General features: G+C 58.8%; 101 protein-coding genes, 2 tRNA genes and 4 pseudogenes (2 of these 107 cut by a window edge). 48 read left to right on the top strand and 59 right to left on the bottom strand.

Features of this window, described 5'->3' with window-relative positions; genetic code table 11:
- The 4 genes from BM154_RS01215 to BM154_RS01200 all read left to right on the top strand — a co-directional run.
- On the top strand, window positions 1–198 hold the 3' end of the coding sequence (locus tag BM154_RS01215; RefSeq protein WP_074879931.1) for a fumarylacetoacetate hydrolase family protein. 789 nt of this gene lie to the left of the window's left edge; only the last 198 of its 987 coding nucleotides appear in the window; its start codon lies beyond the left edge, outside the window; it ends in the stop codon at window positions 196–198.
- Window positions 199–293: 95 nt separating this feature from the next.
- Entirely contained in the window at window positions 294–944 is a 651-nt protein-coding gene (gene maiA, locus BM154_RS01210) for a maleylacetoacetate isomerase (protein ID WP_074879928.1), read from the top strand.
- Window positions 945–1,025: 81 nt separating this feature from the next.
- Window positions 1,026–2,414, top strand: a complete 1,389-nt coding sequence (locus BM154_RS01205; RefSeq protein ID WP_074879925.1) for an amino acid permease — start codon at window positions 1,026–1,028, stop codon at window positions 2,412–2,414.
- Window positions 2,415–2,678: 264 nt separating this feature from the next.
- The gene (locus BM154_RS01200; RefSeq protein WP_074879922.1) at window positions 2,679–4,634 is read left to right on the top strand and encodes a methyl-accepting chemotaxis protein; all 1,956 of its coding nucleotides are present in this window, start codon (window positions 2,679–2,681) and stop codon (window positions 4,632–4,634) included.
- Between the two features lie 247 nt (window positions 4,635–4,881).
- Here the strand turns inward: BM154_RS01200 and BM154_RS01195 are convergent.
- Window positions 4,882–5,916: pseudogene (locus tag BM154_RS01195) on the bottom strand (metal-dependent hydrolase); the annotation flags it as partial.
- A 145-nt stretch (window positions 5,917–6,061) separates the two neighbouring features.
- On the opposite strand from BM154_RS01195, the gene arfB reads away from it, so the two are divergent.
- Window positions 6,062–6,475: an alternative ribosome rescue aminoacyl-tRNA hydrolase ArfB gene (arfB, locus tag BM154_RS01190; RefSeq protein ID WP_074879916.1), complete on the top strand. Its 414-nt coding sequence runs from the start codon at window positions 6,062–6,064 to the stop codon at window positions 6,473–6,475.
- A 244-nt stretch (window positions 6,476–6,719) separates the two neighbouring features.
- Here the strand turns inward: arfB and dkgB are convergent, their stop codons facing one another.
- The gene (dkgB, locus tag BM154_RS01185; RefSeq protein ID WP_074879914.1) at window positions 6,720–7,523 is read right to left on the bottom strand and encodes a 2,5-didehydrogluconate reductase DkgB; all 804 of its coding nucleotides are present in this window, start codon (window positions 7,521–7,523) and stop codon (window positions 6,720–6,722) included.
- 151 nt (window positions 7,524–7,674) lie between these two features.
- On the opposite strand from dkgB, the gene BM154_RS01180 reads away from it, so the two are divergent.
- The 13 genes from BM154_RS01180 (at window position 7,675) to BM154_RS01120 (ending at window position 18,377) form a co-directional block, all read left to right on the top strand.
- The gene (locus BM154_RS01180) at window positions 7,675–8,568 is read left to right on the top strand and encodes a LysR family transcriptional regulator (protein WP_074879911.1); all 894 of its coding nucleotides are present in this window, start codon (window positions 7,675–7,677) and stop codon (window positions 8,566–8,568) included.
- Window positions 8,569–8,730: 162 nt separating this feature from the next.
- Window positions 8,731–9,132 carry a PA2779 family protein gene (locus BM154_RS01175; RefSeq protein WP_074879908.1) on the top strand — a complete coding sequence of 134 codons (402 nt, stop codon included), beginning with the start codon at window positions 8,731–8,733 and terminating at the stop codon, window positions 9,130–9,132.
- On the top strand, window positions 9,117–10,076 hold the full coding sequence (locus tag BM154_RS01170; RefSeq protein WP_074879905.1) for a PA2778 family cysteine peptidase: 960 nt from the start codon (window positions 9,117–9,119) through the stop codon (window positions 10,074–10,076). Before BM154_RS01175 ends, BM154_RS01170 begins: the two co-directional genes overlap by 16 nt.
- A gap of 448 nt (window positions 10,077–10,524) precedes the next feature.
- A tRNA-Val gene (locus tag BM154_RS01165) sits at window positions 10,525–10,601 on the top strand.
- A gap of 291 nt (window positions 10,602–10,892) precedes the next feature.
- The gene (thrS, locus tag BM154_RS01160; protein WP_074879902.1) at window positions 10,893–12,815 is read left to right on the top strand and encodes a threonine--tRNA ligase; all 1,923 of its coding nucleotides are present in this window, start codon (window positions 10,893–10,895) and stop codon (window positions 12,813–12,815) included.
- Window positions 12,815–13,366, top strand: coding sequence for a translation initiation factor IF-3 (gene infC / locus BM154_RS01155; protein ID WP_170833973.1), 552 nt, complete (start codon window positions 12,815–12,817; stop codon window positions 13,364–13,366). Before thrS ends, infC begins: the two co-directional genes overlap by 1 nt.
- A gap of 59 nt (window positions 13,367–13,425) precedes the next feature.
- The gene (rpmI, locus tag BM154_RS01150; protein WP_013791845.1) at window positions 13,426–13,620 is read left to right on the top strand and encodes a 50S ribosomal protein L35; all 195 of its coding nucleotides are present in this window, start codon (window positions 13,426–13,428) and stop codon (window positions 13,618–13,620) included.
- Between the two features lie 25 nt (window positions 13,621–13,645).
- Complete coding sequence (rplT, locus tag BM154_RS01145) at window positions 13,646–14,002, top strand: 50S ribosomal protein L20 (protein WP_013791844.1); 357 nt, start codon at window positions 13,646–13,648, stop codon at window positions 14,000–14,002.
- 129 nt (window positions 14,003–14,131) lie between these two features.
- The gene (gene pheS, locus BM154_RS01140) at window positions 14,132–15,148 is read left to right on the top strand and encodes a phenylalanine--tRNA ligase subunit alpha (protein WP_070883499.1); all 1,017 of its coding nucleotides are present in this window, start codon (window positions 14,132–14,134) and stop codon (window positions 15,146–15,148) included.
- A 46-nt stretch (window positions 15,149–15,194) separates the two neighbouring features.
- Window positions 15,195–17,570 carry a phenylalanine--tRNA ligase subunit beta gene (gene pheT, locus BM154_RS01135; RefSeq protein ID WP_074879899.1) on the top strand — a complete coding sequence of 792 codons (2,376 nt, stop codon included), beginning with the start codon at window positions 15,195–15,197 and terminating at the stop codon, window positions 17,568–17,570.
- A gap of 3 nt (window positions 17,571–17,573) precedes the next feature.
- Entirely contained in the window at window positions 17,574–17,876 is a 303-nt protein-coding gene (ihfA, locus tag BM154_RS01130; RefSeq protein ID WP_013791841.1) for an integration host factor subunit alpha, read from the top strand.
- The gene (locus tag BM154_RS01125; protein WP_013791840.1) at window positions 17,857–18,213 is read left to right on the top strand and encodes a MerR family transcriptional regulator; all 357 of its coding nucleotides are present in this window, start codon (window positions 17,857–17,859) and stop codon (window positions 18,211–18,213) included. The genes ihfA and BM154_RS01125 overlap by 20 nt, the downstream gene beginning before the upstream one ends.
- A gap of 87 nt (window positions 18,214–18,300) precedes the next feature.
- Window positions 18,301–18,377: transfer RNA gene (locus BM154_RS01120), tRNA-Pro, on the top strand.
- 73 nt (window positions 18,378–18,450) lie between these two features.
- On the opposite strand, the gene BM154_RS01115 is transcribed toward BM154_RS01120, so the two are convergent.
- On the bottom strand, window positions 18,451–19,650 hold the full coding sequence (locus BM154_RS01115) for a tyrosine-type recombinase/integrase (protein WP_074879897.1): 1,200 nt from the start codon (window positions 19,648–19,650) through the stop codon (window positions 18,451–18,453).
- 35 nt (window positions 19,651–19,685) lie between these two features.
- Between BM154_RS01115 and BM154_RS24085 the strand changes: the two genes are divergently transcribed.
- The gene (locus tag BM154_RS24085) at window positions 19,686–19,922 is read left to right on the top strand and encodes a hypothetical protein (RefSeq protein ID WP_074879894.1); all 237 of its coding nucleotides are present in this window, start codon (window positions 19,686–19,688) and stop codon (window positions 19,920–19,922) included.
- Between the two features lie 292 nt (window positions 19,923–20,214).
- Window positions 20,215–21,420: a hypothetical protein gene (locus BM154_RS01100; protein WP_244157038.1), complete on the top strand. Its 1,206-nt coding sequence runs from the start codon at window positions 20,215–20,217 to the stop codon at window positions 21,418–21,420.
- 173 nt (window positions 21,421–21,593) lie between these two features.
- Here BM154_RS01100 and BM154_RS01095 read toward each other — a convergent pair whose 3' ends face one another.
- Window positions 21,594–21,779, bottom strand: coding sequence for a hypothetical protein (locus tag BM154_RS01095; RefSeq protein WP_244157037.1), 186 nt, complete (start codon window positions 21,777–21,779; stop codon window positions 21,594–21,596).
- On the opposite strand from BM154_RS01095, the pseudogene BM154_RS24340 reads away from it, so the two are divergent.
- A pseudogene (locus BM154_RS24340) lies at window positions 21,754–22,019 on the top strand (hypothetical protein). The gene BM154_RS01095 and the pseudogene BM154_RS24340 sit on opposite strands and share 26 nt — an antisense overlap.
- A gap of 84 nt (window positions 22,020–22,103) precedes the next feature.
- On the opposite strand, the gene BM154_RS01085 reads toward BM154_RS24340, so the two are convergent.
- The 25 genes and pseudogenes from BM154_RS01085 to hemA form a co-directional block, all read right to left on the bottom strand.
- A complete protein-coding gene (locus tag BM154_RS01085) occupies window positions 22,104–22,391 on the bottom strand; it encodes a HigA family addiction module antitoxin (protein WP_074879886.1) in 288 nt (95 codons plus the stop codon).
- A gap of 17 nt (window positions 22,392–22,408) precedes the next feature.
- Complete coding sequence (locus tag BM154_RS01080) at window positions 22,409–22,687, bottom strand: type II toxin-antitoxin system RelE/ParE family toxin (RefSeq protein ID WP_074879883.1); 279 nt, start codon at window positions 22,685–22,687, stop codon at window positions 22,409–22,411.
- 94 nt (window positions 22,688–22,781) lie between these two features.
- Entirely contained in the window at window positions 22,782–23,015 is a 234-nt protein-coding gene (locus tag BM154_RS01075; RefSeq protein ID WP_074879880.1) for a DUF2274 domain-containing protein, read from the bottom strand.
- Window positions 23,012–24,274: a TraB/TrbI/VirB10 family type IV secretion system protein gene (locus BM154_RS01070; RefSeq protein WP_074879877.1), complete on the bottom strand. Its 1,263-nt coding sequence runs from the start codon at window positions 24,272–24,274 to the stop codon at window positions 23,012–23,014. Before BM154_RS01070 ends, BM154_RS01075 begins: the two co-directional genes overlap by 4 nt.
- A gap of 2 nt (window positions 24,275–24,276) precedes the next feature.
- Window positions 24,277–25,263: a P-type conjugative transfer protein TrbG gene (gene trbG, locus BM154_RS01065; RefSeq protein ID WP_074879873.1), complete on the bottom strand. Its 987-nt coding sequence runs from the start codon at window positions 25,261–25,263 to the stop codon at window positions 24,277–24,279.
- On the bottom strand, window positions 25,260–25,967 hold the full coding sequence (trbF, locus tag BM154_RS01060) for a conjugal transfer protein TrbF (RefSeq protein WP_074879870.1): 708 nt from the start codon (window positions 25,965–25,967) through the stop codon (window positions 25,260–25,262). Before trbF ends, trbG begins: the two co-directional genes overlap by 4 nt.
- A 12-nt stretch (window positions 25,968–25,979) precedes the next feature.
- A complete protein-coding gene (gene trbL / locus BM154_RS01055) occupies window positions 25,980–27,140 on the bottom strand; it encodes a P-type conjugative transfer protein TrbL (RefSeq protein ID WP_074879867.1) in 1,161 nt (386 codons plus the stop codon).
- Window positions 27,137–27,322 carry a hypothetical protein gene (locus BM154_RS01050; RefSeq protein ID WP_074879865.1) on the bottom strand — a complete coding sequence of 62 codons (186 nt, stop codon included), beginning with the start codon at window positions 27,320–27,322 and terminating at the stop codon, window positions 27,137–27,139. The genes trbL and BM154_RS01050 overlap by 4 nt, the downstream gene beginning before the upstream one ends.
- A gap of 12 nt (window positions 27,323–27,334) precedes the next feature.
- Window positions 27,335–28,069, bottom strand: a complete 735-nt coding sequence (gene trbJ / locus BM154_RS01045) for a P-type conjugative transfer protein TrbJ (RefSeq protein WP_074879862.1) — start codon at window positions 28,067–28,069, stop codon at window positions 27,335–27,337.
- Window positions 28,066–30,495 carry a conjugal transfer protein TrbE gene (gene trbE, locus BM154_RS01040; protein ID WP_074879860.1) on the bottom strand — a complete coding sequence of 810 codons (2,430 nt, stop codon included), beginning with the start codon at window positions 30,493–30,495 and terminating at the stop codon, window positions 28,066–28,068. The genes trbJ and trbE overlap by 4 nt, the downstream gene beginning before the upstream one ends.
- A gap of 10 nt (window positions 30,496–30,505) precedes the next feature.
- Window positions 30,506–30,778 (bottom strand): VirB3 family type IV secretion system protein, encoded by a 273-nt coding sequence (locus tag BM154_RS01035; protein WP_074879857.1) that lies wholly within the window; start codon window positions 30,776–30,778, stop codon window positions 30,506–30,508.
- Window positions 30,775–31,116 carry a TrbC/VirB2 family type IV secretion system protein gene (locus tag BM154_RS01030; RefSeq protein ID WP_074879855.1) on the bottom strand — a complete coding sequence of 114 codons (342 nt, stop codon included), beginning with the start codon at window positions 31,114–31,116 and terminating at the stop codon, window positions 30,775–30,777. Before BM154_RS01030 ends, BM154_RS01035 begins: the two co-directional genes overlap by 4 nt.
- Entirely contained in the window at window positions 31,088–32,056 is a 969-nt protein-coding gene (trbB, locus tag BM154_RS01025) for a P-type conjugative transfer ATPase TrbB (RefSeq protein WP_083414425.1), read from the bottom strand. The genes BM154_RS01030 and trbB overlap by 29 nt, the downstream gene beginning before the upstream one ends.
- Window positions 32,057–32,115: 59 nt before the next feature.
- Window positions 32,116–32,550, bottom strand: coding sequence for a CopG family transcriptional regulator (locus BM154_RS01020; protein WP_074879850.1), 435 nt, complete (start codon window positions 32,548–32,550; stop codon window positions 32,116–32,118).
- A complete protein-coding gene (locus BM154_RS01015) occupies window positions 32,547–34,538 on the bottom strand; it encodes a conjugal transfer protein TraG (protein WP_074879847.1) in 1,992 nt (663 codons plus the stop codon). Before BM154_RS01015 ends, BM154_RS01020 begins: the two co-directional genes overlap by 4 nt.
- Before the next feature lie 467 nt (window positions 34,539–35,005).
- On the bottom strand, window positions 35,006–35,920 hold the full coding sequence (locus BM154_RS01010) for a hypothetical protein (protein WP_244157034.1): 915 nt from the start codon (window positions 35,918–35,920) through the stop codon (window positions 35,006–35,008).
- Between the two features lie 98 nt (window positions 35,921–36,018).
- Window positions 36,019–36,816: a restriction endonuclease gene (locus tag BM154_RS23520; protein WP_167364643.1), complete on the bottom strand. Its 798-nt coding sequence runs from the start codon at window positions 36,814–36,816 to the stop codon at window positions 36,019–36,021.
- Window positions 36,817–37,562: 746 nt separating this feature from the next.
- On the bottom strand, window positions 37,563–37,871 hold the full coding sequence (locus tag BM154_RS00995; protein ID WP_074879837.1) for a helix-turn-helix domain-containing protein: 309 nt from the start codon (window positions 37,869–37,871) through the stop codon (window positions 37,563–37,565).
- The gene (locus BM154_RS00990) at window positions 37,868–38,212 is read right to left on the bottom strand and encodes a toxin (protein WP_074879834.1); all 345 of its coding nucleotides are present in this window, start codon (window positions 38,210–38,212) and stop codon (window positions 37,868–37,870) included. Before BM154_RS00990 ends, BM154_RS00995 begins: the two co-directional genes overlap by 4 nt.
- A gap of 159 nt (window positions 38,213–38,371) precedes the next feature.
- Window positions 38,372–39,298 carry a LysR family transcriptional regulator gene (locus BM154_RS00985; RefSeq protein WP_074879832.1) on the bottom strand — a complete coding sequence of 309 codons (927 nt, stop codon included), beginning with the start codon at window positions 39,296–39,298 and terminating at the stop codon, window positions 38,372–38,374.
- Window positions 39,299–39,341: 43 nt separating this feature from the next.
- Window positions 39,342–40,505, bottom strand: a complete 1,164-nt coding sequence (locus BM154_RS00980) for an MFS transporter (protein ID WP_074879829.1) — start codon at window positions 40,503–40,505, stop codon at window positions 39,342–39,344.
- A gap of 86 nt (window positions 40,506–40,591) precedes the next feature.
- Window positions 40,592–42,444: pseudogene (asnB, locus tag BM154_RS00975) on the bottom strand (asparagine synthase (glutamine-hydrolyzing)).
- 22 nt (window positions 42,445–42,466) lie between these two features.
- A complete protein-coding gene (locus tag BM154_RS00970) occupies window positions 42,467–43,537 on the bottom strand; it encodes a Gfo/Idh/MocA family oxidoreductase (protein ID WP_074879827.1) in 1,071 nt (356 codons plus the stop codon).
- On the bottom strand, window positions 43,534–44,037 hold the full coding sequence (locus tag BM154_RS00965) for a GNAT family N-acetyltransferase (protein ID WP_074879824.1): 504 nt from the start codon (window positions 44,035–44,037) through the stop codon (window positions 43,534–43,536). The genes BM154_RS00970 and BM154_RS00965 overlap by 4 nt, the downstream gene beginning before the upstream one ends.
- Window position 44,038: 1 nt before the next feature.
- Window positions 44,039–45,271 carry a 5-aminolevulinate synthase gene (hemA, locus tag BM154_RS00960; protein WP_074879821.1) on the bottom strand — a complete coding sequence of 411 codons (1,233 nt, stop codon included), beginning with the start codon at window positions 45,269–45,271 and terminating at the stop codon, window positions 44,039–44,041.
- A 155-nt stretch (window positions 45,272–45,426) separates the two neighbouring features.
- On the opposite strand from hemA, the gene BM154_RS00955 reads away from it, so the two are divergent.
- Window positions 45,427–46,281 (top strand): helix-turn-helix transcriptional regulator, encoded by an 855-nt coding sequence (locus tag BM154_RS00955; RefSeq protein ID WP_074879818.1) that lies wholly within the window; start codon window positions 45,427–45,429, stop codon window positions 46,279–46,281.
- A gap of 17 nt (window positions 46,282–46,298) precedes the next feature.
- Here the strand turns inward: BM154_RS00955 and BM154_RS00950 are convergent, their stop codons facing one another.
- The 13 genes from BM154_RS00950 to BM154_RS00890 all read right to left on the bottom strand — a co-directional run bounded on the left by BM154_RS00950 (window position 46,299) and on the right by BM154_RS00890 (window position 56,344).
- The gene (locus BM154_RS00950) at window positions 46,299–48,248 is read right to left on the bottom strand and encodes a relaxase/mobilization nuclease and DUF3363 domain-containing protein (protein WP_074879815.1); all 1,950 of its coding nucleotides are present in this window, start codon (window positions 48,246–48,248) and stop codon (window positions 46,299–46,301) included.
- Between the two features lie 350 nt (window positions 48,249–48,598).
- The gene (locus BM154_RS00945) at window positions 48,599–49,126 is read right to left on the bottom strand and encodes a S26 family signal peptidase (RefSeq protein ID WP_074879812.1); all 528 of its coding nucleotides are present in this window, start codon (window positions 49,124–49,126) and stop codon (window positions 48,599–48,601) included.
- Window positions 49,123–49,365, bottom strand: a complete 243-nt coding sequence (locus BM154_RS00940; protein WP_074882289.1) for a ribbon-helix-helix protein — start codon at window positions 49,363–49,365, stop codon at window positions 49,123–49,125. Before BM154_RS00940 ends, BM154_RS00945 begins: the two co-directional genes overlap by 4 nt.
- The gene (gene parA / locus BM154_RS00935; RefSeq protein WP_074879809.1) at window positions 49,362–50,000 is read right to left on the bottom strand and encodes a ParA family partition ATPase; all 639 of its coding nucleotides are present in this window, start codon (window positions 49,998–50,000) and stop codon (window positions 49,362–49,364) included. Before parA ends, BM154_RS00940 begins: the two co-directional genes overlap by 4 nt.
- 244 nt (window positions 50,001–50,244) lie before the next feature.
- The gene (locus BM154_RS00930) at window positions 50,245–51,072 is read right to left on the bottom strand and encodes a replication initiator protein A (RefSeq protein WP_074879806.1); all 828 of its coding nucleotides are present in this window, start codon (window positions 51,070–51,072) and stop codon (window positions 50,245–50,247) included.
- 11 nt (window positions 51,073–51,083) lie between these two features.
- Window positions 51,084–51,362 (bottom strand): helix-turn-helix transcriptional regulator, encoded by a 279-nt coding sequence (locus tag BM154_RS00925; protein ID WP_074882287.1) that lies wholly within the window; start codon window positions 51,360–51,362, stop codon window positions 51,084–51,086.
- 537 nt (window positions 51,363–51,899) lie between these two features.
- On the bottom strand, window positions 51,900–52,412 hold the full coding sequence (locus tag BM154_RS00920; protein ID WP_074879803.1) for an antirestriction protein ArdA: 513 nt from the start codon (window positions 52,410–52,412) through the stop codon (window positions 51,900–51,902).
- A gap of 381 nt (window positions 52,413–52,793) precedes the next feature.
- Window positions 52,794–53,405, bottom strand: coding sequence for a hypothetical protein (locus BM154_RS00915; protein WP_139225365.1), 612 nt, complete (start codon window positions 53,403–53,405; stop codon window positions 52,794–52,796).
- Window positions 53,384–53,977 carry a hypothetical protein gene (locus BM154_RS00910; protein WP_074879797.1) on the bottom strand — a complete coding sequence of 198 codons (594 nt, stop codon included), beginning with the start codon at window positions 53,975–53,977 and terminating at the stop codon, window positions 53,384–53,386. The genes BM154_RS00915 and BM154_RS00910 overlap by 22 nt, the downstream gene beginning before the upstream one ends.
- A gap of 151 nt (window positions 53,978–54,128) precedes the next feature.
- Window positions 54,129–54,635: a RadC family protein gene (gene radC, locus BM154_RS00905; protein ID WP_074879794.1), complete on the bottom strand. Its 507-nt coding sequence runs from the start codon at window positions 54,633–54,635 to the stop codon at window positions 54,129–54,131.
- Window positions 54,636–54,903: 268 nt separating this feature from the next.
- Entirely contained in the window at window positions 54,904–55,479 is a 576-nt protein-coding gene (locus BM154_RS00900) for a DUF4124 domain-containing protein (RefSeq protein ID WP_074879791.1), read from the bottom strand.
- Window positions 55,480–55,736: 257 nt separating this feature from the next.
- A complete protein-coding gene (locus BM154_RS00895) occupies window positions 55,737–56,078 on the bottom strand; it encodes a LasR-specific antiactivator QslA (RefSeq protein ID WP_074879788.1) in 342 nt (113 codons plus the stop codon).
- Window positions 56,075–56,344, bottom strand: a complete 270-nt coding sequence (locus tag BM154_RS00890; RefSeq protein WP_023106401.1) for a hypothetical protein — start codon at window positions 56,342–56,344, stop codon at window positions 56,075–56,077. The genes BM154_RS00895 and BM154_RS00890 overlap by 4 nt, the downstream gene beginning before the upstream one ends.
- 670 nt (window positions 56,345–57,014) lie before the next feature.
- Here BM154_RS00890 and dpdE point away from each other — a divergent pair.
- The 8 genes from dpdE to dpdD are packed head-to-tail and all read left to right on the top strand — an operon-like array spanning window position 57,015 to window position 74,434.
- A complete protein-coding gene (gene dpdE, locus BM154_RS00885) occupies window positions 57,015–60,107 on the top strand; it encodes a protein DpdE (protein WP_083414419.1) in 3,093 nt (1,030 codons plus the stop codon).
- Window positions 60,104–62,569 carry a protein DpdF gene (gene dpdF, locus BM154_RS00880; protein ID WP_083414417.1) on the top strand — a complete coding sequence of 822 codons (2,466 nt, stop codon included), beginning with the start codon at window positions 60,104–60,106 and terminating at the stop codon, window positions 62,567–62,569. The genes dpdE and dpdF overlap by 4 nt, the downstream gene beginning before the upstream one ends.
- Window positions 62,570–62,571: 2 nt before the next feature.
- A complete protein-coding gene (gene dpdG, locus BM154_RS23650; RefSeq protein WP_074879785.1) occupies window positions 62,572–63,456 on the top strand; it encodes a protein DpdG in 885 nt (294 codons plus the stop codon).
- Window positions 63,453–66,533 (top strand): protein DpdH, encoded by a 3,081-nt coding sequence (gene dpdH, locus BM154_RS00870; RefSeq protein ID WP_074879782.1) that lies wholly within the window; start codon window positions 63,453–63,455, stop codon window positions 66,531–66,533. The genes dpdG and dpdH overlap by 4 nt, the downstream gene beginning before the upstream one ends.
- Complete coding sequence (locus BM154_RS00865) at window positions 66,526–67,284, top strand: hypothetical protein (RefSeq protein ID WP_074879779.1); 759 nt, start codon at window positions 66,526–66,528, stop codon at window positions 67,282–67,284. The genes dpdH and BM154_RS00865 overlap by 8 nt, the downstream gene beginning before the upstream one ends.
- Window positions 67,284–71,717, top strand: a complete 4,434-nt coding sequence (gene dpdJ, locus BM154_RS00860; RefSeq protein ID WP_074879775.1) for a protein DpdJ — start codon at window positions 67,284–67,286, stop codon at window positions 71,715–71,717. Before BM154_RS00865 ends, dpdJ begins: the two co-directional genes overlap by 1 nt.
- A gap of 9 nt (window positions 71,718–71,726) precedes the next feature.
- On the top strand, window positions 71,727–72,254 hold the full coding sequence (gene dpdK / locus BM154_RS00855; protein ID WP_074879773.1) for a phospholipase D-like domain-containing protein DpdK: 528 nt from the start codon (window positions 71,727–71,729) through the stop codon (window positions 72,252–72,254).
- On the top strand, window positions 72,251–74,434 hold the full coding sequence (dpdD, locus tag BM154_RS00850) for a protein DpdD (protein ID WP_074879770.1): 2,184 nt from the start codon (window positions 72,251–72,253) through the stop codon (window positions 74,432–74,434). Before dpdK ends, dpdD begins: the two co-directional genes overlap by 4 nt.
- A 135-nt stretch (window positions 74,435–74,569) precedes the next feature.
- Here the strand turns inward: dpdD and BM154_RS00845 are convergent, their stop codons facing one another.
- Genes BM154_RS00845 through BM154_RS23645 form a run of 7 tightly spaced genes read right to left on the bottom strand, consistent with a single transcriptional unit; the run spans window position 74,570 to window position 80,778 of the window.
- The gene (locus BM154_RS00845; protein WP_208609408.1) at window positions 74,570–75,010 is read right to left on the bottom strand and encodes a 6-pyruvoyl trahydropterin synthase family protein; all 441 of its coding nucleotides are present in this window, start codon (window positions 75,008–75,010) and stop codon (window positions 74,570–74,572) included.
- The gene (gene queE, locus BM154_RS00840) at window positions 75,010–75,642 is read right to left on the bottom strand and encodes a 7-carboxy-7-deazaguanine synthase (RefSeq protein ID WP_074879768.1); all 633 of its coding nucleotides are present in this window, start codon (window positions 75,640–75,642) and stop codon (window positions 75,010–75,012) included. Before queE ends, BM154_RS00845 begins: the two co-directional genes overlap by 1 nt.
- A complete protein-coding gene (gene queC, locus BM154_RS00835) occupies window positions 75,639–76,343 on the bottom strand; it encodes a 7-cyano-7-deazaguanine synthase QueC (RefSeq protein WP_083414493.1) in 705 nt (234 codons plus the stop codon). The genes queE and queC overlap by 4 nt, the downstream gene beginning before the upstream one ends.
- An 11-nt stretch (window positions 76,344–76,354) precedes the next feature.
- On the bottom strand, window positions 76,355–77,428 hold the full coding sequence (gene dbpB / locus BM154_RS00830; protein ID WP_074879762.1) for a DGQHR domain-containing protein DpdB: 1,074 nt from the start codon (window positions 77,426–77,428) through the stop codon (window positions 76,355–76,357).
- Window positions 77,412–78,722, bottom strand: coding sequence for a tRNA-guanine transglycosylase DpdA (gene dpdA, locus BM154_RS00825; RefSeq protein ID WP_074879758.1), 1,311 nt, complete (start codon window positions 78,720–78,722; stop codon window positions 77,412–77,414). Before dpdA ends, dbpB (BM154_RS00830) begins: the two co-directional genes overlap by 17 nt.
- Window positions 78,719–79,846, bottom strand: a complete 1,128-nt coding sequence (gene dbpB, locus BM154_RS00820; RefSeq protein ID WP_074879755.1) for a DGQHR domain-containing protein DpdB — start codon at window positions 79,844–79,846, stop codon at window positions 78,719–78,721. The genes dpdA and dbpB (BM154_RS00820) overlap by 4 nt, the downstream gene beginning before the upstream one ends.
- Window positions 79,843–80,778, bottom strand: coding sequence for a hypothetical protein (locus BM154_RS23645; RefSeq protein ID WP_139225364.1), 936 nt, complete (start codon window positions 80,776–80,778; stop codon window positions 79,843–79,845). The genes dbpB (BM154_RS00820) and BM154_RS23645 overlap by 4 nt, the downstream gene beginning before the upstream one ends.
- Window positions 80,779–80,947: 169 nt before the next feature.
- Here BM154_RS23645 and dbpB (BM154_RS00815) point away from each other — a divergent pair, with 169 nt between their 5' ends.
- From dbpB (BM154_RS00815) to BM154_RS23635, 4 genes are all read left to right on the top strand, one after another.
- A complete protein-coding gene (dbpB, locus tag BM154_RS00815; RefSeq protein WP_074879753.1) occupies window positions 80,948–81,994 on the top strand; it encodes a DGQHR domain-containing protein DpdB in 1,047 nt (348 codons plus the stop codon).
- A gap of 31 nt (window positions 81,995–82,025) precedes the next feature.
- Window positions 82,026–82,472 carry a hypothetical protein gene (locus BM154_RS23640; RefSeq protein ID WP_139225363.1) on the top strand — a complete coding sequence of 149 codons (447 nt, stop codon included), beginning with the start codon at window positions 82,026–82,028 and terminating at the stop codon, window positions 82,470–82,472.
- Between the two features lie 192 nt (window positions 82,473–82,664).
- On the top strand, window positions 82,665–83,528 hold the full coding sequence (locus BM154_RS24255; RefSeq protein ID WP_074879750.1) for an HNH endonuclease: 864 nt from the start codon (window positions 82,665–82,667) through the stop codon (window positions 83,526–83,528).
- Complete coding sequence (locus BM154_RS23635; RefSeq protein WP_139225362.1) at window positions 83,513–84,694, top strand: DGQHR domain-containing protein; 1,182 nt, start codon at window positions 83,513–83,515, stop codon at window positions 84,692–84,694. Before BM154_RS24255 ends, BM154_RS23635 begins: the two co-directional genes overlap by 16 nt.
- A gap of 432 nt (window positions 84,695–85,126) precedes the next feature.
- Here the strand turns inward: BM154_RS23635 and BM154_RS00795 are convergent, their stop codons facing one another.
- Complete coding sequence (locus BM154_RS00795) at window positions 85,127–87,046, bottom strand: ATP-binding protein (RefSeq protein WP_074879741.1); 1,920 nt, start codon at window positions 87,044–87,046, stop codon at window positions 85,127–85,129.
- A 260-nt stretch (window positions 87,047–87,306) separates the two neighbouring features.
- On the opposite strand from BM154_RS00795, the gene BM154_RS00790 reads away from it, so the two are divergent.
- From BM154_RS00790 to BM154_RS00750, 9 genes are all read left to right on the top strand, one after another.
- On the top strand, window positions 87,307–89,100 hold the full coding sequence (locus BM154_RS00790) for a sensor domain-containing phosphodiesterase (RefSeq protein ID WP_074879739.1): 1,794 nt from the start codon (window positions 87,307–87,309) through the stop codon (window positions 89,098–89,100).
- A gap of 299 nt (window positions 89,101–89,399) precedes the next feature.
- The gene (locus tag BM154_RS00785) at window positions 89,400–90,233 is read left to right on the top strand and encodes an oxidoreductase (protein WP_074879736.1); all 834 of its coding nucleotides are present in this window, start codon (window positions 89,400–89,402) and stop codon (window positions 90,231–90,233) included.
- Between the two features lie 27 nt (window positions 90,234–90,260).
- Entirely contained in the window at window positions 90,261–91,202 is a 942-nt protein-coding gene (locus tag BM154_RS00780) for an AraC family transcriptional regulator (RefSeq protein WP_074879734.1), read from the top strand.
- 220 nt (window positions 91,203–91,422) lie between these two features.
- Complete coding sequence (kdpA, locus tag BM154_RS00775) at window positions 91,423–93,114, top strand: potassium-transporting ATPase subunit KdpA (RefSeq protein WP_074879731.1); 1,692 nt, start codon at window positions 91,423–91,425, stop codon at window positions 93,112–93,114.
- 12 nt (window positions 93,115–93,126) lie between these two features.
- On the top strand, window positions 93,127–95,178 hold the full coding sequence (kdpB, locus tag BM154_RS00770; protein WP_074879728.1) for a potassium-transporting ATPase subunit KdpB: 2,052 nt from the start codon (window positions 93,127–93,129) through the stop codon (window positions 95,176–95,178).
- A gap of 22 nt (window positions 95,179–95,200) precedes the next feature.
- Window positions 95,201–95,794, top strand: a complete 594-nt coding sequence (gene kdpC, locus BM154_RS00765) for a potassium-transporting ATPase subunit KdpC (protein ID WP_074879725.1) — start codon at window positions 95,201–95,203, stop codon at window positions 95,792–95,794.
- A gap of 5 nt (window positions 95,795–95,799) precedes the next feature.
- Window positions 95,800–98,472, top strand: a complete 2,673-nt coding sequence (locus BM154_RS00760; protein ID WP_074879721.1) for a sensor histidine kinase — start codon at window positions 95,800–95,802, stop codon at window positions 98,470–98,472.
- A complete protein-coding gene (locus BM154_RS00755) occupies window positions 98,459–99,172 on the top strand; it encodes a response regulator (protein ID WP_074879719.1) in 714 nt (237 codons plus the stop codon). Before BM154_RS00760 ends, BM154_RS00755 begins: the two co-directional genes overlap by 14 nt.
- A gap of 220 nt (window positions 99,173–99,392) precedes the next feature.
- Window positions 99,393–100,709 (top strand): methyl-accepting chemotaxis protein, encoded by a 1,317-nt coding sequence (locus BM154_RS00750; protein ID WP_074879717.1) that lies wholly within the window; start codon window positions 99,393–99,395, stop codon window positions 100,707–100,709.
- 29 nt (window positions 100,710–100,738) lie between these two features.
- Here BM154_RS00750 and BM154_RS00745 read toward each other — a convergent pair whose 3' ends face one another.
- The gene (locus BM154_RS00745; RefSeq protein ID WP_074879714.1) at window positions 100,739–101,890 is read right to left on the bottom strand and encodes an AAA family ATPase; all 1,152 of its coding nucleotides are present in this window, start codon (window positions 101,888–101,890) and stop codon (window positions 100,739–100,741) included.
- A gap of 14 nt (window positions 101,891–101,904) precedes the next feature.
- Window positions 101,905–102,765: an RNA ligase family protein gene (locus BM154_RS00740; RefSeq protein WP_074879712.1), complete on the bottom strand. Its 861-nt coding sequence runs from the start codon at window positions 102,763–102,765 to the stop codon at window positions 101,905–101,907.
- Window positions 102,766–103,191: 426 nt separating this feature from the next.
- Here BM154_RS00740 and BM154_RS24630 point away from each other — a divergent pair.
- The 3 genes and pseudogenes from BM154_RS24630 to BM154_RS23625 form a co-directional block, all read left to right on the top strand.
- A pseudogene (locus BM154_RS24630) lies at window positions 103,192–103,318 on the top strand (IS3 family transposase); the annotation flags it as partial.
- A 70-nt stretch (window positions 103,319–103,388) separates the two neighbouring features.
- On the top strand, window positions 103,389–103,823 hold the full coding sequence (locus BM154_RS23630; protein WP_139225361.1) for a hypothetical protein: 435 nt from the start codon (window positions 103,389–103,391) through the stop codon (window positions 103,821–103,823).
- Window positions 103,824–104,411: a Cap15 family cyclic dinucleotide receptor domain-containing protein gene (locus BM154_RS23625; protein WP_074879709.1), complete on the top strand. Its 588-nt coding sequence runs from the start codon at window positions 103,824–103,826 to the stop codon at window positions 104,409–104,411. It abuts the gene before it with no gap.
- A gap of 6 nt (window positions 104,412–104,417) precedes the next feature.
- Here the strand turns inward: BM154_RS23625 and BM154_RS24625 are convergent, their stop codons facing one another.
- The 7 genes from BM154_RS24625 to treR form a co-directional block, all read right to left on the bottom strand.
- A complete protein-coding gene (locus BM154_RS24625; RefSeq protein ID WP_425272825.1) occupies window positions 104,418–104,816 on the bottom strand; it encodes a Mov34/MPN/PAD-1 family protein in 399 nt (132 codons plus the stop codon).
- Window positions 104,817–104,878: 62 nt separating this feature from the next.
- Complete coding sequence (locus BM154_RS23515) at window positions 104,879–106,546, bottom strand: ThiF family adenylyltransferase (RefSeq protein ID WP_083414413.1); 1,668 nt, start codon at window positions 106,544–106,546, stop codon at window positions 104,879–104,881.
- Between the two features lie 5 nt (window positions 106,547–106,551).
- Entirely contained in the window at window positions 106,552–107,739 is a 1,188-nt protein-coding gene (locus BM154_RS00720) for a CBASS cGAMP synthase (RefSeq protein WP_074879700.1), read from the bottom strand.
- Window positions 107,739–108,803, bottom strand: coding sequence for a CBASS cGAMP-activated phospholipase (locus BM154_RS00715; RefSeq protein WP_208609407.1), 1,065 nt, complete (start codon window positions 108,801–108,803; stop codon window positions 107,739–107,741). Before BM154_RS00715 ends, BM154_RS00720 begins: the two co-directional genes overlap by 1 nt.
- Window positions 108,804–109,458: 655 nt before the next feature.
- A complete protein-coding gene (locus tag BM154_RS00705; protein ID WP_074879694.1) occupies window positions 109,459–109,716 on the bottom strand; it encodes a LasR-specific antiactivator QslA in 258 nt (85 codons plus the stop codon).
- Window positions 109,709–109,984 (bottom strand): hypothetical protein, encoded by a 276-nt coding sequence (locus BM154_RS00700; protein WP_074879692.1) that lies wholly within the window; start codon window positions 109,982–109,984, stop codon window positions 109,709–109,711. The genes BM154_RS00705 and BM154_RS00700 overlap by 8 nt, the downstream gene beginning before the upstream one ends.
- Before the next feature lie 466 nt (window positions 109,985–110,450).
- On the bottom strand, window positions 110,451–111,155 hold the full coding sequence (gene treR, locus BM154_RS00695; RefSeq protein WP_074879689.1) for a trehalose operon repressor: 705 nt from the start codon (window positions 111,153–111,155) through the stop codon (window positions 110,451–110,453).
- A gap of 239 nt (window positions 111,156–111,394) precedes the next feature.
- Here treR and treP point away from each other — a divergent pair, with 239 nt between their 5' ends.
- Both treP and treC read left to right on the top strand, forming a co-directional pair.
- Entirely contained in the window at window positions 111,395–112,837 is a 1,443-nt protein-coding gene (gene treP, locus BM154_RS00690) for a PTS system trehalose-specific EIIBC component (RefSeq protein ID WP_074879686.1), read from the top strand.
- A gap of 71 nt (window positions 112,838–112,908) precedes the next feature.
- On the top strand, window positions 112,909–113,670 hold the 5' portion of the coding sequence (gene treC, locus BM154_RS00685) for an alpha,alpha-phosphotrehalase (protein ID WP_074879683.1). 894 nt of this gene lie beyond the right edge of the window; only the first 762 of its 1,656 coding nucleotides appear in the window; it begins with the start codon at window positions 112,909–112,911; its stop codon lies beyond the right edge, outside the window.

Below are 113,670 nucleotides of genomic sequence, written 5' to 3'. Positions count from 1 at the left end.
ACCGTCTCCAACTACGACCGCAGCGCCGGCTCCAGCTGCCTGGCGGAGAAGCGCATGCTCGAAGTGATCGAGCACGGTGAGGCGAAGACGCCGTTTCTCAAGTTCGGTGATCGGGTGCGCATCGAGATGTTCGATGCGGGCGGGGCGAGCATCTTCGGTGCCATCGACCAGGTGGTGGAAAGCTACGACGCCCACTGATCCGGAGGAGTGCCTCAGCTGCGGTGCGGTCGGCGCCTTCCAGCCGGATCGCAGCTGAAGCCGCTCCTACCAAGTTGTGTTTTCAGGAGTCCGCAATGCTGACGCTATACGGCTACTGGCGCTCTAGCGCCGCCTACCGGGTGCGCATCGCCCTCAACCTCAAGGGACTGGCTTACCGGCAGGTGCCGGTGCATCTGGTGCGCGATGGCGGCGAGCAGCATGGCGAGGCTTATCAGGCACTCAATCCCCAGGGCCTGGTGCCACTCCTGGTGGACGAGGAGAACGGCGGTGCGCCCATCGCCCAGTCCCTGGCGATCATCGAGTACCTGGAGGAAATCTTTCCGGTGCCGGCCATCCTGCCGGCCGACCCCGTCGAGCGTGCTCAGGTCCGCGCCCTGGCGCTGCATCTGGCCTGCGATGTACATCCGCTCAACAACCTGCGGGTGCTGCAGTACCTCGGCCGTGAGCTGGGTGTCGATGACGCGGCGAAGAACGCCTGGTACCGGCATTGGGTGGCTGCGGGCCTGGCAGCGGTGGAGCAGGGGCTGGCGGCGTATGGCGATACATTTTCCCTGGGCACGCGGCCCGGCTATCTGGAAGCCTGTTTGATCCCACAGGTGTACAATGCGCGCCGTTTCGACTGTGACCTCGATGCGTATCCACGCATCCTCGCGCTGACCGCCCGTTGTGAGGCCCTTGAAGCATTCCGGCACGCCGCGCCGGATGCCCAGCCCGACGCGCAGTAACCGCAAGTACCCAAGCCATTCCGCAAGGCCACGAGCCGGGCGGGTTCGATCCCGTCACGGTCGATCACCCACAGGTGACAGATGCCAAGCGAAATGCTCCAGACCGGCCCGCTCAAGCGCGGCCTGAAGAACCGCCATATTCAGTTGATCGCCCTGGGCGGTGCCATCGGCACCGGCCTGTTCCTGGGTTCCGCCGGGGTAATGGCCTCGGCCGGACCGTCGATGATCCTCGGCTATGCGATCGGCGGGTTCATCGCCTTTCTGATCATGCGCCAGCTTGGCGAAATGATCGTCGAAGAGCCGGTGGCAGGCTCGTTCAGCCACTTCGCCCATAGCTATTGGGGCCCGTTCGCCGGTTTCCTGTCCGGCTGGAACTACTGGGTGCTCTATGTGCTGGTGGGCATGGCCGAGCTCACGGCGGTGGGCAAGTACGTGCAGTACTGGTGGCCGGAGATCCCCACCTGGGCGACCGCGGCGGCGTTCTTCGTGCTGATCAATGCCATCAACCTGACCAACGTGCGGGTGTTCGGCGAGGCCGAGTTCTGGTTCTCGATCATCAAGGTGGTAGCGATCATGGGCATGATCCTGCTCGGTTGCTACCTGCTGTTCAGCGGCGCCGGCGGCGAGCAGGCGTCGGTCAGCAACCTGTGGAGCCATGGCGGCTTCTTCCCCAACGGGGTTTCCGGCTTGGTGATGATGATGGCCATCATCATGTTCTCCTTTGGCGGCCTTGAGCTGGTGGGCATCACCGCGGCCGAGGCAGACCAGCCGAAAACCGTGATCCCCAAGGCCATCAATCAGGTGGTCTACCGCATCCTGATCTTCTACATCGGCGCGCTGACCGTATTGCTGTCGCTGCACCCCTGGGACGATCTGGTCGCGACCCTGACCGCCGGCGGCGACTCCTATGGCAGCAGCCCCTTCGTGCAGATCTTCTCGCTGATCGGCAGCGACACCGCCGCCCACCTGCTCAACTTCGTGGTGCTCACCGCGGCGCTGTCGGTCTACAACAGCGGCGTGTACTGCAACAGCCGCATGCTCTACGGCCTGGCCGAGCAGGGTAATGCGCCGCGCTCGCTGCTCAAGGTCGACAAGCGCGGCGTGCCGGTGCTGGCAATCTTCTTCTCGGCGCTGTTCACGCTGATCTGCGTGGTGATCAATTACCTGGTGCCCAAGAGCGCGCTGGAGCTGTTGATGTCGCTGGTGGTCGCCGCCCTGGTGATCAACTGGGCGATGATCAGCCTGGCCCACATCAGGTTCCGCAAGGCCATGCAGGCAAAGGGCGTGGAGCCGTCGTTCAAGGCCTTCTGGTTCCCCTTCGCCAATTACCTGTGCCTGGCCTTCGTGCTGTTCATCCTTGGCGTGATGCTGTTCATTCCCGGTATCCGTATCTCGGTATTCGCCATCCCGTTCTGGCTGCTGTTCATCTGGGGTTGCTACCAGCTGCGCCTGCGCCGCCAGCCTCGCTAAGCCTCATCGCACACCCGCAGCGCAATGCTGCGGGTGGCATTTATGCCTAAACGTCGACTTGCACGCCCGTTCGCTAGCCTTTTGTCGCAGCTCAGGACATGCACCTGGGCATACGCCGTATAGTGGCGACTTGATGGCGCCAGTAATCGGTTTTTTTCGCTCAGGCTTTGCCCGGCGCGGCCGATTAACTTTCTGATGCCACGGGTCGCGCGGTTGCTAGACGGCCGCGCAGCGCAATCTATAAAAACAAATGGAGCCGCATGGATGTTGCATTCTGCCACTCGACTGTTCGTTGATCTTTCCGTAGGCAAGAAACTTCTGGTCGGTTTTGGCCTGGTACTGCTGTTGACCGTTGCCGTGACGGCCAGCGGCTTCGTCGCCGTACAGGCGGTGATGAAAGGCCATGCCCAGTCCGTGTCGCTGTCAACCATCGACGCGCAAATACTCGGAGCCAGGCGCATTGAACGTGACTACGCGATCAGCCATAGCGACGCCGATGCGCAGCGCATGCGCGAGCAGCTCGCCAAGGTGCGTAGCGGGCTGGCCGAGCATATCGCCAGCGCTAGCCCTGCCGAGCGCGAGCGCCTGCAGGCCATGGACGCCGCTACCACCGACTACCTGCAACAGTTCGATGCCAGCGTGCAGCAGCAGGTACGCGCCCATGAAGCGCGCAAGCAGATGGACGACGCGGCCCAGGAGGCGCGCAGCCAGTTCGAGATGATCGAGCTGGGCATGTACGACGCCGTGCGCGAACTGCGCCTGGCCGGCGACCAGCTGCGCGGCAGCGATCCGCTGACCCTGGCGGAAACCGCCTCCAACCTCAGCAAGCGCATGCTCGAACTGCGCAGCTACGAAAGCCAGTTCATCATCGATGGTTCGGCAACGGCACTGGAAAACTGGAATTACGTCAGCTACGACCTGCAGTCCTCAGCCAGTGGTTTGATGGTCTGGCTCGACGACGACCAGAAACGTGCCATCGAAGCCGCCCTGGCGGCGCTGACCAACTACCAGCAGGCGTTCACCAACTTCCAGCAGGTGCACGAGCAGAGCCTGGCCAGCGACGCCGCCATGCTCAAGCAGGCCGACCAGGTGCTGGCCCTGGCGGAGCAGGCCAAGGGCATCGAAGAACAGGCCATGAGTGACGACAGCCGCAACGCCATGCTGCTGCTTGGCAGCATGGGCATCGCGGCGGTGCTACTCGGCCTGTTCGCCGCCTTCACCATCAGCCGCTCCATCGTCGCGCCGTTGCGCCAGACCGTGGAGTTCGCGCGGCGAATCGCCGGCGGCGACCTGAGCCAGGATCTGCCGCAGAACCGCCGCGACGAGCTGGGCCAGTTGCTCGAAGCCATGCAGGGCATGACCCGCAGCCTGCGTGACCTGGTCGGGCGGATTGGCAACGGTGTCGGGCAGATCGCGGCGGCCGCCGAGCAGCTGTCGGCCATCACCGCCCAGACCAGTGCCGGCGTGCAGACCCAGAAGGTGGAAACCGAGCAGACCGCCACCGCCATGCACCAGATGGCGGCCACCGTGCAGGAAGTGGCGCAGAACGCCGAGCAGGCCTCGCTGGCCGCTGCCGATGCCGACCGCGAGGCGCAGCAGGGTAACCAGGTAGTGCAGCAGGCCATCGGCCAGATCGGCAAGCTGGCCCAGGAGGTCGAGCAGTCGGCCGAGGCCATGCAGGCACTGAACCAGGAGAGCGGTCGGATCGGCAGCGTGCTGGAAGTGATTCGCGCGGTGGCCGAGCAGACCAACCTGCTGGCGCTCAACGCGGCCATCGAAGCGGCCCGCGCCGGTGACCAGGGCCGCGGCTTCGCGGTGGTTGCCGACGAGGTACGCGCCCTGGCCCGGCGCACCCATGATTCGACCCAGGAAATCGAGAACCTGATCGCCAACCTGCAGCGCCTCGCTGACGGCGCGGCCACGCAGATGGAGGGCAGCCGCGCCCTGACCCAGCGTACTGTTGCCCTGGCCGGCGAGGCGGGTGATGCCCTGGGCCGCATCACCCAGGCGGTAAGCACCATCGAGCAGATGAACCAGCAGATCGCCGCCGCCGCGGAAGAGCAGAGCGCGGTGGCGGAAACCATCAGTGAGAGCGTCACCCGGGTGCGCGATATCGGCGAACAGAGCGCCAGTGCCAGCCAGCAGACCGCCACCTCGAGCGCAGAGCTGGCGCGCCTGGGCGTCGAGCTGCAGGGCCTGGTGCGGCAGTTCAGAACCTGAGGTGGTAGCTGCCTGGGAAGAGATTTCCCGGGTATCGCTGCGCTTAAACCCGGGCAGGGGGTTGGATTTAAGTCGCGGTCTGGATTGCTAGCCCGGGTTGAGCCTGCGATACCCGTGGAGGTTTCCCGCGTACCGCAGCGGTAGGCCGAACGCCGTTACAGCGCTGGGTCGCCTTAATCGGTCGTGGAACTGCGGCTTTGCGGCCCGGGGCCAATTGGCCATCTGACGAACCCTCAGCGTGTGGATTGCGGCTCAGCTCGCTGGCCCACGAGGCCAGCGGCACGGGCGTCGCCGGCTGCCAGATGCGTTGCCAAAGCAGGGCCAGGCGCTGCATGTCGCCGCGCTCGGTGGGCCAGCGTTCGATATAGGGCTGTACCTGCCAGGCGCCGTTCTGCCAGTGGGCGAAGTCGAAGCGGAACGGGTGGAAGCCGGTCATGCCCAGGCGAATGTCGGTGACTACCAGGTGATCGCCGATGTGGTCATAACGCAGCACGTCATTGGTGAACCACTTCAGCCGCTGATGGGCAGGTGAATCCTCCAGAGCCTCGGCCAGCGCTGCGCCACGCGGCATCTTTTCCAGCACTGGCGGCGCGCTGTCGAACCAGCCGACCAGTGCCTCGTGATAATCCTCGCCCTCGATCGCCACCACGCGCCACAGCAGGGTGTTGAAGGGCGTCGGCGAGCTGAAGATGGCCTCCGCCTCGATACCCTGGCGCGCCAGTTCCTGCTCGACGCGGTGCTCGGCCATGTACTTGCCACCCAGGGTCGAGGCGAGATAGACCGTGGAAAACGCCAGAGCCCAGTTGACCAGCGGATTGGCATTGTCCTTCAGGCCGGCGATCAGCCCGTAGATCACCGCCCCCAGCAGCGGCAGGCTGTAGATCGGGTCGATGATGAAGATGCTCGACCAGGCTGCCGGCGTCGGCGCGAACGGCCAGAGCAACTGGGTGCCGTAGCTGGTGAAGGCATCGAGAATGGGGTGGGTGATCAGCACCAGCCAGATGGCCAGGAACAATCGCCGTGACGAGTAGCCGGGATTGGGTCGCCATTGTCGCAGCAGCCAGGTCAGCAGCAGGGCGAGGCCGGTCAGCACGAACAGCGAATGGCTGAAGCCGCGGTGGTAGGTCATGGCGGCCACCGAATCGCCATAGTCGATGACCACGTCCAGGTCCGGCAGGGTACCCAGCACGGCGCCATACAGCAGAGCCTTGCGTCCCTGCCAGCGCCCCAGCAGTGCGCCCTGTATGCTGGCGCCAAGTACGGCCTGGGTGATCGAATCCATGGTTGTTCTCGTGAGCTGTTGGAGGCGGTCGCTTAACTTACTCGAGCGCCTCCGCGGGCGTGGAGGGAAATTTCAAGCAAAGGTTTCAGCCATGTCGGCGTCTACCCTGGGCTATCCTGCACGCCCACCGCAAACAAGGCGCCCCATGCTGGTCATCTCCAACAGCGTTCATCTGCCCGAAGATGAAGTCGAACTCACTGCCATTCGCGCCCAGGGGGCCGGCGGGCAGAACGTCAACAAGGTGTCCAGCGCCATGCACCTGCGCTTCGACAGCCAGGCGTCGTCATTGCCACCGTTCTACAAGGAACGGCTGTTGGCGCTGCGCGACAGCCGCATCACCGCCGATGGCGTGGTGATCATCAAGGCCCAGCAATACCGCACCCAGGAGCAGAACCGTGCCGATGCCCTGGAGCGCCTGGCCGAGCTCATCCGTTCAGCCGGCAAGACCGAAAAGGCCCGCCGCCCGACCAAGCCGACCCTGGGTTCCAAGAAGCGTCGGCTGGAAGGCAAGACCAAGCGTGGGGCGATCAAGGCGGGCCGGGGCAAGGTCGACTTCTAGAGGACTGTTCATAATCGTTCAGCCCGGGCTCGCGGATTCTGGCAGCCAAGTGGCGAAAGCAGCCATTTGCAGTGGTGGGCTAAAGCCCACCCTACAGATCGTGCCAGCCTCGTAGGGTGGGCCGGGCGGCGATCCGCTTCAGCCCACCAATATGAGCAGGTTTGAATCGCAACACGACCGGCCGCTTCTGCCTTGTAGTTGCCGCTTCAGGTGCATAAACGTGAACAGGCTCTGAGCCGGGCATTCAATCCCAACGCGGTGCGAAGTCCGGATTGGCCAGGCGTTCGCCGCGTTCCAGCCCGGCGATGGCGGCCATGTCCCCATCGCTGAGATGCAGCTTCAGAGCACCCAGGTTGCTCTCCAGGTTGGCGCGTTTGGTCGACGACGGAATCACTGCGAAGCCCTGCTGCAGCGCCCAGGCCAGCGCCACCTGGGCCGGGTTGGCGGCGTGCCGGCCGGCGATGTCCTGAATCACCGGATCGGTCATTACCTTGCCATAGGCCAGCGGCATATAAGCGGTCAGGTGAATGCCGTGTTCCTGAGCGAAGGCGACCACCTTGCGGTTCTGCAGGAAGGGGTGGATCTCTACCTGGTGGGTGGCGATCTGGTCGGGCCCCGTCACTTCCATGGCCTGCTGCAGATGGGCGTTGGTGAAGTTCGACACGCCCAGATGCGCGGCCAGGCCGGCCGCCTTGGCTTCCAGCAGCGCCGCCATGTATTCGGCAACCTGGATTTCATCGTTCGGCGATGGCCAGTGAATCAGGGTCAGGTCCACCTGCTCCAGGCGCAGCTTGCGCAGGCTCTCCTCAAGGCTGGGGATCAGCTTGTCGGCGCCCAGGTTATCGACCCAGATCTTGGTGGTGACGAACAGCTCGCTGCGCGCCACGCCGCTTTCGGCGATGGCCTGGCCGACCTCTGCCTCGTTGCCGTAGATCTGCGCGGTATCAATATGTCGGTAGCCGAGCTCCAGGCCGTTGCGTACCGAGTCGATGACCTGCTGCTCCTTGAGGCGATAGGTGCCAAGGCCGAGGGCGGGAATCTGGTGCATATGTCGCTCCTTTGAAAAGGGTGGCTGTCTGTAGCTGACCGCACTGCCCGAGGGTGGTTTCGCGTTTCTTGGAGCAGTGTGTGCCATGGACTTGTGCGGAAAAACCGCGTTTCATGGCAAACATATTTGCTCCATGGTCACGAATACCGTCATGAAAACCTCCCTCGACGAACTCCTTGCCTTCTGCACCGTGGTCGCCGCCGGCTCGATCAGCGCCGCCGCGCAGCAGCTGGGGCAAACCGCCTCGGGTATCAGTCGCGCCCTCAGCCGGCTGGAAGAAAAGCTCGACGTCACCCTGCTGCAGCGCACCACCCGGCGCCTGGAACTGACCGAAGAGGGGCAGGCCTTCCTGCTGCAGGCGCGGCGCATCATTGCCAGCGTCGAGGAGGCCGAAGAGCAGATGCGCATGCGCCGGCAAACGCCGGCCGGGCGGCTGCGCGTCAACGCCGCCGCGCCCTTCGTGCTGCATGCGGTGGTGCCGCTGATCAAGGGCTTTCGCGAGCGCTACCCGAACATCGAGCTGGAGCTGCACAGCAGCGACCAGATCATCGACCTGATCGAGCAGCGCACCGATGTGGCCATTCGTATCGGCCCGCTGCGCGACTCGACCTTGCATGCGCGGCCGCTGGGCAGCAGTCGCCTCCGGGTGCTGGCCAGCCCAGATTACCTCGCTGCCCACGGCACGCCCGATAGCGTCGAGGCGTTGCAAGGCCACAGCCTGCTTGGCTTCACCCAGCCCGATAGCCTCAACCATTGGCCGCTGCGCCACGCCGGCGGCGAGCGGTTGGGCATCGTGCCGAGCCTGCAGGCCTCCAGCGGTGAAACCTTGCGGCAATTGGCGCTTGAGGGGGTTGGTATCGTCTGCCTGGCAGACTTCATGACCTACCAGGACCGCGAGCGCGGCGAGCTGCTGCAGGTTCTCGCCGAGCACACCGTGGAGGTTCGCCAGCCGATCCACGCGGTGTACTACCGCAACACTGCGCTCACCTCGCGCATCACCTGTTTTCTCGATTACCTGAGCAGTGAGTTGAGCACTATGGCGTGAGCTGATTCGCGATGAAAAGCGGCCTTGCTACGGGTTTGCTTCAGGTGGCTTCAAGCCGCGTTACCACTGGCCTGCAGGGTAGGGCGAACAAGTTGCGGATATAGGCGGAACTGGCTGTGTGCCACATGGGTCTAGGATGATGGTTGATAAGGAGATACCAAAATGACCAAGTCCCCGTTCTTTCGTCGTCTGGCTGCCATGCTGGCAGTGTTCCATGTCCTGATGATCGCCCAGGTTCCACTCGCCAATGCCGCGATGATCGGCACGGGTGAAGTGCTGACCGAACAGCAACAGCAGGTCGACCGTCAGCAACTGTTGTCGATGCTCGATGATCAGCAGGTCAAGGACAAGCTGCTTGCCATGGGTGTGGAGCGTGATCAGGTAGAGAACCGCATCAACAACCTGACCAGCGCCGAACTCGCGCAATTCAACCAGCAACTGTCTGAGGCTCCGGCTGGCGCCGGTATCGTGGGCATCATCGTGTTGTTCTTGGTGATCTTCATCATCACCGATATGCTCTGCGCCACCGACATCTTCAGTTTCGTGAAATGCGTAAATCGTTAAGACTGCTCTCCGCTTCACTTCTGATCGTCCTGCTCAGTGCATGCGCCAGGTCCCCGGTGTTGTCACCGGAGGCCCAGCGCCTGCCTGAGCGGGTCGAGCTCAGCAGTGTTCCCTTCTACCCGCAGACCGCCTATCAGTGTGGGCCGGCCGCCCTGGCGACCATGCTCAACCAGCGTGGTGTGCTGACCACCCCCGGTTTCCTGCAGGACCAGGTGTACATTCCTGGCCGTGAAGGCAGCCTGCAGGTCGAGATGGTCGCCGCGGCGCGAGCCCATGACCTGCTGGTTTACCCGCTCAAGCCCAAACTCGATGCGCTGCTTGCCGAAGTAGCTGCCGGCAACCCCGTGCTGGTGCTGCAGAACCTGGCATTCAACTGGTATCCGCAGTGGCATTTCGCAGTGCTGGTGGGCTACGACCGCCGTGAGGAAACGCTGATCCTGCGTTCGGGTACCACGCGGCGCTGGGTGACCTCGTTCGCCGCCTTCGAGAAGACCTGGGCGCGTGGCAATCGCTGGGCGGTGGTGACCCTGCCGCCGGACACCTTGCCAGCCACGGCCGAGCCGACCGTGTGGCTCAAGGCCGCGGCGGATCTGGAAGAGGTCGGCCGCAAGGATGTCGCCCAGCACGCCTACCGCACCGCGACCCAGCGCTGGCCCGAGCAGGCAGTGGCCTGGTTCGCCCTGGCCAACAGCCGCTACGCCGGTGGCGACCTGCGCGGTGCCGAAGCGGCATTTCGCGAAAGCGTCAGCCGCCAGGCGAATTTCGCACCGGGCTGGTTCAACCTCTCCCAGGTGCTCGACGAGCGCGGCTGCAAGGCCGAGGCCGCCAGTGCTCGGCAGTGCGCCCAGCGCCTGAAACCGGATGACAAGCGCTTCACTGTCACCGGCAAGCAGGGTAGCGTCAGTGAGCAGTGCGCGGCGCCTGTGGTCTGTCCGGTTCAGTAGCGATTGATGCGGGAAAACAAACGGCGCTCATCGAGCGCCGTTTTTTGTTTGTGTGTCGAAAATAGATTAGGGCGACTCCCGCATATAGTCGGAAGCGGCTTAATTGTGGGAGCGGGCCATGTCCGCGATTTATTTTCGCGGGCATGAACTAGGCGTCCCCGCCCGCTCCCACGGAAGATCATCGCTCCCCGTAATTTACCGTAGGATGGGCGTAGCCCATCAATAACCGCACACGAGATACGAGGCTGACCCATGGCACGCCTTCCACATAAGTGCTGAGTCGTAGCCTGGATCGAGCGAAGCGATACCCGGGAACAAGAGCTGGCATTCCCACGGTGAGGGCAGGGGGGCTACGCACCTCAAATCAAAAAAACTCAGTTTTTTTAGTCAGTTAGGGAAAAAAGGTGTTGACTCTTTTTCGCGGCTCCGTAGAATGCGCACCCACAGCAGGCACATAGCTCAGTTGGTTAGAGCACCACCTTGACATGGTGGGGGTCGTTGGTTCGAATCCAATTGTGCCTACCAAATTCTTTAAATGGTCGCTTAGGCGGCCATTTTTTTTGCTCGTCTTTTTTGCGTTTAGGTTGTGAGCCGCGCTCGCCATTTCGGAAATTTTCGAAAATGGCCAGTTTGCCTTGTCAGGCCCGCTCGATTCTGAAAGCATCCACTGTTTCACACCTTCCAGTGACTGCGGTTCGTTCTCGGTTGGCCTCACGGCCCCTGCCTCTGTATGGCAGATACGCCACCGAATCGCTTACTGGCTCATCCCAACCCATGTGGCCTTTGGTAGAGGTCACCACTAGGAGAGGAGGCGCCATGCCCACCATTACTCTTCCCGATGGCAGTCAGCGTTCGTTCGATCACCCGGTATCCGTACTCGAAGTGGCGCAATCCATTGGCGCCGGCCTGGCCAAGGCCACCGTTGCCGGCAAGGTCGACGGCCGTCTGGTCGACGCCTGCGACCTGATCGAAAACGATGCGACCCTGCAGATCATCACGCCGAAGGATGCGGAGGGTGTCGAGATCATCCGTCACTCCTGTGCCCATCTGGTCGGTCATGCGGTCAAGCAGCTGTACCCGACCGCGCGCATGGTCATCGGCCCGGTCATCGACGATGGCTTCTATTACGACATCGCCTACGAGCGCCCCTTCACGCCGGATGACGTCACCGCCATCGAAGCGCGCATGAAGGAGCTGATCGACAAGGACTACGACGTCATCAAGAAGGTGACGCCGCGCGCCGAGGTCATCGAGGTGTTCAAGTCCCGCAATGAGGACTACAAGCTGCGCCTGGTCGATGACATGCCGGACGAGCAGGCCATGGGTCTGTACTACCACGAAGAGTACGTGGACATGTGCCGTGGCCCGCACGTGCCCAACACCCGCTTCCTCAAGGCATTCAAGCTGACCAAGCTGTCCGGTGCCTACTGGCGTGGCGATGCCAAGAACGAGCAGCTGCAGCGCGTCTACGGCACCGCCTGGGCGGACAAGAAGCAGCTGGCGGCCTACATCCAGCGCATCGAAGAGGCCGAGAAGCGCGATCACCGCAAGATTGGCAAGCAGCTCGATCTGTTCCACCTGCAGGAAGAAGCGCCGGGCATGGTGTTCTGGCACGCCAACGGCTGGACCGTCTACCAGGTGCTCGAGCAGTACATGCGCCAGGTGCAGCGCGAGAACGGTTATTCGGAAATCAAGACCCCGCAGGTCGTCGATCGCATCCTTTGGGAGCGCTCCGGCCACTGGTCCAACTACGCCGAGAACATGTTCACCACCTCCTCGGAAAGCCGCGACTACGCGGTGAAGCCGATGAACTGCCCTTGCCACGTGCAGGTATTCAACCAGGGCCTGAAGTCCTACCGCGACCTGCCGCTGCGCCTCGCCGAGTTCGGCGCCTGCCACCGCAACGAGCCGTCCGGCGCGCTACACGGCATCATGCGCGTGCGTGGCTTCGTGCAGGACGATGCGCACATCTTCTGCACCGAAGAACAGGTGAAGAAGGAAGCGGCCGATTTCATCAAGCTGACCCTGGACGTCTACAAGGACTTCGGCTTCACCGACATCGCCATGAAGCTGTCGACTCGCCCGGCCAAGCGCGTGGGTTCCGAAGAGTTGTGGGATCGCGCCGAAGGCGCGCTGGCCGATGCGCTGAACGAATCCGGTCTGGAGTGGGAATACCAGCCGGGCGAGGGCGCGTTCTACGGCCCGAAGATCGAGTTCACCCTGCGTGACTGCCTCGGCCGTAACTGGCAGTGCGGCACCCTGCAGTACGACCCGAACCTGCCGGAGCGCCTGGACGCCAGCTACATCGCCGAAGACAATAGCCGTGTGCGCCCGGTCATGCTGCACCGCGCCATCCTCGGTTCCTTCGAGCGTTTCATCGGCATGCTGATCGAGCACTACGCCGGCGTGTTCCCGGCCTGGCTGGCGCCGACCCAGGCGGTGATCATGAATATCACCGACAAGCAGGCCGATTTCGCCCTCGAGGTGGAAAAAACGTTGAATCAAAACGGATTTCGTGCCAAGTCAGACTTGAGGAACGAGAAGATTGGCTTTAAAATCCGCGAGCATACTTTGCTCAAGGTTCCCTATCTGCTGGTGATCGGCGATCGGGAAGTCGAGACAAGAACTGTCGCTGTGCGCACTCGTGAGGGTGCCGATCTGGGCTCCATGCCCGTCGCTCAATTCACTGAATTGCTCGCGCAAGCGGTTTCCCGGCGTGGTCGCCAAGAATTGGAGTAATCATTATTAAGCGTGATATGAGACAAGATAAACGAGGCGCCCCGAAGGCTCCGATCAACGAGAATATCTCGGCACGCGAGGTTCGGTTAATTGGCGCTGACGGTGAGCAAATTGGCATCGTCTCTATTGATGAAGCGCTTAGGATCGCTGAAGAGGCCAAGCTGGACCTGGTAGAAATCTCTGCCGACGCCCAGCCGCCTGTGTGCAGGATCATGGACTACGGCAAGCACCTCTTCGAGAAGAAGAAGCAAGCTGCCATTGCCAAGAAGAACCAGCACCAGCAGCAGATCAAGGAAATCAAGTTTCGTCCAGGGACGGAAGAAGGGGATTACCAGGTAAAACTACGCAACCTGGTACGTTTCCTGATGGAAGGGGACAAGGCCAAGATCTCTCTGAGATTCCGTGGTCGTGAGATGGCCCACCAGGAGCTGGGGATGGAACTGTTGAAGCGGGTCGAAGCCGACCTCGCCGAACACGGTACCGTCGAACAGCATCCTAAGATGGAAGGACGCCAGCTAATGATGGTCATCGCTCCCAAACGCAAGAAATAACCTCCAGGGCACGGCAGGCCTTATGGTTATCTATATCAACTGAATGCGGAGTTACGAACATGCCAAAGATGAAAACCAAGAGCGGCGCTGCCAAGCGCTTTCTCAAAACGGCAGCGGGCTTCAAGCACAAGCATGCTTTCAAGAGCCACATCCTGACCAAGATGTCCACCAAGCGTAAGCGTCAACTTCGCGGTAGCGAGCTGATGCATCCGTCGGACAAAGCTAAAGTCGAGCGCATGCTGCGCGTTCGTTAATCGGTCAAGATAGAGGAAATTACTCATGGCTCGTGTTAAGCGTGGCGTTATCGCTCGTGCTCGTCACAAAAAAATTCTGAAACTGGCTAAAGGCTACTACGGCGCACGTTCGCGTGTATTCCGTGTTGCCAAGCAGGCTGTCATCAAGGCGGGTCAATACGCCTACCGTGACCGTCGCCAGAAGAAGCGTCAGTTCCGCGCTCTGTGGATCGCTCGTATCAACGCTGGTGCGCGCATCAACGGTCTGTCCTACAGCCGTCTGATCGCTGGCCTGAAAAAAGCGTCGATCGAAATCGACCGCAAGGTTCTGGCTGATCTGGCAGTGAACGAAAAAGCGGCGTTTGCTGCGATTGTCGAGAAAGCGAAAGCCGTACTGGCTTAAGTCCCCGACAATCACCGGGTTTCCCGGTGCACTAGAGGCGACAGGCGTAACCCGCAGGTCGACTCTAAACGTCATCGACAGGGGAAGAGCCTTCAAGCTCTTCCCCTGTTTCGTATCTGGAGTCTGTAAATGGAAAATCTGGATGTGCTGGTCTCGCAAGCGCTCGAGGCTGTCAGTCACACCGACGATGTGAACGCCCTGGAACAACTGCGGGTTCACTATCTGGGCAAGAAAGGCGAGCTGACCCAGGTCATGAAGACTCTGGGCAACCTGTCTGCCGAAGAACGCCCCAAGGCGGGCGCGCTGATCAACTCGGCCAAGGAGCGCGTCCAGGACGCCCTCAACAGCCGTAAGGAAATTCTCGAGTCGGCTGCGCTGAGTGCCAAGCTCGCGGCCGAACGTATCGATGTCACCCTGCCGGGCCGTGGCCAGGCATCCGGTGGTTTGCATCCGGTAACCCGTACCCTGGAGCGCGTAGAGCAATTCTTTACGCGCATTGGTTACGGCATCGCCGAAGGCCCGGAAGTGGAGAACGACTACCACAACTTCGAGGCGCTCAACATTCCGGGCCATCACCCGGCGCGTGCCATGCACGACACATTCTATTTCAACGCCAACATGCTGCTGCGCACCCACACCTCGCCGGTTCAGGTGCGCACCATGGAGTCCCAGCAGCCGCCGATCCGTATCGTCTGCCCGGGCCGCGTGTACCGTTGCGATTCCGATATCACCCACTCGCCGATGTTCCACCAGGTCGAAGGCCTGCTGGTCGACGAGGGCGTGAGCTTCGCCGACCTCAAGGGCACCATCGAGGAATTCCTCCGCGTGTTCTTCGAGAAGCCCCTGGGCGTGCGTTTCCGTCCTTCCTTCTTCCCGTTCACCGAGCCGTCGGCCGAAGTCGACATGCAGTGCGTGATGTGCAGCGGCAAGGGCTGCCGCGTGTGCAAGCAGACCGGCTGGCTGGAGGTCATGGGCTGCGGCATGGTGCACCCGAACGTGCTGCGCATGAGTGGCATCGACCCGGAAAAATACTCCGGCTTCGCCTTCGGCATGGGCGTCGAGCGCCTGGCCATGCTGCGCTACGGCGTCAACGATTTACGGCTGTTCTTCGATAACGATCTGCGGTTCCTGGCGCAATTTCGCTAGTAACGCCCGCACTTTGTAATCGAAATCGATCAGGAGAACAGACAACATGAAATTCAGTGAACAGTGGCTGCGCAGCTGGGTAAGCCCCCAGGCTAGCCGTGACGAACTGGTCGCGCGCCTGTCCATGGCCGGCCTGGAAGTCGACAGCGTCAGCCCGGTGGCCGGTGCCTTCAGCGGCGTGATCGTCGGCGAGGTGCTGAGCACCGAACAGCACCCCGATGCCGACAAACTGCGCGTGTGCCAGGTCAGCAACGGCAGCGAAACCTTCCAGGTGGTGTGCGGCGCGCCCAACGTGCGCCCCGGCCTGAAGATTCCCTTCGCCATGATTGGCGCCGAATTGCCCGGCGACTTCAAGATCAAGAAGGCCAAGCTGCGTGGCGTCGAGTCCAACGGCATGCTCTGCTCGGCCTCCGAGCTGCAGATCAGCGAAGACAACGACGGCCTGCTGGAGCTGCCGGCCGACGCGCCGGTGGGCCAGGACATCCGCGAGTACTTCGAACTCAACGACGTCAGCATCGAGGTCGACCTGACCCCCAACCGCGGTGACTGCCTGTCGCTGGCGGGTCTGGCCCGTGAAGTCGGCGCCCTGTACGACGCCCCGGTCACCCGCCCGCAAATCGCTGCCATCGCCCCGGCCCATGACGAAGTGCGTCCGGTCGAAGTGCTGGCCCCGCAAGCCTGCCCGCGTTACCTGGGCCGTGTGGTGCGCAACGTCGACCTGTCCAAACCGACCCCGCGCTGGATGGTCGAGCGCCTGCGCCGTGCCGACGTGCGCAGCATCGACGCCGCCGTCGACATCACCAACTACGTGATGCTCGAACTCGGCCAGCCGATGCACGCCTTCGACCTGGACGTGATCCAGGGCGGCATTCGCGTGCGCATGGCCGAGGAGGGCGAGAAGCTGGTGCTGCTCGACGGTCAGGAAGTCACCCTGCGCGCCGACACCCTGGTGATCGCCGACCACCAGCGCGCCCTGGCCATCGCCGGCGTGATGGGTGGTGAGCACAGCGGCGTCAGCGACACCACCCGTGATCTGTTCCTGGAAAGCGCCTTCTTCGACACCATCGCCCTGGCTGGCAAGGCCCGTTCCTACGGCCTGCACACCGATTCCTCGCACCGCTTCGAGCGTGGTGTGGATTCGCAGCTGGCTCGCGAAGCCATGGAGCGCGCCACCGCGCTGCTGCTGGAAATCGTCGGCGGCGAAGCCGGCCCGATCATCGAAGCGGTCGACGAGGCGCAGCTGCCGAACGTCGCGCCGATCAGCCTGCGTGCCGAGCGCGTCGAGCAGATGCTCGGCCTCAAGCTCGACGACGCGCTGATCGTCAAGCTGCTCGGCGCTCTCGGCCTGGGCGTAGAAGGTGGAGCAGGGCAGTGGCAGGTCAAGGTGCCGAGCCACCGCTTCGACATCAGCCTGGAAGTCGACCTGATCGAAGAGCTGGCCCGCCTGTACGGCTACAACCGCCTGCCGGTACGTTACCCGCAAGCGCGCCTGGCGCCGCAGACCAAGGCCGAGGCCGTGGCCGACCTGCCGGTGCTGCGTCGCCTGCTGGTGGCCCGTGGTTATCAGGAAGCGATCACCTACAGCTTCATCGATCCCAAGCTGTTCGAACTGTTCAGCCCGGGCGTGCAGCCGCTGACCCTGGCCAACCCGATCTCCGCCGACATGGCCGCCATGCGCGCCTCGCTGTGGCCGGGTCTGGTCAAGGCCGTGGAGCACAACCTCAACCGCCAGCAGTCGCGGGTGCGCCTGTTCGAAAGCGGCCTGCGCTTCGTCGGTCAGCTCGACGAACTGAAGCAGGAGCCGATGCTCGCCGGCGTGATCACCGGCAGCCGCCTGCCGGAAAGCTGGGCACACGGCCGTGACAGCGTCGATTTCTTCGACGCCAAGGCCGACGTGGAAGCCCTGCTGGCCGCTGCGGGTGATGCCGCCAGCTTCGCCTTCGTACCGGGCGAGCACAGTGCGCTGCACCCGGGGCAGACCGCGCGCATCGAGCGTGAAGGGCGCCTAGTCGGCTACCTGGGTGCCATCCACCCGGAACTGGCCAAGATCCTCGGCCTGGATCAACCGCTGTTCCTGTTCGAGCTGCAGCTGAGCGAAATCACCGCGGGCCGCATGCCGGCGTTCAAGGAGCTGTCGCGCTTCCCGGAAGTGCGTCGTGACCTGGCTTTGCTGGTCGACCGTGACGTGCCGGCGCAGAACCTGCTGGCCGACATTCGCGAGCAGGCTGGCGAGTGGCTCACCGACCTCAGGTTGTTTGATGTTTATCAGGGTAAAGGTATTGATCCGCTTAGAAAAAGCCTCGCGGTCGGCTTGACCTGGCAGCATCCATCGCGCACTCTAAATGACGATGAGGTGAGTACAGCCACGCAAAACATCCTCACCTCCCTGGAACAAAGGTTCAACGCCACGTTAAGGAACTAGCGTATGGGGGCACTGACGAAAGCTGAGATGGCCGAACGTCTGTACGATGAGCTGGGCCTGAACAAACGAGAAGCCAAGGAACTGGTGGAGCTCTTCTTCGAAGAAATCCGCCAGGCACTGGAACTCAATGAGCAGGTTAAGCTCTCAGGCTTCGGTAACTTCGATCTGCGCGATAAGCGTCAGCGCCCCGGTCGTAATCCAAAAACAGGGGAGGAGATCCCGATCACGGCGCGCCGTGTCGTGACCTTCCGCCCCGGCCAGAAGCTCAAAGCCAGGGTTGAAGCTTATGCTGGAACCAAGTCATAACGACGAACTGCCTGTCATACCCGGCAAGCGGTACTTCACCATCGGCGAGGTCAGTGAACTCTGTGCGGTCAAACCGCACGTGCTTCGTTATTGGGAGCAGGAGTTTCCACAGCTCAACCCGGTCAAGCGTCGTGGCAACCGTCGGTATTACCAGCGCCAGGACGTGCTGATGATCCGTCAGATCCGCGCCTTGCTGTACGACCAAGGCTTTACCATCGGTGGCGCACGCCTTCGCCTGACCGGCGAAGAAGCCAAGGACGACACCACCCAGTACAAGCAGCTCATCAAGCAGATGATCGCCGAGCTGGAAGATGTACTCCACGTCCTGCGCAAATGATTTGTAGAAAAACCTTCCACAATTCAGATGCTTAGTTTATAGTCTCTCCCGCTTTCGGCTAATCCCGAAGGCACCAGCAACACCCGTCGGGGCGTAGCGCAGCCCGGTAGCGCACTTGCATGGGGTGCAAGGGGTCGAGTGTTCGAATCACTCCGTCCCGACCAACAAATCCCTACATTAGAGCCTGGTCAGTGATGACCAGGCTTTTTTGTGTCAGGGACTTTTGCGGGACTTTTTTCATCCTGCCATCCTCCTCAAAATTGTCAGGGCCGGCCCGCGCGAGTCGGTAGCCGAAATCCTGTTGGCTTCATCGATCAGTTTGCCCAGCTCGGCGGCCGAGTAGTGACTGGTGATGCTGCCGTTCTTGTGGCCCAGCAGAGCCTTCCTGTCCTCCTCCGTTACCCCTGCTGCCCGAAGTCTTCGACCGAAGGTGTGCTTCAGATCGTGAACGCGGATCGAAGCAAATCCAGCTGGGGCAGGGCGCAGAAAACGCTCTTGGAACTTCTTCGCTGCTCTGACCCGGGCTTTCTTCCATGCCGAATCGTTCATCCGGTGAACTGGAGTGGCCTTGCCGTTTCGATCGGGTTGTCCGTAAGGAAATACCCAAACCGGATCAAGCCCACGCTGTCCCTCGATAACCGACTTGGCTACGTTGTTGAGCACAACGAGGCGCTCGTCGCCGTTCTTGACCCCAGAGCTCTCATGTCGGCCACCAAAATCCGCCGGTATGAGAAACACGCTGGTGTTGAGTTCAGGAATCGGTATCTCCCAATCCCAGCGAAGCTTCACGACTTCCTGCTCTCGTGAACCGCTGTTGACCTTGTAAAGGGCCATGCGGCGCAAATGGTCAGGCAGTTCGGCGAAGAGAATCGACTGCTCTTCCCAGGACATCGGGTAGGGCATGCGTCTGGTTTTCTTCTCTTCCAGCTTGGTGATCATCGGTACTACGTCGAGCCAGGGACGCTTCTGCTCATCACGCCATTTTCGGGCGCATAGATTCAAGATGCGTATGACGCGTTCCAGGGCAATGTTCACCGTGCGGTGTGAAACTCCAGGCTTCAACTTGCCATCGCTGGTTCTGCTGCTCTTGAGTCGATCCCTTATGTAGGGAGCCAGGGTCTCATCGTCGACATGAGTCAGAGGCTGGTCACCAATATACGGGTCCAACTGCTCCAGATAGATGGCCGTGAGGCCTATCGACGGCTGATCCTTGTACTCGATCAGGTAACGCGTAGCGGCTTCCCGCCAGGTTCTGATGGTGCGGACGCCATAGATCTTCTGTTCCCGGAGCTTTTCCAACTTGTGTATCAGGTATTGCTCTGCCTCCTTCCTATCGCTTGATCCAGTGCTTTCCTGAATTCGCTGACCTCTGAAGACCTTGTCGATGTGCCAGATCCCGTTCCTTTGGTAGAGGCCGCTAATGGTTTTTCGCGCCATGGTTTTTCTCCTTGGCGCTCGCTGCGGGAGTGATCATGTCCCTTGGCACCTTCCTTTTCAATGATGGCCCGGTCGATGTAGGCGTCTGCCCAGGCATCCAGCTCTTGGCGATCAAAGCCGATGCCTTGCACCCCAATGCGGAATTCCCGCACGTAAGGCCGGACGGTTTTGTTGAATTCTGTGCGGCACATGCCGAGGTAGGCTGGGGCCGCACTGGCTCGCAGGATTCGGGGTGGGCAGGTGATCAAGCGTGCAGCTATCTGTTCAGATGATGCGGGCATGAATGTCGCCTCCTTATCGGCCCTGATCCGTGCTGCAGATGCTGTCCACTGCTCGCTGGACGAACAACGTGGTGGAGGGGGCTGCGGAGGGTTTGGTACAACAACCGTTTTGACTCGGCTTGACCTGATGGATCGTGGCGTATGGCCTGCCGTTGGCTGTTGCGGTGATATCAGGCTTAAGGATTGATGAGTGTCTTCCGAAGACGTATCCCTGCAACCTAGTTCCAGTCCTGGTGGCCCAGTCAGTCGTGAGGAAATGTACGCAGAGGTATGGCGGCTTCCCATGACCAAAATCGCGGATCACCACCGTGTTTCCTCCAGCTTCTTGGCGCGCGTGTGCACCCGCATGAATGTTCCGCGGCCGCCGCGTGGGCACTGGGTAAAGCTGGCGAATGAAATACCCAGTCCTCAGCCACCCCTGCCTGAGTCTGGTCCTGGTGACCTGCAGGTTTGGCGCAGGGGAGATGCTCTTGGTGCTGTTTCTCGACCGGTGCCGAAGGCACCTGTACCGCGCAAAATCAAACCCGAACAGCTCCGTATATCGCGATCAAGGCGGCATCCTGTTGTCGTGGGGGCGTATGAGGTCTTTGAGCAGGGGCGCGTCATCGACCAAGGATTTCTCAAGCCAGGTAGGCAGCGCCTGGTGGATGTCGTGGTGACCAAGCCTCAGCTTGAGCCTGCCCTGAAGCTGGCGAATCAGCTGTTTCTCAAGCTGGAGGCTGCCGGCCATCGCGTGATGTTTGCACCGAGTGACCGAACCTATGCCCGGGCCTCCTTTGATGAACATGAGCACCCACCTAAGAAGCCAAGGCCCCGGTATCCGGCGTTGTGGTCACCCTCCAAGCCCACAGTGGTCTTCGTCGGGACGGTTGCCATTGGGATGACGTTGTTTGAGATGACTGAGGAGCTGGAGGCCCGCTACATCGATGGCAAGTACGTCCCCACCTCCAAGATACCGTCGCAGCAAATGCGCCGCCTAAGCCCAACCTGGAACTGGTCGACGCGCATGGATTTTGCGACCGGCCGTCTATGTATAAGGGCGTTCTCGCCATATCCGTGGACTGATTGGTCTCAGAGTTGGAAGGAGTCTAAGCAAGGCTCGCTACGTGGTCAGCTGGATGAGATCGTCCAGCAACTCACCGACGCCGCGCCTGTAATTGCCCGATTGGTAGAGGAGGCCGAGGAGCATGCCAGAATTCGGCAGCAGGAGGGGATGGAGCAGATCCGCCGGCGTGAGGAGAGAGAGCGAATTCGACTGCAAAACGAGGCAAAGGAGCAGGCGAAAACTGATTTGTTGAGTGCCATCAAGCATTGGGATGACATAAAGCGGATCCAGGCCTTTTTCAGTGATGCGGAGAACTCCGTATCGAATCTGCCCGAAGCTGCGCGATGCATTGCTATGGACAAGCTCGCCCAAGCGCGTGAGCTTGTTGGCGAGCTGGATCCGTTAAAGGCGTTGCTGGAATGGAAGGGGCCCCGGGAGCGCTGAGACTGATTCGGTCTGGGGTTACGAAATTCAGAAAATGCCCACTGATGGTGAGCGTTTTATGGGTTGTATAAACCTGTCGACCTGGAGGTATGCGCCTGCCCGTTAGTCCTTGTTCAACGTCCGTGACGCCGACCGGTGTGGCTGCGAGCAATACCTACAAGTATTGATGGATTTTATCGGCGCCCCCGGGTACGTCCTGTTTGCTTGATCTCTTCAAACGAGACAGGTTGTTCATGCTTGAACAGCTCAGCGATTTGGCGTGTGGCACTAAGCGCTGTAGCGATGAGGATCAGAGCATCAAGGGTGATCTGACCATTGGACTCGAACCGCTTAATGGTCGATTCGGAAATACCCGCCATCTTCGCCAAGGACTTGCGGGAGAGGTTCTGTGCGAGTCGCGCTTCCCTTGCGGGTATCACCAGTCAGAAGGTTACGCCATCGAGAAGGACGACCTCTCGGTGTGGATGATTGCCTATGCGCGAGTACTGGCCGCCCTCGACTCTGAACTCAATGTGATACCGGCAGCCATGCCCACTTTGGACGAAATATCCATGACGTATTCGACTGATGACTGCCGTGCTGCAGGTTGCAGCGCCTGAAGGTGCCTGTGGGAGGATGCTTACCAGTGGCACTGACTACCTGTTCCGCTACCTCGAGGACGCCAAGACTCAGAGGCTACGGAACTAAGCAATCGCAGCAAAGCGCTCGATGCGCGGCTGTTCGCGATGCCTGGCTTGCCAGAGATCGTAGTCGGCCTGCACTCCAAGCCAGGTACGAGCTTTGCCGATGCCGGCCAACTCTAGGCGAACAGCCAAATCCGGACTGACCGGCGCATGGCCGTGCAAGATGCGAGACAGGGATTCCCGCGCAAAACCAAGGCGGCGGGCAAGTTCGGCAATGCTGATGCCCAGTTCGGGGAGCACGTCCTCAAGCAGGGTTTCACCAGGATGCGGTGGGTTGAACATGGTCATGGATAACCCCCTCATGTTTAGTGGTAGTCAAGGTAGTCGACGAGTTCGATGTCGCTACCCACGAATCGAAATATCACTCGCCAGTTTCCATTGACGGTGAGTGACCAGAACTCTTCCAGTTCCCCCTTGAGGGGATGTAGCCGCCAACCGGGGATGTCGAGGTCGGCGGGTTCATTGGCTCTATCCATAAAACTCAGCATTCGGCCCAGGCGCTTTGCGTGGTTGGCCCGAATGCCTTTGGTTGAGCCAGATTCAAAGAAAATGCGTAGACCTTTGTGCCGGAAGCTTACGATCATAATGATGAGTGTGATGTATCAGGTCACGGTTTTCAACCGTGTGTGGGTTTTCTGCCGTTGCAATCACAGCAGCTGGGAGGGGGATGCAGGCTTATCAATTGCCTGTGCAAGATTGTGTATTTGTTCTCCTGAACACCCGATCCCTCGCCATGAAGGCTTCCAGCATGTGCGGGATGAGCGTCAGGGCGTCGACCTCTTCGCCATAGATCCGCGAGTGCACTGCCGCGTAGCGCTCGAGGTCGGCCTTCAGGCTGACGGGGCAGGTGAAGGTCAGCTTCAGGTTCTCGGTTCTCGGCAGTGGGCCGAGGCGCAGCTTGGTCATGCTCATTGCGGGGTTCTCTGTTGAGTGGAGAAAGGCTGATAGGGGCGCAGTACCAGGTCGCGGTTGACGATCACGCGTAGGGGCAGCCCAGGGCGCTGGGTCAGCGTGGGCTGGATATCGAGGTTGCGGCGGGTGACCTCTTGGCCAACTTGGTTCACTGTGTCCTGCAGGCTGTCGCGCCCGGCGATGATGATGCGGTCGCCATCGGTGCTACTGGTCGGTGCCGCCAACTCTGCACCGATGCCCAGCAGGCTGGTCATGGCCGCGCCTGCGACGATCCGATCCCAATGCCAGTCGACGCCATCCTCGAGACCGGCATAGCCGGCGGCATCGGTACCGACCAGGTTGTCGAGCTGGAAGGACGAGGTGTCTGGCAGGATCACTCGCTGCCACACCACCTGCACGCGGCTTTGTCCGTAGCTCACCTGGCTGTTGTAGCGGCCCAGCAGGCGGGCGCCTTGGGGGATCAACACATGCTGGCCGGTGGCGCTGTCGTAAACCGGTTCGGTCACCGTGGCGATCACATCGCCGGGTAGATCCGACTTGATGCCGGTGATCAGCGCCGCCGCGATGACGGTGCCGGCCATCACTTGGTAGGGCGATTCAGGCATCTGCAGCAATCCGGAATTACGGATTTGTGCGTTTACGGATTTACTGAGAAACGCCTCGTTCCGCTCCTGCTGCATTGGTGTTCCTGCGGCGGCTACTGCGCCTGACGAAGCCATACCCAGAGCCGGGGAATCGAGTTGAGCGCCACCAGCAGATGCGACGTTCGATTTCCGCGCGCTGCTGGTCTGGAAAAACACCGAGGACTGCGCTGCCTCTTCGGCTTCCTTGAGCAGGGCCAGGCGCTCTGCTTCGGCGGCATCTGGCCCATGTCCATAACCTTGCGCCTGCTGCTCCGCCCTGAGAATTGGCCCGCCCAGATCGCCGGGCAGCGGCGGCCCCAGTTGCGGTACTTCGGGCGCAGCTGGAGGCGGCAGCTGCGAGTAGTCTGCCGGCAACTGCTCCAGCCCCTCGGAGCGTGCCACGCGGTCGACGTTGTATAGCTCGTTCGGCTCGGCGCCCTGGCGGCGCTGCCGCGGCTGCAGCGACCACAGCATGGCTCCGAGTACCGCAGGCGACACGCCGCCGACCACTACCGCCAGCATGCGCGGATTGAGGCGGGTGACTGGGTGAGGCTTGGCGCGCAGCTCCAGCGACTCCGGCGCCTCCTTGGGCGGTAGCGAGGTTGCTGCGGCTTGGTTTTCGTTCTTGGACGTCATGCTCATGGCCTCCGTGCCACGCCGTCGGTGCGCTCGATCCGCACCACGTCACCCTTGTCGGCGCCCAGGCGCAGCTCGGCTGCGCCGAACAGGCGGTCGACGATGTAGTAGGGCGAGCGGAAACGATAGTTGACCAGTTGCCCCTCACCTTCGGGGCCAATTACGAACAGCGGTGGCAGCTCGCCTTGGGCGATGCCGGCGGGGAACTGGATATACACCTTACGGCCGTCATCGAAGGCGCGCAGCGGTTTCCAGGGCGGATTGCTACCGCTGATTGCATAACGAAAGCGCAGCTGCTCCAGCGCCAGGCCGGCATCCACCGGCGCCGCAGCCTGGGCTTCACTGGCGCGGCGTTGCAGGGCGAGCATGTGATCCTTCGGATAGTCCCAGGACACCGACGCCATCCAGGCCTGCTCGGTGGAACTCAGCTCGATCAGGTAGGTACGGCGCGTGGTGGTGATCACCAGGTTGGTCTTGAGGTAGACGCGTGTCGGCTTGATCAGCACGCTGGTGCGTAGTTCGTCTCCGCTTCCGCTGGTGGTGTCGCCTACGATCCAGCGCACGGTGTCGCCGGCGGCCACGGTGACCAGCTCCTCACCGGGCTGCAGGTTGATCGCCGTCACCCGCCCCGGACTGGCATACACCTGATACAGCGCGCCATCGGAGTAAGGCCAGACCTGGATGGCGTTGATATAGCCTTCCCGGCTCGGCGCGACTCGAGCCTCGCGATTGGCGCGCGAGACCCGCACTCGCTCATCGGCCGGTTCCTTGGCCGGCTTACTGCGCTGAGTTTCCGGCAATGGCTTGAGCTGGGCGGGCAGGGCCAGGGGCTTGGGTACTTCCACTACCTCGATGGGCTTGGGCGGCTCCGGCAGGCGCTGCGCTTCTACCGGTTCATCCAGCGCGATCACTGGCGGTTCCTGGCTGGCACAGCCGGCCAGCACGCTCAGCAGCAGAGGGCAGATTGAGAGGTTAAGGGAGGTTTTCATGGTTTCTTGGCTCCTTCCGTAGTGTCCAGCTCACGGCTCCAGGACAGGCCGTTGACGTAGATGCCGAGTGGGTTGCGGCGCAGCTTTTCCTCGGTGCGCGGAGGCTGCAGCACCAGCGAGATCACCGCGGTCCAGCGCTCCAGGCCGGCGGCCGAACCATTCACGAAACGGCGTTCGATCCAGCGCACCTGGAACGAGCTGTCGCTGGCACGCACCACACTGGTGACCTCGACCGATACTGACTCCTTGCCGACCCGGGTGAAGGGATCGTTGGCGCGGGCATAATCATTGAGGGTTGCCGCACCGCGGTCGGTGGTGGAGTGATAGGCCTCCAGCCAGTTCTGCCGCACCACCACCGGATCGATCGATAGCGAGCGCACCTGCTCGATAAAGCGGGCCAGGTGATGGGCGATCTGCGCATCCTGGGGCTGGTAGGGGCTGGCGGCTTCGCCGACGGCACGCACCTGGCCGAGGTTGTCGACCTCCACCACGTAGGGCGTCACCGTCGACTGCGCCGAACGCCAGACCAGTCCGCCAGCCATCAGCAGCGCCAGGCCCAGGCAGCCGAAGGCCATCAGTCGCCAGTTGCGTGCCTGCGCCAGGCTGCCGCCCATGCGCAGGTCCCAGGCCTGTGCCGCTGCCTGATAAGGGGTGACAGGTTGAGGAGTGTCGCTGTAGCGCACCCGTGGACGTGTGAATCGCATCTTCGTCCTCCTTTACGAATTCGATGGGTCGCGGATCTGCGGCCCTGGTGATGAACCACCACCATCGCCACTACGAAGGCTGTGGGCGACTGTGCTGGTGGCCTGTGAGAGTTTTTGTCTGCGCTGCAGGCGCCTGGCCCAGTCGGGCTGTTTGGCTGGGGCAGTTGCAGGATCGGAAGCGGCGTGCGCGCCGCTAGCTGCAGCGCCGGAAGAGGCTCCTGCCAGAGAGCGAGCGCCGCCCATTGCCAAACGTGCTGCACCGGGTGCCATACGCGCGCCGGCCAATACCGCGCCGCCGACACCCGTGGCGACTGCAGCCGCACCTGCTGCCATGCCCGCCGCACCGAGCGCAGTGCCGGCTGCTGCACCAGCACCCAGTTGCGGTGCGCCGGAGACCAAGCCGGTGGCAATGCCCGGCCCGAAGATGCCCAGGCCCAGCAGGGCCAGCGAGGCGAGCATGACCACCAGCGCATGGTCGATGGAGGGTTCGTCCGATACGGCCTGGAACTCGGCGAACAGCCCGCTGCCAATGCCGACGATCACGGCCAGCACCAGCACCTTGATGCCGGACGCGACCACGTTGCCCAGCACCTTCTCGGCGAGAAAGGCGGTCTTGTTCCACAGCGCGAAGGGCACCAGCACGAAGCCGGCGAGGGTGGTCAGCTTGAACTCGACCAAGGTCACGAACAGCTGAATGGCCAAAAAGAAGAAACTGACGATCACCACCAGCCAGGCCAGAAACAACACCAGGATGCTGTGCAGGTTGCTGAAGACTTCGGGAAAACCGCTGAGGCTGCTGATTTGCTCAAGCAGCGGCCCTCCGGCATCAACCCCAATCGCGGCCAATCGCCCTGGCTGCAGAAACTCCGCATGACTCAACCCGGAACCTGAGGCCAGCAGACCCAACCCGGCGAAGGAGTTGAAGACGATCTTCGCGAGCACGTTAAAGTTGCCGATGATGAAGGCGAAGGCACCGACATAGAGGGTCTTGCGGATCAGCTTGGCGCTGACATCCTCACCGCCCATGGCCCAGAACAGCCCGGCCAGGGTCATGTCGATCACCACCAGAGTCATGGTGAGAAAGGCCACCTCACCGCCGAGCAGGCCGAAGCCGGTGTCGATATACAGCCCGAACACCTCGAGGAATCGGTCGATCACGCTTACGTCGTTCATTGCACGTCCTCGTCGAAGCTTGGCGGGATCGCGGGCAAGTCGGTAGGCCGCAGAAACTCGCCGGGCCGAGCACAGCCGGAGTAGAAGCGTTCAGTCGCATCGTCTTGCCGAGCCATGACGCCGTTGTCGCCCTGTCCGCAGGCGACCAGCACCAGCAGCGGTAGCAGTGTCAGGAATCTCATGAGGGCGCCTCCCTACCGATAGAACTGCACGGGGTAGGGGGTGTAGGGCGTGCCGCTGCCCATAAAGCGTCGCCGGCGTTCGCGCGCCTCCTCGGCTGCTGCAGACTGCCGGGCAAGTTCTAGGGCGACGGCGCGGTTCTGGGTGATCTGCAGTTGCTGCGCCTGGATAGACTGCTTGGCCTGTAGGGCCAGCAACTGGTTGGTGGCTTGGGCAGCCTGCAAGGCGCCACCCGCAGACTGGCTCTGTTGCACTAGCGCGGCCAAGGCGCTCTCCTCCTCGGCCAGGTTCTGCGTCACCTGAGCCTGTACACGCAGCGCCGTATGCAGCCCGTCGAGGCCCTGCTGCCAGCGCTCGCGCGCCTCCTGGGCCAGACGCTGGCTGCTGACGTCGCCGGTGTACTCGTTCGGGTAGAGTCGGCTGAATTCCTGATCCAGGCGCTGCACTTCGTAGGCCAGCCCTCGCGCCTCGGCGAGCAGCCGCTCAGTATTGGCCAAGCTCGCGCGCAACTGGCTGACCACGTCGTAGTCCAGGCGCTGAAGGTGACGGGCCTGGTTCAGCAGCATCTGGGTCTCGTTCTGTAACTGGCGAACCTGGTTGTTCGCCATCTCCAGGGTGCGCACCGCAGTCAGCGTGTTCTGAACCAAGTTGGTCGGATCGATTACGGTGAAAGCGCTGGCCGGCTCCACGGCCAGCAGACCCAGTACCAGCAGCGTGGCGCAGGGGAAACGGTGGGCAGGGGATCTCATGGCAGGCACTCCTTGCGTGACGAGGGATAAGCGGTGAGTAGGTCGGCGGCCCAGTCCAGGCGGCGATGGCGTAACCAGGCAGGGGCGAAATCGGCCGCGCCGGACGCCCGCAAAATGCGGTCGATCTCGCGCTGCTCGGCCGGGCTGGCCGAGGAGGCGAAGGCCAGCGCCACCGGCCCGAGGTCGAGGTCGAACAGGCGGTTGCCCAGGCGCGACTGGTAGTAGTAATCACGCTTGGGCGTGGCCTGGGCGATGATCTCGATCTGCCGGTCGTTCAGTCCGAAGCCTTGGTAGATGCCGCGGATCTGCGGCTCGCCCGCCTGCGGGTTGGGCAGGAAGATGCGGCTGGCGCAGCTCTCGATGATCGCCGCAGCGATGCTGGAGTCCTTGATGTCGGCCAGCGACTGGGTGGCGAAGATGACGCTGACGTTCTTCTTGCGTAGGGTCTTGAGCCACTGGCGGATGCGCGCGGCGAATAGCGGATCGTCGAGAAACAGCCAGGCCTCGTCGAGGATCAGCAGTGTCGGCGCGCCATCAAAGCGCTCCTCGAAACGGGCGAACAGGTAGCTCAGCACGGCAGCCACCGCCGCCTTGCTGTGCATCAGTTCCTCCATCTCGAAACACTGCACGTCGGCGTTGCCCAGACGATCCTGATCGGCGTCCAGCAATGCGCCATGCGCGCCGCCCAGCACGTAGGGCTGCAGAGCCTGGCGCAGGGCGTTGTCCTGCAGCAGCACGGATAAGCCGGTCAGTGTGCGCTGTGCCCCGGGCGCGCCGGCCAGGCTGTCCAGCGCCGTCCACAGAGCAGTCTTCTGCTCGGGGCCGACGGCCACGCCTTCCTGCAGCAGGCGCGCCTCCAGCCATTCGGCGGCCCAGGCGCGGTACCCCGGCTGGTCGATGCGCGCCAGGGGCTGGAAGGCCAGGTCGCCATCGCCGCCTAGGTCGTAGTGCTCGCCGCCCAGGCCCAGCACCGTTGCGCGCAGCGAACGGCCCATGTCGAAGAAAAACAAGCGCGAGTCCGGGTAGCGGCGAAACTGCAGGGCCAGGGTCGCCAGCAACACCGACTTGCCCATGCCGGTGGGGCCGGCCACCAGGGTGTGGCCGACGTCGCCGACGTGGGTAACCAGGCGAAAGGGTGTGGCGCCATCGGTGCGGGTGATCACCAATGGCGGGCCATCCAGATGTTCGTTGCGCACCGGGCCGGCCCAGACTGCCGAGACCGGCATCAGGTGCGCCAGGTTGAGCGTGGAGATCAGCGGCTGGCGGACATTGGCGTAGGCGTTGCCGGGGACCGACGATAACCAGGCCTCCACCGCGTTGAGAGTCTCGGCGATGGTGACGAAACCGCGGCCCTGGATCACCCGCTCGACCCGGCGCAGCTTCTCGTCGGCGATCTGGGCATCGGCATCGCTCACCGTCACGGTGGCGGTCACATAGCCGAAGGCGACCTGGTCGGCACCGAGTTCCTGCAGCGCCGCATCAGCGTCCCTGGCCTTGTTCGCCGCGTCGCTGTCGAGCAGCGGGCTTTCCTGCTGGAAGATAGCTTCGCGCAGCAGCGCCAGGACGCCCTTGCGTTTGGCGAACCACTGCCGGCGCAGGCGCACCAGTTCCTTCTCGGCCTCGTCCTTTTCCAGGCAGATAAAACGGGTCGACCAGCGATAGGCGAAGCCCAGACGGTTGAGGTCGTCCAGCACGCCTGGCCACGTCGAGGTGGGAAATCCACGGACCGACAGCGTGCGCAGGTGCTGCTCGCCCAGACGTGGCGCCAGGCCCGTGGTCAGTGGACTGTCGGCCAGCAGGGCATCGAGGTGGAAGGGCACTTCGGGCACCGCCAGCCGCTGGCGGTGGGTCGATACCGTGGCGTGCAGGTAGGTCAGCGTCTGGCTGTCGTCGAGCCAGGCGAGCTCCGGCAGTACCCCGTCCAGCAGGTCGAAGAAACGATCCGTCTCGGCGACAAAGGCGGTCAGTCGTTCGAGCCAGTCGACACCACGTTGCGGCCGATGCTCATAGAGCAGGCTGGCGGCGCGCGAGCGCGACTCCTCTGGCGGCAGGTAGAGCAGCGTCAGGTGATAACTGCTCTCGAAGTGGCTTCCGTGCGCCTCGAAGGCGGCGCGACGCTCCTCGTCCACCAGCCAGGACAAGGGTTCAGGAAAGTCGCTGTCAGGGTAGTCGGCGGCCGCCAGGCGCTCGGCCTCGATAAACAGCGCCCAGCCCGAGCCAAGGCGGCGTAGGGCATTGTTCAGGCGCGCCGAGGTGGCCACCAGTTCGCCTTGGGTGGCGCTGTCCAAATCTGGCCCGCGAAAGCGCAAGCTGCGCTGGAATGAACCGTCCTTGTTCAACACGACGCCAGGGGCGACCAGGCCGGCCCAGGGTAGCCAGTCGGAGAGCTGGGCAGGGCGACGTTGGTATTCGGTTAGGTTCAGCATGGCGGCCTCCTCACACATCCAGCAGCGACGGCTGCTTGATGTGCCGGGCAAACACCTGCAGGAACTGCGGGTCCAGACGGGCACCCCAGACCGCCAGCGAGTGGCCTACCAACCAGAGCACCAAGCCCGACAGCCACAACCGCAGACCCAGGCCGACCACTGCCGCCAGAGTGCCGTTGAGGATCGCCACGTTGCGCGGGGCTCCACCGAGCAGAATCGGCTCGGCCAGCGAGCGGTGCATGAGCACCTCGAAACCGGGGATGAGTTCGCGCTCGCCGTTCATACGATCACCGCCCCGCCGGCAAAGCTGAAGAAGCTGAGGAAGAACGACGATGCGGCGAACGCAATCGACAGACCGAAGACGATCTGGATCAGCTTGCGAAAGCCGCCGCTGGTATCGCCGAAGGCCAGCGTCAGGCCGGTGGTAATGATGATGATCACCGCGATAATGCGCGCCACCGGACCCTGTACCGAATCAAGGATCGATTGCAGCGGCCCTTCCCAGGGCATTCCGGAGCCGGCTGCGAGAACCGGCAGGGAGGCGCTCAGGCATAGGGCTCCTAGCATCAAGGCACTGACGGAGCGGCGACGATTAGCAACGCGAGGATGGCAGGCAGTCATGGCTGTTTTCCTGAGTAAGCGAAGGAATGAATGCGGGGGCGATGGACGTAAGTTGATAGCCGCGCTCGTCATAGCCGGTGACGCGGGCGATCTGCTGGACATAGCGCGTGCGGCCACGCCCGGCGAGAAACACCACCAGATTGACCGCCTCGGCGATCAACGCCCTCGGCGCGGTTAGGGCGACTTCCAGAATCAGTTGCTCCAGGCGCAGCAGTGCGCCCTGTGCAGAGCCAGCGTGAATGGTGGCGATACCGCCGGGATGGCCGGTGCCCCAAGCCTTGATCAGATCCAGCGCCTCACCGCCGCGAACCTCGCCGACCACCACGCGATCGGGGCGCAGACGCAGCGTGCTGCGCACCAGATCAGCCATGGAGACCACGCCAGACTTGGTGCGCAGAGCGACGTGATCGAGGGCCGGACACTGCAGTTCGACCGTGTCCTCCAGCACCAGCACGCGGTCGCCGCTGCCGGTCACTTCGGCTAGCAGCGCATTGGCCAGAGTGGTCTTCCCGCTGCTGGTGCCGCCGGCAACCAGGATGTTCTGCCGCTCACGCACGGCTACGCGCAGGTGTTCTGCCTGCGCGGCGCTGAGAATGCCGTCGGCCACGTACTGCTGCAGCGGGATGACGCCGGCTGCGCGCTTGCGTAGAGCAAAGGTCGGCCCGGCCACCACTGGCGGCAGTACGCCCTCGAAGCGCTCGCCAGTCTCTGGCAGCTCGGCGCTCAGCAGCGGCTTGTTACGATGCACTTCCTGGCCGACATGCGCTGCCACCAGGCGGATGATCCGTTCACCATCGGCATCTGCCAGCGTGCCCAGACGGGCGCGGCCAGCGGACAGGCGATCTACCCAAAGCGCGCCATCGGGGTTGAGCATCACCTCGACCACGTCCGGGTTGTCCAGGGCAGCAGCGATCAGTGGCCCCATCGCCGTGCGCAGCATGCGCGTGCGCCGATCCAGGGACGTTGCCGCAGCGCTCAGCATTGGGGAGGGGGCGACAGTCATGGACGCTCTCCCGAGAACTGAGCCTCTGCCTGAAGCTCTTCGTGCACGTCTCTGACCAGGCTGCGTCCGCGCTGCAGGTGGCGCCCCAGTTGCTCGACGAACTGGCTGAAGCGCAGCTTGCCCTGCGCGCGTGCTGCTTCTTGGTGAGCCTCGGGTACAGGCGTGCTGACAGTGAGGTAGTAGCGCACGTAGAGCGCCACAGTCTCGATCAGGATGTTCTGGTCGCGCTCCAGGCGCTCTAACTGACGTGACAGGCGATCCAGGCGTTTGGCTATGGCCACTTCGCGTTGCTCACCTGACTCGGGCGACAGCCAGGAGGCTAACGCCGCAGCGATGATTGAGGACTTCGACACGCCCTTGGTGATCGCCAGTTCCTTCAGGCGCTTGGCATGCTCGGGTTGGATAAACAGGTTGAGGCGGGCTCGGCTCATAGGACTATTCCATCGTCAGGGTCGAGGGCGGCCAGTCGCGCCACGCGCTGCAGGCGTGGATCCGGCTGGGTGGGGAAGGGAGTGGGAATGTCGTCCTCGTCGAGCAGGAGCAGGTCGCTAGCTAGCTCGTCGTGATCCGGCAACTGGGCGAGCTCCTCTAGTTCGGGCTGACGGCGTGGGCCGCCGTCCTCGACGCTTTCTACATTGGCCAAGTGAGCCTGCGCAGCGTCGGGGGCCGAAGGCACGGCCAGGTCGCTCCAATCGTCTGCGCGTGGCGACGGTGCGTCGGCATAGCGGCCCGGCTGCAAGCGCGGGGCGGGCAGCACCCGGCTCTGGAAGTTGGCGTCGGTGAAGTAGCGCAGCTTCTTCGCGCGGATTGGCGCTAGGCCCGAGAGCATCACCACGGCCTTGTCGCTGGGCAGTTGCATCACCTCTCCCGGGGTCAGCAGCGGGCGTGCGGTTTCCTGGCGCGAGACCATCAGGTGGCCGAGCCAGGGCGCCAAGCGATGGCCGGCGTAGTTACGCTGCGCGCGCAGTTCGGTGGCAGTACCCAGGGTCTCTGAGATGCGTTTGGCGGTGCGTTCGTCGTTGGTGGCGAAGGTCACCCGCACATGGCAGTTGTCGAGGATCGAGTGGTTCTGGCCGTAGGCCTTGTCGATCTGGTTCAGTGATTGCGAGATTAGGAAGGCGCGCAGCCCATAACCGGCCATGAAGGCCAGCGCCGTCTCGAAGAAGTCCAATCGCCCCAGCGCCGGAAACTCATCGAGCATCAGCAGCAGCTTGTGCCGGCGCTCGATGCCGTCGGAGCCGTCGAGCGACTCGGTCAGGCGCCGGCCGACCTGATTGAGGATCAGGCGGATCAGCGGTTTGGTGCGGCTGATATCCGAGGGCGGCACCACCAGATACAACGACACCGGATGCTCGGCCGAGATCAGGTCGGCGATGCGCCAGTCGCAGCGTGATGTGACTTCGGCCACCGTTGGGTCACGGTACAGGCCGAGGAAGGACATGGCCGTGGACAGCACGCCCGAGCGCTCGTTGTCGCTCTTGTTCAGCACCTCCCGGGCGGCTGAGGCCACCACCGGATGGGGGGCATCACCTAGATGCGGCGTGGTCATCATCCGGTGCAGGGTCAGTTCGAAGGTGCAGGCCGGATCGGAGAGGAAGTTGGCTACGCCGCGCAGGGTCTTGTCTTGGCCGGCGTAGAGCACGTGCAGGATGGCGCCGACCAGCAGCGCATGACTGGTCTTCTCCCAGTGATTGCGCCGCTCCAGCGCGCCCTCTGGATCGACGAGGATATCGGCGATGTTCTGTACGTCGCGTACTTCGTGGGCACCGCGACGCACTTCCAGCAGCGGGTTGTAGGCGGCCGAAGCGAGGTCGGTGGGGTTGAACAGCAGGCAGTGGGAGAAACGCGAACGCCAGCCCGCAGTCAGGCTCCAGTTCTCGCCCTTGATGTCGTGGATGACTGCTGAGGCAGGCCAGGAGAGCAGGGTGGGTACCACCAGGCCGACGCCCTTACCCGAGCGCGTCGGCGCAAAGGTCAGCACATGCTCGGGGCCTTCGTGACGCAGATACTGGTCGTCGAACTGGCCGAGGAACACGCCCGCAGGCTGGGTCAGACCAGCCTTGCGAACCTCATCCGCATCGGCCCAGCGCGCCGAGCCATAGGTGGTGACGCGCCGTGCCTGGCGTGCCCGCCAGATAGCCATGCCGATGGCCACCACCAATGCCAGCAGGCTGCTGCAGGCAGCGATGCTGCCGCCGACGTTGAAGACGTCCCGCGCATAGGCATCGAAGACGAACCACCACTCGAACAGGCGCCAGGGGTGATACACTGGCGTCCCCAGCAACTCGAACCAGGGCGCTCCTAGGCGAGCCTGATAGCCGAGCGCGGCAGCCGTCCACTGCGTGGCACCCCACACCCCGGACAGGGTAACGGCCAACACCACCAACACCTGGCCGTACAGCACCGTCGTCGCTTGCATCCCTGAACCCAACCTCCCAGGCAAAACACACGGCACGCAGAAGTGCCGCGGACGAAAGGTTCGGCATTGGGAGGGGAGGGGTCAAAGACCGTTTTGGCGGGGACTAAGAAGGTAGGGGCAACACAGCAGGCTGTGGCGGTTGGCGGATAAACTCAGCAGGGTACGGTGTACGCGACCGGTAGATGTCGACCCGAGGCTGTCGCTGGCGACGGGCAGAAACCAGCCGAATACGCCGCTACGTGAAATCTGAGCCTAAATAGACCTCTGCCAAATTTTAAGATTTCAATCTCGGGCGCCAATTTTTCCGCCGTGAAAACCAAGGCCGACTTTTTCAACAGAATCGGCCAGAAGCGGTCGCTCGCGAGGGGTTGAAGTAGACACCCATACCAAGCTTAAGCGCTTGCGTTGAACCCGTCAGTTAGACCCAGCCCAAGGTGGCAACACAATTTTCTGGATGATATGCCTCTTTAGCCCCCGAAAGATGCAACAGGAAGGAATGACTCCCCTGTTTGCGAAGCGTGTCGACGAACCCGTCGAACAACATCAATGCACGTCATACCGCCGGTGAGAATAAGGTAGATGTGCGATGCATCGAGCAGCAGTAAAGTAGTTTTCTTCCCAGATGCTTCTTTTAAGGCCACCGATGAATAGCCTGCCATGGAAACAAACAAGCCCATGGTGTTGTCTGCCTTGCTTTCGACCTTGCTCCGAAAAATATCGATGTCAGGGCTACCGGCTTGGACGGCCGTGAATTTCAGTTCAATGAGGTAAGTTGTTCCATCAATTGTGAGGGAACCATCGATTTGTCTGCCACCTGTGTTGTATGGCCTGCGATGCTCAATTTCTGTGAAATTTAGAAAGTCGTAGAACCAGTCTTGAAAAGCGTAGCCTCCTGAAGCCGTCCCCATCTGCTGTGCTAGTTCGTTGAGCCTGTTCATCAAGTCTGCAAGGCTTGCTTTTTCACGTTGAACTGCTTCGCGTTCTTTTCGAGCCTTTTCCTTCACAGCCTCGCGTTCTCGCTCGGATCGTATTTCCTCTGACTGTCGAGTGATAAACGCTTTCAGTTCCGCGACTGCTTCGGACGCACATTGGATTTTTTCAGCTGAGTCTTCCCAATTTCGAAGGTCAGGAAAAGTGGTCTGCTCCGCGAGGAAAATTGCCATTTCGCCGATTACAGCCTTGCCCTTATCGCTTCGTTGCAGTGCCGCGAAGGTACGGTCTAAGAAGTCGCGCTTGCTTTCATCAGGAGACCATGATGCCAAGTGAGCTTCGGCGACATGGGTTTGTCGCAGAAATTTGCGAAGAGACTCTTTTCGCCAGAAAGATTTCAGCACTGCTTCATATGCAAGTTGGACAAGATGCGGCGTGATTTTTATTGCCATATTTTCAATCTTAAATGTACTAGAATTTTAACTGGGTAAAATATAAACTCACCGCCTCATGCTGCTTTGCGCGCCGACCCTATGGGTTGTGAGGTATGTCATAGTTTAACTTCTTCAATGATGAGCTGGATGTTCGGATCAGCGACATCCATGACCTCGGAGATCGTGGGAGGATCGCGTCGATAGGTGAGATTGAGAGATGCAAGTAGGCGGTTTCCGTCTACAAGCTCTACGAAGAAACCCTTCTGTGCTGCTAGCGCTTTCTCCTTGGAAAGCCCATGGGTAAAACCGGATGACGTAACAAGTAGCGAGTTTGTGGTGCCGTTTATTGCCATAGTCCCAATAAGTTCTCGAAGCACTCGGACACCGACTTTATTCCTTGTGTGCTTGACTTGTGCATAGACGTCACCAAATTCGGCATGGTCTACGATGACGTCAATGCCTCCATCTTTAGATCTGGCAGTCACACGTGCTTGATACCCAAACTCCCGGAAAACTCCCTTAGTTACATCTTCGAGAGCAGCCCATTCTGCTGAGGTGCCTTTGCCAAGCAAATGGTCTCGAATCTCGCCTTCCAAGATGGTTAGTTGTGCATCACTTGGCCCAGGAGAAAACGTTCTCAGTGCAGCTCCGGTTGCAGTAAGGATATGAAGTGTGTGATCAAGGCCGCAAGCGCTATCCCAAGTATCTTTAGAGACGAACCACCAGCCGCACAGGGCGCAACACATCACTTTAATATATTTGGAATAGCGTCGACCGTCTGACTCGTCGTATCGATCAGAAACGGCAAGAGCCTGGCTGCATGCGCAGCAGGGGCAAAAGCTGTTGCGAAATACAGACGTGAGCAGAGGAGCGGATTGTGTGTGGCTGTTGTACTGCCAGACCGGTGAGGCCATGTTCGAGATGCCTAAATAAACTGCACGTGTGAGGGAATGTTTTTCGCCACATGCGTCGCATATGTTCCTTGTCCACGCATAATCTCTTGAGCTAGGTGAAGCGACTGCTAGAAGGGCAAAAGCGACAAGACTCATCTCGAGATTACGGAGTCGTTGCCCATGTGTCTATGGTCGGTTATGGGAAAGCGTCTCCGTCTAGGAACGTCTGCATCTGGCCGATTCTGTTGAAAAAGTCGACCTTGGCTGGATCGGCCATTCCGGCGCTCAAAAAACGCACGATCTTGGCGCTGCTACGTAAAAACCAGGCTGACTTCCACCTTCCAAACACCTTAGATTTCCACCTCAGCAACGCTCGTTCGTGGGGTAGTAATCGCGAAGGAACTTTTTCAACACAATCGGCCGATTTCTGCCGGTTGTGATCGGCAGTCCGTGACCGGAGGCCGCTCCCTACCTCATGGTAGGGTTCACCCTCAGCGCTGGGAGCTATTCGGCTAGCAGCGTTGTAATTTGGTTGATGCTGATTACTTGCTCGCTCCCGATCATCTCGGAATGGGTAGCCTGGATGATCGAGGTGACAGGGCGCGGAGTCATCAGCGCCCAGCAGACGTTGCCTGGAGAGCGAATCGAGTTGTAGCGAAGGCCTGTGCATGCTGCCCGCTTCACTTCGCTTCCCAATTGATTTGGGTACTCGGCGAGTGATTCTGCCGACTCGCCGCTGTTGCAGGGAGGAATAGCGCTCCGTTGAGCTATGCCAGTTCGCGTATGAGCTCCGGATGCTTGCTCAGGATACGGATCAGGACAGTGGCCTGGTCGTTGGGCTTTGAGCGGTTCTGTTCCCAGTTCTTCAGGGTTGCAGGCTTGGCGTGGATGGCCTGCGCAAATACACCCTGGGACATCTGCAGCTTTTCGCGCAGTGCGACGATTTCCGCGCCTGTCGCGGGTTCGATTGGCTTGTATTCGACCTTGTGAGTACGCAGCGTACGCTTGCCTTCACGTGCTGCGGCCAAGTCGTCGAAGCCTTCGATCAGCTCGGAAAAAATATCGCGTTTGGTCATGGTGCTTGCCTCGCCTCAACTTCGCGCTCAAGGAGCGCTTTCAACTGCCTACGCTGGTCACTGCTCAGCTCATCGAGTTCGTCTTTGTCATACAGGGTAAAGAGCCAGAACTGCAGACCGCTGTGCCAGTAGTAATAAATCACCCGAACGCCACCTCGCTTCCCCTTGCTGCGCCTGACTGATCCGAAGCGGACCTTCCTCAGACCACCGCTGTTGGCGATGACTGCGCCCACCTCCGGGTTGGCCAAGAGCATTTGCTGGAATAGCGAGTATTCGCCGTCATCCAGGTGGGCTTTTCGGTTGCGCTCAAAGGGTGACAGTTCAACGAACAATGCTTTCATTTTTGTGCGCTATTTACGTATATTTAACGGTGAGTGTCTTCTTGTCAAGAAAGGGGCTTTTTGGCCAGATACAACAAATGCGGCAGCCTGGCTGGGCTGCCGCTAAGACGCTCTTCTGGGAGGGCTCGCCGCGACGGGGAGATCTAGTGCCTCGGGCGATCAGGCGATTTCCTTCTGTGATGCGTGATCCGGCAGCAACGCCTGGCGTTCCGCCGGGCTCACCCGCCCAATAAATCGCGCCAGTTGCTCGGCCGGCTCGCCTTTGCGCCTTACCATGTAGGTGGTCAGCATCGATGCGCAGCCGTCTAGCGGCCTGGCCACGACGTCCGGATTGTTCAGTTCGTTGATGCGGGCCAAGCTGGAGAAGCCCAGACCGTAACCCGCGGCGACCAGCGCCATCATCAGATCCAGAGTGGGAACGTGGTCAGCAATGGTCAGTCGCGTATCCACGGCGCCCAATACCCGCTGTAATTGTTGCCAGAATCCTTGGCAGACCTGCGGATCGCAGAGCACCAGCGGGTAGCGCACCACCTCATCGAGCGGTACGCGCCGGTAGCTAAGTAGCGGGTGGCGGGCAGGCACCGCCACAACCAGTGGATCGAACCAGACCGGCTCGGCCACCAGCCCTTCGCCGAGCTCGTCCGATTGAGCGAGCCCGATGTCGTACAGGTCATCGTTCAGCCCTCTGACCTGTTCGCTGAAGGTGACCTCCGACAGGCAGATCTCGACCTCGGGTTCTTCCTCGCGGCATTGGGCGAGCAGGGCGGCCAAGCGTGCCTGAGGTGTACCGTCGGACAGCGCCACGCGAATGCGCCCACGGTAGCCGGCCGCTGCGCTCTTGACGCTGGCCTTGGCCTGATCGACCACAGCGAGCACCCTACGCGCCTCTTTCAAGAGCACCTTGCCGGCCCAGGTCAGGCGCGTGCGCCGCGTGGTGCGTTCGAACAGTTGCACGCCCAGGCGGTACTCCAGTTCCTTGATGATCCGCGACAGGGGCGACTGTTCGATATGCAGGCGCGCGGCAGCACGCGCGAAATGCAGTTCTTCTGCAACGGCAATGAAACAGCGAAGGTGGCGCAGTTCCACGGCCTTTCCTCCATCAGTTAGATGTTGAATTTAAGCGTCGACGTTAGGCCCGGCGACGCAGATTGATGATTTGCAGCAGAGCACCCAAGGCGGCCACACTCCCTGCGCTGGCAGCCAGTGTCCAGGTAGGCATTTGCAACAGCAGCACGAAACCGCCGGCCGCGGCGCCGATAGCGCTGCCCAGGTAGAGCGCGGACTCGTTCAATGCGATGGCCAGGTTGCCGTCCCCCTGAGACTGGCGGGCAAGAATCAGTTCGTTGTTCTGCGGCACCTGTAGCGCCCAGCCGACGGCTCCCCACAGAGCAATAGGCAGCATTACCAGCCAGGTGCTGAGGGCAGCCGCCAGCGGCAGCACGAACAGCGACACGGCGAGGATGATCATGATAGCGAAGGTCAGCACCGGGCCCTTGATGCGATCCACCAGTGGGCCGATCAGGAAGCTGCCCAGCACACCGCCGATGCCCCAGACCCACAGATAGGGCGTGACCGAGCGCACCGCGCCGTAGGCCGGGTCAGCCAGCAGTGGGGCGATGAAGGTGTACATGCCCAGGCTGGCGATAGCAGCCAGCAGCGACACCAGCAGGATGACCAGCACATGACCGTCGCCGAGGATCGCCAGCTTCTGGCCCAGCGTTGTGGCAGTGGCCGCCGGCAATGAAGGGAGCTTCAGCAGCAGGCCGAAGAAGGCCACGAGGCCAAGCAGGGTGACCAGCCACAGGGCAGCCTGCCAGCGCAGCTGTTCGGCGATCAGCAGACTGAGTGGCACGCCCAGCACCACGCCGCTGGCCATGCCGCCCATGATGATGGCGATGGCCTTGCCGCGGCGCTCCGGGGTGGACACGGCGGCCGAGGCACCGATGCCCATGGCCAGGTAGACGCCTGCGCCGATACCGGCGATGGCACGCCAGGCCATGAGCACGGTGAAGCTCTCGGCCAGTGCACTGGCGGCGTTAGCAATGACGAACAGGCCCAGGGCCAGCAACAGGCCGGCGCGCTGACGATTTGCTGGGGTCAGGGCCACGAAGATCGGCGAACCCAGGCCGTAGGCCAGAGTGAAGGCGGTGACCAACTGTGCGGCCACCGCGACGGAGACCGCGAACGAGGACTCGATCATCGGGATCAACCCGGCGGTGACATAGGAGGCCATGCCTAGGGCGAAAGCCCCCAGCGCTATGAGGTAGATGGGTGATTGGTTGGGTGTGTGCATGCTCGGACTCGCTTGTGCTCCTTCGGAGCGCTTGGGTGGTACAGCGAATAGGAGTGACCCGCACCGGGGCCACTCCCGGTTTTGGGCTACAGCTTGAGACTGACGTCGTATTCGCTCAGCCAGGTGTTGAGGCCTACGGCTAGCTCTATCCCCATGCGTTCATACATGGGCGAGATACTTCCGAGCGGCTTGGCCAGGGTTTGCTGGACGCGGCTGCTGTCGAGCAACGCCGTCACCGGCGCATTGCGATCTGCCTGGATTTCGGTCAGCGCATCACGCAGTGCCTGCTCGTAGGCCGGATCCTGCGTCGAGGGGTAGGGGCTCTTGACCCGCTCGCTGATCGATTCGGGCAGCAGGTCGCGGGTCGCTGCGCGGAGAATGCTTTTCTCCCGCCATCAAAGGCCTTCATCGGCCAAGGAATGTTGAAGGCGTACTCAACCAGCCGGTGATCGCAGAAGGGCACCCGTACCTCTAGGCCAACCGCCATGCTCATTCGGTCCTTGCGATCGAGCAGGGTTTGGACGAAGCGTGTCAGGTTGACGTAGCTCATCTGCCGCATACGTTGGTCGAAGGCGCTCTCACCGGGCAGCACCGGTGCGTCGCCAATGGCCTGGGCATAGCTGTCACGCAAGAAGGTCTGCATGTCGAGTTGGGCTAGCAGGCCTGGGTCGAACAGGGTTTTACCGTCGAAGTACTTGCCTGTCACCGAGGTCAGCCAGGGGAAGGTATTGGCCTGAATGGCTTCAGGGTCGTGGAACCAGCGGTAGCCACCAAATACCTCGTCTGCGCTCTCACCAGAGAGCGCTACCGTCGAATGCTTGCGCACCTCCTGGAACAGTCGGTAGAGCGATGGCCACATGTCGCCCCAGAAGGCCGGAGGCAGGTCGAGGGCGCGGACGATCTGCGTACGCAGCGCCGGGTCGGCCAGCTCGCGGCTGTCGAGGATGATTTCCTGATGACTGGAGCGAATTTTCTCCACCAGGTCGCGTACGAAAGGAGCATCCGGGGTACCGCGCACTGCATCGCCGGTGAAGCCGCTGCCGTGGTCGACGAAGTCGACAGAAAACGAGCGGATGTTCTCCTTGCCCTCAGCTAGCAACTTTTTAGAAGCCAGCGCGGTGATGATCGAGGAGTCCAGCCCGCCCGAGAGCAGACTACACAGCGGCACGTCGGCGACGATCTGGCGGTCGACGATGTCCACCAGCAGGTCGCGGGTATGGCGGATGGTTTCGTCTAGCGTGTGCTCGTGCTCGCGCGCCTCCAGCTTCCAGTAGTGGCGACGGCCCGGGCCCTGGCGGTTGATGCGCACGATCTCGCCGGGCATCACCTCTCGCATGCCGTCGAACACAGCATGGCCCGGCGTCTTCACCATCTCCAGGATCTCGCGCAGGCCGTCTGCACGCACCTTGCGCGGTACCAGTGGATTGGCCAGCAGCGCCTTGGGCTCGGAGCCGAACACCACGCCGTCGGAGGTAGGGAAGTAGTACAGCGGCTTGACGCCCATGCGGTCGCGGATCAGCAGCAGCTCCTGTGAGCGCAGGTCCCAGATGGCAAAGGCATACATGCCGTTGAGTTGCTCTACGAAGGCCTTGCCCCATTCGACATAGGCGCGCAGCACCACCTCGGTGTCGCTGCGGGTCTCGAAACGGTGGCCAAGTCGTTGCAGTTCGGTGCGTAGCTCGCGGAAGTTGTAGACCTCGCCGCTGTAAGTGATCGCGGCGACCTCGCGCGGGCCACCGTGCATCGCTGTCATCGGCTGGCGGCCGCCCTCCAGGTCGATGATCGATAGGCGCCGATGGCCCAGACCGACCGGGCCGTCAATCCACAGACCGCCTGCATCAGGGCCTCGCAGTGCCATTGTGTCGGTCATGCGCTGCAGGGTTTCGCGTTGCGTTTCCAGGTTCCGGCTGTAGGACAGCCATCCAGCGATTCCACACATAGTCCTTCTCCTTGTGATTGAGTTACCCGAGGCTTTCCAGATCGCTGTCCTCGGCCAGCAGTACGCGCGTCTCGCCATGGACGTAGCGTGCCGGAGCTGGGGTTTGGGCATGGGTTTCCAGGTCGTTGAGCAGGCGCTGCAAGGCCACAGCGGTATCGAGGCCGGCGAATGGCTGGGGTGGCGATTCTCTAAGAGCCACAGCGCGCACCACATGTCGGCACAGACGAGACAGCTTGTGCACGGTGTCCAGGCCAGGTTCGTCTGGGGCCGTGGCGAACTCGTGGAGCAGCTCCTCGCTGCCGTTGGCACCGCGCGTCCAGATGCGCAGTTGGTCGTGATCCCAGCGCGGCGTATCGAATATCAGGCGCGCATGGATCAGTCGGGCGTCGCGGTCGACGAAGCTGAAATCCACGGTGCGCTGGCGCACGATGTTGACGAAGCTGGCGTATCCGGTGACCCGCGCCTCGCCCAGGCTGGCGGTGAGTTGCACGGTGTCGAGTACCTCAGAGCCGGAGATGGAGAAGTCCGAGCGCACACCGAGCACACCATCGAGCTGGAGCTGGCCAGCACGCGGGCAGATCCAGCCGACCAGATCCAGGGCATGGATCACCTCGCTGGTCACGCCGCAGGTGTGGCGGTAGTCGTTGATGCGGTCCTTACCCCAGTGGAAGCTGGCGCGCACCAGTTGCCAATCGTGGCGCTTGACCCACTCGCGCAACTGCCGTGTTGCGTCCGAGTAGCGCTCCACCAGATCCAGGGCAAAGCCACTGACCTGATCTAGCGCACATAGCAGCTCGTCCAAGTCGTCACCGGGCGTGACTAGTGGCTTTTCGCAGAGCACAAACCCCCGGTAGCCGGCCAGCTGCTTGAGCACAGATGCATGGCTATGGTCGTTGACGCTGACCACCGCAATATCCGGCTCAAATACCTGTAGCGCTCGCTCGACGTTGTCGAAGTAGGGCTGTTCGGTCGTTTTCCGCCGGCGCCCGACATAGGCCAGCGACAGCGGCAGGCCGGTGCTCGTGGCGATATGCTCGAAGGCGCGGCGGTAACGGTTGCCGGCGTAGCCCAGGCCGATGATCAGGATCTTCACGCCGAGGCCTCCTGACGGATCAGCAGGCACTCGTCGCTGACGGCGAAGCCCAGGCCCTGATACAGCGTGCCGGCCTCCGCGGTGCTCTGCAGTACCACCGAGCCGACGCCGCGGTTGGCGAACCAGCGCAGCAGGTGCTGCATCAGATGCCGGGCGATGCCGCGGCCACGCCACTGCGGCTCCACCACCACCGATTGCACCCAGCCGGACAGGCCATTGAGGCAGCCCGGTGCCGGCGCACGCTGGTCGATAATGGCGGTCGCACAGCCCAGCACCTGACCGGATTTCTTGTGCTCGGCGGCGAGGATCTGCACGCAGTCACTGTCGTTCAGGCGGCTGCTCAGCCAGGTGCGGTAGGCCGCCCGCCAGCGCGTCGCATCTTCTGGTGTCTTGCTCGAATAGCTGGCGTTGGTGCCGTCCAGCAGATACGCGCGCAGTTCCACCAAACTGACCAGGTCGGCCTGGGTGGCCGGACGTACCGTGAAGAAGGACTGTTCCATCTCAGGCCACCTCCGCAGCAAACACCTCGGATGCCAGTGGGATGCTGAAGTGGTCGAAGGTCTCGCGCAGCGACACCGCCAGATGTTCGATCTGCGCATCGTTGTGGTTCGGCGTGGCGTTGACGCGGAAGCGCTCTGTCCCTACCGGCACGGATGGATAGTTGATTGGCTGCAGGTACACACCATGTTCGTGGAGCAGCCGATCTGCCGCTGCCTTGCAGCGCTTGGCTTCGCCAACCAGTACCGGCAGCACATGAGTTTGTGAGCAGGGCATCACCGGTACATCGTGATGCTTGAGGCGCTCGCGCAGCTTGCCCGTCTGGCGATGCAGAGCATTACGCTCGTTGTCGTTCGCTTTGAGGTGTTCGACGCTGGCCAGGCATCCGGCAGTGACTGCCGGTGGCAGCGAGGTCGTGAAGATAAAACCGGTGGCAAAGGAGCGCACCGCATCAACGATTACCTGAGTAGAGGCGATGTAGCCCCCGATAACGCCAATGGCCTTGGCCATGGTTCCCTGGATGATATCTACCTGACCGGCGATGCCCAGTTCGGCGGCGATACCAGCGCCGCGCGGGCCGTACATGCCCACCGCATGCACTTCGTCCAGATAGGTGAGGGCGTTATAGCGCTTAGCGAGTGCGACAATTTCAGCGATAGGCGCGATGTCGCCATCCATTGAGTAGATCGACTCGAAGACCACGATCTTCGGTTGGCCAAGTGGGTAGCTGGCAAGGATCTGCTCCAGATCTTCCAGGTCGTTGTGACGGAAGATTTTGCGCTCGTTGGGCGTGGAGCGGATGCCGTTCACAATGGAGGCATGGTTCAGCTCATCGCTGATTACTACGCAATCAGGGATGCGTCGCAGCAGGCACTGAAGGGTGGCATCGTTGGAACCAAAACCAGTTGGAAATACCAACGCCGCTTCCTTGCCGTGCCATTCAGCAAGAGAGGCTTCCAGCTCTGCGTATACCTCGTGTGATCCACCGATATTACGCGAGCCGCCGGAACCCGCACCGTAAGCATCCAATGCGTCATGAATTCGCTGGCGCACAGCTGCATGTTGGGACATGCCGAGGTAGTCATTGCTGCACCAGACCACCACCGGGTTCTCTTCGCGACCATCCAATTTGGCCAGAGGATATTGGCCGCACATGCGGCTCAGGGTGGTGAAGGTGCGGTATTGGTTGGAGGACTTCAATGTCTCCAGTTGTTCTCGAAGAAGTGCTTGATACATCCGTTTATCTCCTTAGCGAGTTGATGACACGTCTCTGTGTGGTTCCTCATCAAGCGAGAGCCTGGTAGGGGTAATTCCATCCAGGCCGGGCTATTCTTAGCGGGATTTATGGGGGTTACAATTTGACTGTTTATCCTATTACTGGAGGTAACCGGATGAGCGCGCCTCGCACAACTGAACGCACTCGAATAGATCTGGCCGAATTCCTGCGTAGTCGCCGTGAACGTATTTCGCCGGAGGAGGTGGGCCTGCCCGCCGGCAGCCGCCGGCGCACACCTGGGCTGCGCCGCGAGGAGGTCGCGGCATTGGCTGGGGTGGGCTTGTCCTGGTACACATGGCTGGAGCAAGGTCGAGACATCAGTGTCTCAGCGGCCTTCCTCGACAACCTTTCGCGTGCGCTCAAGCTGGATGCCACCGAGCGTCGCCACCTGTTTCTGCTCGCTCACCAGCGTCTGCCGCCAGAACCGGGCAAGACTTGGTGCATAGTGCCTGCGCTGATCCACCGTCTTATGGCGGATCTGCCGTCACGCCCGGCTTACGTGCTCAACCTGCGCTGGGATGTGCTGGCCTGGAACGCCGCAGCGGATCGGATTTTCGGCTTCTCCGCATTGCCGGCGGATCGCCGCAACATGCTCTGGATGCTCTTCACAAGCCCCGCAATGCGAGAGCTGTTCAATCCCTGGAGTGAGCAGGCGCTGCAGATCCTTTCCAGCTTCCGCCGCGACTTTGTGCGTGCCACCCAGGATCCTGATATCGCTGCCTTGGTGAAGGATCTGGAAAAGGCGTCGCCCGATTTTAGAGAGTGGTGGCGACAGCAGGACATCCACGGCCCGTGCCAGGGGATCCGTCACCTGAAGATCGATTCGATCGGCCAGGTGGTGTTCGAGCACACCACGCTGACCATCGACGAGGATCGCCACCTGCGGCTGGTCTACTACGCGGCGAAGGAAGGTATGCCGCAGAGCCGCGACTTCGAGCAGTGGTTGCAGCAGGAGCCAGCGCTGGTATAAGCCCCGGCGCCGATTCCTCAACCAATCGACGGCCCGCGCTGGCGACCCAGTTGCCAGGAGACGCTGTTGCCCTGAATCACTGCCGACACGCTCTGCCCGAGCTTCTGCTCGATTACTGGCTTCCACGGCACCAGGCTAAAGCCGATACCATCATCGAGCAGGGCATAACGGCCGCTGGCCAGTTGCATGCTGCGCCGGTAGATCCCGCTGACGCGTTTGCCCTCGACCGCCGGGCGGTACTGCATGCCCGTCTGCGCCGAGATCTCACGTGCCGTTGCCGTCAGCTCCCTTCCGCGCAATGTGGCCAGCAGGTTGCGTGAAAGTACCACGCGTTGGCCCTGGCGTTCGGCGAGGCCCTGTTCCATCAGAAAGTCCGCGCGCTGCCGCAACGCTTCGCGCACTTCCTTGCCGAAGCCCGTGCCGACCAGCTCGCGGTTGCCACCGATCAGCTGTTGGTCCAGCCAAGTCGCGCCGACGGCGCGCACCTGCTGTTCTAGGGGCAGCGGTGTGCGCAGTTCGACGGAGACATCGCCCAGGCGGCGAGCATCATGTTGTCGACCTTGCTCGGGCAGATCTGCCGGCACCCGCCAGACGCCCTCGGCCAGCCGTTCGACGATACCGGCCCGGCGGAGGGCTTCCAGACGCCTGATGTGGCGTTCAATTAATGCCTCGGGATCCTGTCCGCTTACTGCCTGTGATTGTCCCAGGGCCGCGTGATGATCGGTGCGATAAAGGCCGTCCGCAGCCAGCGCCGCAATCGAGCGATCCACCGTGCGCGGCTCGCTTAGACTGCGTGTTTCCACTAGGCCACCAATGGGGTAGTCCGCCAGCTCCGCACGGGCAGGCAGGGCCAGGTAGTGGGCCTTGCCGTCGAGTCCGTCGACCACCAGATAGCCGCGGTCGTTTAGCTCGTCGGCCAGCCCCTTGGCTACGATCCGACCGACCACCTCGGGGCTATCCTTGCCCGGCTGGAAGACAGTCAGTTCTCGCTGCGTGCCCCCCATGGCCCGCTGCATCGTGCGCACGACATCGCCGCGCTCGCCCATGGCACGCAGGGTCACCTCGACGTCGTCACGTAGGATCCATTGTCCTAGCCTAACCTCACGAGCCAGCTCAAGCCTCTGCAGCTGCTGCAGGCGACCGATCAGCAACTGTCGGCGCGGATGGTTGGCGAGCGATTTCAGGCTGAGCACGCCGGCCTGGCGATCGCGCAACAGGGTGCGATCCAGGCTGGCAAAGCGCTCCTGCTGCACCTCGCGCTGCAGGCTCTGCTGGATCTCTAGTTCGGCGCGCGGTCCCAGCCATTCAGTGGCCAGCTCCGAGGCGCGATTGCGCATGCCCACGGCGATGTAGTCACGAGCGATCACCAGGTCCTTGCCGGTGTCGTCCTTGCCGCGCAGGACGATGTGGGTGTGCGGGTTGTCAGTGTTCCAGTGGTCGACCGCCACCCAGTCGAGGCGGGTGCCGAGGTCGGCTTCCATTCGGCTCATCAGGTGGAGGGTATAGGTGCGCAGATCATCGAGCTGCTCAGCATCCTCGGGCGAGACGATAAAGCGAAACTGGTGACGATCTTCCCGGCCACGTTCCTCGAACGCATTGAGGTCGGCCTGGTCGGTCAGCGGCCCGTAGGCCTGGCCCGGATCGCCCTCGCGACTGACGCCGTCGCGCTCGATGTAGCGCAGGTGGCTCGCGGTCGAGCGCTTACCGGCCTGGCGCAGGTTTACCAGGCGCGTCTTGATGGCGACGCGGCGGGCGTTGGACGGCAGTTTCTGCGCGCTGAAACGCGCAGCGACATGCCCGCGGCCGAGACGGGCACCGGGCTGGTGTCCCGCCTTGCGCGGCTTGCCGGTGCCGGCCTTGTTGGCCTGTCGCAGTACCTGGTTAACGAAGGGTTGGCCGCGTTGCTGCGGCTTACCCGGCTGCGGGCGAAAGCGCAATTCGTCGTCATGACGACTTCCTTTGCTCATGCTTAGACTCCTCCAGGTTGATCGTGGTACGGCGTATCAGGCACGCTTCCTGGCCAGCACAACTGCGGGGCGAACACAGTTTCGGCACCTGGCTATGCCCGGCGCCGTGTCGCCGCCAACCCCCGTGCAGACTGCTTTCCGGGCCAACGAAGTGCCGCCCCCTTTTATCTTGCCCTCAGCTCTCTCCGTGCCTTTCGCATTTCAGTAATGGGTAAACAGGGCGTGGGTTCTGTACGTGCGGGCCAGTCGCGTGTCCCTGATGAGGGCAGGGGAGTCAGCAATAGGTGGCCCGCGACAATAGCTGCTGAATGCAGCCGTTCTGCAGCTGAGCTGACAGCGCGATGGTTTGGTCATTGGCGTGCTTCCACCCTAAGTGGCTGCGCCCGACCTATCACCGAGTCGACAGGCACAGGGCCGAAGTAGCGACTGTCGAAGGACTCCGGATTGGCGGTGCTGAGTAGAAACAGCTCGCCGTCATCCAACTGTCGACAGCCACTCCACTGAGGCAGAACGCGACCCTTGCGATCAACTCGCAAGCGAATGGCAACAGGTTCACTGTCGACGACAATCAAGCCGCTCAGCACGCATACATGTTGGGGAGCAATTGCTGCCACGGTCTTCAGCAACGGGACGTTCGCAGGCAGGTAGCCGCGTTGCGCCACGAACGTCCTCGCCTCGTGAGGCAAGTTGATCAGCACGGTGTCGCCCGGGCGCAATGAACGAGGCGTCTCGATGTGGTACCAGCCTATGGGTAGGCTGTCTGAGGCGTTGTAAACCAGCCGCGGCATGGGTGTGTAATTGGCCGTCCAAGTCAGTGCGAACAAGCTGCCTGCTATCAGTGCCAATGGTCGTCGACGACGGTGCACGGTAGCTGTCATGACGAGACCTCCGGGAACTCTCGCTCAAGCACTTCGCGCAGCATCTGAGCCATTGTTACACCGCGGTCGATGGCGGCTAGCTTGATGCGCGTGCGCAGTGCTGGCGTCACGTCCAACGTCATACGTGCGGTTTGGCGATCACCTTCTTGGCGTCCTGCTTCAACGCGCTGCTGTATCCAGGCTTCGGCTCGCGGATCGGCCATTGGGCGTGCCCCAATTCCTACGCGCTTGCTGCTCATGAAGACCACCGCAAAAGCTCATCGACCAGATTGCTGACCTCGCGTGCCGCAGCGCTGTCGGGTGCCAGCTCCCGTGCCAGACGACCGGCAGCCACGCTCTCGGCAAACACGATTCGCTGGCGCACTTCGCTATGCAGAGCCGGTACCGGTTGTTCAGCCAGTGCAGTGCGTGCTTCGCGACCGATGATCGTGGTGCTGACCCGCCGGTTGATTGCAAACGCCGCACGCATCGATGGTTTGAACACCTGCGCTTCGCGAATCAGGCTGACCATTTCCGAACTGGCCCACAGGTCGTAAGGGCTCGGTTGAACAGGGATCAACACACGATCGGCAGCGAGCAATGCAGAACGGGCGAGGGCAGCGATGCGAGGAGGTCCATCGATGATGACGTGGTCGGCACGAAGGGCCAGCTCCGGTGCTTCCTGATGCAGCGTTTCGCGTGCAAGACCGACCGCACTAAACAGTCTCGGCAAGCCTTGCTGGCTGCGCCGCTGCGCCCAGTCCAAGGCAGAGCCTTGTGGGTCGGCATCAAGCAGGACGACGTTTCGTCCGCGTACAGCCAGCTCGCCGGCGATGTGGGTGGCTAGAGTGGTTTTTCCCACCCCACCTTTCTGATTGAGCAGAGCGATGATCATGACCAGACGCCTCCCGCAGACTCCTCGCGATCAGCGTCTGTCCACAAATGCCCGGCGCCCCAATAACAAGTTAGAGCTTTTAAGTTAGTTAAGTTAAGACGGGCTATAGGCCCCGTCCTCCGTGGGCTGCAGAGGAGAAGGTGCGCCCGATAGCACGATAGTCTTGCGCCTGATAGCACGAGCCTGGTTGCGCCTGATAGCACGACAGAACTCACAGCTTTTCCAGAAAATATCCACGTGCCGTCTACGGCACCGGCCTGAATGCGAGCAGCTCCGTTGAGGGAGAGAAACGGACGAGCTCCAGGTGATAGCCGGGCATCGACTGCCGAGAAACCAATGCCCGCAGATCGCCGGCAAAATCCGAATAACGCGCCATGCTTCCGGATTTGCGGTACAGGTGGCGCAGGTCGAACTGCCAGCCGTCTTTCTGCCTGCCGCCGTGTTTGCGGATGAGTCGATACAACCAGCGCTCCAGGCCGCCGGTGAGGCGGAAGTAAGCCGGGTCGATGGTCAGTACCAGGGACTGCTCCAGCACCCCGCAGTAGAACCAGTCTGCAAGGATCAACTCGATACCCTCCGGTCGTCCGTCGGGCGCTGCCAGCTCCTTCCACTCGTTGATCCAGGAAAAGCGGTGCAGACGCCTGCCCGTGGTCTCGCGTATGGATGTGGCCACACTGGTCGATTGCAGCCGGTCGAGGGCGGCCTTGAGTCGCGTGTAATCCCGTGTGGAAGTGCCACGGCCGATGAACCTGAGTATCTGGTACGGCGTTGCGCGCATGAGCCTCGAAGTTGGAATGCCCGAGTCCCGAGCCTCGACAATCTGGCTGGCGGCCCAGATCAGAATGTCGGCATCCCAGATCGTGGCGATACCGTGCGCTTGAGTACCCTCTACACGTACCGTCACATCGCCCGAACGAAAGTCGATCGGCACCGTGCGCCGTGACTTGGCCAGGGAGAAGAAGGGATGCGCCATGAGATCCTGGGCGTCGCGCGGCGCCATGTCCCCTGGCAGTGCTTGAAACAGGTCCAGCTGCGCGCTTTGCCTTGCCTGCGCGTATGAATGGCACTTCATTGGTAACAGATTCACTGCTCATCGCGCTTCGCTCCCGGGTGACGGTCGACGTATTCAGGATCGAAAGTGGTCTCGAAACTGCGCTCACGTGCCCAAGCCTCCAGGTCAGCGAGGGCGTACATCACCCGTCTGCCAAACTTGTGAAAGCGCGGGCCACCGCCGATAACACGATGCTTTTCCAGCGTGCGTGGCGAAAGTCGCAGGTAGGCTGCTGCTTCGTTGTTGGTCAGGTAGCGTGGAGTACAGGGCGTATGCGTTGCGGCTGTTTCAGCGGGCTCTACCGGCGTCATTGCGTTGGCTCGCGGGCCGGCTTTACGAATCTGCGCAGAGTCCAAACCGAGCCCTGGTGCATAGCGCTCTAAGATTGCTGAGTGCGACATGTGGTGTCCTCCATTGACGTGGAAGGTGCACCGTGCGGCAGCTGCGGCAATTCATCATGCTGGGCTCGATCTGAGCGAATGCCGAGCAAGAGAGGATTATGATCAAGACCGGCATTGTCTGATTACTGACCGCTGCAGCCTTCTTGGCTGAACTGCGAGCAGTCCGAGGATCTGCCCGCGTCGACGCCGTACAGACGGATATCCGGCATCCGTAAATCAGTAAAAAAAGTGAATACGCGTTGCCGTAAATCCTTAACTACGCCTAGCCGGAACGATGGATTTGGGTAAAACCGTGAGACCTTATTGGTCTTACTCGGAGGTGCTGCAACGCACGTCAATCATGCGTATACGGCAGAACGCGCATCAGCTCTGCGGGAAGTGAGCGGCTGGGAAGAGCTCCGCTGGAATCCGGGGCATCGGATGTTCCCGATGCCCCGGACGCATTACCTAGCGATTCCAGAAAACATGCACCTGCTCGAAACCGGTCTCCAGGATGAAAACGTCCCCGCTGTACTCCATATCGCGTGCCATGGATCGATAGTCGATATACATCGCCAAATGCTGGGGAATTCTGGTGGTCTGCTCCGTCAGCTCTTGAGCGTATTCGGGCAGGGAACAGTAGCAGCCGCAATAGTCGTCCTCGGCTGCCTTGCGCGCCTGCGCTACGTCATTGAAATGAGCAAGCAGGGCGCCTCCGAACTCGGGGTACTCGTCGATGAAACAGGCAATCTCATGAGCGTTTTCAAGGCTATCGTGCTCACTAATTCGGTAGCCGCCGAAGCCCTCGTGGTCGTGGATAGCGTATTCCTCTGCTCCTTTGACCGGCGAGGCTGCGAGCATGGCACTGACCCGTGCCTGGATCTCGTCTAGTTCAAGTGTGGCGTCTATCCAGATGCCATGCAGGTGGCCTGCGTTGTAGGCGGCAAGGTCGGCAACGTAGATCCTGATTTCTTCGCTCATGGCTATCGCTCCTTCGTCTTCAGGGTTCTGCGCTCGCGTTGCGCATGAACCCCTGCCGACTAGGGCGACTAAGGCTGTCGTGAAAAAATCAGGAAAAATCGCGGAGGCTCCACCTAGCGCAGCGGCCAGGTGGAAACCGTCTATTTTTCTTGATTTTGAGGGGGCGAGAACCCCTGCTCTGAGCTGAGTGAAAGACGTGAATTAATCTGCCGCCAAGTGAGTGATTTGCCATGGCAGCTCTTCTCCAGAGAATGAGGGGAGAGCGTTACCACCCAGCCAGTCAATCCTGCCAGACGCTCCGACTGAGCGATATCGTCGCAATTATCCCACAGCCCTCACGACAGGAGAGTGGCCAATCGACATCAGAGAATGAGCGGACGATCACCTCGTTGTCGAACAGGGGCTGTAAATCTCCAGCACATCGACTTCTTCCGTGACGACGCTAGCGGCAAGTCCAGTCCGTAATACAGTGGTCTGCTTGACCTTCTTGCCCGTTGGGCGCTGGAAGTTAATGTCCTTGCCAGTAAAGCTACGCTGCCCATTGCTGTGAAGGTAGTCGAACAGTCGCGCTTTGAAGCGAGTGTTGATCTCATCCCGGTCAGCTTTTAAAGGCCCCAACATGTAGGCTTCATTTTGGGTGAAAGTGAAGAATATGTCGTCTGCGGCGCCGCCGCCTGGGACGGTTGAGCAGAGCACATCCCCGGACTTGAGCGTGCGCGCTGCGACGTAGTGGTTATCGACAACATGAGCCATTACCAGCCCGTCGGGAGTCAGGATTCCTACGCCTTTTTCGGGCTTGCAACCAGGCGCACTGCCGTAGGGGTGCACACACCAATTCATCCTCGACGAATCGAGGATTTCAGTTAGCTTCAGATCCTGCCTGATTTGCTGCTGCGCCTCGGGCGTATCGTAGCGAACGCTCGTGCACGCACTCAGCAGGGCGACTGTCACCGCCAATATCGGCATTCGCATCACTTCTTGCTCCCAGGGCACGGGCTGAAAATCTCCTGTATCTCGGTACCGACCACAATGGGAACTGGCCCGCTCGGCATGGATATGCTGTGGACGCTGTAGTCCTTGTTACCGGTCTCGCGCGTAAAGGTCGCGGCTTCCCCTGTCAGGTAAGGCTGCCCATTGGCAAGCAGCGTCTTAATGACCTTTGCACGATATTCAGGGTTATTCACCGACGGCGACCTGTGCACTTCGGTGTAAGGAATCACCGAGACGGCCAGCTGATCCTTGAAGATGTAGAAATTCTGCTCGTCATGATCGCTGATGCACTTCACGTCGCCAGTCTTGATGATGTCCTTCTGTACGTAGGCACCTTTGACGTAATCAACCAGGAGAAGGCTGTCAGGCGTCAGGACGCTTATCGCGGAGGTGTACTTACAGCTAGCCCGCCCTCCGATCAGCAGCCAACAGTAGCTCGTTTGAGCGGTGTCGGTAATTTCTGGCAGCTTCAGGTCGTGCTTGATCTGCTGTCGAGCCTCGGGCGTTTTATGCTGAATGTTGGTGCAGGCGGTGAGAAGGAGGGCGGTCGAAGCGATGGCGGCATAGCGGAGCATGATCAGTCCTTTGATTGAGGGGATGCGTGACAACTCGGCAGCTGACTCGGTGGGTTGGCCAAGGAGAGCTAGATACCCTTGTCCCTAGAATTCGGCTCCGGTTCGGCACTTTATGCAGTCGCAGCAAAAAGGGGGCAAGGCCCCCTTAGGTTCAAAGCATACCTTCTTCAGCGAACGACACGGTGCGCTGGCCTGCCACGATAATGTGATCCAGCGAGCGGACCTCGACGAGCGCCAGTGCCTCTTTCAGCCGCTGCGTGAGCGACCGATCAGCCTGGCTAGGCTCAGGGTTACCGCTGGGGTGGTTGTGCGCGTAAATCACTGCAGCCGCATTCAGACGCAGAGCCTCCTTGACCACTTCCCGCGGATAGATTGAAGCGCAATCGATGGTGCCCCGGAACATTTCGGCGTACTGGATTAGACGGTGCTTGGCATCTAGGAAAAGTGCCGCAAAGACCTCGTGTTCGAAGCCCGCCAGTTTGGTGACCAGATACTCCTTGACCAGCTCCGGCGAGGTAAACGCAGCACCACACTGTACCTTCTGATCGATGACCTGACGAGCCGCTGCCAGGATCTGCTCGGCAGTGGCTGGCGCATAGCGACCTTGCTCGTCGCGAATCATCAGGGAAGAGTGAAAGGCGAGAGAAAGCTGAGACATGATCATGCTCCAGTTGCTCGGGCGGAATTGCCCGGAACCGGCACAAGCACGGCGCAGCACAGCTGTCAGGGGGCGATAGCCGGCCCTGCCGCAAGCACGCGAAGCGTGAGCAGCCCTTGACGGCGAGAACGCCGTGATAGGGTCAGAGGAAACGGCAAGACCGTCATTCCACCGATCTCACAGGCGCCACCAGCAAGCGAAGCGCGCAGGCTTCTACAGGGGAGAGCGGCGGCTGCAGCCGCCAACAACAGTGTAGCCGGGGCGCGCGTTATTTGACGCGGTAGAGCACCAGGGAGCCGAGGTCGATCAGGCGACCGGGCTCGTAGCGTTCGATTACCAGCTTCTCATCCCAGCGCTTATTGCTAAACGCGTCCGGCTCATGAGTCAGGGTCAGCAGGTTGCCCTTGAGCTTGAAGCGCAGGGTGGCCTGTACGCGGTTGCGCACCTCCATGCCCTTGCGGTCCATGCGCAGGGTGGTGGAGCCGAACACCCAATAACCACGCTGGGGCGAGGCGAAGTCCAGGTCCGACCAGGTGCCTTGCAGGTCGGCCAGGGTCAGCAGAGGCGGGTTGGCCTTCTCGGCGTCTGCGTAGCTCGCCTCGGTGTCGCCAGCCGGAGCCGAGGCCTTGCCGGTTTTTGGCTCGCTGGCGGGGGCGGGCGCCGTGGTACGCAGGTCGTGGGCGATCTCCTCTTGGTTCTCCGGGGGACCGCAGGGGCGGTCGGAGAACTGCGTGGCACCATTGGCAGCCTTGCATTTGAAGATGGCGGCGGAGGTCGGGGCCAGCGGTGCGAGGAGCAGGGCGCAGGTGAGCAGGGTAGAGGCGAGACTAAAGGGGGAGCGCATCAAACATCCTTGTGATGGGGCCGTGATGGTGGAGGAGTCTATCCATTGGCCCGGGGCTATGACAGCCCCGGCTGAGACAATAGAGCCGCGGCGCTTGCGGCGGCGTCTTGATATCTGGCCGGAGTGATCGTGCTGGTGCCGTCGGAGTACGCAACAGCACCGCGCGCGCCTGCGCTCAGCTCAGCTGAAGCGGGAAGAGAGGCATTTCGACGCACACACCTTTCTGCCCTGCGAGCAGGCCAGAAAGGTATCGCAGATCAGCAGCGACAAGCCGTTTCGGCCGGCGGTCGACGCTCTGGATGAGCATGGCCGAGAGCTACACCTGCAGCCGACTGCCTGCTGGCCTCATGTGAACGCAACCGTTGGTGCACTCGGCCCAGGAAGCCCACCTCGAAGGCACGCCTGTCGATGGCCCGCGGCAGCAAATCTCGCTCGGCGATCATCACCGCCCAGAGCCATCCACTGCGGGCGTTATCGAGCCAGGTCTGTGCCAGCTTCACGCCCTGGTCGAATGCCTTTCTGCAATCGGCAGCCCAGGTGATCTCCATACCTGGATGGCCGTCGTGAGGTGGAAGGTAGGTCATCACACCCTTGCTCATCTGGCACCTCCTCGAACATCAGAGAGGGCGCGGCGATAGAGCACGACCATCTCATCGAGCAGAGCCAGTGCTGAATAAGCAGCGATACGCACGCGCAGATCCGCGGGCTGCAAGCCTTCAGGTTCAGCCAGCTGATCAAGCAGATTGCCGAGCATCACACCACGCAGTTCAGCTGCTGCTTCAGAGGGTAGAGGAGAGCGTTCGGATTCATGCAACGGGCTTCGCTGCAGCGGAAAAGGTACAACGCAGGATTCGAACTCAGCCATGGCACACCTCCAGATCAGAGGCGGACAGCAAGACCATAGACCAAGGGCGGAGCTCTTGGGTAAAAAAGGGATAGCGCATTTTCCTTATGCTCCTTGGACAGATTAAGGAGCCGCCTACCAGCCTTCTCACAAGCGTAGGAGGCGGACCGTGCAAGGGTGAGAAACCGGCGTCCAAGGGAACCGGCCAGGCAAAAGCCTGCCTCACACGGCCCGCCATAGATATGCAGAAGCCCAACGGGTAACCGTTAGCTTTGCACTATGGCGCTACCGCGCCTTGGACAAGATCCGGGTTCTCACGCCCGGTCGTGGGATTTACCACGACGGGCGCAGTCTAGCCCGTGGGTTTCGGGAGGGCAACATACTGTGGCGTAGCTAGCCGGGCGTCTAGCTTTGTGTGTCTGCTCCATGGGGTTGGCTGACGGTTTGAGCGTTCGAGGACAGATCGCGCGGACCTCGCAGCCCACGCAGAGCGGTATCCCGACCGCAGTTTTACTGTGCTGGCAAAAAAATACTATGGGCGACTTTACCCATACATAGCTAGCGGATACGGTAGGGCACTGTATAAGCAGGCATTGGGGTGGCTCTCGTTGCCAAATGAAGAGTTAATGTCAGGTTTTGGGTAGCTGCGAAGCAAATGGCTAATGGATAGGAACACCGGTAGAGGGAAGAAATGGGCCAGGCTTTAGAAGTCGGTGAGTTGGTTCTGTCGAGTGCTTTTTCTGGCATTGGCAAGCTGTCGGGGCTGGATCGCGAGAGAGGCGAGTGCGAAGTCACCTTTTTTGAGTCTCCTATGAACCCTGAGGCGCGAAAGCTTAGGGCGAATCTGGCTGACATTTGGAAAGCTCAGTTGTTTGAGGAGGCCATTGTTTACTGCCGAGATCAAACGACAGGAATCTGGCGGCGTGGGCGATACGGCGGTTCCCGGCCACTCAATCGGCACCTGGTGATCTTTCGTGCTGACGATAATGATCAAGCGGTTGTCGAAATTGATGAAATTTACTGTTTGAACCTCGGAGCGCAGGCGTTACTCGACCCTTCGGCGTTCCTAGCGGCCAGATCTAACGACGCACCTTTTTTCTTCCCTTTACGCCAGAACTTCCTTGAAGCCTATATCGAGCAGCGGGCGGCTTGCCGTTCCATCGGTGCTATTACCAGCAGCAGCGTAGAGTTGGAGCCGCATCAAATTGCAGTTGTTAGGCGCGTCCTTAAGGACCCATGCCCGAAGTACTTGCTAGCGGATGAAGTGGGCTTGGGCAAGACGATTGAGGCTGGCCTGATCATCCGTGAGCATGTGCTTCAGAAGAAGTTCGACGCCAATGTTTTAATTGCGGCACCGGCTTCTCTTGTCACTCAGTGGCATGAGGAGTTAAAGGGCCGATTTCATCTTGGCGAGTTGATGTCTACAAAGCATCGATCGAAACAGCTGATTCGAGTATGCAGTCATGGACAGTTGGTGACGGCTTTGCGGGAGGGTGGCCAGCCTAACTTGTTTGTCGTTGACGAGATGCATCAATTGGCGCCGCTGGCCTGGTCCTCCGAGCAACACTCGAATGACCGGTTTCAGGTGCTGGCGGAGGCCTGCCAGGCAGCTGAGGTGACTCTGTTGTTGTCGGGAACCCCGTTGAATGGGAACGAAAGAAATTTCCTGGCGATGCTGCACTGCTTGAGTCCCGAAGCTTATGAGATCTCGGAAGCGGGGGTTCAGCGTTTCATCGCTCGAGTTAAGGAGCGTGAGTGGCTTGGCGGGTTGTATAGCGCACTGACCCCGGGTAACTCGAACGCCGCATTGGAACAAGCACTACAGGATCTGCGGGGGAAATTCCCTGAGGATCAGGAGTTGCAAGAGCGAATCGGCAGTTTGATGCCGTTGGTGGATCTCTTTGCCGAGGAGAGCGGCGAGCAGCGCGAGCAACAAATCATAGGCTTGCGGCATTACCTCGGAGAACACTACCGCCTGCATCAGCGCATGCTTCGTAACCGCCGGGAAATGGGGCATCTCGCGCAGTTGTTTCCAGGATTGGCTGGTTTGCGCCGTCAATACTGGCCGATAGAACCACGCAGCATGCCATTGGATCTGTTGTTGGAAGAGTACCGCAGCCAGGCCTGTCGGGATCCTGATGAGTTCCAGGCAATGAGTTCTGGAGAGTACCTGAACTGGGTTGACGACTTGTTGGGCAGTCCATTACTGGTCAAGCAGCGGGCCGATAGGTTCGACAGGCGGCTGGCGGCGACGCTTGAAGCAACCGAGCGGGAGCTCCTCGCCGAAATTTCCAAGCAAGCCTCACTCGAGCAGGCGTGTAAAGATCGGACTTTGATCGCGAGTCTGGAAGATTGGTTGGCCGAAAACCCTAAGGGCAAGGTGGTTGTTTTCTGCGGTGACGAAGTAGTCGCGGAACATGTTGCCGCTACGCTCGGTGACTCTCTGGCTGTAGGTATAGAGCGCAATGCTTCCGACCGCGACTTGCATTTCGTGCAGTCGGGTGGTTCTGTGCGGGTATTGGTTTGCGATCAAGGTGGTGAAGATGGTCTTAACCTGCATGGGGGGCAGAAGCTCGCCGTGCATTACAGCCTACCTAGATCGTTCAGTCGCGTTGAACAACGTCTGGGACGATTGAACCGTTACAGCGCAAATCTGCGTGGCATCAGGCCTGTGGAAAGTTTGGTTTTGATGTCTGACCATGATGGGTTGTTCCGACGGTGGCTAGATCTGCTTGACACATCGGTAGGTATGTTCAATCAGACGGTGGCCAGCTTGCAGTACGTACTGGAAGAGCATCTCGAAAAAACTTGGCAGGCAGTCGCACGATCCGGCGATGAAGAGTTGCTTGTCTGCGGCAAGCAACTGAGCGGCGAGGGCGGCCTGCTGGACCGCGAGCGCCGTCGGGTGAAAGTACAGGAAGAATTGCTAGCATTGGACGAGGAGGTCGCCAAGGCACAGGACTTCGCCGAAAAAATTTCTGAGGCGGACGAAATAGCCGAGGAGCAGATTGGCCGCATGTGTGCCTGGATGACGCGCGGCTTGAACTTCAGGCTAGAGGGCGATCTGCAGCAGCAATTCAGGTTGGGCTTCGGCCTTGACCCCGCTGAGCGTGGCGGTCGTACCCTGGTGGACGTGAAGACATTTATCGAAGGTTGCATCACGGGTATTGATCCGGAAAGTGGTAACCCACCATACACTGCCCCCATGAGCTGCTTGCGGCAGCAGGCTTCAGCTCAATCGGGCGTGTACCCCTTCCGTTACGGTCAGCCGTTCGTGGATTCCATATATGAACTGGCCGCTGGTGATTCGCGGGGGGCAACCTGCGCATTCTTGCGAGTTCTTAATAGCAGTGCACTGCAGGCGCCAAAGATTTTCTTTCATTTCAAGTGGCTGGTAACGGCTGCTCGGCCGGATTGCACGTATCAGGAACAGGTTATCGCCGATGAGTTACTGGCACCTGCGGTGTATGGCCACTGGCTCGCTGAAGACGGCAGCCTGGTAAAGGCGGAAAGCACATTGAAATCCCTGGAATGGCCTTACAAGAAGCCCGCGGGCGCCATCTTTCAGGATATCAATCTGCGCCATGATGTTTGGTCCGAGTTGGAGTTTCTATTGCCTGTGGGCGAATGGAAACGCATGGTGCTGGGTATCACTGAGTTGAGCCGAAAGAGGATCGTAGAAGAGATAGGCGCTCTGCGAGGTTCCGTCCTTGAACCGCACGTGCACCTTATGGCGGTACGCGCCCAGATCCTGTGCTCGAAAGATCTGTGGGGGAATGAATGATTCAGGCCCAATGGAATGCCTTGCAGAGGGCTCTGCTGGTGCCAGAGTGTCAATCAGAGCAGACAGTTGTCGAGCCGTACTTTCTCCGCCTGCTGATGGTATTCGGCGACGCAAACGCGGGCTCGGCCGATCGCGCCGTCGCTTGTCGTGATGCTTTTGGTTGTGCTCAAGCCCATGGCTGCACTGATTTGCTGCTCCAACTGCCTGCCGGTTCCGTTGAAAGGCAACACCTAGCCCGAGTGGGCCTGGCTCAAGATCCATTAACCGATCGGATCAGGTTAGAGGCTGCTCTAGAGGAGGCGGAGTTCGCGGTTTACAGACGTCAGCGTCGCCGAGTCCTGCACCAACCTCAAATAGACGTGGCCTTGAGCAGTGCTTTGGGCCGTGTTGGATTTAGCAACTACAACGGCCTCGGTCAGCAAACAGCAGTGCGGACATTGCTGACCTCTCCGGATGACAGTACGGTCTTCATCAACCTGCCGACAGGTTGCGGCAAGACGCTGGCTGTTCATGCTTTGAGTTTGTTTGCCTATCGGCAGAAAGTGGTGCTTGTCATTGTGCCAACGACCGGACTTGCCATCGAGCAGGCCGCGCGTGCTGGAGAAGTGCTGGAGGCTGCAGGATGCGATCACGGCGGTAGCTACGTTTGGATCGGGGGCCAGGAGCAAGCTGAGCGTCGAGAGATTCGTGAACGTCTGCATTGCGGCACACAACGGATCTTGTTCTGTGCGCCCGAGTCCGCCATATCGGGCCTTAGACCATTGTTGTTCGAACTCGCCGGAAAAGGACTGCTGGGTGCGCTAGTAATCGATGAGGCACACCTGGTCGGCCAATGGGGGGCGGAGTTCCGTCCTGACTTCCAACTGCTTGCCCCTCTTTTTCACTCCCTCAGAGAGCAATCCTCAAGCGCCATCCGCACCTTGTTGATGTCAGCTACTTTCAATTCCGCCGCCCTGGAGGTGTTGAAGGGAGCCTTCGTCCCTGAAGGCACTCAGGCTATCGAGATCAATGGCAGTTTTTTGCGTCCAGAGTTGAACTTCAATGTCCGCCGAGTTCTTGCAGAAGAAGAGCACCGGCAGGTTGTCGTGGACTTGCTATGGCGCTTGCCTCGACCTCTGATTCTTTACACAACGACCCGGGAGGATGCGCAGAACTGGCGAGATATGCTGGTCAAGCAGGGCTTCCGTCGGCTTGGTCTGTTCCACGGCGAAACCAATACCCAGGAGCGTGAGCGTCTGATCGGCCAGTGGCGGGATGACCATCTGGACATCATGGTTGCGACGTCCGCCTTCGGTGTTGGCATGGATAAGAGCGACGTCCGTTCGGTATTGCACGCGGCAGTGCCAGAAAACCTGGATCGTTTCTATCAGGAGGCGGGGCGTGCCGGGCGTGACGGAAACGCCTGTTGGTCCTGGCTGGTTTTCTACCCGGGCCAGATAAATGTGGCAGAGCAGATTTCACGGGCAAGGCTGATTTCCAGTGAAGTGGGATTGGATCGCTGGAACACCTTGCTGCAGAGCCGTCGACGTAGCAGTGATGATTGCTTCAGTGTCTCTCTGTCTATGTTGCGCCGCGATTTGAAGCGACGAAGCGAAGGTAACGCAGAGTGGAATGTACGCACGTTGCTTCTGATGCAGCGTGCTGGTCTGATTCGATTGCGCTATTCACCGCCCGAGGTACCTCTCGAAAACGCAGCGGTAGTCGATACGGAATTGCCTCAGGGTGACAATTACTTTGACCGCATCGATATACAGGTCCTGATGGATGCGCATCAGTCCACAGATACTTGGCGGCACTACGTTGATCCGCAACGTGCCCTTGAACAGCGGGCCATGGCAAACGGTTTCGCCAGTTTGCGCAGATGGCTGGATGATCCGGACCAGTCGCTGTGCCGACAGTTAGAAGAGTTCTATCGACTGGATGGCATCAGCCCTGAACGCAGTTGTGGCGGTTGCCCTGGTTGCCGCGCTCAGGGGCGGGGACCTTTTACGCCAACGTTGAGTGCGTCTTTCCATGTGACTGGTGTAGTAACTCCCGCTATGCCGAAGTGGATGCCAGACTCCCAGTTACTGCGGATTCGCTACCGTACTGAGAGTTATCGTAGCGTCACTCCCCGTGCTCTGATTCATAACTGGCGGCGATGGATGATCGCTCTTCTGCGCAGCCAGCAGGTGCAGGCTGTTCGTGCCAGTCGGGCCTTGTTGGATGAAATACAGACCGATGCTGGTTTGAAAACACTACCGTTCTGGTGTGCCCTGGAGCCGCGCGACAGTGCTGGGAGTTGGACTGAGTTGGTTTTACTCATGCCTGGGGAAAGCAACTTGCCTGCGGGTGGCTATGAGGTTCCAGCACGGTTGATAGTTGCGCCCGAGACTCTGAGTGATCCGTATCACCCGTACCGAAGCTGGTGGGAGTGTGATTCCCAAAGCAAGGATTTGGTCGACTTCGAAAGGGAAATATAAGTATGTCGATGGTGAATAATGCTCACCCAGGCAGCAGTCTGATCCTGCTAAATCTTATTGACCGAGCATTGGTTCGCAGGGGAAAACCTATTGCACGCGCGGAGTTATTGGAAACATTGCGGCCGGAGTTGCTCCCGAAAAGTGAGACAGGAGCAAAACGTTTTGAGTCGAATCTGGATTTCTGGTTGGAAGAAGGGTTGTGGTTGCAGGACAGTGAGGGAATGATTTTCGCGCCCCCTCAGGCCAGTGAGAGTGATCTCCCATCGCGTGTATTGCAGTTGCTTATTGATAATGCAGCCACGCGGTCGGAATCGGCTATCTTGGACGGTACTCGCACTGAGCCATTTCTTCGTGCAATGACCTGTTTGTTAGCGCAGCGTCGGTACACCTTCATGGGAGGGGAGTCGGTAAGCTCTTCCAATGCCGCCGAGGCGGTAAATAGCCATCTACCAGGTCGGGAATTGAATGAGTCTAACGAACTCTCGACCTTTTTGGCCTATGGGGAATTCCTTGGCTTTTTGGAGCCCTTCGGAAAGGGTTACATTGTAGATCCTACTTTAGCTATCGAACCCTACCTCGAGAGAATTTTCGAAGGCGGGCGAGTACTTCCGTTTAGAGTATTTGTCGAACGTTTGGGAGAGTACCTGCCACTGCTTGATGAGGGGGGCTATCGTCGATTGTTGGAACCTTGCATGGAAAATTGGAAGCCAGATGCACCATATGAAGTAAGTGCCGCACTCAGTCACGCTCTAGTCCGTCTGGAAAGTATGTTTCGATTGCGCTTGGAAAAGTCCTCTGACGATAGTTTGAGTATGCGTCTGCTTTTGCCAAATGGTGTTCAACGCTCCGTAGGTGAGATTCAATACCGTACCGAGGTTGCTGTATGAATCTGATCAATTACTGGCCAAGTTCGGAGCACATTTCCCAGTGCATCCGTACGGAGGCAGAGGAGTTAGCTGAGCACGTACTCTTAGCGGTGCATGAGCCTATGCAGTTGCTTCGGGTAGGTAACGGAGCAGAGCAGCAATGTACTGAGGCCGATCTGCTAGCGCACTTTCTTGAGGTGGAGAGACCGATTCCCTTGGTCGGCCGTTCCGGCGTTGGAAAATCCCACCTGATTCGCTGGTTGGAAGCTCAACTAAAACTGCAGTCGCTATCCGCCAACTGGCATATCGTTCGCATTCCAAAGAATGCAAGTTTGCGCCAGGTATTGGAAATCCTTCTGGATGGCTTGGAAGGAGAAGAGTTCGAGAGTGCACGTCTACGGATTCGGTCGGTAGGTGAAATGCTGAGGACCGGAGAGGTCGCTGACTTGCTGTTGACCTTCATGTCACAGCAATTGCAGCGACTCAACGCCCGCGTCGCAGAGCAAATTAGCTATTACCGAGGAAATCCGCAGGCCAGTCAACAATTGTCTGCTGAAGAAAAGCAGCGTTGGCGAGATGTTAACGCGCATACTATGCCGGGGTGTGGGCTTTCCGAACTAATTACGGACCCTAATTTTAAGAGAAACTTGCTTGATCCGAAGCATTGTATTTATCAGTTCGCAAGTCGGTTGACTCAAGGCGCTACCGATCAAGAATTAAGTCGAAACGATTACCAGATCAGGGCCGTTGACCTGGACTTCAGTTTCAACCTCGATGACCTGTCGCAAAGCGCTCGGCAGTATGTCAGTCGAGCCCAATTGAATACCAATCGGCAAGCCCAAGAGTCCGCAGCAGGCGTATTAAACGAAGTTTTGGGTGAGTCCACTAGAACTGCTTTTCGTCATTTGTTCAGTTTCAATGGCGGTAGTTTTTTAGATCTTTTTAAAGACATTCGTCGTACCTTGAAACATCAGGATCGCACTCTGGTGGTACTGGTGGAGGATATGGCGGCGATTTCTGCTATTGAGGACGTGCTGATCGACAGCCTTCTGGAAGAGGCCGTTCGGGATGAAAAGCAAGAGCTGTGTACGCTTCGCTCGGCTATCGCGGTAACAGATGGTTATCAAGGATATCTGCGGCGGCAGGACACGATTAGAACACGTGCGCAGTATGAATGGTTGATACGCGATCATGGCCAGAGCCGCGAGCAAACGCTGGAGCGCATTGTTGATTTCTGCGGTCGCTACCTGAACGCCGCCCGTCACGGTAGTGCAAAACTAAAAGCGTCCTGGTTGGAGCGATCGACAGACGTCAGTTGGCCGTTAATCTGGGAAGATCCCGAAGGCCCGCCGGAGGAACTCCAGGCATTCGGCCATTCGCCTTCTGGCGTGCCGCTCTTCCCTTTCAATCGCAACGCGATCAATGCGCTGGCGGATCACTATTGCAGCAACGACGAAGAGTTGAATTTCAATCCCCGTCAAGTGTTGAACCAAGTTGTGTTGCGAGTACTACGTGATCATCGGCAGGCGTGCCAGGAGCATAGATTCCCGCCGGCAGATTTCGCCAGTATCAAGGCCGGTGCGGGACTGATTGACCTGTATAGACTCGACGAACCAGCGCGCTGCGAATCTTTGGCTGCTATCTGGGGGTACGGTTGCCGATCTATCGCAGAGTTGCAGCAGAACATGGATTGGCGCATAGCAAACGTCTTCGGTCTAAACGCATTGGCGTCTTTGTTGGAAGAAGTTCAACCCGTTGGTTTTGTTCGCCCGCCAACGCGTACAGACACTGGCCCGAAGAAAGCCAGACCGACTGTAGAGCCAAGAGGAGTGAAAACAGATCCCGATCCCGATCAGCACCGATTGGAAGAGATTGTTTCAGAGTGGTTTCAGCGCAGAAAAAAATTGGAGCAAAACGAATCCAGGGACCTAAGAAACGCCCTGAATAAGATGTATCAGCAATATGCTCATCCAGAATGGCTCGGCTTAGGGGCGCGGCCGGAATTACTGCGTGGGGCGATTGTTAATATCAATATTCCATTCTCCATTACGGGTAACAAAGCCACTAATCTCGTGTGGTTTTGCCAAGAGACGGACTTTGAGGATCCTCAAAAGGCAGCTGCTTTGAAGGGGGTTGCGCTGGCGCTTCTGCGCTACGAGAGCGTCAATCGGAGATCCAATGGGATAGGTTGGCAATATGCTGGTGGATTCGATGATTACTTGCGCTACCAGAGTTTCGCCGCACGTTGGGTTCCGCAAGTTCTACAAACACTTGCGCTGATGGAACGCTCAAAACTTAATGAGGTGATGAAAGAACAACTGAGTCTAGTTCCCATCCTGGGATTATGGAGGACCGCATCCAATGATCGCCAGCGACTCAGTGAATTGCTCACTCCGGCACAAAAGATTCTGGAGTCATTGCCAAAACCTGCTGCTCCGATACTGCTAGAACTCCGGAAAAGTGCTTTGGAAGAGTGGGAAGGAAAGCGAGATGCCTGGTTGAAGTTGGTGGCCGCCAATGACCATGGTATGGATGGAGAATTGGCGCTTAGGTCATTCAAAGAGGCTAGTAAGGCTGATTTTAAGCAGAAGTTGCCAAGGTATGATAGAGAAATCACCCAGGCACTGCAGTCGTCGTTCGATGTGCTGTCCGTTCTAGATGGCTATTCTCGGCACGAGCAATTTTGTCTCTTGCTGGATGAAATGTCTGAAATTCTTCGTGGCGTAAGTGAAGGCGGGTTGCATTATCCCACTCAGTTTTCAGATGTGCCGAATGCCAAGAGAATGCGTGAGGCATTGAACTCTCTAAAAGCAAGCGAGGTTTGGGCGGCAGTCAAGGTTTTCCTCTCATCTTGGGACGAATCTGATTTGCCCAAAAAGTTGCAATTGATCAATCAGGTAGACGGTCAAAAACTGGAAGAGGCCGTTCAGGCACTGGGTGCGTGGGATAAATTCTATTCCTATGTCTTGCCGCGTTTGGAGAATGAGAATCGTCAATCTGGTCTGGACGTCTTGGGGCAGTCACAGGAGAGGGTCACCGGATTGTTGAAGGGACTAACAGGCACTTTGAAGGATTTGTTGGAGGCGTGCAGTGAGTAGTCTTGAGCAAAAAGTTTATGCTTTGCGCGAGCAGTTTGAACTAAATCGCTCGGCCGGTGAACTGCGAACCGCCATTGATGATTGCCAAGAAATTTACGAGAGATTTGTGTCGCTTTCCGAAAGGCTTCATTTGCTGCAGCGCCAATCATCGAGCATCGGGGCTTTACCGGTGGGTGCTCCAGAATTGCTGGATTTGAATTCAGAGTTTAAAGAGCAGATATCTACGGCTCTGGCAAGCTTGGGAGTTTTTTTTGAGGTTTGGCGAAAGAACAAACAAGTCTCTCGTCAGGACGATTCTGTTGAGAATTCGCGAGTTGCACTTGAAAGTCTGGTTGTTCGATTGGAGAGCAAAATCGATTCTTGCTGGAAAAAGTGGACGGAACAACTGTACAGCCAGTGCATGGTCGAGAAGGTGATACTGGATAGTCAACGCGAGATACCTGGTTCCGAACGCGTATACAGCGACTATATCGAGTTGCAGGGAAGGTTTAAAGATCTAGCAAAGCAAGTACCGGAGACCGTATGGCCTCTTCGCGATTTGATGGATCTTAAAAATCGTATGGAGCAGGTTAGAGGGGAAATGCAACTCGATCTTCCTGAGAACGTTAAGCGTTTCTTCAAGTTATTGAACCAGCGCGGAAGGTCTACGGGTGTTCCATTGTCGGAGATGGACAAGGACACCTTCTGTTGGTTGCTTGAGCACGACTTGTTAGGTCAGTTCTCCGTCGAACGCAGTAGGAAGCTATTTTGATGGAAATATCCCTGGAGCGTTTGTGTACTGCCCTCGATCGCCTGGAGGAGTTGGAGACGAGTTTGCTGGCCTGGGGGGACACCGGTGGCTTCTTCACTGAAGACGAGATACTTGCGACCCTAGAAGAGGTGCTTCCCGAGGACGATCCCTATGACGTTCTGCTCGGACTCTGCGATCACGCAATGGTGATCGAGGCTCCCCATCCCGAGGGATTGTCCAAGCGCTACAGGACGCGAATGGGAGAGGCTGTGCACCTGTACCGCTATCTTCGCCAGTGGTTCCTAAACAAACCGGTCGACCAGGCCCGTACGCTAGTTTCCGATTTTCGTTTCGTTCGGCGGCCGCGTAGTTACCCCTGCCGCGATCAGAGTTTGCAGAAACTGCTAGATGGCTTTGGCGAGGACGCTTCTACGCGATTCCACCTGCCAATCCGCGCTCTACTGGGACACGAGGAGAACCTGCTTCTGGCCGGCTTTCAGGTGCGTGCTACTATTCGAGTCCTGCAGGCGTCTAAGGATCGGTCCATCCATGCTGCCGGCAGCATAATCTGTGCCGGCACTGGTAGCGGCAAGACCTTAGCTTTCTATTTACCAGCCTTAGCTGCCTTATGCAGTCAATTGGCTGAAGATGCTTCCTCGCGAGTACGCATTCTGGCGATCTACCCGCGGCGTGAACTGCTGAAAGATCAGTTCATGGAGACTTGGAGCCAATGCCGAAAATTGGACGAATTGGTCAAGTCGCAGTCAGGCCGAAAAATTTCCATTGGGGCATTTTTTGGCGACACGCTGGAGAACACCAGTACTGCCCATGAAGCCGCAAAAAAGTTTAGCGGAAATTTGCCATTCGACTTGTTGCGTTGCCCAACGAAGGATTGCCCCGGAAAAATGGAATGGCGTCTGGAGGGTTCTGTCGCGCAACGCGAAGAACTGCACTGCAGTCGCTGTGATCATTATGTACCTCATGATGAGGTTCGAATGACTCGGCGGTCTCTGGCTGCTGCGCCACCGGATATCCTCTTCACGACGACTGAAATGCTGAATCAGCATCTTGGGAACTATGCATTCCACCACTTATTCGGGGTAGGTAACTGCGAGGGGCCCACACTGGTGCTGCTGGATGAGGTGCATACTTATGAAGGTAGTAGCGGAGCGCAGACGGCCTATCTGCTGCGGCGTTGGATGAAGCGAAGTGAATGCCGGCCACACTTCGTTGGACTTTCCGCTACTTTGAGCGACGCACCTGCTTTTTTTTCCGAATTAATCGGGGCGAAAGAAGGTCATGTGGAGTTGATCGAGCCTCTTGCGGATGAGACGGTGGATGAGGGCGCCGAGTATCTCATGTTGTTGCGCGGGGATCCGGTTTCTCAAACTGCATTGCTTTCCACCACTATTCAGGCCGCGATGTTGACTCGGCGTATCCTAGATAATCGTGACAAGAGATCGCGTGGAACATGGGGAAGTAAAACTTTCGTCTTTACCGATGATCTGGATGTCAACAATCGACTCTATCACCAACTGGCAGACGCTGAAGGTTGGAAAACCAGGGGCGCGCAGTTGGTGCCGGATCATGAACCGCTGGCAAGCTTGAGGGGAGGTGGTCGCTATCTGGATTATCCAAGCCGCCTTAAACGTATTCAGTTAGGCCAAGACTGGCAAATAGGCATGGATATCGGGCATTCGCTCGACAATGATGATCGCGCTCGGGTAGGCCGGACCTCTAGTCAGGACTCTGGCGTCGACCCTAACTCCGAAATAGTGGTGGCTACCGCGTCGCTAGAGGTCGGCTTTAACGATCCATCGGTTGGGGCGGTTTTGCAGCATAAGGCGCCGCGAAGCGTTGCGTCCTATCTGCAGCGTAAGGGACGTGCTGGTCGCCCCCGCGGGATGCGCCCATGGACCCTAGTTGTGCTTTCTGAGTTCGGTCGAGATCGAGTTGCTTTCCAGCGTTACGAGGAGTTGCTTACCCCTGAAATCAAGCGACACAGGTTGCCACTTCAGAATGGGCATATCCAGAAGATGCAGGGGGCAATGGCGACCCTGGATTGGCTAGCGATGCTGCTGAAGGAGGGGTCGGTTTGGAGAATCCTGAAGTATCCCAAAGGATCGTCTGCACAACTGATGACCTTGCTCTCGGCCGTTGAGCAAGTACTACAACCTGGTGGAATGCAGGACCGATATTTTAGTTATTTGAAGGACGCGTTACGCATAGATGAGGCAGCCTTGCAGCAAGTTCTGTGGGCTTCACCGCGATCATTGATGTTGTCTTTTTTGCCGACGCTTCGGCGGCAATTGAAAACGCTGTGGTGCGAGTATGGAGAAAAGTGGAAAGAACTCCCCCGAGGCCGGTCTCCGATGCCGGCTTTCATTCCAGAGGCAATGTTCGCCGAATTAAATATTCCTAACCTATTCGTGTCTTTGCAGCGTGGGGAAGGTAGTGATGCAAAATGGGAAGGGCTGCCATTTTATCAGGCTTTGCGCGAGTTCTCTCCCGGCAGGATTTCCAAGCGTTTCGCTATCAAGTATGACCTGGCTGACTGGTTGATCCCGGAGGGATTTCAGCCGATTGCCGATGCCCTACAACAGGTTGACTTTGAGATTGCGGAAGCATTCGGAGAGTACCTACAGAACGAAGGGGCGGTGGCCGCGGGATCCGATGCAGAATTGTCTGTGGTGCGTCCACGGGAACTACATACCCGCGCTCTGCGCAAGGCGAGTGGGTTGACGGAAAAGAGTAATTCCCGCCTGCGTTGGGACTCGGAATTCATCTTGGCCGAACATACATCTGTTCAGAAGCCACCGATGGGAAGTTGGGGGAAGCACCTGATTGATGTGGCGTTTTGCCTCCACCAGCAGATGACGCCGCTTGAGGTGGTGCGCTATAGCAAAGGAGCTGACGCCACGCTGCGTTTTCGCAGCGGCCAAATCGCGCGGGTGGATTTTACATGGAAAAGCCAAGGTGAGCCGATAGCCGTAGGTGCGCGTCAGTGGGTGGATGGTATGCGTCTTCGTTTTCGAGTCGGCGATGAAACTATTGCCGATCTCCTCGGGACCCCTGCCATATCGGCCGCATTGCGTCCCTTGTTGTTCCGGCGGCGGGTCGAGCAACTAGGTCGTTTCGACGGTGACCCCTTTACAGCCAATTGGGTATGCGAGTGCTTCCTTGCCGCTTTGGCTGCTGAGTTGAAAGACGTAGACTCGGCCGAGCCATCGGTGATGCATGGAGCCTTGCGCCGTCTACTTTCCGACGAGGGCAAGGAACGCCTGCTCGCTATTCCGCAAAGCCTTTTCCAACTCGATGAACAAGAAGAAAGTTCCAGAGAGCAGGAATTACAAGCCGACCTGCGCGGACTCCTGGGATGCTCTGAAGTACTAGCCCAACTAGCAGATTGTGCCGACCCTCTGTGGCGGGATATTCATGCCTTGCCAGATATCGTGGAATGGACAAAAGAACTGCTGGCCAATACGTTGGCAGCAGCAACCCAGCAAACACTATGCACCTTGCTTGGGGACGTTAACGAACGCTCGGTGAATGCTGATGCGCTTTGGCAAGACGGTGACCTGGAAGTATGGCTCAGCGAGGTCGAAGCGGGTGGTTGCGGGATTATTAGTCGCTTGGCTGAAGATTACTTTGATGATCCTTTGCGATTTCTGAATGTATTGGCGTGCAGTTTGCGCCCTGGCGACTACGAGCAAATTGACTTCGATCTCTACGAATTGCTGGAGAAAGCTTCTGTTGATGAGGAGGTCGATAGGGTTCTAACGGATATCCGTGCAGCTGCCGATCATAAGCAGCGTCGCAAGGCTGGTGCAGCCATGCACTCCAGTCTCTTGCGGGAGGGATTTGCACTTAGCCACAGTTTTCTCAGTGTATTGCACTCTCGCATCCTCAAGCCGAGCAGCAGTCGGCAAACCGATGCTGAACTGCTTACATTGCTCAAGCAATGGCGAGAACTCGAGGTCAGGAGTGGCATTGAGTGGCCCCTTAATATCGTTTCCCACACGTTGGCGGCGCAGAAGATGAGAGCGAATGCGACTGTCTCTGATTTATTTCGTGCTCATTGTGTGAATCAGGGGCTATTGTGGCCGCGAGGTAATACGATTCGCCAATCGGAACTGAATCGTTACAATCCTTTTAGTAATGGGAATGCGGCCACGGAACGAATGCTGGGCGCTGGTTTGTTTGCCGGGAGTAGACCTCGGATAGTGTATTCAAATTCCTATTTGAGTGATTTGCACAAATTCTTGCGAGAAGAGGGCAGCGTTGAATTAGTGATTCCCCGCAACCAGCAGGGGGGGGTGTCTAAAGTTATTACCGAGATACAGTTGTATCCGGTTGACTATCTGGGTTTATTACTTTACCCCAGAGTGGGCGAACTACAGAGAGAATACAGTTCCCTGGTGCTGGTCATAGAGTTGGCGGAGGCTTTGCAGTGAGGGCGCGCTATGAATGAGCAGCGGCAGATTTTTCTGCATGGACCTCTGGGGCGTAGACAGTTTCGTGAAGTGCTAAGCACTATGCTGGCGTCTTTGCTGATCAATCCAGACGAGATCTGGCTTGTATCACCTTGGTTGAGCGATTTTCCTTTACTGGATAATCGCTCAGGGCAATGGAATTCATTGGAACCCAAGTGGGGTAGTCGAACCGTTTCGTTCAGCGAGTTATTGGCGCGGGCGGTCACGGGGGGCTGTACCTTGAGAATCGCAACCCGCAATGTAGACTCCAGTCGCTATTTTGTCCGTGGCCTTGAAAATCGTCTCGGCGACAATCCGGACTTTCACTACCTGATCAGTGACACCCTGCATTCGAAGGGCTTTTTGACCCGATCGGGGTTTCTTAAGGGGTCCTTGAACTACACATTCAGCGGTACGCAACGAAACGATGAACATGTGACTCTGACACAAGACGCACAGGTTATATCCGATGCGTTTCTTGAATTCAAAAATCATTATCGTTTCGAGGCCGATATATGAGTATCCCACCAGATTGGCTTCGGAATTTTTTCACTGAAGACAATCAAATCGATCTTGATCGAGTGCTTTCGCTGACTAACCCGTACGACCCAAAGTTTCAGGATCTACTCAAGCCACTCGTGTCTTCAGCAATCGAGGGAAAATGGCCGTTGCTGCTCCCGGTTAGTCGCGGCGGCGAACTTTATTTCTATGGTGCTGAACGCGACAGGCGATCTTTAGAGGAGTTGCGACAAATACTACAAGCGGTGCTGGGAGCAGCGGATACGTATTCAGAGTTTCCATTGATTAAGGTAGCCCGGGGAAAAATCGAACAGATTCTATTACAGCAGGCACCTGCAGGGCTTCTCAAAGTAAATTTGTTGCGCCAGTCGCAGAGCGACTTCGCTTTACGTAAACGTGTGTTTCAAGCGTTGGCATCGGTGCTGGATCTCTACCAGCAACGGCCGCCAGTAACCGCTGTGGTGAAGCGGCCAATTGGGCGGATCCTGCGGGATTTCTTCGCCGCTTGTCAGTCCAGGGATGGTTCGAAAGCATCGCGCTTTTTTGACGAACTCAAAACGACAGGCAATTTCAGTCAGCGAAACTTGATCTCTCTGGAGTTGCAGGCCTGGGAGGCTGAGCGTCGTTGGTCGGACATTCTAGGACATCCCCGACTAGTAGATATGCTGGGCGGGAGACTGCCTGCCCAACTGGTTCGGGTTCTATTGCGTGCCATAGGTAATTTAGGCGGTGATCGCTTGCTGGAGCCAGCAGCGTTTGGCGAGGTCCCCCTAGAACATATACATCTTCTATGTCAGCCGATCAGCCCTCTTTTTGCCAATCGGCCTCCCCTGGAGGCCCGCGAATGCTTTGTATCCGACTGGAAACTCTGGGCGATAGGCGCCGGGGCATTGGGCTTCTCCGATGGCCTTGATGGTCTTCCTGACTTCATTGATCCGGCCTGGATTTGCGGATTGCACGACTGGGCAAATTTGCCGACCAAGACCCCGGTAGCGCCAACCATCGCGGCAATCCCTTCGCTGCAAAAAGTCGCATCTCCCCAGACCTTCAACGATCTGCGACTGGTGCTCGAAGGCTCGCTATCTGCCTCCATGGAAGAGTTACGCGAGATCTGGGTCGCAGTGCAGGAGGCACCCGAGGAGTTAAAGAATGGACTCTACATTTATCCACGTCTGCAGTCGGTGTGGCAAGGTATATGCCAACTCTTCGATGGTAGTAGGGAACTTGGTTGGAAGGGATGGCTAGAACGCCTGAAGGAGGCTTCTACTGACCCAGAAGCCCTGATTCATGAGCTGCAGGAGGAGAGCCAGAGTTGGTCAATAGAGTCCTTCTCGGAGGCTCAGTTGAGTCAGTGTCTGCATGGCGATGCCAGTACTTCGCTATTGTTGCGAGACAGCTTGCCGCTATTGCTTGACTGGCTGGATCGTCGTGAAATCCTCTGCTCCGGGCAATTCTGGTTGGAGTGGCTGGAGCTGCTGGCGCTCGATGATTTGGTTAATCCGTCGGACATACAACTGGCAGGGCAGATTGTGCAGCGCTTCTTGTCCCGCCCTAGCCAAATCGGCGACCGTGCTCGCCTAGGGGAATCCTTGGAGTTGTTATGGGAGAAGGGCGGTTCGGTTAGTTCTTATTCGGAAGTGCTCGAGATTGTCGAGTTGCTCCTGGACGAGACTCAACCGGGGCAGCAAGAGTTGCAAAAGCTCTGGTTGGTACTTCAAGGGTTCGCCTTGAGTCGCTGGACTCGTCTCGAGTTAGCGCAGCGTTTGCTCACCAAGAGTCTGGCCAGAGAGATATTTGGTGAGAGCAATGAAGCGAGTTATCCGCCACTCGCTGCTGAAGGAGGCGATGCTGATCTTGACGTCCAAACAAGAAAGCTATCGGGTAGGCTGCTGGCTATCTACAGCCTTACTGAAGGCGCCGCGCGGCGGGCTAAAACGGTACTGGAAGGCATGTTCGAAGGGCTGCGAGTGGAACTCAATCATGATCACACTGCGACCCCGGCTTTGCAGAATTTAGCCAAAAAAGCTAATTACTTCTTGTTTGTTGCCGGTAGCGCGAAGCATCAAGCCTTCTATCCTGTGAGTCGGATAAGACAGGATTTGATCTATCCCTTAGGAAAAGGCGCATCAAGTATCATTGAAGCATTCTGCAAAAGTTGCGTAAATTCTACTTCGGAGTGATGAGGTGAATTTATAAAGGCCAAGCGTTCTGCGTCATCGTTCGGCGAGCATGCAGAGTTGCTTCGACTCGACATGCGTGTTGCCTGACGGGTTGTCGAGTGAGCAATCCGTCAGCGTTGCCTATGTGATCAAAGTCTACCGCGTCCAGCGTAACACGCAGCGGTCACCGCTGAGGCGACGTTCGACCATCACGGCGCATAGGCTAGGCACTGAATCTTCAAGTTGTTTACGGATAAAAGCACACAGGTTTTCGATTGTGGCCGGCCCCAGATCCTGCACCTCGTCAAGTAGTCGGTGATCGAGCATCTCGCGAACACGGGCAATCTCACTTCGTAGGTAGCCTAGGTCAATTAGCATGCCGGTAGTGGCATCTGGTTGACCTGCGACGGTGACCTCCGCTTCATAGGTATGTCCATGGATGCGGCGGCTACTCTCAGTCTCTATGTCACGATTCAACGTATGGGCAGCCTCGAAGAAGAACCGCTGCGACAATTCGCAGACCGTCTTGCTATTCGAATTGACCATGGTCTCAGCGGCGGAAGAAGGAGAAGGAGGAGCAGCTACAGGCGTGGACATCAGCGGATCTCCAATATCTTGTGTGTTTGTACGGAAAGTCGCCATTTAGTATTGGCCTGACAATAGGCAATGGCGGAGCGGGTATTTTGTTTCTGCATTGGCCCATCCATAGGTTGCAGTAGGTAGTACTGAAAGTCGCTATCAGAGATGGCATCTGGGAGTAGGCCAGGCTGCGGATAGACGAGTTTTAATTCGTGGCCACTACGCTGCACCCAGTCGGCCCCAGCTTTAGGGCTAACACAAATCCAATCGATCCCCGCCGGTGCCAGAATGGTCCCATTGGTCTCGACAGCGATTTCGAATCCCTGATCATGCAGTGATGCAATCAGGGTTTCATCGACCTGCATTAACGGTTCGCCTCCTGTGAGCACGACATAGCGATGCTCTTGGGCAACTGGCCATAGCGAGGAAACTCGCTCGGCCAAGGCCTCTGCAGTCAAGTACTTGCCCCCCAAGGTTCCGTTGGTGCCCACGAAATCGGTGTCACAGAACTGACAAACGGCCCTTGACCGGTCAATTTCCCGACCACTCCAAAGATTACAACCTGCAAATCGACAGAACACGGCTGGTCTGCCAGCCCGAAGCCCTTCGCCTTGCAGGGTGTAGAAGATCTCTTTGACGCTGTAGGTCATGCGTCATTGTCTCGCTTGAATGCTTCGAAGCCGGTCCGGCGCAACTCACAAGCAGGGCATTCGTTGCAGCCATATCCCCAGTCATGTCTGCGTTGGCGGTCTCCTAGATAACAGGTATGGGTCTCTTCTTGAACTAGTTCTACAAAACTAGATCCGCCAAGGCTTTTGGCTAACTCCCAAGTCTCTTTTTTATCCAGCCACATCAAAGGGGTCTCAATAACCAACGGCATGTCCATGCCAAGGCCGAGAGAGACCTGCAACGATTTCAGGGTGTTGTCTCGACAATCTGGATAGCCTGAGTAGTCCGTCTCACACATCCCGCCCACAAGCACGCTAAGCCCTCTTCGATAGGCAATGGCGGCAGCAAAGGTAAAGAACAGCAGATTACGTCCGGGGACGAAGGTGTTGGGGAGGCCGTTCTCCTTGAACTCGATCTCCTTCTCAGATGTCATCGCGGTATCGCTGATCTGGCCAAGAAGTTTCAGGTCAAGGAAGTGATCGTCCCCTAATTTTTCTCCCCAGCGGGGATAGTCAGTGCGAAGGCGCTGAAGAACCTGACGCCTGCACTCAAGTTCTACATTGTGGCGTTGCCCGTAATCGAAGCCTATCGTTTCAACATGATCGTATCGATCTAATGCCCAAGCAAGGCAGGTCGTGGAGTCTTGACCGCCGGAGAACAGAACCAGTGCGTTCTTGTGCATAGTGACCTCCATTAAAGCTTCATATCGGTTTGTTTCTGTCGGTATTCTTTTCTGATTTTTTGAGTTAAGAAATCTGAAAGTAGTGCGATATCGCTCGGTGTGTTCTGAACGCCATTCCAAGGACGAATATCACTCTCAGAAAATTTCCATTGTCCACTGGTCCAGGCAGTATGTTTTTTAAGTAAGTTTAGCCCGTCAATGAATCCATCTTTCTTGGATGTACCGTGCTTAGCGTAAATTTCGTCCATTACGAAGCCAAGGGAAATTATTCCTGCGCCGTGTTTTAATCTGGAGTGCCTTGGGCTTAGGCCGCTCCATTCGGGTCCAAATACAGTCTTTACGGCATGGAAGAAATTGTTGATGATCTCAAATGAGCGTCCCTCGAAGTCTTCGTGTTGCATTAATTGTTGAATCGCTCCATCGCTGACAGAGTTCATAACTAATTTTTGCATTGCCGTATCGCTCAACATTCCTCTTGGATTGGTGTGTTGCTTGACTTCGCAGAAAAGCGAAGAGCCAGGAGTCGAGTTAAGAAGGTCGATAATGCGTGCGGCATACTTCCGTTTAGTAAATCGTTCTGGCAATCCATCAACTGAAGGGAGTAATTCATATATTAGGGATTTCGGTAGTGGGCGCGCATTGTTAATAAGAACAAACTGTTGTCTCAGTTCGTTGTAGTCTTTGCAAATTAATGCTGAAACGAATACCTGGAACTCACCTTTCTCCATTGTGGCTAATGCACTGAGGCGCTGCTGCCCATCGACCACGAATCCAGGCTTTTGCTCAGTGCAATCTACTACTACCTCAACAATGCTATCCCCCACATCTTTTATGGTAACTCCATCTAGAAACGCAAGAATCACAGCGTTCGGTAAAAGGGCGTCCTCGCGAAGAAGATAGTCACGAATTTCCTGAATATGAGAGGCGACCTGATGACGTTGGAATCCGCGTAAATGGCCTTCTTCATTTCGGCCGATCCTTTCGATTTCCGAGAAGGCAAGAATTTCTTTCGGGGTCGCGGCAAAAGTAAAGACGTCATGGTTGGGCGCTTGCTTTGCTCGGATGCCTTTAAATCGATAGATCATTTCTTGCCTTTTCTAGAGTGCGTTGTAGGTGTCGATGGTATACGCCCAGATTATGGAACCCTCGACGCTTATTTCTATTGCTTGCCCTGAATATTATCGTTTCGACTCCTGCCGACTGACAGATAGAACATTGGCATTTTTTCCAAGGCTTATCTATAAGAGTAGGTGTTATCAGGCGAATGCTCTTGGCTACTTCCTTCTCAAGTTCTTCAGTAGATGAAATTGAGCCTGAAAGGGTAAGTCGTAAATAGTCGGTTAGTGCGCTGATGGTTGCCTCGTAATCAGCTAAACCTTTGTCGTAATGGCGCAAGGTCTTTAGTGCTATGGCTTCTTTTTCTTGAAGTGCTTCCGCGCTGAGAATACCCCGTTTAATACCTTGCAGTAGTTTTGGGTTCTCTATTGCTTGGGGGATCCTAATTGCTGTGTAATAATCTAGCTTGCTTGTTGTGTTTTCTAGGTAGTAATTTGATTTTGCGTCTTTAAATGCTCGAATGAGAGGGGACGTCGAATCGAAGCTTGTGATGCCATAGTTAGTGAACTCGTGGATTCGCTCAGCTTTGGCAAAGCCTAGTAAGTGAATATTAGTCTCCGCCTTGATAGTCGCTCGAAGTTCCTTCAATACTTCATGTATCTGCTCCACCTTTAGAGGGACCAATCCACCAATAGCTAGGTACCGATACCCCATATCCTCAAGCGATTTTGCAGCTGCTGCCATGCTCTTAGGCGACCAGCCTTGAACGGCTCCGAGGGGTTCAAAAGGTCTACCTGCCTCGTTCGTTAGACGAAGAAATTCTTTTGCATTATCAAGCGTTACATTGTAACGATAGATTATATCGTCGTCTTGATCTTCTGCAGGCGGGTTGCTTGAGTCACAATTAAAAATGATGTGGTCAGGAGAGCATCCGTGAGTGAAGCCTCCATCTGCATAGAAATCTACTACTTCGGCAGGAGCATAGGCAGGTATGGGGTGTTCTACGTAAGCAAATGCACCGCAGTCACCCATTACCATGGTGTCTTTAAACTTCTGTTCACTCAGGCGAAGAAATTTTCGCGCGCCTTCTCTTAAGAAGCGTTGCTGCTCTGCTGTGGAGTAACGAACTTTAGAGTTAGAAACACCCGCAGCAGGACGTACCGCGCTCATGGACACCAGTAGTCCATCATATGGTGCGGGTGACATCATTTCATGGGCATATTGGTCGTCCCAGTATCTTTTTCTTCCAGGTGCGTTGCGGTCATTGAGGAAGTCATATTCGGGATCGACGTAATCTTGTGTGTCAGCGTATAAAAATTTCATGCGCGCGAACTATTCATATAGATGCGAAGTAGGGTGTCCTGTAAGTGCTTAATGTCCTGGGGTGTGCTTTGCACTTCGTTCCAAGCAACATTGAGCAGCGGCCACTTTCCCGAGGACCAAGCGCAACGGGGGGCTATTTTTTCAACTTCTTTGCATATGAGGCTGTAGTTGGCGTCTTGTCCGCTTATCTTGGCGCAAACGAGATCCATTATGTAGCCCATAGCTGCAATGCCTGCAGAGTGCATTAGGCGACTCTCTTTAGGGTCAAGTGCCCAGTCGTTAGGGAAGCATTCTTTAACAGCCCGCCAAAATAAAACTAACAGTTGATACATTGCTTCAACGTCGGTTTTTTCTTCATCGTTTGACTTGTAGGGGTACAGGGCGCCAAGGGGGTTGGTCATGCTGGTGCGGATCATCTTTATGATGGCCGTATCTGTGACTACAGCGTCAGAAGTCTCTCTATCAGAAGAAAGTTTTATAAGCCGATAAAACGGCGAGCGAGGGTCTCGGTTTAGTAAGCCGCATAACTCGGCAGGCGCTTTTCGAGCGCTCAGTTCTCGCGGCAGGAGTATACTTCCTGTTTCTGGTAGTAGTTCATTTATTAGCCTTGTTGGTAGTGGTTTGGCTTTGTTGACGAGAATGAACTGCTCTCGCTGAGTGGTTAAATTGTCTGATACGAACCCGACAACTGGAACTGGTAAGTCCGCATTGTTTGCTTTTGCTAGTGCCAAGGCACGTTGTTGGCCGTCAACGATCCAGGCTGATCGAAGACCCTCAGCATGAAGCGGGATTCTTAAGGTGCCAGCCTGTGCAATGCCCTCATCGCCTGTAGGTTTGCTGCCGCGAGATGCCATAAATTTTATTTCGGGCGACAGTGCTAGAATAATTGCGTTAGGGAAAAGTACATCACCTTGGTTCAGGTAATTAATAATCCCTTTTACATGACTACGTATTTCGGGTCGCTGAAACCCTTTGAGGGTGTCACTGTCGTCCCTTGAGATTCGGCTAATATCAGCAATACGCACCAAGTCAGATCCGCGAATAAAGAGTGCATAAACATCCAGGTTGTCGCCTTGGGTAGTGCGCAGTGCGCGCACAACAATTTCTTGATTTTTTCCGCTCATACTATACTCCGTAGCATGCTGCGGCTTTTCAGTTCAAGCCATAAACCCCTAAAGCGAGATTGCTCGCATGCAACCAGTGCATCGTCGCGCAGGTAGCGTAAAAGGCGAGAGGAACTACCCTTCTGAGCATCCCATGCTTCGATCATTAACGCTTTCACTTCTTCATCTGAGGCGCGACGTCTCTTTATGGTGCCTACTAGCGGGAGTGCAGACATGGCGGCGCTGACAGCTTGGTAATCTGCACTGACGGGGTTGGTAGAGGCGTTGGTAAGTTCGACAAAGTGTCGCATAGCCCTTTGTGGGAAGTCGGCTCGGGTGCCAGCGAATCGCGAACTTTCAAGGCGATCGTCATAAGGCATAGCCAACGAGCGGAATTGCTTCGGTAGTCGTTCAATACCGGGGCGTGAAGTGAAGAACCTCAGTTTGGACCGGTCGTCAGTCGCGATCTGTTCTAGATCGTTCGCGACTAGGTCGATGTAGTTCGCGGATAGCGCTATCAGGATGCGATTAATGTCTCTGCGCTTAGCAAGTGTCGCTAATGGATTGGGACGCTGCCAGTGATTGTTGACCGCGTCCCACCAGTCTGAAGGGGTCAGACCCATACGCGCTAGCCATGGACGAATGGAGTTGGGCTCTGCTGCGACAGTTAGATTGTAAGACGGGCAGGGTTGCTCGCCCCCGATCAAACCTAGGCCTGTTGAGGCGAACATCAGTTCTGCATCAAGTTTCCGTGCCACCCATTTCGCGTCTTGCACGCTCCTGCCCGTGTAAAGCGACTCAGCTGGGCGAGTGAAGGTTCTTGCCTTTACCTGCTGTATCCAGGTGGCCGCCGTGGCCGCTAGCGACTGGTTCTGAGCGGTGCATAGCTCCAGTGGGGGTTGCCCCCCGAGCCGCTTGCGGTTTGTGCAGTTGGTGATGATGACGGTGCTCATAAAAACTGCTGCATCTCTGCGTTGAAGGGTTGCAGTTATTTCTGGGTATGCAATCCTACCATCGAATAACTGCATGGGGCAGCGCAATTGGTCAGTTGTGAGTCCCTTGTCGGTACCAGGTGGGGCCGCCGCTCATCTGGTATTTAACTGATGAAATGAGGACGATGTTTTGCTCACGTTTGCTGCGATTCGGGCCCGTCAGAGCCCCAATCACCAAGTTTTTTCGTTTGCAGCGACTGCTGAGCAGATCCTGGCAATCGCTTCTATTGATCGAGTAAGGCGAGATGAGTGCGGACACCTCTCTGGTTTCCAGCGACCGCTTGTGTCAAGGCACATCAGAGAGATACGAGACTACCTGGGGCGGTCTGATTCCGTGATGCCTAATGCCATTGTTCTGGCCTTTATCGGCGGTGTTCGGGTTAGGGGTGAAGCTGGGGCTTTGGTTGAGATTGAAGTGGATGTCTCGCAAGGACCTGTTGGATTTGTGGTGGATGGCCAGCAACGTTTGTCTGCTATGGCGGGGTTGCCAGGACGTGATTTTCAACTACTGGTATCAGCTCTTATTTGTGAGACATCTGAAGAATTGCGTAGGCAGTTTATTTTGGTAAATAATACCAGTCCATTGCCTAAGTCGCTGATATATGAGTTGCTGCCTGCGGTTGATGGTTTGCCCAGGCGGATGACGGATCGTGCGCGAGCGGCACGAGTGGTTGAATTACTTAATTTTGACTCTCGCTCATCATTGCTAGGGCAGATCAAGCAGCATACGAATCCCGGGGGCGTTATTAGCGATAACGCTGTTCAAAGGCTAGTTATGAATTCGCTGTCGGACGGATACTGTCGAGAGACTATTGAGTTGTCGGATGGGGAAGATAGATGCTTTCTTGCGATAAGCGAGTTCTTTGAGGCGGTGCAAGATGTTTTCGGAGCATCCTGGTATGAGCATATTCCGAGAACTTCTAGGCTTGTCCATAGTGCTGGAATAATATCAATGGGATTCGTGATGGAGGCAATTTGCGAGAAGGGGGCGCCCTGCGCTCCGATGTTTAAAATTGGTCTTCAAAAATTAGTGGGACATACGGCTTGGACTGAAGGCTCTGGGGAGTGGAAGTTTAGGAGTGGTGTTCGGTCGTGGAATTCTATCCAAAATCTGCATAGTGATATAAATGCGCTTTCTGATTATCTGGCTAGGATCGTTAGAAGGAAGTCTTTCTAGATTCTAATGTTACAGTCATTACGGTGGTGTTATGTCTGAGAAATTTTCCTCGCGTGCATTGTCTGATCAGTTTTTGGTTAAAGAATTTTCTTCTTGGCTTCTGAGTTTTGTTGGTGAATCACAAGCGGCGTTGCAGAGTGTTTCTGTGGCGGATAAATCGTTCGCGGTGAGTGGCTATGGTGTTTTGATGGAGTTGTACGGGTTGCGTACTCGTGCTTATATTTTGATGAATGACCCAGGTGCTCACGTCGTAAGTTGTTTGGATTTTTCTCAGGAAGAAATGCTGTCGTTATTTGATAGAGTATCTAGTGTGGTTCGAACAACAAGCACTCTCAAGAGTGCGAGTGCTATGGTTCTGTCTGTGGCTACGTTTACAGTCTCCTTGGGAGAGGGGAGGGGTAAAATTGTAAGTTTCCTGTTTAAGACGTTGTGCGATGAGGTTTCTGGGTGGGAAGCAAGTCTTTGTGATGGAAGGTAGCCTCTCAAAAGTTTTCTTGGGTTGAATTGAGTGTGTTGCATTTGGTTTTTGGTCGGCTGCTGTAGACGAATGGCTAATTGAAGAATGGGTGTTTGGCTGAGTTGCTAGAGTCTCACGCTAATTAGTAATTAGTAATTAGTAATTAGTGATGGTGAAAAGAGAACGCTACCTTGTACGATTGGGTGTGCTGTCATGATTGATTTGATAGGCGATGGTGATCCTTGGGTTTCCGAGACGTCTGGTGAGCGTTTGCTTTTTCTGCTACTTCAGAACCATCTGGAGTGGCGTTTTTTGGCTGATACTCTGCAGGGGACCGGCCTTAGACTGGGACGGCGTTTCAGTGATTTGACTAATTTTTTCGTTGGGGCTTCGGTTCTTCACCTCCAGCAGCGGCTTCTGCGGTTGGCCCATGACGTACGTGAGCAGTATCCATTAGATCGTTCTCAGCAGGTCATGACATTGCGTGCTCGTGCCTGCGATACTATTCAGCTAACTCCTCTCGAATATAGGGGAGATTTCGGTATCTTCATTGAAGAGGTTCTAACCAGCGCAGAGCAAATGCCAAAAGAACCTAGCCGAGGCCTGAAAAGAACTGTCATTCGAAATAGCCCGAATTATTGTTATAGTTGCGGGCGGGAGTTCGGCGCATTTTTTGAGGACGCTCCAGAAGGTCTTAAGCCTACAGTGGATCATGTGTGGCCTCGAGCTTTGGGGGGCGATACCATTGAGGCTAATCTTTTGCCGGCCTGTGGGGCGTGTAACAGTGCTAAGGGGCATATCGCTGCCTGGCAGATGGCCTGGATACAGCCTATTGTATTCGCCGACATTGATGAGACTCATGCTTTGAGCAGCCTGTCGAAGGAAGCAAAGATGGCTCTTCACGTACGAGCTGCAATGTCGTATTCACAGCAAAATGGCAGTTCTCTTAAAGACGCTTTTTTGGCAATAGGTCCGCGTGAACCTCCAGTTAGGATCGATAGTGAGCAAGGCTACGACTTTTTCAATTTGCGAGTTCACGACGATTCTCGCACCAGCGTAATATGGACACCGAACTGATGCGTTACGAATATGATGCTTTCATTTTTCATCAACGTGCCGATGGCCAAGGCCCTTTATTGGCGCTATTTCATGCGCCTGCGGGGGAAGTGGCTGCCTGGGCCGATGTAGATCGTCTAGGGCCTGATAATCGTATGGCACCTCAGCGTGAGCCGAAGAAAAGTCGTATTAATAGTATCTGTCGTTTTTTCGGAGATGATCCTCAAAACACAATACCAACAGCAATTGTTGTCGGTTTGAGGGGGATTGAGTTCGATGGAGAGGGAGGTATACGTAAGCTTCGTTTCGAGACGAGGGATCAGCATCCGCACCCTGGCCTGATCATTGATGGACAGCATCGTCTGCGCGGCCTTGAGAAGGTTGATCCGAATACGATTGTTCCAATTGTTGGAATTATAGAAGCTACTGACCTTGAGATGGCTTTTCAGTTTTTGGTCATTAATAATAAGTCGGCTAAAGTTCCGCTTGATCATCTTCGGGCTCTGGCTTTGAACTACCCATCAGAGCAACTTGAGGCGCGTCTTAAAACGGCGCGTCTTGCCCTTAATACGAACTTGGGTTCCGTGGGCGTGTTAGACGAAGATCCTGAAAGTCCATTCAGCGGGATAGTCGCTTGGCCTAATAACCCTCCCGAGCAACGTATAGTCGTTCCCGCTGCTATCGAGGCTATGGCCTCTGAGGCAAAGTCGCTAGGATTTGGTGAACTTGAAGATCTTGATAGCCTCAATTCATTTTTGATCGCGATGTGGAGTGTGATCAAGGACGAGTGGGCGCATTTATTTGTCGCGGATAGTAAGTTGCTATCCAAGGTAGGTCTGACTTGTATGACGCAGTTCGTTTGTTCCACTATCAAGACTTGGGCTCGTAATCCAAGACTCCGAGATCAGGTTGATCCCGGTGATCCCGATAAAGTCAGATCTGTCACAAGTGATGTGCTTGCGACACTTGATCCATTGTTCTTTGAGGCGGAGTGGGCAAGTTCAAGCTATGACACTCGAGCTGGGCGTGACATGGTGATGTCTGATCTCGAAACCCTCTCTTTTAATAAGGCAAATGACGATGATTGGTATGAGGGGCTTAAGGTCATCAATCGGAATTGGCTCCAGGGGTACCTGTCTGAACATGGTGGAGCGGCTCTGACTCCGGACGAAGACGTTGTCGACTAATTGCTAATAAGCTGTTGGCAGTCCAGTGTTGATCTGAATAGCCATTCAAATTGGCGCTATCCCAGTCAGGGACTTTTGCGGGGAATCGTTGAAAGCCGTTGGGTGGAGTAGAGCATTGGCTGCAGCGAGCGCTCATAAATACCCTATTAAAATCAATGTGTTATGAGGTCGACCTCTGGCATGGGGTGCAAGGGGTCGAGTGTTCGAATCACTCCGTCCCGACCAAATAATCCCAACATAAAGGCTCGATCAGCAATGATCGGGCTTTTTTGTTTTTGGGGCTTTTGCGGGACGTTTTCATCCTGTCTGCTTTATCAGCATCTTCTCGGCTTGCGGCCGAGCAGGGGCGGGTGATGGTGCCGGCGATGTGAGGGTGATGAGCCATACAGCGTTGTTTCGACTGCCTGGGGCGGGACTGGCGCCGCGCTACGCTCAGCCTTTTGCGAGCAATCGCTGGATCATGGTCTTGAGCGCCTTTACAGTGAAGGGCTTCTGCAGCAGTTCGGTCTGGCCGCTTTTCAGCGCGATTGCCGGCACAGCATTTTCAAGGAAGCCTGAAATGAACAGCACCTTGAGTGTCGGTCGCATGGAGAGCGCGGCCACGGCCAGCTCGTCACCATTCATGCCGGCAGGCAGTACGATGTCGGTGATCAGCAGTACCGTTTCAGGCGCCCGCTCCAACTCTAGCAGGGCCTGTGCGGCGGTCCCCGCCTTGGTGACCTGATAGCCGACCTCTTCCAGTGCCTCGCCAATCAGATCGCGAATGGCCGCCTCATCGTCGACCACCAGTATCGAGACGTTTCCCACCTGAAGATCGCTCCCCAGCTCAGCGGGCTCGCTGACATCGGCGGTTATCGTCTGGCCGTGACTCAGCGGCAGGAAAAGACTCACCGTGGTGCCTTTACCCATGACCGATTCGATCCGCGCATCCCCCGATGACTGTTGGGCAAAGCCATAGACCATCGACAGCCCCAGGCCGGTACCGGAACCCAGGGGTTTGGTGGTGAAGAATGGATCGAAGGCGCGGGCGATTACGCTTTGTGGCATACCCGTGCCGGTATCCGTCACTTGGAAGACCGCGTATTGCCCAGGGCCGAGGACTGCAGAATCCTGTGTCGAGTCAATGCGCGCCTGGCTGATTTCGATCGTTAAACGGCCCCCGTGGGGCATGGCATCGCGTGCATTGATGCAAAGATTGAGGATCGCGTTTTCCAATTGGTGGGCATCGCAAAAGCACAGCACGGCGTGTTCCGGTGTCAGTACCTCCAGCTCGATCCGTGGGGTGAGCGTCCTGCTGATCAGTTCTCGCATGTCCTGAACCAGCAATGCCAGGTCGACCACCGAGTTCGCCAGGGGCTGGCGCCGGGAATAGGCCAGCAACCGGTGGGTGAGCGATGCCGCGCGGTCGGAGGCATTACGGGCAAAGCCGACGAAGCGTGACAGCTCCTCGTACTTGCCTTGGGCGATACGCTTGTCGAGCATGTCCAGACTGCCGGTGATGACGGTCAGCAGGTTATTGAAGTCATGGGCCAAACCACCGGTCAATTGGCCCACCGCCTCCATCTTCTGGCTCTGCTGCAGCTGCGAGCTCACTTGCTCGAGGGCTTCCTGACGCTCCTTGTACAGGGTGATGTCCCGCGCCACCGCCAGGTACAGCCCCTGTCGACGCGCGATTCTCCAGTTCAGATGCAACGGTTTTCCGTTGGCGCGAAAGCCCTGAGTATCGAGTTCCGCGATGGACCTTTTGCCCAGGCTGCGCAATGCGTCCGATAACTGTGACGGCGAGATGAAGCTGAAAAAGCCACTGTCCCTGAGCGCCTGATCCGTATGCCCCGTTTCGATCTGCCAGGCGGGGTTCATCGCCATCACTTCCCCGCCTTCGGACAGGGTACAGATCAGGTCAGGGGATATGTTCCAGATGCCATCTCGCTCCAATGTACGGCGCTCGATCTCATGCTCCAGGCGCTCGTTGACATCGGAAAGGGTATTCAAGGTTCTCCGGAACAAGGCGCACACTATCGCCATGGCGAAGGTCACCAGGGCAAAACTCGCGCTGCTGATCCAGGCAGTCAAGCCGTCGTTGAAACCAATATCGCCAATGAAGAAATAGTGCGCGGTGAGCACTGCCAGAATGCAGCCCAACACCGACGGCACGACGCCGAAGCAGAAGCCGATGAACATCAGGCCGGGTATGAAAAACAGGTAGGGCAGTGCCGTGAAGGGAAGTTGCACACGCAAGGCGGCGCAGAGCGCAATCACCATGACCGTGCCCGCATAGCGCACTGGCGTGCTTGGCTGAGTACGGGCGAGTCGACGCACCAGCTCAAGACTGCGAGAGAGAATACTGATCAAGTGTGGCTCCGGTGGGCCCGGTCGGAAAACGCGGATGTGAAGACGCTGGCGGTCGCTACCGCGATAGTCTGCCACCATCTGCAGCTATCGGCAGCAGGTTCTACAGCTTTAAACAGCCCAGCAGGGAAACTCATAGTTTCTCACTAACGGTGCGATGGCCAAGTGCGATTGTGAGCCTCGAACAGTGTAGCTAAGCTCAACGAGCCAACCCGACACCGAATGCGACGTTTCCAGTCGTTACCTCACCGATAGTGGACAAGATGACCAAGTGCAATCTTTCGCCCGAAGAAGAACGAGCGCGGCTGGTCGACGTAGACCGCTTGACGTCTGACCTGGAAAGCGACTCGGACCCTGTGCTCAACAGCGTCGTGGCGATGATCTCCGCCCACTTCCAGGTGCCCACTTCACTGGTCAGCATCATCGAGCGCGACTACCAGGTCTTCAAGGCTCGAATCGGCATGGAGCCAGAGCGGACATCACGCGAGATGTCCTTCTGCGTCCATGGCCTGGATGAAGGTGGGGTATCCGAGATATGCGACCCGCTGGGTGACCCGCGCTTTTCAGCCAACCCCTTGGTCACCGGCGCGCCCTTCATCCGCTACTACGCCGGCGCGTCACTGACGGTCCAGTCGGGGCGAAGCCTGGGCAGGCTTTGCGTTATCGATCATCAGGCTCATCCGCCCATGGACGAAGCGGGGCGCAGCTTGCTGCGCAACGCGGCCAAGGTAGTGGTCGCGCGACTGGAGTCGATTCATCGCGCGCATTACATCGACCCCATGACGGGCCTGCCCAACCGGCAGCGGTTTGAGGCGGACATTGTCGACGCGCCCGAGCAGGACGACCGCGTCGCCATACTGATCGAGCCGCTTTCGGCATCAGGCATGGACAGGCTGGCCAAGGCGCTTGGTGGCGGTTTTTTTGCCAGCTTCATGTTGGCGGTCAAAGAGTTGCTGTTGGCGTTGCTACCCGAGGGGGCGCGGTTGTATCGCCCTGGAACCCTGGGTTTTGTGGTCCTGCTCAAGCCATCCATGGTGCCCTCGATACCTGCCCTGGTCAGCAGCATGGTGTCTGCATTCGATCGCCCACTGTACAGCGGCGGCGTTCCGGTCTTTTCCGATGTGGGTATCAGCGTGCTGGGGCTGGAACGGGAGGGCGAAGCGTCAACGGATATCCTGCGCCTGATGGCCAGCGTCACTGATGCCGCGCGCCGCAGCGAGCAACGCTGGCTCAGTTACGATCCGGTGATCGACTCGAGTCTGCGCCGCAGCACCGTACTGCTCAATGCCATTGAAGCGGCGCTCATGGCCCCTGATCAGTTCAGGTTGGTGTACCAGCCTCGCGTCGAGCTGGCCAGCAACCGGTGCGTTGCTGTCGAGGCACTCTTGCGCTGGTCGCATCCCACCCTGGGTGAGATCAGCCCCGCGGAATTCATCCCGCTGGCTGAAACCACTGCCTCGATTCGCCACATCACCAGTTGGGTCGTGCGGCGCGTCTGCGAGCAGTTGGCGAGCTGGCGTGCTCGGGGCATCGAAATGACCGTTTCGCTGAACGTCTCGGCCCTGGATCTGACCGACGGGCAGCTGTTCGATCAGTTGGTCGAGGCCCTGCGGGCGTGCAACGTGGCGCCGCGATTCATCGAGCTCGAATTCACCGAAAGTGTATTGGTGACCGATTTCCAGGCCGTACGCGCACAGCTGCAACGGTTTCGCCATCTGGGCGTGGCCATCGGCATCGATGACTTCGGTAGTGGTTACAGCAACTGGGCCTACCTGCGGCAGATTCCGGCGACCAGCGTGAAGCTCGACCGCTCGCTGTTGGCTGACCTGCAGCCGGGAAACAGTGAGTGGCATATCATCCGTGGCCTGATCAGCCTGGTGCGCGACCTGCGTTTGACCGTGGTCGCCGAAGGGGTCGAAACCGAGCTGCACTACCACCTTCTCAAAGGCTGGGGCTGCCAGCAGGGCCAGGGTTATTACATCGCCAGGCCGCTTTCGCCTGCCGATCTTCTGGCTTGGCTCAATGAGGGTACCTGGCACGCTGCAGGGCAGGGCTGAGCCAAAGTGCGTGAGTCTGCTCGCCAAGCGGCGTAGCGGTTCATCCAGATAAATGCATCGGCGGCGATGATCGCTAACCACGAGCGCAGAAGCCAGGCTCTGGGTTCTTCAGCCCGACGCCAGCGCGAGGTCGATCGATGGCCCGCGGTGGATCGAAAATCATTGGCCGAATGCAGGTGCGGCGCATCACGCCGAGCTGCACGGATAGGATTGGGCAATACAGCGATGCGATCCGGCATGGTTCTGCGCTGCCCCTCGCCCTAGCATGGCGGCATCCCATCTGTTCAGGAATGCGCGCCATGCAGGCATTGAAAACCCTGTTTATCACCGGTGTCAGCAGCGGTTTTGGCCAGGCGCTGGCCCAGCTGGCGCTTGCCGAGGGGCACCGGGTCATCGGCACCGTGCGCAGTGATTCTGCCCGCGCGGCCTTCGAGGCGCTGTCACCGCAGCGGGCCGTGGCGGTGGAACTCGACGTTACCGATTTCGCTGCCATCGACGCCGTGGTCGATGCGGTGGAGGCCCAGCACGGCCCGGTGGATGTGCTGGTCAACAACGCCGGCTATGGTCACGAGGGGGTGCTGGAAGAGTCATCGCTGGCAGAGATGCGTCAGCAGTTCGAGGTGAATGTGTTTGGCGCCGTGGCGGTGACCAAGGCTTTTCTGCCGTATTTTCGCCGGCGACGAGCCGGGCATATTCTCAACATCACCTCCATGGGCGGCCATATCACCATGCCGGGCATTGCCTATTACTGTGGCAGCAAGTTTGCCCTGGAGGGGATATCGGACACCCTGAGCAAGGAGTTGGCACCCTTCAATATCTTCGTCACCGCCGTGGCGCCGGGGTCGTTTCGTACCGACTGGGCGGGCCGCTCGATGCAGCGCACGCCACGCAGCATCAGCGACTACGACGCCAGTTTCGATCCGCTGCGCCAGGCCCGGGAGGAAAAGAGCGGCCGCCAGCTGGGGGACCCACACAAGGCAGCCCGCGCCATGCTGACCCTGATCGCCAGCCCCAATCCGCCTGCGCACCTGCTGCTGGGCAGTGATGCCCTGGCCCTGGTACGTGAGAAACTGCAGCGTACCGCCGAGAGTATCGAGCAATGGCAGGCACTCAGCTGTTCGACCGATGGCTGAGCTTTGAGCAGGAGAGCAGGGCAGCCAATGGCCACGAGCAAGGATTCGACCACCGTACGCATGGTGGAGCTGATGAGCCACCTGGCGCCGCTGGAGGGTTACAACTTGAGCCGGCTGGACGACGTGCGCTTTCTGCGTTCCAACCGACCGCTCACGCGCACGCCGGTGCTCTACGAGCCCGGCATCGTCATCCTCTGCCAGGGGCGCAAGCGCGGTTACCTGGGCGACGAGATCTACGTTTACGACGCCCAGCATTATCTGGTGGTGTCGGTGCCGGTGCCCTTCACGATGGAGACCGACGCCAGCGCGACCGAGCCCATGCTGGCGGTGTACCTGCGCCTGGACTTCAGCCTGGCCGCCGAGCTGATTCATCAGGTCGACGAGGTACGCGGTTTCGCCAGCGCAGAGCCGATGGGCATGTACGCGTCACCCATGGACGAACCGCTGCGCCAGTCGACGCTTCGCTTTCTACAAGTGATGGCCGACAGCAGTGATGCCCAGATTCTCGGGCCGGCCATGCTGCGCGAACTCTACTACCGCATCCTTATGGGCGAACAAGGCGCAACGCTGCGCGCGGCTCTCGCCCAGCAAGGGTTGTTCGGCAAGGTGACGCGCGCCATCCACAAGATCCATCGCTGCTACCACGAACACCTGGATGTCGGGATCCTGGCCCAGGAAGCACAGATGAGCGTGCCGAACTTTCACCGACACTTTCGCCAGGTGACCGACTCATCACCCATGCAGTACCTCAAGTCCACCCGGCTGCATCAGGCGCGGCTATTGCTGCTGCGCAACCACCTGACGGTCACCACGTGCGCATTTATGGTGGGCTACGAAAGCGCTTCGCAGTTCTGTCGCGATTTCAAAAGGCTCTTCGGTCGCACGCCGCTGGCGGAAATCGCCTGGATGAAGGCGACTTATGCGTTGCCGGCTCCGCAGACCCAGTCGCCCTTCGTATCGTCACACTGACGAGCGCCCGGTATTGCTCGAAAAGGCCGCGTGTTGCCTGAGCAAGCAGATCCGTTTCTGGCTTCGACTGCCTCGGCTGAGGTAAAGCCATCTCTATCACCAGCGCTGCAGATCTTTCTTTACGGTTAATTTATGCATCACGGGCTTAACGCAATAGAGACTTTACGGCCATAGATTCAAGAATGCCTCGGTCGCCAGTACGGCATTGAAGGCATGGATCATGACTGAGTTTCTGTTCGTTTTTGGCTTGGCCATCGCGCTGGCATGGCCACTGGGTCGCTACCTGGCGGCCATCATGCGCGGCGCGCCGATGCGCGGGGATCGCCTGTTCGCCCTCGTGGAGCGCCCGCTTTATCGATTGCTGGGCGTAAACCCTGCCCAGGGCATGGGTTGGAAGACCTACGCCGGCGCCTTCCTGCTGAGCAATCTGGTGCTCGGCCTGCTGGTCTGGCTGATGCTGATGACCCAGCAGTGGCTGCCGCTCAATCCCAATGCGGCCCCCAACATGCGCTGGGATCTGGCGCTGCATACCGCGGTCTCGTTTCTGACCAACACCAACCAGCAGCACTATTCCGGGCAGGCGCAGCTTTCCTACCTGGCGCAAATGAGTGCCATCGTGGGCCTGCAGGTGATCACACCGATGATGGGCCTGGCCCTGGTGGTGGCCACGCTGCGTGGCCTGTTCGGCGGTCGCCGGCAGGCGGGTGGGAGCGAGGCAGCCGATGTCGGCAACTTCTGGGCCGATCTCATTCGCCCGACCGTGCGCCTGTTTCTGCCGCTGTGCCTGGTGCTTTCGGTATTGCTGACCTGGCAAGGCGTGCCCTCTACCCTGGAAGGCGGGCCGCTGGCAAAACCGCTCGATGGCGCCGCGCAGATCAGCGAGCAGAAGATTCCCCTCGGCCCGGTCGCCGCCATGGTCGCGGCCAAGCAGCTGGGCACCAATGGTGGTGGCTGGTACGGCCCCAACAGCGCCGCGCCACTGGAGAACCCGACTCCCATGAGCAACCTGCTGGAAACCCTGGCCATCATCCTGTTGCCGATGAGCGTGGTGTTCATGGTCGGCAGCCTGACCGGGCGGGCCAAGCTCAGCGCACTGATCTTCGGCTGCATGCTGAGCATGTCGCTGATGTCGGCTGGTATCGCGCTGTGGTCCGAGGGGCACTCGGCGACCAGCAGCGACAGCGCCCTCATGGAAGGCAAGGAAGTGCGCTTCGGCGCCGACGCCTCGGCGCTCTGGGCCGCCGTGACCACCCAGACCAGCAACGGCTCGGTCAACGCCATGCATGACTCCCTGGCGCCGCTGACCGGCATGGTGAGCATCGCCAACATGCTGGTGAACGCGATCTGGGGCGGCGTTGGCTGTGGCCTGCAGCAGTTTCTCGTGTACCTCCTGCTCAGCGTGTTCCTGGCCGGTTTGATGACCGGCCGCACACCCGAACTGTTGGGCCGCAAGATCGAGGCGCCGGAGGTGAAGTGCCTGGCCGTGCTGATCCTGTTGCAGCCGCTGGTGATTCTCGGCTTCACCGCGCTCACCCTGTTGCTGCCTGATCTGGCGGGCACTTCCAACCCCGGGGCCCATGCCATCAGCCAGGTGCTCTACGAGTACACCTCGGCCTTCGCCAACAACGGTTCAGGGTTCGAGGGGCTGAGCGACGCCAGCTACTGGTGGAACCTGACCTGCGTCGTGGCGCTGATCCTGGGCCGCTACCCGGCTCTGATCCTGCCGCTGATCATCGCGGCGATGCTGGCGCGCAAGCGGGTGACGCCGGAAGGCCCGGGCACCCTGCGGATCGAGACGCCGACCTTCGCCCTGACGCTGATGGCCATCATCGCCATCCTCACCCTGCTGCAATTCATGCCCGTGCTGGTGCTGGGGCCCGTGGCCGACCACCTGCAGTTCATCACCCGTTGAGGCTGATTTCCCATGACTCAGATAACCCAACATTCCGTTCAGCCCAAGCGCCCGGCGTTGCTCGACAGCGCCGGTGTGAAGAGTGCCGCGTTGGCCGCCTTCGCTAAGCTCGCGCCGAATCACGCATTCAGGAACCCGGTGATGGCCGTGGTCTGGGTCGGCACGCTGCTCTGCGCCGTGCTGACCCTGATGGGCAAGAGCACGCCCGCCATCGGCTGGAGCGTCACCTTGCTGTTGCTGGTCACGGTGCTGTTCGCCAACTTCGCCGAGGCGGTGGCCGAAGCCCGTGGCCGCGGCCAGGCCGATTCGCTGCGCAAGGCGCGCAAGGATCTGGTCGCCCGCCGCCTGAAGAGCCTGAGCGAGCGCGGCGAGCCGCAGCGCATCGCCGCCAGCGAACTGCGCCCGGGCGATCTGGTGATCGTCACCCAGGGCGAGATCATTCCCGCCGATGGCGAGATCATCGAAGGGCTGGCGAGCATCAACGAGTCAGCGGTGACGGGTGAATCCGCGCCGGTGCTGCGCGAGGCCGGTACCGACCGCTCCGGCGTGATCGGTGGCACCAAGGTGCTGTCCGACCAAATCATAGTCGAAGTCACCGCGCAACCGGGTGACAGCTTCCTGGATCGCATGATCGCCCTGGTCGAAGGTGCCAACCGTCAGAAGACCCCCAACGAAGTTGCCCTGGGCCTGCTGTTGACCACCATGACCCTGACCTTCCTGATCGTGGTCATCACCCTGCCGGCCATCGCCGCCTTCGTCGGCATCAGGATCGATCCGCTACTGTTGATCGCCCTGCTGGTGTGCCTGATCCCGACCACCATTGGCGGCCTGCTGCCGGCCATCGGCATCGCCGGCATGAACCGCGCGCTGTCCGCCAACCTGCTGGCCAAGTCGGGCAAGGCCGTGGAAGTCGCCGGTGATGTCGACGTGCTGCTGCTGGACAAGACCGGCACCATTACCCATGGCGACCGCCAGGCCACGCATTTTCATGTACTGCCTGGCATGCAGCTCGGCCGCCTGCAGGAAGCCGCGTTGCTGTCATCCCTGGCCGACCCGACCCCGGAAGGCAAGTCCATCGTCAGGCTGGCGCGGCAAAACGGCGTCAACAGTGAAGCGCCGAAGGACGCCACCTTCATTCCCTTCAGCGCCCAGAGTCGCCTGTCCGGGCTGGATATGGCCGACGGCCGAGTCATTCGCAAGGGGGCCATCGATGCCATTCGCCGCCATGTGCTGGCGGTGTCCGGCTCGGTACCGCCGCAGCTGCAGGAACTGGTCGATCAGGTGGCACGCCAGGGCGCCACGCCATTGGTGGTCGCCGACGGTCGCCAGGTGCTGGGCGTTATCGAACTCAGCGACGTGGTCAAGCACGGCATCAAGGAGAAGTTCGCCAAGCTGCGTGCCATGGGCATCCGCACCGTGATGATCACCGGCGACAACCCGCTGACCGCGGCGGCCATCGCCGCCGAGGCGGGCGTCGATGACTACGTTGCCGAGGCGCGGCCGGAAGACAAGCTGGCGCGCATCCGCCAGGAGCAGGAGCGCGGTCACCTGGTGGCCATGGTCGGCGACGGCACCAACGACGCGCCGGCGCTGGCCCAGGCGGATGTCGGCCTGGCCATGAATTCCGGCACCCAGGCCGCCAAGGAGGCGGGCAACATGGTCGACCTGGATTCCGATCCGGCCAAGCTGCTGGCCGTGGTGGAAGTGGGCAAGCAGCAATTGATCACCCGCGGCGCGCTGACCACCTTTTCGCTGGCCAACGACGTCTCCAAGTACTTCGCCATCCTGCCAGCGCTGTTCGCCGGGGCAATTCCGGCACTGGCCGGGCTCAACCTGATGCAGCTTTCCAGCCCGACCAATGCGGTGCTGTCGGCGCTGATATTCAACGCCCTGATCATCCCGCTGCTGATTCCGCTGGCCATGCGCGGGGTACGCGTGCGTGCCGCCAACGCCACGGCGCTGCTGCGTCGCAACATGCTGGTCTATGGCATCGGCGGCGTGTTGCTGCCGTTTCCGGCGATCAAGCTGATCGACATGCTGCTGTCGGCAACCATCGGCGTGTAGCCGACTACATTGGGTGAACGATATGACCAACCAAACGACTGTGCCCCAGGGCAATCTGCTGCGTCCCGCCTGCGTCCTGGCGCTGATCAGCCTGCTGGGCTTCGGCCTGAGCTATTCGCTGCTCGCCACCGGCATCGGCAACGGCCTGTTTCCCGAGCAGGCAAGCGGCAACCTCATTGAGCGCAACGGCGTCGTCATCGGCTCGCAGTGGGTAGCCCAGCCATTTTCCAGCCCCGGCTATTTCAGGGCGCGCCAATCGGCCGCCAGCTATGATCCGATGGCCATGGCCGGCAGCAACCTGGCACGCAGCAACCCGGCGCTGCGCCAGCGCATCGACGAGCAAAGGGCTGCAATTGCCAGCCAGGAGGGCCTCGAGCCGGGCGCCGTACCGGGCGATCTGCTCACCCAGTCCGGCGGCGGCCTGGATCCGCACATCAGCCCGCAAGCGGCGCAGATCCAGGTCGCCCGCGTGGCGCGCGAGCGCGGCATGTCGCCAGGCGAGGTGCAGACACTGGTAGGCGCCTACACCGAGGGCCGGCAATGGGGGCTGTTCGGTGAGCCCAGGGTCAACGTGCTGTTGCTCAACCTGGCCCTCGATAAAGCCCACAGCAGGTAGTGGCCATGCAGGAAAACCGTGAAGCACGTGCCGATGCCCTGGCGGGTGAACTGCGCCGCCAGAACAGCGGCCACCTGACCCTGTTTCTCGGCGCGGCGCCTGGCGTGGGCAAGACCTACGCCATGCTGTCCCGCGCCCGGGAGCTGCGCCGGCAAGGTGTCGACCTGGTGATCGGCGTGGTGGAAACCCATGGCCGCAGTGAAACGGCCGCACTGCTCGACGGCCATGAGCTGATCCCGCGCCGGCAGATCGACTACCAGGGCCACCGGCTCGACGAGATGGACCTGGACGCCATCGTGCAGCGCCAGCCCCGTATCGTGCTGGTCGACGAACTGGCCCATCGCAACGCACCCGGCAGCCGCCACGAACGGCGCTGGCAGGACGTTCTGGAACTGCTGGACAAGGGCATCGACGTCTACAGCACGGTGAACATCCAGCACCTGGAAAGCCTTAACGACATCGTGCACCGCATCACCGGCATCCGGGTCAGCGAAACGGTGCCCGATGCGGTGCTCGACCGGCTGCGCGATATCCGCCTGGTCGACCTGCCGCCGGGCGAGCTGATCGAGCGCCTGCACCAGGGCAAGATCTACCTGCCGGACATGGCCGAACAGGCGCTGCAACGCTTTTTCTCGGCGCCCAACCTGGCGGCGCTGCGCGAACTGGCCATGCAGACCGCAGCTGACCATATCGAGGATCACCTGCGCGAGGCTCACACGGCCCAGGGCATCAGCGGTCTGGCCCTGCGTCGGCGGGTGCTGATCGCCATCGACGGCAGCGGCAACTCGGAATACCTGGTGCGTGCCGGACGGCGTCTTGCCGAACGCCGGGATGCGCCCTGGAGCGTGGTCACCGTACAGCGCGCCGGGCGTATCGACCCGGCCAGGCAAACCGAACTGGACCGCGCCTTCGCCCTGGCGCGCAGTCTGGGCGCCGATACCCAGGTGCTGCATGGCAACAACATCGCCGATACCTTGCTCGACCATGCCGCCCACGACGGGGTTTCCACCCTGGTGGTCGGGCGCAGCCGCGAGCGCCCCATCGCCCGCATGTTCAACCGCACCCTGACCCAGCGCCTGCTGCAGCATGGCGCCCATTACGAACTGGTGATCCTGAGTTCCCCGCACGCCCGCGCGCAGTCGCGAGCAGGCTGGCGCCACCGTGCTCCGGCACGCTGGCTGTCCTGCCGGGACGCGCTGTACGCCAGCCTTTGCGCCTCGGCAGCGACGGGCTTCGCCTGGCTGGCGGAGCAGTGGGTCGGCCTGACCGACCTGTCGATGATCTTCATCGTGGCGGTGGTCCTGGTGGCGGCCCGCACCCGCATGTCGGCCGCGATCCTGGCGGCCATCCTGTGTTTTCTGGCCTACAACTTCTTCTTCATCGACCCTCGCTACACCCTGATCATCGCCGCGCCCTGGGGCATCACCACGGTCGTCTTGTTCCTGCTCACCGCGCTGGTGGCCGGGCGGCTCGCCTCGCAACTGCGCATGCAGGTGCTGACCTTGCGCGCGGCGAACACCCAGGCGTCGGTACTGCAGCACCTGGGGCGACAGTTGAGCGCGGCTGCCGACCTGGAGCAGGTGCTGCAGGCCGGGCGTAACACCCTGGAGCGCGCCTTCGGGGCGACGGCCATGTTGCAGGTGGGCGCCTCCCAGAGCTCCCCATCCGGCTTGCAGCTCGCCCAGTTGGATAGGGCCGCTGCCGATTGGGCCATGAGCCATGGGCAACCGGCCGGCCGCCATACGCAAACCCTGGCCGGCGCCGCCTGGTGGTTCCTGCCGCTGCTGGGCAACGATCGGGTCATCGGTGTCGTCGGTTTGCAGGAAAACACCCAGCAACGGCAACTGAGCGCCGAAAACCGTCGCCTGGCTGAAGCGATCTGCACGGACATCGCCCAGGCGGCGCTGCGCACCACGCTGGTCGCGGAGCTGGAAACCGCGCGGGTCAGCAATGAAACCGAACGCCTGCGCTCGGCATTGCTCTCGTCGGTTTCCCACGACCTGCGCTCGCCATTGGCTGCCATGCTGGGTTCTGCCGGCAGCCTGATCAGCTATTCGGCGGCGATGAGCGAGGAGGATCGTCTCAGCCTCTTGCAAACGATCCAGCAGGAAGGCGAGCGCCTCGATCGTTACATCCAGAACCTGCTGGACATGACCCGCCTGGGTCACGAGGGCCTGACCCTGCACCGCAGCTGGATCGGTGTCGACGAACTGGTGGGCTCGGCGACCGGCCGGCTGCGCCGCTATCGGCCGCAGGTGCTGGTCGAGCTGCAGCTGGACGCGGATCTGCCGCCGCTGTGGGTGCATCCGGCACTGGTCGAACAGAGCCTGTTCAACGTGCTGGAGAACGCTGCCAAGTTCTCGCCCCCAGGCGAGAGCATCCAAGTGTTCGCCCGGGAGGTCGACGGCTACCTGCAGCTGGACGTTCAGGACCGCGGTCCGGGGATTGCCGAAGAGGAACGTGAGCGCATCTTCGATATGTTCTACAGCATCGAGCGCGGCGACTGCGGCAAGCAGGGAACCGGCCTGGGGCTGACCATCGCCCAGGGCATGATCGGCGCCCACGGTGGCAGCGTCAGCGCGTTTTCCGGCGAAGGCGGGCAGGGTACGCTGATCCGCCTGAGCATCCCGCTGCTCGAACCGGACCAATCGACAGAGGTGCGTGATGACCGTGATTGAGGCTGCCTCCAGCTGCGCACGCATCCTGATCATCGACGACGAGCCGCAGATCAGGCGCCTGCTCGACATCAGCCTGCGCGCCCAGGGCTACGAGGTGCAGCAGGCCGAGGACGGCACCCGTGGCCTGCTCAGCCTGGCGGAGCAGGGCGCTGACCTGGTGCTGCTCGATATCGGCCTGCCTGATATGGATGGCCATCGCGTTCTTCAGCAACTGCGCGAGTGGAGCAGCGTGCCGGTGATCATGCTCACCGTGCGTGGCGCCGAAACGGAAAAGGTCGCGGCCCTCGATGCAGGCGCCAACGACTACGTGACCAAGCCCTTCGGCACCCAGGAGTTGATGGCGCGCATCCGTGTGCTGCTGCGCCAGGCCAGCACCGAGCGCAACGAAGCGATCATCTACGACGACGGCGACCTGCATATCGATCTCGCCCGCCGTGAGGTGCTGTTGCGCGGTGAGCGCCTACAATTGGCCCGCAAGGAGTACGCGTTGCTCGCGCTACTGGTGAGGAACAGCGGGCGCGTGGTGACCCAGCCGCAGATACTGCGGGAAATCTGGGGCAAGACTCACGACGACGACCTGCACTACGTGCGGGTGCTGGTGGGCAAACTGCGCCAGCGTCTGGGAGACAACGCCGCGGCCCCTCGCTGGCTGGCCACCGAGCCGGGCGTGGGCCTGAGGTTCATCGCCGCAGAAAGCTGACCCATTGGGCCCTTTGCTGGCCAATCTCGAAAGCTGCCCTTGGCGATTGGCGCCGGTTGTCAGGAGCGGCTTTCGGCCAAGGGTTGTCAGTGAACGCCTCGCTACCGAGGCGTCTTCTCAGCGCGGAAAATATTTATCGGCAAGCCCTTATCTTTAGTTGTCTTTGGACGATACCAAGATCAGGGGCGATCCCCCCTCCAGTCACTGCGTTGAGGCCATCATGTTCGGTTCACACATCCGTACTGAATTGCACGAATACAAAAAAAGGTTTGAAAATTGCGACCAGAAACTGGCAGCGATACGCAGCGGCATGGCGATGATCGAGTTCACGCCCGAGGGCAAGATCCTGGAGGCAAACCCGGCGTTTCTAAACGTCGTGGGCTATCGCCTCGAAGAGGTGGTCGGTCAGCATCATCGGATGTTTTGCCCTCAAGCGCTGGTCAGCAGCCCGGACTATTCGCAATTCTGGAAGCGCCTTTCGCAAGGTGAAAGTTTCAGCAACCGGTTTATGCGGGTTACCAAAGACGGGCGCGAAATCTGGCTCGAAGCAACCTACATGCCCGTCTGTGACGCCGCGGGGCAGGTGGTCAGCGTCATCAAGGTCGCCGCGGACATAACCAGACAGGTGCAAATCGAAAACAAGCACGCGAGCATGCTCAAAGCCATTGATCGTTCGATGGCAGTGATCGAATTCGATCTTGGCGGTCACGTGCTTGAAGCAAACGAAAATTTCCTGGCCACCATGGGCTATCGGATGGAGGAGATCCGTGGAAAGCACCACCGCCTATTTTGCGAACCGGCCGAGGCCAACAGCGACGGCTATAACCGCTTCTGGCAGCGCTTGAATCAGGGCGAATATGTCCATGAGATTTTCAAGCGCGTTGCAAAAAATGGCCGTGTCATCTGGCTTAGAGCCACTTATAACCCGCTCTTCAATGCTGCCGGCAAGCTGTACGGTGTGGTCAAGTTCGCAAGCGATATCACCGAGCAGGCAGAACGACGAGAGGCAGAGTCGGCGGCGGCACAACTGGCGTTCGAGATCGCTCAGCAAACCGATGAAAGCTCGGTAAAGGGAGCGGGTACCGTTGAAGAGACCATGCAGCTCGTTCAGGGGATTTCCGAGGAACTGGAGCAAGTCTCCGAGCACATGAGTGCGCTGAGCACTCAATCCGAACGCATTGGTAGCATCGTGCAGGTCATCAGAGGCATCGCCGACCAGACCAATTTGCTCGCCCTTAACGCAGCGATCGAGGCGGCAAGAGCAGGCGAGCTTGGAAGAGGCTTTGCGGTCGTAGCGGATGAAGTTCGCAGCTTGGCATCTCGAACGAGCCAGGCCACCCTGGAGATCAACGAAGTCGTGCAACTGAACCAGAACCTCACTCAAAGTGCCGTGGCGGGTATGTCGCGAAGCCAGGACAAAGTGAGGGAGGGCGTCAGTCTTGCGGGGCAGGCAGGAAACGTAATGGAGGAGATCCGCGTAGAGGCTCAGCGGGTAGTGAGCGCGGTCGGCCAGTTACGGCAGACCGTGCAAAACTAGCCATGAAATGCCGGGGTGCCGCGCCTCATCTATAGCGCAGCCGATTCGCTATGGTAGTGAACCTGATGCGCCTCGCTTGGCAGCGGCACCTCCCACTTGAACAGCATGCGGCGGATATCCTCGTTACGCAGGCTGGTGTCGCGCCGGCTGTTACGCCGGTAGATCTCCTTCTCGGGCATCTCCAGATACTGGATCTGCACCCTGGCCTGGTAGGCGTACAGCAGGTCGAGGGTCTTCTTGCGCATCTGCGCCGACAGGTGCGTGGAGTTCCAGACAAAGGGCTGTTTCTCGCGCAGCAATGACTTGGCCCGGTCGATGGCGAAGTGCGCGGCGGCGCCTTCGTTCTCGCCGTGGCGCAGGCCCAGGGCTTCGCGGGCGTCGTCGAAGGAGATCACCGGCAGGTCAGGGTGGTGCTTGGCCACCCAGGTGTTCTTGCCACTGGCCGGCATGCCGGACAGCATGACCACGTGCGAGCCCTCCGGCTCATGCAGCGGGTAGTCGGGATGCACCCGCGCACCTCGGAAGTACTGGATACGGGTGTAGTCATCGACGAACGCCCGTGGCCCGTACAGGCAGCCTTCCTCATCGGCCAGCTCGCGAAATAGCTCGATCTCGTCGAGGACGGCCTGCTTGCCCACGTAGGTGCGCCCCTGCATGTCCGCTTCCGCGACCGCGCAGAGCATCCATACCGGCAGCTCCCACGACAGCTTGTGCAGGATGAACTCCGGGCTCTGCCCGCTGCGGTTGCCCGACAGCGCGAAGAACGGCAACTGGTGCACCGAGATGATCCGGCAGACCTGCTCGCGCAACTCGAAGGGCAGGCCTGCCCGCCACAGCAGCAGCCGTGCATCCACGGCGCCGCGGCGCGAGTGTCCGGGCTGGCCGATGCGCCCGGTTTCGGTATCGATCACCGTGGTGTCCGGCTTCGAGATGTCGTGCAGCAGCGCGGCCAGGAACAGCACCAGGCGCTGCTCCTCGGTTGCCTGTTGGTAGCGCGGTTGCGCGAGCAAGGCCTCGACCACCATGCAGGTGTGAATCCACACATCGCCCTCGGCGTGGTAGTACGGATCCTGGGGTGTGCTGGCCAGGCGGAGCAGGGCCGGAATCGCCTCCAGGCACGCCTTTGCGTCGAAGTGCTGGCCCGGTTCTGGAACCAGGCCTTGCAGTTGTTGAATGTCCATTTTGTTGTTCTCCTTCAATAACCAGGCCGCCGACCATTCCAGTCCATCGACAGGCGAGGGGCGTAGAGGTCTACCCCGTCGGCCAGCAGGTTGGGAATGAACGGCTGGTTCGCATGATGCTGGTCCGCATCGAGGATCGCCTGGACGAAGTCCTGGCGAACCCACTTGAGGCGTCCGTTGGTTTGTTTCTCGTCTTCGAGCTTCAGGTACAGGCCTTCCATCACCGTCGACTTGTCGCACTGCCGCCAGGCCCGTTCCAGGTCCAGGCCTTCGCGCTGCACCGTGGCTTCGAACGCGCTGCGCCATGCCGGCGACTTGGCCAGGGAATCGCCGAGCAGCTCGAGCAGATCCTTGAGCCGCGCTGGCGCCAGCCCTTCATGAAGCACCGGCACCGACAGCACCGGGCCGTCACGCAGCAGCTGGCGCCGGGCGGCGGTCGAGAGGAACAGGCCATGGGCCCGATCCCAGATGTCGAACTCGCAGAAGAAGTGCGGCAGGCGGTCGTAGAACACCGAGTGCTTCTTGTGCATCCACTCGCCGAACAGCACGTAGCGGTCTTCAAGGCGGCTCAGCAACCAGTCCTCGTGAGCCACGGCCCACTGCTTGAACAGGTTGAACTGGCGCTCGCGACCGCCACCGGTCAGGTAGTGGCCACGCGATTGCAGCAGCAGTTCACCGGCCGCGGAGAAACTGATGCCGGCATTGGCGCCGTCCAGTTTCTCCTCGACGACCAGCCACTGCCCGCTCAGCGAGGCATAACAGACTTGATCGCTATCGGTATCGCCCGGCTGCAGGCGAGAGCTCTCCAGGTGGGGCGTGCGTGGGTATTTGTGTAGCTCGAGGGTTTGCGCATAGGCGCGGAAATCCATGTTCATGGGTTTTCTCCATTGCAATTGGGAAAACCGACGACAAGGGTTCAGGCGGCAAAATGTGGGAAGCGGCCACGCAAGTGCGCAGGCAGCCATCAGGCACGATGGACCGTCGTCGGTATCAGGCTTGTTGGCTGGAGCAGGGCACTTCGTTCACCACTTGAGAGAGGGGGTGGAAATAAGGGGGCGCATTCAACATGCAAAAAAATAAGAAGTCAATGTTTATCTGGTTGCTGAGCCGATGAGATGGAAGCGGTGCGCCAGTCGCTTGGCACGGATCACATCTCGACGATGCGGTATGACTAGGCGGGCTCCACATGACACAGTAGAGCCTATAAGGCCCATGCTCAGGCGGTTTTGCCGGCTTTCCATCCGAGGGAGTTTTGCGGGAAAACGTAGAAAATCATCAGATTGGGTAGGGACTTCCAGGAAGAAGCACGCGCTGATGTGTTCTATTGCATTGAGATGTTTTATAACGCTAACCACCGGCAGAGCAGTGCTACAGCTATCGCCAGCGGATTTTGAAAAGCGCTATTTTCAGCTTTTGGAAAGTGTCTAGGAAAGCCGGAGCGATTTATGGCGATGTGGAGGGTTTCTCATGTTGTACCGTTCTATAACTAAAGGCCTCTATGATGGTTGCTGAATTTATCCAGCTCTTACAGAGCGTAAAACGTGCAGCCAGCAGCAATTTTTCTGGTGTAGGATTAATTGTGTGTGATCCAGAGATTCTATTGCCAGTATTTCCTATGAGGCCTTCGGTTCTTGTTCCGGGTGGGCATGGTGCCTTGGAGCAAATATTAAAAATATCAACATTTGAATGTGAGCTACATGATGGGTTTCACTTGCTTTCTCGTGATTTAGTGCTGTTTGCGGCTGCTCAATACTTCTCGCCTCCCATAGATCTTTCTCTTAATGTAGATGTTGAGGGAAAATTTGGAGGGAGATATTTTGCCGCATTATTTGGCTCGACAATTCCGGGTGTTGAATGCACAGGGATAGTTACGCATACAGCAGGTGTGGCGGTGTTCAAGCTCGGGAAAAGAATTTACTATGAGAATCCTTAGATGTTCAATCTGATCTCTCCACTTAAAATGATGAGTGTTGTATTGGTGTTGTTCGGTTTTGGTGCGATTGCTGCTATATACACGTTAGAGAAAGCGCAGTTTTCTGATGCTAATCCGTACAGGGCGGTTATGATTTTAGCATCTATATACGACCTGATTTTACTAGGCCTTGCTCATGTTGGTTGGCGGTGGCTATGGAGAAAAATTCCTCTGCTCGGCTCTGTTTTGTTTCCAGATCTTAATGGTAGATGGCGAATGACTATTCACTGGTCAGGAGTAGATGGTGGAGGTGAGGTTGAGGCTAGTGCAGTAATTAAACAGAGCTTCGTCTCTTTTAGCATCGAGGTTCAATCGGATGGGTCGGATTCGGAGACTTTGGTCGTTCAGCCAAAAAAAGATCCAGAATCAGGGCGGCCGATTCTGTATTATGTCTATAGAGTTGTTCCTAAAGGGGGGCATGACCTGTCGGCAGGCTCTTATGAAGGGGCAGCGATACTGAAATTTTTTGAAGGCCACTCTCATGGCCTGCGTGGGAACTATTTTACTAGTAGAAATACTCAGGGAAGATTCGAACTTCAGAGAGCATAAGTTTGGTTAGTTTTTTGACGCGACGCAGCGGGTGATTTCTCGCGAGTCCCCCAGCCCCACCCAGAGGTCGCCTCTTACACCAAGAATCATGAATAGCATTGGGCTTTTTCGTTGGCTGCATATCTTCTTCCATTCGTTCAGATCGAGCCCGGACGGAGAGGGATGTAGCTCGGGATGAGTATGCCAGTCACCTAGGTAGTCCATAGTCTTCCCGCTTGCGTGCCATGCTTTAAGAGCAACCTGTTGATGGTGCTGCGCAGATCGGTGGAAGCCGTACCGATGGCGTTTGTCATCAACTTGTGGGATGGTCACCTGCGTGACATGTAGGTGAGTATCTCGGCGATAGCCTAGGATTATTCCCCCGGCTTCAGGCTTGTGAGGCGCATTTTGTCGATATAAGTCCATTGCTTCCAGTGGAGAAGATTCAACGAGTATTTTTGTGAGCGGTTTTTGGGGCACTTCCCAGATTAAGTGGGGTCGCATGCGGGGCAGCTCTTCAATTTGGAAGGATCATGATTCCTTAGTTTGTAAAGGTCAGCTCCTTCAACGCTCCTTGTTCGAAACTTCGGCGATGGCGATCCCTGCAACCACGAGCAAATCATGTCGATCGCTAATGCAGAGGCGTGTAGAGGCGAGGAAACCGCATAGGGAGTGAATGCACGACAGCCATCTGTACGCAGGACCGGGGCATTTTTCAGGAGTTCAAATCGCTCCTTCCGATGATGGTTTGGGTCTGGGATCGTCAAGCAACGGTAGCATGCGCCTCCAGTAGAATCCGTCCATAACGCCTGGACCGCCTCACCGTTTCCACGTATCCAGATATGAAGTACGGGGACCTCGGAGCTACGAGCTAGTCGAAGCCCATTTAACAGTTCACTGACCGCTTCCTCGCCGGTCGCATCAATGATGAGGTCCGCATCAAACAATTGTTTGTACTCGAAAGCGCTGCTTGCAATTCCAATAATCTTGCCATGAGGGAATTGTCGTAACAGTTCTTCCTGAAGGGCCTCTGTTTTGTGACGAAACAGCGAAGGAAAACCAAGTGCATGTCTACCTAAGTTCTCTGGTCCAAGCTTGTCTGAGTCAATGATCTTGAGGATGCCTCGCTCGCCAGTGCCTGCCCCTAGTCGTACCAGCGCTTGAGCAACAAAAGATCCAATAGCACCGCATCCAACTACAGTGACGCGTTTGTTCTGGAGATCTTCGTAACTGAGATTTCTACTATGGACGAAGCGGGCGCTTACCTCTTTGATAGCCATCCGAAAAAGGCCCTGGCTACCCCCTTTCATATGGAGATATTGTCTGTATTTTTTGGGGTCTCTGCTATAGGCCTCTCGTCGTATCCGGTCTAGGTCAAACCCAAAGCCGAGCCAGCCAACTGGGGTTTCAATGGCAAAGGGCATATAAGACTGCTTGAGATAGTCCCGTTGGCTCAAGATATTCTGTACTTTACCATATAGATCATGATCCCAAATTTTTATCCAGTCGAATAGCTCTTTTATCGTGGTTGGCATTTTCTGGGGTACGGCTGGCAAGCTCTTTGTTCTAAGTATCCAGCATTGGAAATGTGATGGCTTGAAATTCGCTCCTAAAGCACCAGCTAATCTGGTCGCTTCGCCAGGAGTATTGGAAATGAGGGCTTGTTTTTTATCCCCTATTTCAAGGATGAAGTAACTCGCTTTAATGGTGTTTGGTTTTATCTCGCCCAGAAGAACCTGCCATGGAAGTGATAATTGGCCGTATTCCCAGTGAGCGGGAAATTCGTTTTGAATATCTTCGACGCGATAGTGCGGATCTAGAGAAATTCGATCAAGAATCGCGGTGGCTTGGTCAAGACATTGAAGAATAGCTGTAGCTGGATTATATCGATCAAGTGTTACCGAGCCTGGGGCGAAGTAGCATAAATTACCCGCGACATCTACGTGTGGCATCAGCTCCGGAAGAAAATCCTGTCGCTCAAGAACCTGAATATGAGGGTAGCTAAGGAAGTTCCAGTCGTAAATTGTTAGCTTGACGCTAATCTCTCCTTTCTTACAGGCCAGCACGCCTTTAAATGAGCGTGCTGCGCTACGAGCAGCGACCGGGGTAAATCCTCTGGTTCTAAGTGCTCGTAGAGATTCTCCCAGCTTTGACATGCAGGTCAGCCGGCCTTAGTGGATGGAACTACCGGAGGCGCGACCCGCAAAGGTGCTGTATTCCGGATAGTGTCGGCATTAGCGTCCAGTTCGACCAAGTTGATATCATCAGGAATGCGCTTGCCGAACTGCCCGCGAAGCCGCCGGATGACATCAGACTTCTGGTACTCATGCAGTAGTCTTGAGTCTTGCATAGTGGTCGCGAGTGTCCTGAAGCGTGCCGAAGCCATGCGGCGTCCTTCTTCGTTCAGGCGGTTGAAATCTTCTTGACCATTGTCGATACCCTCCTCGTGAATATTGCCCAAAAAGGCTTGGCTGAGATAGCGGGCTGCCTCCTCTACAGCAATGTCATCACGCCCAGGGCGGCGCTCGAACTTCTGAGCAGCAGCGATCATGATGGAGACCGAGGTGGGCCCACCCGATTCCCAGTGAAAATCGCGCCACGCTTTCAAATAGCGACATACCCTACGCAGCTGCTCTCCATGCTCTTCAACCCGATCTCTGAACCAATTCGCTACGACCTCTGGGTCAGAGGCTTTCCACTCACCACTGCGAGTAGCCATAACTACATGATCGAGATCCTCCCATTGCTGCTCCTGAATCTGATTCATGGCAAAGTCGAAGGCGACTGCATCCATTAACCCTTCGCTTTTGCGCATCAGTACGGCGCGGGCTTCTGCCAGGTCAATCCTCTCTCTAACCTTTTCAAACTCGTCTTCGGGGGCAGCGTATAAAGGAATATCTAAATGAGCCCATTTAGCCACTTGAATTCGAATACATGTGTCTTTACCAGAAAGAAGCTGCCAATTCTCCTGGGCACACAAGTCCTCAAGTGCATACTCCACCAGGTCGAAGTAGGCTTTGGCCATGGCATGTGGTGGGCCGTTCTCCTCCCAAACGGTCACTGGCAGATAGACGCCAAAATCCCAATCCATCTCTTGCGGAGGCGTTCGTTCAGGGATAACGCAAGTGTTGTAAGCCCAAGAGCCTTGAGTGCGAAAGCGTGGCTCGACCACACGCTCCATACCTAGTTCTTCCTTTGTGGCTCTCCGAATACGTGCCCTAAGATGCTCACGCACTTTGTTTTTACAGCTAATTAAGAATTTGCGTTGTTCCGTCGCAGGGATGATACGGTCTTCGTAAACGTCAGAATCGCCGCCGCCCTTATGAAAGAGCTTGCTGAATTTGAGCATCACATATTCTCCTTGGCGGCATTAGGACCATGATAAAAAAAAGGTGGATTGGGCTGATGTAGAAGAAAAGGCTTGGATTCAGCGGAGCCTAGAAAGGCCTTTGATCGTTCCGATCCGGCTCCCAGGAGAGCCTCTCGGGCAGATACGTCCGCCTTATCGAGAGCGACCGCTTTAGAGACCTCATCGGTAAGAGCGTCATCTATGTGGGTGTATCTGCCTGCGAGCTGGTGACCCAGAACTTTGTGCGTGAGGGTTTCCAAGACCGAAATCGAAACACCGAATAGTCTTTCTGGCGTCTTGGCTGGATGTAGACCTCCCCAATCAAAGGTCCCTCCGGCCCGATTGCGTCCGGGGTTAGCGGTGAACTTGGAAGACATGGTCCCTATTGCAAGGACGTAGATAGACTCGATGGGCTGCCCCATGAACTGCTGAGCTTCATGGATCGCCAGTTGCCCTGGAGCGTTGGCATACAGCCCGCCATCGACATATTGATTGTTGTTGAAGGTGTGACGCGGAAAATACATGGGAGCTGCGCTGGTAGCGAGTGCTACGTCGACGAGGGCAAATTTGTGGTCACGAATGAAGTCTGGATGATGAGGCGTCTTGAATAGTTGGGGTTCTCCGCGGGAGTAGTTAATGGCGGGGACGATGACTGGATGCTTACATTTCCCGAGCAGCTGATGCCCAAAGAGTGATTCGTCTTGCAGCAGGCGTTTCAATGGTTCCGGAGAGTAGGCCGATCGCAAAGTGCCAAACAAGTTGAACCGTGGCTTGAAAATCTCTTCACCGTGTTTCTCAAAGAGGTCGACCATCTTCTGAGCGGGAATTTCTAGTGCGACAGCCAAGGCTAGGATGCCGCCTATGGATGTACCTGCGATCAGATCAAACCTTGAAGCAATCGGTGCTCCTATCTGATCCTCGATGTCTGCAAGTATCTTGGCGGTATAAAGCCCGCGAAAGCCTCCACCAGAAAGAGCTAGGATTTGGAAGCGTTGCTGTTCTGTACTGGCCACTGGCCACTGGCCACTCCCCCAAGCTTTGTTATCCTGAATGTATGGAGGCAAATTGCCTCCATTTCAAGGGCGCAGTGAAAAATATTGATCAGGTTGATTCCTTCGTGAAGCTGCAGACTGTAGGTAGGCGTACGCTAAGTGCTATTTTAATTAGTTGAAGGCATTCTGGCATTCCGCGTTGGGCTCGTAGGCTGCGCCCCGCGACTAATGCCGAGTCACAGCTATTCTGCTTTGGTCCCTGATGCCTCCGGCCGTTGAGGGCCTATGCGCTCCGCTTGTCCTGATCCGTGGCGTGGGTAGAGTGGGGCGATCTGTTTCCTCACCGTATCATGGCGTTCTCACCGTCAAGGGCTGCGCATGCCTTGCACGCCGCGTCCTAGCGGCCGTCGATGACCACTGACAGTGTAATGGTGCCATGTAAGTCCGCCCGCGCAATTGGAGCACCATTATGTCGCAACTTTCCTTTTCCTCGTCGACGCCATGCTGCTGGTGCGTGATGCACAGGGGCGCTATCTGTTTGGGTCTGCGGATCAGATCCTGAGCATGGCGCGCCGGGTGATCGACTAGAAATACCAGCGCGGGGTGCTGTTCTCCGCGCCTAAGTGGGTCAAGGACTACCTTTGCACCAGATTAGCTGGTTTCGAGCACGAGGTTTTCGCAGCGCTTTTCCTCCGCAGCAGGCATCGGCTGCAGGGTACGTGGAGTTTTAGCTCGTCCCCTCCAACCTCTGCTGAACCCGACTCATAAACGCCACTTCGAACGCCTTCCGATCCGTCTCATCCGGAAGCGCATCCCGCTCGAAAATCAGCGCAGCCCACAGCCAGTGGCTGCGCTTGCCGTTGAGCCAGCGTTCTGCCGCGTGAATGCCGTTGTGAAAAGCTGGGCGGCAATCCTTTGTCCAGGTGACCTGTAGGCCAGGATAGCCATCGTTGGCGGGCAGGGTGGTGGTCGTGCCTTTAGTCATGGCGATTGCCTCCCCGGCTTTCGCAACTTGCTCGGCGATACAGCACCGTCAGTTCGTTGAGCAGTTCCTGGGCAGCGAAGCAGGCCATTCGCACCCGTAGCGAATCGGGGCGGTCTCGTTCCTTGCGCAGGAGGTCTTCGAACAGTTCGTTCAACAGCACGGCGCGCAGGTCGGCATCGGCCAGTGCGCTTCGAGTCTGGAAGTTGGCGCCCGTAATCGGGCTTGGGCGTCTGGGGAAGTTGAGTACACGGCCGAGTGGGTTAGCCATGGGGCACCTCCGGGGTGGAGGTCTGTGGGCCGTTGGGGCGAGCAGGGTGGTGCCCTGGCGTAAAAGCTGGATGGCGCATTTTCCTTATGCTCCTCGAACTAGTTAAGGAGCCGCCACCGCCGTTGTCACGCGGTTATGGTGACGGACCGTACGAGGGTGACAAACCGGCGTCCGAGGGAACCGGCCAGGCCGAAACCTGCCCCGTACGGCCCGCCATAGAAATGCAGTAGCACGGTATGAAACCGGCTAAGCAATTTGGACGCACCGCGTCCTCGAACATTCAGGTTGTCACACCCGGTCGCGGGATTGACCACGACCCGCGCACTCTAGCCCGCAGGTTTTCAGATGGCAACCTTGCTGGTTGGCTCAGCTGTTACAGCTTCTTAGATCAGCGTCGACTAGCTCAGGGAGAGCAGGGTGATGGTGTATTTGCCCATGCTGGTTACTTCCCCTGATCACTGCAGCCCTACCTCCGCGCCACATCCGAAAAGTAAAACTTGTCGAGCGTATGCCGGGATTGGGTGTACTCGAACTGTCGGCCATCCTGCAGAAAGGTCTGGTTGCTGACGACGATCACATGGCTCTGGTCGTCCAGGTCGAGATGCTTGAGGTCGTCCGCGCTGCGGGGGACGGCCTCGATGGTGCGTTGCGAGTAGCTGATCTGCAGCTGCAGGGTCTTTTCGATGTATTGGTAAATCGAATGCTCGGCGATGCTGCGATCCAGGCCGGGGATCAGGTCGGCGACGAAGTGGTTGATATCCAGGATCACTCGCCGGCCATCGATACGCCTGACCCGTTTGATGCGGGTGATCAGGGTGCCTTGTTCCGCCTGGATGTGCTCACAGAGGCTGCCTTCCAGCGGTAGCTGGCTGAGCTCTACCACCTCGGTGCGCACGTTGCCGCCCAGCCGGGGGTAGGTCTCCTGAAAGCTGACGATGCCGCCGAGCTGGAATTCGATGGGCGCGCGCGACAGCACGAAGGTGCCCTTGCCGTGGATCTTCTGCGCGAAGCCGCGTTCCTGCAATTGCTCGATGGCCTTGCGCACGGTGCCGCGGCTGGTCTGGTAGTGCTCCATCAGCTCGGTTTCCGAGGGCAGGCGGGCGCCGCGCTCGAGGCGTTCGCTGGTGATGCTGGCAAGCAGATCGCTGTAGATCTGGCTGTATTTGCTCATGTGCAGGCTCGATGCCGGGTCGTAATCAAGCGAGAAACCTTAGGGAGCGCGTGGCGCTTTGTCTATGGTTGAAGGAGCAGGGCGGCGGTCGGCGCCGTTCCGGGAACTGGCATCTTGGCAAAGATGGCTAAACTGGTCTATACGAGTTGTTGATCTAACTCGTATGTACGAGTATGGTCTTGTCAGGTTGCTACCTATGCCGCTCTCCAAAAACAAAATCCTCGAAGGATAACAAGCGCATGAGTCACGATTATTCAGCCATTGCCCGCGACGTGCTGCAGAGCCTCGGCGGCGTCGATAATGTCGAGCAGGCCGCCCATTGCGTGACGCGCCTGCGCCTGTCCCTCAAGGACCCCAAGAAGGTCGACGTGGGGACCTTGAACCAGATCGATCTGGTCAAGGGCTCGTTCTTCACCGGCGGCCTGTACCAGGTGGTGATCGGGCCTGGCGATGTGGAGAAGGTCTATGCCGCGCTGCGTGAGCAGACCGGCCTGGCGGCCATGACCATCGCCGATCTCAAGCAGCGGAGCGCCGCCAAGATCAACGGCATGCAGCGCCTGGTGCGCATCCTCTCCGACGTGTTCATGCCCATCCTGCCGGCGCTGATCATTGCCGGCTTGCTGATGGGGGTGAACAACCTGATCGGCGCCAAGGGCATGTTCATCGAAGGGGTCACCCTGCTGGAGGCCTACCCGTCGCTGGATGGCGTATGGAGTCTGATCAACCTGATGGCCAACACCTCGTTCGTGTTCCTGCCGGCACTGGTCGGCTGGTCGGCGGCGAAGCGCTTCGGCGGCAGTGAAATCCTCGGTATCGTGCTGGGCCTGATGCTGGTGCACCCCGACCTGCTCAATGCCTGGAACTACGGCAAGGTGGTCGCCGGCCTGGGCGATCAGGGCATGCCGTATTTCGATATCTTCGGCTGGTTCAAGATCGAGAAGGTCGGTTACCAGGGGCAGATCCTGCCGATCCTGCTGGCCGCCTATGTGATGAGCGTGATCGAAAAATGGCTGCGCGCCCGGGTGCCCAATGCCATCCAGCTGCTGGTGGTGCCGATCACCACCATCGTCATCACCGGCGTTCTGGCGCTGGCGCTGATCGGCCCGGTAACCCGCCACCTGGGCATCCTGATCACCGAGGGCGTGGTGATGCTGTTCGATTTCGCGCCGCTGATCGGCGGGGCGATCTTCGGCATGCTGTTCGCGCCGCTGGTGATCACCGGCATGCACCACATGTTCCTGGGCGTGGACCTGCAATTGATCTCAACCCAGGGTGGCACCTTCATCTGGCCGATGATCGTGATGTCCAACCTGGCCCAGGGCAGTGCCGCGCTCGGGGTGTTCTACATGACCCGCAACGTGCGGGACAAGAGCATGGCGTCCACCTCGGCGATTTCCGCCTATTTCGGCATTACCGAGCCGGCGATGTTCGGCATCAACCTGCGCTACAAGTACCCGTTCTACGCCGCCCTGGTGGGCTCGGCCATGGGCTGCATCTTCCTGTCGCTGAACAAGGTGCAGTCATCGGCCATCGGCGTCGGCGGCCTGCCCGGGTTCATTTCCATCATGCCGCAGTACATCCCGGTGTTCATCGTGGGCATGGTCATCGCCATCGCGGTGCCGTTCCTGCTCACCTGCGCCCTCAGCGTGAAGATCGTCCGCCCCGGCTACCGGGTCGCTTGAGCCACCGCTTGGCGAGCGGCAGCGCCATGGCGTGCCGCTCGTTGTTCTAAAACAGATGAAGGAATAGCGCCATGCAAGACTGGCAGCATTCGGTGATTTACCAGATCTACCCGAAGAGCTTTTACAGCCAAGCCGGCAACCCCACCGGCGACCTGCTCGGTGTGGTGGCCAAGCTCGATTACCTGCAATGGCTGGGTGTCGACTACCTGTGGCTCACGCCGTTCCTGCGCTCGCCCCAGCGGGACAACGGCTACGACATCAGCGATTACTACGCCATCGACCCCAGCTACGGCACCATGGCCGACTGCGAGCTGCTGATCGCCGAGGCCGGCAAGCGCGGCATCAAGCTGATGCTTGATATCGTGGTCAACCATACCTCCATCGAGCACGCGTGGTTTCAGCAGGCGCGCAGCAGCCTCGACAGCCCGTACCGCGACTTCTACATCTGGCGCGACCAGCCGAACAACTGGGAGTCGAAGTTCGGCGGCTCGGCCTGGGAATACGAGGCGCAGACCGGGCAGTACTACCTGCACCTGTTTGACCACACCCAGGCCGACCTCAACTGGGACAACCCCAAGGTGCGCCAGGAAGTCTTCAAGATGATGCGCTTCTGGCGCGACAAGGGCGTGGGCGGCTTCCGCCTGGACGTGATCAACCTGATTTCCAAGCCGGCCGACTTTCCCGAGGATGCCAGCGACGGGCGCCGCTTCTATACCGACGGCCCGAACGTGCATGAGTACCTGCAGGAAATGCACCGCGAGGTGTTCGAGGGCCATGATCTGATCAACGTCGGCGAGATGTCGTCCACCTCGCTCGAACACTGCATCCGCTAT

Origin of the sequence: Phytopseudomonas argentinensis, from assembly GCF_900113905.1 — a bacterium.
Classification (GTDB): Bacteria; Pseudomonadota; Gammaproteobacteria; order Pseudomonadales; family Pseudomonadaceae; genus Aquipseudomonas; species Aquipseudomonas argentinensis.
The sequence above is the reverse complement of the archived record's forward strand: the minus strand, read 5'-3'. Positions and strand labels throughout refer to the sequence as shown.

What these genes read in the sequence shown, in the direction of transcription:
- maiA (WP_074879928.1), top strand. Translation starts at nt 294, where the DNA reads ATGCTGACGCTATACGGCTACTGGCGCTCTAGCGCCGCCTACCGGGTG.
- BM154_RS01205 (WP_074879925.1), top strand. Translation starts at nt 1,026, where the DNA reads ATGCCAAGCGAAATGCTCCAGACCGGCCCGCTCAAGCGCGGCCTGAAG.
- BM154_RS01200 (WP_074879922.1), top strand. Translation starts at nt 2,679, where the DNA reads ATGTTGCATTCTGCCACTCGACTGTTCGTTGATCTTTCCGTAGGCAAG.
- arfB (WP_074879916.1), top strand. Translation starts at nt 6,062, where the DNA reads ATGCTGGTCATCTCCAACAGCGTTCATCTGCCCGAAGATGAAGTCGAA.
- dkgB (WP_074879914.1), bottom strand. Translation starts at nt 7,523, where the DNA reads ATGCACCAGATTCCCGCCCTCGGCCTTGGCACCTATCGCCTCAAGGAG.
- BM154_RS01180 (WP_074879911.1), top strand. Translation starts at nt 7,675, where the DNA reads ATGAAAACCTCCCTCGACGAACTCCTTGCCTTCTGCACCGTGGTCGCC.
- BM154_RS01175 (WP_074879908.1), top strand. Translation starts at nt 8,731, where the DNA reads ATGACCAAGTCCCCGTTCTTTCGTCGTCTGGCTGCCATGCTGGCAGTG.
- BM154_RS01170 (WP_074879905.1), top strand. Translation starts at nt 9,117, where the DNA reads ATGCGTAAATCGTTAAGACTGCTCTCCGCTTCACTTCTGATCGTCCTG.
- thrS (WP_074879902.1), top strand. Translation starts at nt 10,893, where the DNA reads ATGCCCACCATTACTCTTCCCGATGGCAGTCAGCGTTCGTTCGATCAC.
- rpmI (WP_013791845.1), top strand. Translation starts at nt 13,426, where the DNA reads ATGCCAAAGATGAAAACCAAGAGCGGCGCTGCCAAGCGCTTTCTCAAA.
- rplT (WP_013791844.1), top strand. Translation starts at nt 13,646, where the DNA reads ATGGCTCGTGTTAAGCGTGGCGTTATCGCTCGTGCTCGTCACAAAAAA.
- pheS (WP_070883499.1), top strand. Translation starts at nt 14,132, where the DNA reads ATGGAAAATCTGGATGTGCTGGTCTCGCAAGCGCTCGAGGCTGTCAGT.
- pheT (WP_074879899.1), top strand. Translation starts at nt 15,195, where the DNA reads ATGAAATTCAGTGAACAGTGGCTGCGCAGCTGGGTAAGCCCCCAGGCT.
- ihfA (WP_013791841.1), top strand. Translation starts at nt 17,574, where the DNA reads ATGGGGGCACTGACGAAAGCTGAGATGGCCGAACGTCTGTACGATGAG.
- BM154_RS01125 (WP_013791840.1), top strand. Translation starts at nt 17,857, where the DNA reads ATGCTGGAACCAAGTCATAACGACGAACTGCCTGTCATACCCGGCAAG.
- BM154_RS01115 (WP_074879897.1), bottom strand. Translation starts at nt 19,650, where the DNA reads ATGGCGCGAAAAACCATTAGCGGCCTCTACCAAAGGAACGGGATCTGG.
- BM154_RS24085 (WP_074879894.1), top strand. Translation starts at nt 19,686, where the DNA reads ATGTCCCTTGGCACCTTCCTTTTCAATGATGGCCCGGTCGATGTAGGC.
- BM154_RS01100 (WP_244157038.1), top strand. Translation starts at nt 20,215, where the DNA reads ATGACCAAAATCGCGGATCACCACCGTGTTTCCTCCAGCTTCTTGGCG.
- BM154_RS01095 (WP_244157037.1), bottom strand. Translation starts at nt 21,779, where the DNA reads ATGGCGGGTATTTCCGAATCGACCATTAAGCGGTTCGAGTCCAATGGT.
- BM154_RS01085 (WP_074879886.1), bottom strand. Translation starts at nt 22,391, where the DNA reads ATGACCATGTTCAACCCACCGCATCCTGGTGAAACCCTGCTTGAGGAC.
- BM154_RS01080 (WP_074879883.1), bottom strand. Translation starts at nt 22,687, where the DNA reads ATGATCGTAAGCTTCCGGCACAAAGGTCTACGCATTTTCTTTGAATCT.
- BM154_RS01075 (WP_074879880.1), bottom strand. Translation starts at nt 23,015, where the DNA reads ATGAGCATGACCAAGCTGCGCCTCGGCCCACTGCCGAGAACCGAGAAC.
- BM154_RS01070 (WP_074879877.1), bottom strand. Translation starts at nt 24,274, where the DNA reads ATGACGTCCAAGAACGAAAACCAAGCCGCAGCAACCTCGCTACCGCCC.
- trbG (WP_074879873.1), bottom strand. Translation starts at nt 25,263, where the DNA reads ATGAAAACCTCCCTTAACCTCTCAATCTGCCCTCTGCTGCTGAGCGTG.
- trbF (WP_074879870.1), bottom strand. Translation starts at nt 25,967, where the DNA reads ATGCGATTCACACGTCCACGGGTGCGCTACAGCGACACTCCTCAACCT.
- trbL (WP_074879867.1), bottom strand. Translation starts at nt 27,140, where the DNA reads ATGAACGACGTAAGCGTGATCGACCGATTCCTCGAGGTGTTCGGGCTG.
- BM154_RS01050 (WP_074879865.1), bottom strand. Translation starts at nt 27,322, where the DNA reads ATGAGATTCCTGACACTGCTACCGCTGCTGGTGCTGGTCGCCTGCGGA.
- trbJ (WP_074879862.1), bottom strand. Translation starts at nt 28,069, where the DNA reads ATGAGATCCCCTGCCCACCGTTTCCCCTGCGCCACGCTGCTGGTACTG.
- trbE (WP_074879860.1), bottom strand. Translation starts at nt 30,495, where the DNA reads ATGCTGAACCTAACCGAATACCAACGTCGCCCTGCCCAGCTCTCCGAC.
- BM154_RS01035 (WP_074879857.1), bottom strand. Translation starts at nt 30,778, where the DNA reads ATGAACGGCGAGCGCGAACTCATCCCCGGTTTCGAGGTGCTCATGCAC.
- BM154_RS01030 (WP_074879855.1), bottom strand. Translation starts at nt 31,116, where the DNA reads ATGACTGCCTGCCATCCTCGCGTTGCTAATCGTCGCCGCTCCGTCAGT.
- trbB (WP_083414425.1), bottom strand. Translation starts at nt 32,056, where the DNA reads ATGCTGCGCACGGCGATGGGGCCACTGATCGCTGCTGCCCTGGACAAC.
- BM154_RS01020 (WP_074879850.1), bottom strand. Translation starts at nt 32,550, where the DNA reads ATGAGCCGAGCCCGCCTCAACCTGTTTATCCAACCCGAGCATGCCAAG.
- BM154_RS01015 (WP_074879847.1), bottom strand. Translation starts at nt 34,538, where the DNA reads ATGCAAGCGACGACGGTGCTGTACGGCCAGGTGTTGGTGGTGTTGGCC.
- BM154_RS01010 (WP_244157034.1), bottom strand. Translation starts at nt 35,920, where the DNA reads ATGGCAATAAAAATCACGCCGCATCTTGTCCAACTTGCATATGAAGCA.
- BM154_RS23520 (WP_167364643.1), bottom strand. Translation starts at nt 36,816, where the DNA reads ATGGCCTCACCGGTCTGGCAGTACAACAGCCACACACAATCCGCTCCT.
- BM154_RS00995 (WP_074879837.1), bottom strand. Translation starts at nt 37,871, where the DNA reads ATGACCAAACGCGATATTTTTTCCGAGCTGATCGAAGGCTTCGACGAC.
- BM154_RS00990 (WP_074879834.1), bottom strand. Translation starts at nt 38,212, where the DNA reads ATGAAAGCATTGTTCGTTGAACTGTCACCCTTTGAGCGCAACCGAAAA.
- BM154_RS00980 (WP_074879829.1), bottom strand. Translation starts at nt 40,505, where the DNA reads ATGCACACACCCAACCAATCACCCATCTACCTCATAGCGCTGGGGGCT.
- BM154_RS00965 (WP_074879824.1), bottom strand. Translation starts at nt 44,037, where the DNA reads ATGGAACAGTCCTTCTTCACGGTACGTCCGGCCACCCAGGCCGACCTG.
- hemA (WP_074879821.1), bottom strand. Translation starts at nt 45,271, where the DNA reads ATGTATCAAGCACTTCTTCGAGAACAACTGGAGACATTGAAGTCCTCC.
- BM154_RS00955 (WP_074879818.1), top strand. Translation starts at nt 45,427, where the DNA reads ATGAGCGCGCCTCGCACAACTGAACGCACTCGAATAGATCTGGCCGAA.
- BM154_RS00950 (WP_074879815.1), bottom strand. Translation starts at nt 48,248, where the DNA reads ATGAGCAAAGGAAGTCGTCATGACGACGAATTGCGCTTTCGCCCGCAG.
- BM154_RS00945 (WP_074879812.1), bottom strand. Translation starts at nt 49,126, where the DNA reads ATGACAGCTACCGTGCACCGTCGTCGACGACCATTGGCACTGATAGCA.
- BM154_RS00940 (WP_074882289.1), bottom strand. Translation starts at nt 49,365, where the DNA reads ATGAGCAGCAAGCGCGTAGGAATTGGGGCACGCCCAATGGCCGATCCG.
- parA (WP_074879809.1), bottom strand. Translation starts at nt 50,000, where the DNA reads ATGATCATCGCTCTGCTCAATCAGAAAGGTGGGGTGGGAAAAACCACT.
- BM154_RS00930 (WP_074879806.1), bottom strand. Translation starts at nt 51,072, where the DNA reads ATGAAGTGCCATTCATACGCGCAGGCAAGGCAAAGCGCGCAGCTGGAC.
- BM154_RS00925 (WP_074882287.1), bottom strand. Translation starts at nt 51,362, where the DNA reads ATGACGCCGGTAGAGCCCGCTGAAACAGCCGCAACGCATACGCCCTGT.
- BM154_RS00920 (WP_074879803.1), bottom strand. Translation starts at nt 52,412, where the DNA reads ATGAGCGAAGAAATCAGGATCTACGTTGCCGACCTTGCCGCCTACAAC.
- BM154_RS00910 (WP_074879797.1), bottom strand. Translation starts at nt 53,977, where the DNA reads ATGCTCCGCTATGCCGCCATCGCTTCGACCGCCCTCCTTCTCACCGCC.
- radC (WP_074879794.1), bottom strand. Translation starts at nt 54,635, where the DNA reads ATGTCTCAGCTTTCTCTCGCCTTTCACTCTTCCCTGATGATTCGCGAC.
- BM154_RS00900 (WP_074879791.1), bottom strand. Translation starts at nt 55,479, where the DNA reads ATGCGCTCCCCCTTTAGTCTCGCCTCTACCCTGCTCACCTGCGCCCTG.
- BM154_RS00895 (WP_074879788.1), bottom strand. Translation starts at nt 56,078, where the DNA reads ATGAGCAAGGGTGTGATGACCTACCTTCCACCTCACGACGGCCATCCA.
- BM154_RS00890 (WP_023106401.1), bottom strand. Translation starts at nt 56,344, where the DNA reads ATGGCTGAGTTCGAATCCTGCGTTGTACCTTTTCCGCTGCAGCGAAGC.
- dpdE (WP_083414419.1), top strand. Translation starts at nt 57,015, where the DNA reads ATGGGCCAGGCTTTAGAAGTCGGTGAGTTGGTTCTGTCGAGTGCTTTT.
- dpdF (WP_083414417.1), top strand. Translation starts at nt 60,104, where the DNA reads ATGATTCAGGCCCAATGGAATGCCTTGCAGAGGGCTCTGCTGGTGCCA.
- dpdG (WP_074879785.1), top strand. Translation starts at nt 62,572, where the DNA reads ATGTCGATGGTGAATAATGCTCACCCAGGCAGCAGTCTGATCCTGCTA.
- dpdH (WP_074879782.1), top strand. Translation starts at nt 63,453, where the DNA reads ATGAATCTGATCAATTACTGGCCAAGTTCGGAGCACATTTCCCAGTGC.
- dpdJ (WP_074879775.1), top strand. Translation starts at nt 67,284, where the DNA reads ATGGAAATATCCCTGGAGCGTTTGTGTACTGCCCTCGATCGCCTGGAG.
- dpdK (WP_074879773.1), top strand. Translation starts at nt 71,727, where the DNA reads ATGAATGAGCAGCGGCAGATTTTTCTGCATGGACCTCTGGGGCGTAGA.
- dpdD (WP_074879770.1), top strand. Translation starts at nt 72,251, where the DNA reads ATGAGTATCCCACCAGATTGGCTTCGGAATTTTTTCACTGAAGACAAT.
- BM154_RS00845 (WP_208609408.1), bottom strand. Translation starts at nt 75,010, where the DNA reads ATGTCCACGCCTGTAGCTGCTCCTCCTTCTCCTTCTTCCGCCGCTGAG.
- queE (WP_074879768.1), bottom strand. Translation starts at nt 75,642, where the DNA reads ATGACCTACAGCGTCAAAGAGATCTTCTACACCCTGCAAGGCGAAGGG.
- queC (WP_083414493.1), bottom strand. Translation starts at nt 76,343, where the DNA reads ATGCACAAGAACGCACTGGTTCTGTTCTCCGGCGGTCAAGACTCCACG.
- dbpB (WP_074879762.1), bottom strand. Translation starts at nt 77,428, where the DNA reads ATGATCTATCGATTTAAAGGCATCCGAGCAAAGCAAGCGCCCAACCAT.
- dpdA (WP_074879758.1), bottom strand. Translation starts at nt 78,722, where the DNA reads ATGAAATTTTTATACGCTGACACACAAGATTACGTCGATCCCGAATAT.
- dbpB (WP_074879755.1), bottom strand. Translation starts at nt 79,846, where the DNA reads ATGAGCGGAAAAAATCAAGAAATTGTTGTGCGCGCACTGCGCACTACC.
- BM154_RS23645 (WP_139225364.1), bottom strand. Translation starts at nt 80,778, where the DNA reads ATGAGCACCGTCATCATCACCAACTGCACAAACCGCAAGCGGCTCGGG.
- BM154_RS23640 (WP_139225363.1), top strand. Translation starts at nt 82,026, where the DNA reads ATGTCTGAGAAATTTTCCTCGCGTGCATTGTCTGATCAGTTTTTGGTT.
- BM154_RS24255 (WP_074879750.1), top strand. Translation starts at nt 82,665, where the DNA reads ATGATTGATTTGATAGGCGATGGTGATCCTTGGGTTTCCGAGACGTCT.
- BM154_RS23635 (WP_139225362.1), top strand. Translation starts at nt 83,513, where the DNA reads ATGGACACCGAACTGATGCGTTACGAATATGATGCTTTCATTTTTCAT.
- BM154_RS00790 (WP_074879739.1), top strand. Translation starts at nt 87,307, where the DNA reads ATGACCAAGTGCAATCTTTCGCCCGAAGAAGAACGAGCGCGGCTGGTC.
- BM154_RS00785 (WP_074879736.1), top strand. Translation starts at nt 89,400, where the DNA reads ATGCAGGCATTGAAAACCCTGTTTATCACCGGTGTCAGCAGCGGTTTT.
- BM154_RS00780 (WP_074879734.1), top strand. Translation starts at nt 90,261, where the DNA reads ATGGCCACGAGCAAGGATTCGACCACCGTACGCATGGTGGAGCTGATG.
- kdpA (WP_074879731.1), top strand. Translation starts at nt 91,423, where the DNA reads ATGACTGAGTTTCTGTTCGTTTTTGGCTTGGCCATCGCGCTGGCATGG.
- kdpB (WP_074879728.1), top strand. Translation starts at nt 93,127, where the DNA reads ATGACTCAGATAACCCAACATTCCGTTCAGCCCAAGCGCCCGGCGTTG.
- kdpC (WP_074879725.1), top strand. Translation starts at nt 95,201, where the DNA reads ATGACCAACCAAACGACTGTGCCCCAGGGCAATCTGCTGCGTCCCGCC.
- BM154_RS00760 (WP_074879721.1), top strand. Translation starts at nt 95,800, where the DNA reads ATGCAGGAAAACCGTGAAGCACGTGCCGATGCCCTGGCGGGTGAACTG.
- BM154_RS00755 (WP_074879719.1), top strand. Translation starts at nt 98,459, where the DNA reads ATGACCGTGATTGAGGCTGCCTCCAGCTGCGCACGCATCCTGATCATC.
- BM154_RS00750 (WP_074879717.1), top strand. Translation starts at nt 99,393, where the DNA reads ATGTTCGGTTCACACATCCGTACTGAATTGCACGAATACAAAAAAAGG.
- BM154_RS00745 (WP_074879714.1), bottom strand. Translation starts at nt 101,890, where the DNA reads ATGGACATTCAACAACTGCAAGGCCTGGTTCCAGAACCGGGCCAGCAC.
- BM154_RS00740 (WP_074879712.1), bottom strand. Translation starts at nt 102,765, where the DNA reads ATGAACATGGATTTCCGCGCCTATGCGCAAACCCTCGAGCTACACAAA.
- BM154_RS23630 (WP_139225361.1), top strand. Translation starts at nt 103,389, where the DNA reads ATGATGGTTGCTGAATTTATCCAGCTCTTACAGAGCGTAAAACGTGCA.
- BM154_RS23625 (WP_074879709.1), top strand. Translation starts at nt 103,824, where the DNA reads ATGTTCAATCTGATCTCTCCACTTAAAATGATGAGTGTTGTATTGGTG.
- BM154_RS24625 (WP_425272825.1), bottom strand. Translation starts at nt 104,816, where the DNA reads ATGGACTTATATCGACAAAATGCGCCTCACAAGCCTGAAGCCGGGGGA.
- BM154_RS23515 (WP_083414413.1), bottom strand. Translation starts at nt 106,546, where the DNA reads ATGTCAAAGCTGGGAGAATCTCTACGAGCACTTAGAACCAGAGGATTT.
- BM154_RS00720 (WP_074879700.1), bottom strand. Translation starts at nt 107,739, where the DNA reads ATGCTCAAATTCAGCAAGCTCTTTCATAAGGGCGGCGGCGATTCTGAC.
- BM154_RS00705 (WP_074879694.1), bottom strand. Translation starts at nt 109,716, where the DNA reads ATGACTAAAGGCACGACCACCACCCTGCCCGCCAACGATGGCTATCCT.
- BM154_RS00700 (WP_074879692.1), bottom strand. Translation starts at nt 109,984, where the DNA reads ATGGCTAACCCACTCGGCCGTGTACTCAACTTCCCCAGACGCCCAAGC.
- treR (WP_074879689.1), bottom strand. Translation starts at nt 111,155, where the DNA reads ATGAGCAAATACAGCCAGATCTACAGCGATCTGCTTGCCAGCATCACC.
- treP (WP_074879686.1), top strand. Translation starts at nt 111,395, where the DNA reads ATGAGTCACGATTATTCAGCCATTGCCCGCGACGTGCTGCAGAGCCTC.